Below are 115343 nucleotides of genomic sequence, written 5' to 3'. Positions count from 1 at the left end.
CTCAACCATAATACGAAAACATTCTTCTCCAGAAGGATAATAATCTACTTTTGAATCTTTATATGCTGGAAAGCCTGACTGATGTTCCAGATAATAAATCTGCGATGCTGTACTCCCGTCTGTAAGCTTCAATTCTTCTTCAATCTGTGGGTCAATTTTTAAATGCCTCTCGCTCTCTTCTATCATGGGTTCTAACTTTTTACGAAGATAAGATATTGGTTGTTTTCCACCTATTGTAAGATATAAAAGCCCGCCAAAGAGTGGAAATAACAATATGACAATAACCCACACCAGTTTCACTGACGGATTATCACTCCGGTTCATTATATATATAACGACTAAAATGCTAAGTATTTTAAATGCAGCTGTAATATACTGACTGTAAGATGTAAATTTAAGAAATAATCCAACAAACCATAAAACCTGCAAAAAAATAAGAAAAGTCACAATAACAATACGTTGTGATAGAAATTTCAAAAATTTACGCATTCTCTCCTCTTCTTTCCTCTAATTCACGTATTTCAAATAGAACGCACATGAGGATTGCATTCTCACTAAGACCAATTTATTAATTACTCGCCACTTATGGAAGTGAGAATTTTCTCGACTGAGATAAACTTTTTCAATGAAAAAGAATATAAATAAATCTCACTGACTCTTTTTTCTAAAATCTGCTCAAGGGCTGCTTTATAATATAACATCTGATTCCCGTATCGGTCAAGAAGCTGCTGCTCTTCCCCTTCTTTAATCTGGTCTGTCTTATAGTCAATTAAACACAGATGATTCCCCATATCTGCACAGGCATCTATCACACCCTGTACAACAACCGTATCCTCTGCTTCTGTGTCCTGATTGATCAGAGAAACCGGCAGCCCTACTGTAAATGGGAGTTCTTTTTTTACTTTACCTGCCTCATCCATTTTGCGTATTTTTTCGCCTTGTTCCGAAAATAAAAATGCTTCTATTCCCCGATACAGCCACTTAGCGGAAATCTGTTTTGATTCAGGATAATTCTGTTCTAAGTCAGTAATCCAATCAAAAAGCTGTTTTTTCGTCTGAATTTTAGCAAATGGAAGCATTTCCATTATTTTATGAACGATGGTTCCCTTCGCCGCTCCACCGACTTCTTCTCGTTCTTCTTTAAGAAACTGTGGGATGATCTTTTCTTCCTCGTCCGGCTCATACACAACACTCTCTTCATTTGGAAGCGTTATCTGCGAAAGGGATTTTAACTCTGAAACAGAATACTTTCTCTTCCACTTTGTTGCTTCCATATTTGGATATACATGAGAAAAAGCTTTCTTAATCAGAGAACTGTCCTGCCCTTCTACGTATTCCTCCATAAAATGCCGATAGGAAAATGCAACTTCTTCTCTTTCTCTGGCATCAAAAAATTCTTCTATATCAGACCAACTAAATAATCGTGCTTTCAGCCATATTTTATCTGTGTTTTGAAATTGTTCTGCCATAACCGGAAGAATCCAATCCATCATACTTCCTGCACGCCATTTTTGCGCCTGTATACTTGCCCGCATCCCAGCTTCTAACTCTTCTGATTTTATTAACCCTGTAAGAATCAGCTTTCTCTTTGCTCTGGTCATTGCAACATACAAAATTCTCATTTCTTCTTCAAGGGTATCTTTCCACACTTTTTCCTGAATGGCTTTTTTCATCAATGATGGATGATGAAACCGTAGTGTTGTATTCACACATTCCATTCCGATGCCAAGTTCCGGATGACAAAGAACTGCCTTATTTAAATCCATACGATTAAATTTTTTAGACAAGCCGCTTACAAACACTACTGGAAATTCTAACCCCTTGCTTTTATGAATCGTCATAATCTTTACGACATCTTCCTCTTCCATACTGGTTCCGGCTTCTCCCATTTCGATTTCATAGGATTTAAGCTGCTTCATATAGCGATTAAAATAAAACAGGCCTTTAAATACCGTTTTTTCATAATCTTCTGCTTTTTTTAGAAGCATTAAAAGATTTTCTTTTCTCTTTTCTCCATCCGGCATAAGCTGCACATCATAATAAAAACCTGTCCTCTCGTAAATATCCCACAACAATGTGCTAAGCGGCTGTTCCTTTTTTTGCTGTCTGAAATAGAGCAGATCCATAAGAAAATCCCGAATCTTTTTCTTTAATTCTTCTTCTGTTCCTTCCTGCATATAAAGACGCATAAAGTCATATAACGTATATTTCCCACGCACAGGTTCTTCAATGAGTACCCGGAGTTTCACCAGTTCTTCTTCTGTAAATTTTCCAATAGAAGATAACATGACTGATGCCATCGGAATATCCTGATATATATTATCTACAATAGAAAGATAATTCAACATGACTGTAATTTCTCTTGTCTGAAAATACCCTGTTTTATTATCACAGCTTACCGGGATTCCCTCTTGCTCTAAAAATTCAGCCATCGGTTCCATTCTTCCTGCCCCGGATCTTAACAAAATTACCATATCCCCATAGTGATAACCTTCTTCAATTAATTCTTTGATTCTTTTACAGATGACCGCACTTTCTGCCAAAATATCTTCCGGAACTTCTTTCAGTGCCGATGCACTGTCTTTTTGGAAAAATAAAATTTCCGAAGTTTCTTCATCCTGCATCATCGGACCACCATCTCCCGGACGAAGTGCTGTCTTTTCATTATAGTCAACCCCGCCAAACTCTTTTTCCATCAACTGCGAAAAAATATAGTTTGTGAATGTCAATACTCCCGGTGCACTTCGAAAATTATCCCGAAGTTCAATAGAAACTCCTGCATCAGCCTGCGATATATATTGGTCTTTTCTTCTTAAAAACAAATCTGGTCTTGCCTGTCTGAAACGGTAAATACTCTGTTTTACATCCCCTACAGTAAATAGTGAATTGTGTTTCTTATTCAACAGCATTTCTAGTATTGTTTCCTGTACAAGATTTGTATCCTGGTATTCATCCACAAAGATCATCTTATACTTTTTTGATAATTCCTTTGCCGTTTCTGAAGGCTGTGCCGCTCCCTGTTCATCATAAGATTCTACTAAAAGTTCTAATGCAAAATGTTCTAGATCATCAAAATCATAAACATTTTTTTCTTTTTTACACAAAAAATATATCTCTGCAAATCGCTTTGTAAGAGCCATATATTCTTCTAAAAGAAGATAGATTACTGCTGCTTCCCTCTGCAATTCTTCAGCCGGTGCCGTAAATACATTCTCTTTCTGACTATTGATCTGTTCTCTTACCTTCTGATGAAACTCTTTTACTTCTTCATATAATCCCCACTCTTTTTCTTTTTTAGCTGCTCTTGGAAAAGAAGAAATAGATTTTTGAGATAAGACTTTATAATAACTATTGTAATCTTTTGCTTGGGTCAGAGAATTTATATATTCTTTTATCTCCTGAAGAAGTCCTGTATATTTTTCAGGAGCATCTTCAGTGACACTCTCTAAGAGCTGATACAGTTCTTCCTGTATTTGTAAACTTTCCTTTTGTGCTTTGGAAAGAAGAAGAGTCACTGCGGTAGAAGTATCCCAGCCATCTTTTCCTGCAAGAATCGCTGCCTCTTTCCCTGTCTTTTCAAACCAGCCGTCTGCATTAGGAAAACTGCGTGAAAAATGATACAAATCTTCGATCATTTCTTCAAGAACGGTATCATTCTTTCCCGGCGCATATGCTTCAACAAATTGTAGAAAGCTTTCTCTTCCTGAGGCATATGCTTCCTCTAATACCTGTTCTACTGCCTGTTGACGAAGCAGAAATAATTCCCCTTCTTCACCAATTCGAAAGGAAGGATCTATCGCAAGCTCATTATAATGTGTCCGAATGAGATGATTACAAAAACTGTGTATTGTTGAAATATCCGCCTGCCGGATCTTTCTTATCTGTTTTCTAAGATAAAGATTATCCGGATCTTTTTCCAGGCGTTCTTCTAATTCGGTTCCGATACGTTCTTTCATTTCCGCCGCTGCTGCATTCGTAAATGTCATTACAAGAAAACGATCTGCTTCTATCGGATGTTCTTTATCCATGATTAATTCTGCCATACGACTTACAAGAACTCTTGTCTTTCCCGCTCCTGCTCCGGCAGATACCATGATATTTTTCCCTCTCAGAAATATTGCCTGTTCCTGTTCTTTTGTATAATTCATCTTACTCTCCCTCCTCTCTTATTTTTTCCAAAACTTCTTCTACAGATAAACTCTGAAAACTCTGATATTCATATCCCGGCAATTTCACATCAAATCCACATACATCGGCAAACGGACAATAATCGCAGGCTGTTCCCTTTTTATTTCGGTACGGTCTTGGACGAATTTCTCCTTTATAAATCCTTCCTCCAAGTTCAGCCGCTTTTCTTTTTGCATACCCGCCCATATAATGAAAATCCTGTGTCCCCATTACCGGAGAATTTTTATATGGTTCCCCTGATTTTTTCAGACGGACCGGCATAGACAGAAAGTCACCGTCAGGTGCCTCAAGTTTATTTAAAATATCTCCATCACTATTCGCCATTCCAGACATGCGGAAATTTTTAAGCAGACTCTCTTCCTCTGCATGATCTGCTTTAATGATAGGATCTTGTAACTGATAATAGAACACACCGGCAGGTGTTACTTCTTTCTCTGTTTCTTTATGATATATCTCCTCTGCTGCATTCATATAAATAATCAACTGTAGTTCCAGTCCATAATAAAAATCTTCCATTTCAAACTTTTTAGCACCGGATTTATAGTCGATCACACGCATAAGAACCCTGTCATCTTCTTCACAGACATCCACCCTGTCAATCGTTCCTAAAAGAAACATTTTCCGTCCATTTGAAAGAGGCACTTCAGCCTCTCTTAATCGCTCCTGCTTTCCAAAGTGAAGTTCAAAACGATCCGGTTCAAATTCACTGTTCTTTAAATGTGCACGAAGAACTCCTATTGTCCTTCTCATAATTCGCTCTACCGTCTTTATCTTATATTGATTTCTTGAAGAACTGTAAAATACATCACCAAGATTCTCATCCATAGCAGCTTGCAATGCTTCCGAAATATATTCATTCTGCACCTTCTCCGGAATTGTTTTCCAGTTATAGTCTGATTCCTTCACCTTTTTTGAAAAAGTTTCCAGTGCCTTATGGAAAAGATTTCCTAAATCCATCGGTCGAATCTTGTATTCTTCTCTTTCTTTTAATTCCAGACCATAAATACAATAATACTGATATGGACAGGCAGCAAATCGTTCCAGCCTGGTTACACTGCCTGAAATTTCTTTCCCATAAAGTTCTTCCATTAAATCTTCCGATAATTTTGGTTCCTCATATGATTCTTCCAGATACTGTCCATATTTTTCCAGATCTTTTTTCTTTTCTGAATACTGATTCCAATAATTTGCTAACATAAGAAAGGCTTTATTCTTTTTTATTTGTTCGGGATGGTGTTTCATTTGAAGAAGCCCCTGCAATAAAAACTCTCTGCTGTCTTCCTCATTAAAATAATATCTTTTTTCTTCCTCTGGATATTTCTTTCTATTCAGCTTTGGAAAAAGACAACTTAAATTCTTTTGAAGAACAGAAGGTCGAAGTGCTGTCCCGTCACTGTCCGTTAACGAATAGGAAAAATAAAGTTCTTCCGTTGGCTTAGAAAATGCCATATACATATAAAACTCATCTTCCATCGACTGCTCTAAAAGATTTTGTGACAGAGTAATTCCATATTGCTTTAAAAGTTCTTTTTCATCATCACTAATGATTCCCCTATCTTCTAAGTTCGGAGGAATCTTTCCGTCATTCATACCTGTAATGAACAAAACTTTTATCTCATGCAGACGAGATCGTTTCAAATCTCCAAGCACAACCTGATCCATAGATAACGGAACAACACCAAGCCCCAGAGAATCCAAACCGGCATCCATAATTTCTCCAAGTTCTTTTATCGTCATCTTCTCTTCCCCGAAAATCATGACAATCTTATCTATCAGCGAAATCAATAATTCATATAACTGTCTATATTCTGTTGCTTTTACATAATCTCCTGCATCCTCTGCCTTTTGTGCACAGTAAGAAAACTTTTCTTCAAAAGCCAGTTCCGTCATTGTCAGATAGAGTGCTTTCATTTTATCTTTTACTGAAACTTCTTTATCCCTCATTACCTGACAGAAATGCTCAGTTTCTTTCATAAAACGTTCCTGCAAAGTATGCAGTTCCTTTATCATGTCTTCCTCTTTGTTCTTTAAGCGCCGGACAAATGGTTTTTTCCACATAGAAAGTCCTCTGATACCTGCATAAAGAACATAGTTTTCCAGATAATCGGCTTCTTCATCCATAAGATCAGACATTCCTGACTTCAGATAACGAAAAACACTCTCATAAGAATAGTCCATCTGTGCAAGATGGAATAGTGACCTTACTGCCTCAACTCCAGAATGATAGGATACCTTTTTTTTCGTATCTTCAAATACCGGAATATTTAAGATTGCAGCCTTTCGTTTAAATGCAGATGCGTATTCTGCAACATCTCCGGAAAGAACAGCAAAATCCCGATATCGATATCCTTTTTGTCTCACAAGCTGTTCTATTTTATGCATAACATAATCTGCTTCTCCATCAGGATTGCGGCATACTGTCATATGAATTCGTTCTGGAAAATCATCATATGATTCTCTGTTATTCTGGAATAAATGTTGTTCTAAAAAAGCTGCTTCCGGATTATTTATAAATCTAGGAGCGATTTTTTCTCTAAGATTAACTATCTCTTCTACTTCCTGCATATTTTCTTTACAAAGCATCAGCAATGCATCTGCTGTTTTCTTACTGGCATTGAATAAATCTTCCGACAGTCCTTTTTGTCCCGGAATAAATTCAGGAATCGTCACCGTTACATTAATCTGAGCAGCCACCTTGAGCAATTCTCTTAAAAAAGAAATCTGTACCGGTGTAAATCCTGCAAACCCGTCAAAATAAAAGACTGCATTCTTTAACATCGGCGCCTTCTCTGTAAATTCTCTGGCAATATCAAGAATCTGTTCTGTTACCATAAACCTTCCCTCTATTGCCTTTTCAAAATGCTCGTAAATTCTTCCAAGTTCTTCACATTTATTACAAAGAGATTTGTTCTCGTCTAACTGCTTTGTTACTTCTTCCACCTGTTTCCATGAAACACCATAACCAATAAACTCCATGAGCATTGATTTTAGTTCATCAATAAAACCTGGTTTCTTCATGCTTTTTTTGAAATAAAGGAAATCCCCTTCCTCTTCTGAAAGAATCTTTCTAAGCATCATCGATACGCCCAGATCTTCCAGTATTTCTTTTGGCTGATAATTACATTCTGCAAAAATACGATAGGACAGACGATGAAAGCTTAGTACATCTATATTAAAAAATCCATGTCTTGGATGCATCTTTACTATTTTACGCTGCATCTCCAGACTGAACTGTTCCGGTACAATAACATAATATTGTTTTTCCGGAATCTCTATAGAACGGCGGATCACTTCCTTCACCAGATATTCTGTTTTCCCCTGTCCACTTCTTCCTGTAATATATCTAAGCGCCATTCTCTATTCCTCGTTCCAGTTACTGAGTTCTTCTCTTAATACAGCTAGCAGATCACTTTCCGGTATCTTTCGGACTACCTGTCCCTTCTTGATAAGAAGTCCTTCTCCCTTTCCACCTGCAATTCCGATATCAGCCTCTTTAGCTTCCCCCGGACCATTTACAACGCATCCCATAACAGCTACTTTAATATTTAAATTATCAAACTCTGTTACCATTTTCTCTACTTCATTCGCAAGTCCGATAAGATCAATATTCGTTCTTCCACAAGTAGGACAGGATACTACCTCGATTCCACCTTTTCTAAGGCCGAGTGTTTTTAATATCTGCTTTGCTGAAGCAATTTCATTTACCGGATCTCCTGTAAGCGAAACTCGAATCGTATCCCCGATTCCCTGATTTAAAATAATACCAAGACCAATTGCTGATTTGATATTTCCGCGGAACAAAGTTCCTGCTTCGGTGATGCCTACATGAAGAGGATACTGACACTTTGGCGCTAATAATTCATGCGCTCTGGCACACATTAAAACATCGGAAGACTTAATACTTACTACAAGATTATCGTATCCCATATCTTCTATCATCTTCACTTTATCAAGTGCACTCTCTACAAGCCCCTCTGCAGTCACTTTTCCATACTTTTCTATGATATGTTTTTCTAAAGAACCACTATTTACCCCGACACGAATCGGCACATTATATTCTTTTGCTTTATCAACGACTGCCTTTACTCTTTCAGAAGAACCGATATTTCCCGGATTGATTCTTATTTTATCTGCTCCATTCTCAATTGCTGCAATCGCCATACGATAATCAAAATGAATATCTGCTACGATTGGAATATGAATTCTTTTTTTAATTTCTCCGAGTGCCTTTGCGGCTTCTAATGTAGGTACCGTAGAACGAATAATATCACATCCTGCTGCCTCTAACTCAAGAATCTGCGCTACGGTTGCCTCTACATCTTCTGTCTTCGTATTCGTCATAGACTGAATCAGAATCGGATTTCCTCCACCAATCACCCTGTCTCCAATTTTCACTACCTTTGTTTGTTCTCTGTACACAGCAGTTCCTCCTTTTTATAACGTACATATTTGCCAGAAAAGAGCCTGCCGCACCTTTAGCTGCAACAGCCTCTTTTCCTTTCTTACACTTTACATTCGATATAGAATAAACCTGTATAAGTTTATCTGTCTGTTCATTTATATAAAAAATATATTTTTAATATCATTCGCCATGACAATGACCATCAAAGCCATCAAAAGAACCAATCCGGCAAAATGAACCATTCCCTCCTTCTCCGGAGGTACTTTCTTCCTTCGAATCATCTCAATGATAATAAACACTAATCGGCCTCCATCTAATGCCGGAAGCGGCAGAAGATTCATTACACCTAAATTGGCACTCAGCATGATCGCAAAATTCAAAAGACTTAATACAACCGTCTTAATGCCATACACGATTGACTGCTCATAGGTGTCTCCGATCATATTGACAATTCCAACCGGACCGGACAGATCGTTCAGTTTAAAACGTCCTGTTATCAAATATTTAAGACTGAGGAAGGTAGATTTAATCTGATACCTTACCTCAAGAATACTGTACTTTACTGTACCCCAAAGACCTTCTTTTGTACTTTCCTTCTTAGAAATTCCAAAAGCATAACTTCCTGATTCTGTTTTCTTTCGCGTAACCGTGACTGTCTTTCTTTTTCCGTCTCTTTCATAGGTTACTTTCACATCTGCTTTGTCATTATGCATATAGTTAAAAAGAGAAATCTCGCGAAAATTATAGATTCGTGAGCCATCTAACTTTACGATATGATCTCCCGCCCGTATTCCTGCTTCATATGCTCCGCTATCTGTTGGAACTTCACTTGCTACCGCAGGGTCTGCCCCTCCGAAGCCAACAACAAATAATGCAAGAACAAATGCCAGAATAAAGTTAAAAAACGGTCCGGCAAATATTACCGAGAATCTGGCAAGTGGTGACTGGCTTCCAAACGCTCTTGGGTCCTGACAGGCATCATCTTCTCCAAGCATAACACAGCAACCGCCAAATGGAAGACACTTTACGGAATACTTGGTCTCTCCTATCTGCTTTCCAAAAATAGTTGGTCCGATTCCAATCGCAAATTCTTCAACACAAATCCCGTTTTTCTTTGCCAGCAGGAAATGTCCCAGCTCATGAAAAATAACAATAACACTAAATAAAACAATTGCAAGAATTATTTTCAGCATGAATTTTCCTTTCTTTTACTGAAGTATGGAATAAACCCACTGCTCTGTTGCAAGAATCTCTTCTAAATCAGGATGAGCAGATACTTTATGGGCATCCATACACTTTTCAATAGAACGGACAATGTCCGTATACTTTATCTCACCTTTTAAAAACTTTGCAACCGCCCTCTCATTCGCTGCATTAAAAACAGTCGGCATTGTTCCACCTGTCTTTCCAGCCTCAATTGCAAGAGATAATCCTCTAAACACTTTATAATCTGGTTTCTCAAATGTGATCTGAGATAACTTTGAAAAATCCAGTCTTTCACCCGGAAGGCTTCTTCTTTCTGGATAAAACAACGCATATTCTATCGGAACACGCATATCCGGCGTTCCAAGCTGTGCAATAACTGCTCCGTCAATATACTGCACCATTGAATGAATGATACTCTGTGGCTGAATAACAACTTCTATCTGAGAATAATCTACGCCAAAAAGCCACTTTGCCTCCATCACTTCAAGACCCTTATTCACCATTGTCGATGAATCAATCGTAATTTTCGGTCCCATAGACCAGTTCGGATGATTCAGCGCATCTTCAAGTGTTACAGTTTCTAAAAACTCTGCGCTCTTTCCGCGAAATGGTCCGCCGGATGCAGTAAGAAGAATCTTATCAAGTGCTTTCTTCGGTTCTCCCTGAAGGCATTGGAATATTGCAGAATGTTCACTGTCCACCGGAAGAATAGATACACCGTATTCCCTTGCCATCGGAATGATCAGATGACCTGCCGTTACAAGTGTCTCTTTGTTTGCTAATGCAATATCCTTCCCCTTTCTGATTGCCTCCATCGTCGGTAAAATCCCCATCATACCGACAACTGCTGTCACAACGACATCTGCACTGTCTATCCCGGCAACTTCAATCAGTCCATCCATTCCGCAGACAACTTCTACTGCTTCACCCGCAAGTTCTTCTTTTAACTCCTGTGCCTTCTTCTCATCAGATAAACTTACTAATTCCGGATGAAATTCTCGAATCTGCTCTTTCAGTCGTTCTTTATTACTGCCGGCAGCAAGAGCTACTACCTCAAGCTCATCGGAATGTGCTCTGATCACATCTAACGTCTGTGTTCCTATTGAACCTGTTGAACCTAATATCGCTATCTTTTTCATTTTAATCCCACCACCATCACTAACATATAATAAATAATCGGTGCCGTAAATATAATACTGTCAAATCGATCCAGAATACCTCCATGTCCCGGTATCAAATGACTGTAATCTTTGATCTCATAATTTCTCTTAATCGCAGAAGCACCTAAATCTCCAATGATACTAATAAGACCACCTACAGCACATACTATGCCAAATACTATGATCAGGTTATAATGAACTGACAGGAAATTCTTTGAGATCAAACCATAAAGGCAGCCAAGTAAACCTGCTCCGATAACCCCGCCTACAGCACCTTCTATTGTCTTCTTCGGACTTAATATTGGAGACATCTTATGCTTTCCAAATAATCGTCCGGCACAATATGCCAGTGTATCATTACCCCAGGCACTTAAAAATACAAGAACTACCATATAAGCACCATCAGAAAGCATACGGATCCGATAAATACAGGAAAGCATTATTGTAACGTAAAATAATGCAAAATAAGAAATCGCCACACTCGAAATTTCATATTTAGGAAAAGTAAACACATATACCGCTATCAGCATAATAAGTACCAGTAATGCCAACGGCATTATATACTGCTCTAATCCAAGAAGTAATAACAAATAATATAATATACTACCTGTGTATACTATGACACCAAGAGCAGACTTCTCCATATGGATCACTCTTAATAACTCAAATACACCAATCAAAGAAATCGCTCCCACTACAAAAAATGTAAGAAAGCCACCATAATATAGTGTAACAAACGCAATAATCACCAGAATAATTCCGCTGATCAATCTCTGTTTAAACATCGCTGTCCTCCTTATCAGACTCCGCCAAAACGGCGTTCTCTGGTATTATAATACTCTACAGCCCGTATTAATTCCTGCTTATCAAAATCCGGCCAGAGTACATCTGTAAAATAGAATTCCGCATAGGCAAGCTGCCATAACAGCCAGTTAGAAAGTCTCTGTTCGCCACTTGTCCGAATCATCAGATCCGGATCTGGCAGATCCTTTGTATCAAGATAAGAAGCAAACCGTTCTTCCGTAATCTCTTCCACAGAAAATGCTCCCTCTTTGCAATCCTGTGCCATATGGCGCATTGCTCTTACCATCTCGTCCCTGCTTCCGTAATTAAGCGCAATCGTAAAATTGAGTCCTGTATTCGCTGCAGAAACCTCTTCAAGTTCATCAATTGCTGCCCTGATATCATCATCTAAACGGCTCTTTTCTCCAATAACACGAACCCGCATGTTATTCTTTGCTGTTCTTTCGATACAATCTTTTAAATACTTTCGTAAAAGCCTCATCAATGCCTTTACTTCCTTATCCGGACGTCTCCAGTTCTCTGTTGAAAATGCATATACTGTCAAATACTTGATTCCGATGTCCCACGCATCTTCACAGATCTGTTCTACTGTCTTCGCCCCCTGGGAATGTCCATAATTTCTAGGCATCAGACGTTTCTTGGCCCATCGTCCGTTTCCATCTAATATAATAGCCACATGCTCCGGAATTACAAGCATCTTTCCATTCAATTCCTTTTCCACTTATCTGTAAACCTCCAAACTTCTAAACCAATCTTATAATGAAACACATAAGAAAAACCAGACAGCCAGTCACACCGGCCGCCTGGTTGCTTTCCATGATACTATACTGTAAGAATCTCCTGAGACTTCTTATCGATCATTCCATCGATTGTCTTAATATGCTTATCTGTAGCTTTCTGTACTTTATCCTGCTGATCTTTTAATTCATCCTCAGTAATCTCATTATTCTTGTTCGCCTTCTTAAGCGTATCATTCGCATCTCTTCTGATATTACGGATAGCAACCTTCGCTGCCTCACCCTTTTTCTTAACGTCCTTTACAAGTTCCTTTCTTCGTTCCTCTGTCAATTCAGGGAACACAAGACGGATAACCTTACCATCATTCGTAGGATTAATTCCGATATCAGACTGCATAATCTCCTTCTCAATTGCCTTTAAAAGAGAAGTCTCCCATGGCTGAATCGTAATAATTCTTGGTTCAGGAACAGAAACATTACCAACCTGCTGTAGTGGAGTAGGGGTTCCATAATAGTCTACCTTAATCTTATCTAATACATGAGGATTCGCTCTTCCGGCACGAATAGAGTTATACTCTCTCTCCAGACTCTCAATAGACTTCTGCATCTTCTCTTCAAACTTCTTTATCATAATATGTCCTCCTACATTATACTTTGTACTCTCTATTATTGTGTGGTATTAATTTACAATAATCCATCTTGATTGTCAAGCTATTTCCAGTTTTTATTTATCAAACAATACCTCTATACCGTAACATATGTTCCGTTAAACTTGCCACTCATTGTATTTACAATACTGTTCTCCTCTTCCAAACCAAAAATGACTAATGGCATCTTATTCTCAAGGCACATGATTGTTGCTGTCAGATCAATAACACCAAGCTTTTTGGAAAGTACCTCATCAAGAGAAATCTCATCATACTTCACAGCATCCGGATTCACCTTCGGATCACTGTCATATACACCATCAATTGCTTTTGCTAACAGAATTGCATCCGCTTCAATCTCAATGGCACGAAGAGCTGTAGCTGTATCTGTGGAGAAATATGGATGTCCTGTTCCGCCGGCAAAGAAAGTTACCACTCCATCTTCCAGATTATTCACTGCATCATCTTTTGAAAAAAGTTCTGTAAATGCTCCACAGGTAAAAGGAGTATAAACCTTAGTCTTCATTCCTGCGTGACGGAACATATCAGAAACATAAATACAGTTCATTACAGTTGCAAGCATACCAATCTGATCTGCCTTGGTTCTTTCCATGTTCTCGCTAGTTCTTCCTCTCCAGAAATTACCGCCGCCAATAACAATAGCAACCTGCACCCCATCATCAACGATCTGCTTTACCTGCTCTGCTACTTTTAATACGGTTTCCTCATCAAAGCCAGTCTTTTTCTCTCCGGCTAACGCCTCTCCACTTAACTTTAATAAAACACGTTTTAAACCTTTTAAATCTTTCATGTAAACCTCCAAAAGTCTTTATCCCATGATAATCTTCCGGGTGCGAAAATCATAACGAATCTCTGTCTTCTTAAATTTCTCATCTACATCAATAAATTTAAGCATAGTATCATCATGCGCTAACACTGGATAGTTCATCCCTGACAGCACCGAAAAAAAGACATCTATGATCATATATCCATTTTTCCTCGAAACATTCGACAATAATACTTTCATTCTTCACACCTCTGATTCTCTACCTTGTACAAAAAGGCAAAGTAATACTTAATAACATTATAGCCGATTCTGCCCCCAATGTAAAGAACCAGATATCAATCCTGATTTGATGGATTAAAGAAACGAAAACCAGAAACTTTATATAGAATAAAATGTGAAGATAGTCGCGGCATAGAAAATGCCTGACCGGCATTTTTATTTGCTCCGACATCACATTTTATTCTATATAAAGTTTCTGGTTTTCTGTCCTTTAGCGCCAGATGAAATCAGGATTTTTGTCTGAGGGAAATAAGGGGCTTGTCCAGAAATCTACGATTCTCCTTCAATTCAAGTCGAGCAGCAGTGAAAAATTTAAATGTCAATCCTTTTGAATTTAATTCCATGGAAAGCCATAATATTCTGGAGAATTCCCATTCCTTCCAACTGTAGATTTAGATAGTCAGAAAAAAGAAAAAACACCCTATCCCAGATGCGGCTTCGGAGCATGTTTAAGATGCGGATAAGCATTTTAAACACAGCGACTACAGAGCAGATGGGATAGGGTGTTTTTTCTTTTTTCGTCTACATCAATCTACAAAATCTAACCTAAATTGCGGATTTTAAAGTCTCTTTCGGCTTCTCTTTTTGCATCTTTCTTTGCAATATCCTGTCTCTTATCGTATAACTTCTTACCTCGGGCAAGACCGATTTCAACTTTTACAAGGCTGCCTTTAAAGTAAACTTTTAATGGCATTAAGGTGTAGCCTTTCATTTTAATCTGACCGGCCAGTTTATTGATTTCTGATTTATGAAGAAGAAGCTTTCTTACACGAAGTGGATCACGATTAAAAATATTCCCCTTTTCGTAAGGGCTGATATGCATATGATTAATGAGCACTTCTCCTTTATTACTTATTGTTACAAAGGATTCTTTTATACTACATTTGCCCATGCGCAGAGACTTTACTTCGGTTCCATGAAGAGCAATTCCTGCCTCATATTTTTCATCGATAAAGTAATCGTGATATGCTTTTTTATTGTTGGCAATTAATTTAATGCCTTCTGATTTTGCCATACAAATTCCCCTTTCCTGTCATAATATACTCTTAGATTCCTTGCCTTACTGAACCCCATAAGTACATATATTTAACAATGCTAAATCTCATCAATTTTCTTTTTGCTGTAAAGATGGAGCAGGCGGTCTGCTTCCTCATCATCAATCCAGTCATTTAAAAGAATACCGTCCTTATCTGGAAGGCTGCTTCCGGTCTCGTCAAATTCAGAATCTTCTTCCGCAAGACTATCTCCTGGTATTCCATCACCATAATAATCATCTGGATCAGGATAATCAGCATGTTGTGAGAATTCTTTTAAAACAAAGTCTATTGTACGTTCCATTTTATCCGCAGAACGAACTACAATTTCTACCTTTTGACCCAGTGTGAAAATTCGTCCGGTATGTTCCCCCGTAAGCTTATAACTTTCTTCATCAAATACATAGAAATCATCTAACAGGCTGTTAATCGAAACCATTCCTTCGATCGTATTATCAAGTTCTACAAAAAATCCCCAGGAGGTTACTCCAGAAATGACACCTGTAAAGGCTTCTCCTAAATACTGCTGCATATATTCTACTTTTTTCAGTTTGTCCACTTCTCTTTCCGCATCCTGTGCACGACGTTCCATAGTAGAACTCTGCTGTGCCACCGATGGTAATATGGCCTCATAATGTTCTAATCGCTTCTGATTCAACTTTCCGTGAATATTCTCTTTGATAATTCGGTGGATCTGTAAGTCAGGGTAACGTCGTATCGGTGATGTAAAATGCGTATAGTACTGTGTGGAAAGTCCAAAATGCCCTACATTCAGCGTTGTATACTTCGCCTGTTTCATTGATCTGAGTGCAAGGCGGCTAATTAATGGTTCCTCCGGTTCTCCTTCTAATGAAAAAAGAAGTTTCTGAATTTCTTTCGGATGAAAGTTCTCTCTTCCGGTCTTCATATAATATCCAAAATTATGGATAAATGTATCAAGTTTCTTTATCTTATCGCTATCGGGTGTCTCATGTGTACGATAAAGGAATGGAATTTCCTGCCAGAAGTAATCCTCGGCAACCGTTTCATTGGCAAGAAGCATAAAGTCTTCAATGATATCCGTTGCAACATTTCTCTCATATGGATGAATATCTATCGGATATCCCTTATCGTCTACGATGATCTTAGATTCCGGAAAATCGAAGTCGATCGCACCTCGTTTTCTACGCTTTTCCTTTAAGATTGCTGCTGCTTCTTTCATTAAAAAACATAATGCACGAATATCTTCTCTTTCTCCTTCTGGATGTTCCTGACCTTCAAGAATCGCCTTTACACCTGTATAACTCATTCGTTCATCAACACAGATCACTGATTCCGTAATCGTATGATCAAGTACATTACCATTTACGTCAAATGTCATCATACAACTCATTGCAAGACGATCTGTTCCTGCGTTCAAAGAACAAATTCCGTTGGAAAGTTCTCTTGGAAGCATCGGAATAACACGATCTGCAAGATAAACGCTAGTTGCTCGTTCTAACGCTTCTTTATCAAGCGGTGAGTCTTCTTTAACGTAGTGAGCTACATCTGCGATATGCACACCGAGATAATACTTCTCATCCTTTTTAGAAAGTGTGATTGCATCATCTAAGTCTCTCGCATCTTCTCCATCAATTGTTACTGTAAGAAGATTTCGGAAATCCACACGCTTTCCGCCTGGCTGTTCTGAAATCTCCTGAGGTACAGACTGTGCTTCTTTCATAACAGACTTTGGAAATTCCTGTTCAATTCCATAAGCACGTATAATACTTGTCACATCGGTAGCTGGATCATCCATTGGTCCAAGAATTTCAATAACCGCTCCTTCTGGTTTCTTTCTTTCTCCTCCAAAATCCGTCAGACGAACTACTACTTTATCTCCGTCCTTTGCGCCACTCATATGCTTCTTAGAAATAAAAATATCTTTATCGTAATGACGGTCATCCGGGAGAACAAACCCGAAGCTGGTATTCTTCTGGAAGGTACCGACAAGTGTCTTACAGCCACGTTCTAATATTTTTAAGACCATTCCCTCACGGCGCTTTCCTTCTCTTCCTGACCTCTTTGTCACTTTTACTTTAACAATATCTTTATGAAGCGCACCGTTTACCTGTGTCGCAGGAATAAAGATATCTTCTTCTCCCTCGACCGTCACAAAACCAAAACCGCGTGCATTCGCTGTGAACACGCCCGTAACATTGTGATTCTCCGGCTTAATATACTTTCCCTTCGCTGTAAGTTCTACACTTCCATCTCTCACAAGAGCATCCATTACTTCTTTTAATGCACCCCTGTCTTTATGTGGTACATCCATAAGATATGCCATTTCTTTTAATTTTAAAGGAATATAATCCGGGTCATAAATCATATCCCGTATGCTGTTTTTACGCTGTTCAAATAATAATTTATCTTTCATAAATAGCTTCCCCTGTCAAAACTTTTGTCAAAAAAAGCCGTCTCAGTTCAGTTTGCGAATTGAGACGGCATCATAGTCTGCTTTAAAATTACTGGAAAACCTTCAGGCAAAGGCCAATGGCTACTACGAAGAATAAAAATCCAAGAATTGCTGTAATTCTTTCTAACTTACCTTCCTTAGTCCGACCACGGTTCTTTCTAACATAAGAATCAGAATCAACCTGTCCGCTTAAGGCACCGAACCCTGAATTCTTGCTTTCCTGCATCATTACCACTATAATCATCGCAAGACATATTAACATAAATACGATTGTTACTAATGTTCTAGCCAAATTTCACACCTCCTGCCATCTACACAAAATCTAAACTATTATAGCACAGTTTTTTCCACAAAACAAGCTTTTAATTCTCTTCTGTTGTAGATTCGGCAGATTTCTCTTCCTGTTCTGCAAGATAATCATGCGTACTTTCTGTTACTCCATCAACAAAGATATCAAAAACAGATTTCGACTGTGTCATGGATTCCTGTAAATTTCCATTTTTAATGTACTTTTTATATTTCTTAAACTTCTTGTTACTCTTTGCTAATGTATCAAGAGAAGAACCATCGACCGTAAACTTCTCTATATTAAATATTTTTGCATTTCCAGCTCTTAAATTCTTCTCCAGTTCAGCAACTTTTTCTACAGTACCGTCTGATATATGCTCATCATTTAACTGAGAAAGAACAACGGCGTTCTCTGCATAACCAGCTGTCCAGTCTGTTGCGATTTCTTTGTCTTTTAATACTTTATTCACTGCATAGGTATAATATACACTCCAGTCAGATATCGCAGAAGTAAGTGCATCTTTTGGTGCGGTAGAAATAAGATTGATGTCATTTCCAATCAATGGAGTATCATTCTCTGCACATACCGTTGCTACAGCAGTGGTATACGTATACTGCGCCATCATCTTCACACCAGCTGCAATAAGCTGTCTTGCTGCCTTCCCATCTGCATCATAAACGCCTCTTTTACCGACATAACGAACTAAAACAGAGGACTGTGAACAAGCTCTTTCTACTCCAAGATAAAATGCATTAATACAGCTTGTTGTCTTTGCATTCTTTTCGTATGCCACAAATCCGATCACACAGTCTTCCGCGGAAATATCTCCTTTATCAAGAAGATGATTTAATTTGATACCAGCAACGAGACCAGCTACATGATATGCTTCATATATTCTTGTATCGTAGTTATGAAAGTTAGAAAGTTCACTGTCCTTAGCAAGCTTTCCGCCTTCCTGACAAAACTGTACCTTCGGATACTTCTTCGCTGTTTCTTCTAATACACTTTCAAACTCCGGATTTTCAGAAAAAATAATGCTGCAGCCTTTTTCTGCAAGTTCCGCTGCTTTCTTCTCACAATCAGACTTCTTTACACTTTCTTTAATGATGATCTGATCATCTTTTATTCCTGTCTGCTCCTGCATCTTGCGGATTCCCTGTACTCGCGCAACGGTATCTGGTGCATCTCCGTCTGAAGAGAGCAGATACCCCACTTTCATACTTCCACTGTCTGCAGTCTTTGTTTCCTGCTGCTCTCCTGTATTCTCAGGAAAAAGTGACTTGCTGCTTCCACATCCGCAGATGGAAAGAGCCATGATCACAGCCATAACTACTGCTATATGTTTTCTCATGTTTTCGATTCCTCCGTTTCTTTGCTTAACGGTCCTCTCTAAAATATGCCAGTCCCAGACTATTCGGCGGCTGCTGCTCTCTCTTCTTACGAAGGCTCGTAATGATAAGAACAATGATTGTTACCAGATATGGAAGCATCTTAAAGATTTCCTGCATACTTCTTCCAAGTCCCGGTATATATAGATATAAAATATACAATCCGCCAAATAGAAAGGACCCCCAGATTGCATTGACGGGCTTCCAGAGGGCAAAAATAACAAGCGCGATCGCAAGCCATCCTCTGTCACCAAAACCATTATTCGTCCAGGTTCCTCCTGAGTATTCCATTACAAAATAAAGTCCTCCAAGACCGGCAATTCCTCCACCGATTACCGTTGCAAGATATTTATAAAGCGTAACATTGATTCCTGCCGCATCCGCTGTCGCTGGACTTTCTCCTACTGCATTCAAATTCAGTCCCCAGCGGGTACGTTTTAAAAAAAACGCCATAAGTAGTGTAATAATAATTGCAAAATATGTCAAGAACCCATAATTAAAAAATATCTCTCCGATTACGGGGATCTTTGATAAAAACGGAAGCTTTGCACGATAAGCATCTCCGGTAACCGCTACAGAAATCTGTCCTACACCACCGGCAAGTGTCGAAAGGGATCCTCCAAAAAAGTTACCAAAACCAACACCAAATGTTGTCAAGGCAAGACCTGCCACATTTTGATTCGCTCTTAATGTAATTGTCAATACACTAAAAATCAAACCACCGAATGCAGCCATTAAAAATGCAGCTAACAGGGACAGAATCATTCCAACCAGACCATTTGGATGTGCGGCAGCCTTTTCATAATAAAAAGCTGCGATAAGACCGGCAATCCCACCCATATACATCATTCCTGGAACTCCAAGATTTAAATTACCTGATTTTTCTGTCAGAATTTCTCCATCTGCGCCAAAGAGCATACAGACACCCTGCATAATGGCCTTTTGTACAAATGTAATTAATACTGTCATCAATCTCTTCCTCCTTATGCACTGTGCTTTCCGCGAAATTCCAATTTATAATTAATGAAAAATTCACATCCGATAACAAAAAACAAAATAATTCCCGTAATAACATCGGAAGCATTTTCATTCAGATTATACTGTGTCGCAATCTGAATCGCTCCCTGCTGCATAAATACAAGAAGAAAAGAAATCACTGCCATTGCCCATACATTAAACTTCGCAAGCCATGCTACAATGATCGCGGTAAATCCGCGACCTCCCGCCGTACTTGTAGAAATCGTATGAGAAGAACCACTTACAAGAATAAATCCTGCAAGACCTGCAATTCCTCCGGAAATTCCAACGGTACGGATAATCACTTTACCTACGTTAATCCCTGCGTATCGTGCAGTATTCTCACTCTCTCCTACAACAGAAATCTCATAGCCATGTTTTGTACGCTTCATATAAATAAACATGAACACCGTTAATAATAACACAATTACAAGATTCCATCCATAGTCAAGTCCAAAAAGAGGAGGAAGCCATCCTGCTTTTGTCGGAGCATTAATAATTCCAACCGAATTTGATCCAACCGGATTCTCCCAATATACAATACAAAATGTTACAACCTGCATAGCAACGTAATTTAACATCAGGGTAAATAACGTTTCATTTGTATTCCACTTTGCCTTAAAAAATGCCGGAATAACTCCCCAGATAGCTCCGGCAGCAAAACTGCAAAGAAATATCAGTACAAGTAACACTCCTGTTGGAAGAGCATTCCCTGCATAGATCATCATTGCCGCAGAAGCAACACATCCCATAAGAATCTGTCCTTCTGCACCGATATTCCAAAACTTCATTTTAAAAGCAGGTGTTACCGCAACTGCCACACATAACAAAGTCAGTGCATCTCTTGCTGTTACCCAGAAACGGCGGCTTGTTCCTACGGCGCCTTCTACAATTCCTTCGTAGACTTCTACAGGATTCATCTTAATAATCATAAAAATAAAACCTGCGCATACAACAAGTGAAAGGAAAATTGCAGCAATTCTTACCAGCCATCTCTTTCCAGATGGCATATCCTCTCTTTTCGAAAGATGTATCAGTGGTTCTTTCACTGTATTATCCATTATTTTTCCTCCTTATGGGATGTCATCAACATTCCAACTTCTTCTTTTGTTGTCTTTCTGGCATCCACAATTCCTGTTACCTTACCATCACAAAGTACCAGGATTCTGTCGCAGAATTCAAGAAGCATGTCTAGATCCTCTGCTACACATACAACGGCAACGCCCCGTTCTTTTTGTTTGTTTAACAGATTATAGATCATATAAGAAGAGTTGATATCAAGACCACGCACCGGATAAGCAACAAGAAGAACTGCCGGTGAAGAAGCAATTTCTCTTCCTACAAGAATCTTTTGTACATTTCCCCCGGAAAGTCTTCTTACAGGATAATCAATATCCGGGGTTACAACATCTAGATCTTCTTTAATCTTTTCTGCCAGCTCTTTTGGTGCTTTTAAACTCGTAAAGAACCCTTTTCCTTTTCTAAAAGAACGAAGAAGCATATTTCCTGTCATACCCATAGATCCGACAAGTCCCATACCAAGACGGTCTTCCGGAACAAAAGAATGACGGACTCCCAGTTCATTAATCTGTGCTGCATTATATTTAGCCAGATCAATATCCTCTCCTTCCGGCGAGTGGAAAACAACACTTCCGGAAGAAAGCTTCGTAAGTCCGGCAATCGCCTCTAATAATTCTTTTTGTCCACTTCCGGAAATTCCTGCCACGCCAAGTACTTCTCCACCAAACGCTTCAAATGAAACATTCTCTAATGTATGCAGTCCGTCCTCATTCGTACAGGTAATAGTATCGATTGTAAGACGCTTTTTAAGATCATGCGGCATCGGACGGTTAATATCAAGGGAAATCTTTTCTCCAACCATCATCTCTGTGAGAGATTCTACAGTCGCCTCTGAAGTTTGTAATGTCCCAATATACTTTCCTTTCCGTAAAATCGAAACACGATCAGACAATTCTAAAACTTCATTTAGTTTATGTGTAATAATGATAATTGCCCTGCCATCATCTCTCATATTGCGAAGCACATCAAACAATTTATCTACTTCTTGTGGCGTAAGTACTGCTGTCGGCTCATCAAGAATTAAAATATTGGCACCTCGATATAACATCTTAACAATCTCTACTGTCTGTTTCTGAGAAACGGACATGGTATATACCTTCTGTGCTGGATCAAGATCAAAACCATACTTATCAACAAGCTCCTGAATATCTTTATGCACTTTCTTCATGTCAAGAACCGCGCTTCCCTTTAATCCCAAAATAATATTTTCCGCTGCGGTCATAACATCGATCAATTTAAAATGCTGATGGATCATTCCGATTCCAAGATCAAAAGAATCCTTTGGAGAACGAATCGATACTTCTTTTCCATCTACAAATATATGTCCTTCATCTGGAAAATAAATTCCGGAAATCATGTTCATCAAGGTGGTCTTCCCACTTCCGTTTTCGCCAAGCAACGAAAGAATCTCTCCCCTTTTCACCTGAAGATTAATTCCATCATTTGCGACAATCTTGCCAAATCGTTTTGTTATATTTTTTAATTCTATGGCATATGTCTGTTCCAACTTTTTTTCCTCCATTATCCGACTATTCAAGTCGAGCAGCTGTCACTCACCATCCAAAAGAGGTGGGAGTCTTCTCGACTGAGATAAAATATTGTTTTTTACATAATCAGGCAGAGCCACTGATATGGCGGCTCTGCCTTAGTAAACTGACTGTTTAATTACTTTGTAATGGAGTCAATTCCATCAATAATAAATGTGAATGCCGGTGCAGAAGTCATTCCACCTGCCACGTCGGATTCATGGAAATATCCATCTTTGATATAACTCTGAAGCTTTGTAGCATCCTCATCACCGGACTCTACAAGTTCTTCAAGGGTCTTACCACCGACGGTAAACTTAGAAGTATCAAATACATGAATTGTTCCGTCTTCAATTCCCTTCTGTGCTTCTTCTACTTTTTCTTTTGTTCCTTTAGCAACGGTCTTATCATTCAGTTCTGTAATTGCATCCGCTCCATCTTTTACACCTTTTGACCAATCTGTATCAATAGCTGTTCCCCCAATTACAGACTGTACAGCATATGTGTAATACGGACCCCAGTTGATTGTTGCAGAAGTAAGAGCTGCATCCGGAGCTGTTGGAATCATATCGATATTATAACCTACACAAGGAACCTTCTTTGCTTCACATGCTGTAGGAGCTCCTGTTGTATCGGCATGTTGGCTGATTAATACACAACCATCCGCGATCAACTGCTCCGCACATTCTTTTTCAAGATCAAAGGATGCCCAGCTGTTTGTATATTTTACTTCCATCGTAGCAGAATCACAAACAGACTTCACACCAAGATAGAAAGAGGTAAATCCACTGATAACTTCGGCATATGGGAAAGCCCCTACATAACCGATCTTACATTTATCTTTTGTAACTTCACCTTTTTGAATCATCTCATTTAACTTCATACCCGCAACAACACCGGATAAATAACGAGATTCATATACGTTCGTGAAGAAGTTGTGCATATTAGCAAGCCCACTGCTCTTTGCCTGATATCCTGTTGCATGACAGAACTGTACATCCGGATAATCTGCAGCCGCCTGAAGAATATAACTTTCATGACCAAAACTGTTTGCAATAATAATGTTGCATCCCTGTTCTGCCAGGTCTACCGCAGCATCATAACAACCTTCATCTTCTTTGATATTGGTCTTGATCACTACCTGATCATCTGTAAGACCAAGATTCTTCTTCATCTCTTCTACTGCTTTTAAATGTGCTTCGGTGTATCCTTCATTCTCATCACCGATCATAATACATCCCACTTTCACATCGGATGCTGCTACAGGTTTTCCTGCTGCTGAACTTCCCTTTGCGGATGTAGAACCTTCTGATCCACTGTTTGAAGAACCGCAGGCACAGAGTGATGCTGTCATAACAGCGGCAAGAATAAATGCCAGTAATTTTTTCATTGTCTTTCCTCCTCTATATTTGCTTCTGAAAAAATACACTTCTATATTAGACTACATCTTTTCATAAGTAAAGTCGAAATAGAGAGAAAATAAGATTTTTTCTTATTAATCCTTCAATTTTTTAATTTTGTAATATAATCTCTCAATTTTTCATGATTTCTAAGATGACTCTCCTAAAATTCTATCTGTAGCATTTCTTCAAGTCGAGCAGCCACTCACCACCTGAAAGAGGTGGGAGTCTTCTCGACTGAGATAAATCACTTTCCATAATTTCCGGAATTTCCAAGTTCTTCTTCAATCCGCATAAGCTGATTATATTTTGCAGTTCGTTCTGCCCTGCATGGAGCGCCTGTTTTAATCTGCCCTGCATTTACCGCCACTGCCAGATCCGCAATCGTTGTATCTTCTGTATCCCCGCTCCGATGAGATATAATCGTGCGATAACCAGCTTTTTGTGCCAGTAAGATCGCATCAAGCGTTTCAGATAATGTACCGATCTGATTCGGTTTTATTAAAATCGCATTTGCGATTCCCTTCTCAATTCCTTCTGACAATCGTTTTACATTTGTTACAAAAAGATCATCTCCAACAAGCTGTACCTTTTCTCCAAGGCGATAGGTAAGGACTTTCCACCCTGCATAATCTTCCTCGCTCAATCCATCCTCAATAGAAATCAAAGGGAATTTTTCTACAAGTTCTTCATAATATTGCACCATTTCTTCTGCATTTCTGTAAATTTCCTTTTCTTTCATCTGACTTTCCCCTGGAAAATAATAGCGTCTGGTATTTTCATCATACAATTCGGAGGCTGCCGCATCCATTGCAAAAAAGATATCCACTCCAGGCTCATACCCGGCAAGCTGCGTTGCTTCCTGCAATAATGCCAGCGCTTCTTCCGCAGAATTTAAATTCGGAGCAAAACCACCTTCATCGCCCACACCGGTTGCATACTCTTTTTCAGCTAACGTTTTCTTTAACTGTTGATAAATCTCTGCACACATCTGGATTCCTTCCGATAAAGACTCTGCACCAACTGGCATGATCATAAATTCTTGAAAGTCAATTGAATTTTTCGCATGACACCCCCCATTAATGACATTCATCATAGGAACCGGCAGTACTTTACCATTCACACCGCCAACATAACGGTAAAGGGGAATCCCCAAGCCTTCAGCCGCTGCTCTGGCCACCGCAAGAGAAACTCCCAAAATAGCATTTGCACCGTATTTGCTTTTATTTTCTGTACCGTCCGCTTCTTTTAAAATATGGTCGATTTCTCTTTGTTCTAAAGCATTGCAGCCGCATAAACGATCACTGATTCTTGTGTTTACATTTGTAACTGCCCTCTCTACTCCTTTTCCTCCAAATCGTTTTTCCTCATCTCGAAGCTCCACCGCCTCAAAACGACCTGTAGAAGCTCCAGAAGGCACAATTGCTTTCCCGCTTGCACCACTTCCTAATCTTACCGTTACTTCTACCGTTGGATTTCCTCTAGAATCAAGCACTTCTAAACCATGTACTTCTTCAATACTAAAATCTTTTTTATTTAAACCTTTTTTCATAAAAAAATTCCCCCTTACTGAATTGTGAAAATAATTTCTTTCTCATATACTCTCTTAATCTTTCTGTGTCTGATTTTACGAAAGATTCCAAAAGTATATTTTCTTCAGTATGGGAGAAATTTCATTTTTTATACATAATTTTTATATGTACTTACTTATATTGTTCAATATATGCTTTTACCACCGCTACAAGCTTCTCATAGCTCATACTTGCAGTATTTAGGCAAAAGTCATAGTTTCTTGAATCATTCCAGTCTTTCCCGGTATGATATCTGTAATAATCTGAGCGATATTTATCCGTTTTTTCAATTTTGCGGATAATTTCTTTTTCTGTACCGCCATTCTGTGTCTTTACGCGGGCAATACAGTCTTCCTTTGGTGCATAAAAGAATAAACGAACTACATCCGGATTATCCTTTAAAATAAAATCCGCACATCTTCCGATAATTACACAGGATTCTTCTGCCGCAACTTCTTTGATAATCTTCGCCTGATAATTAAAAAGGTTGTCATCTGATACGAAATCATCACTTTCCGGAGGGAATATCTCCCCCTTGTAAATCTTTTTACTGATGCCAAATAAAGGCAGACTCTTCACCTTCTCATCTACTTCTCCAAACAAAGCTTCATTGATACCACTCTGTTCAGAAGCCATACGAAGCAATTCTCTGTCATAGCAGTGGATACCAAGTTCCTTGGCCAAAAGTTTGCCTAAAGTTCTTCCACCACTTCCATAACTTCTTGCAATCGTAATTACTGTATGTTCCATTGTAACACCTACTCTCCCAAATATGCCTTTTTAATAGACTCATTATTCATAAGTTCTTTCGCATCACCGCTAAGAGCAATCTTACCTGTCTCCAAAACATACGCTCTGTCAGCAATTGCCAGTGCCTTCTTCGCATTCTGTTCTACAAGAAGTACTGTCGTTCCAGCGGCAGAAACCTGCTGAATAATCTTAAAAATCTCATCTACAAAAATCGGTGACAGCCCCATAGAAGGCTCATCCATCAGAATAATCCTTGGTTTAGACATTAACGCACGTCCCATCGCCAACATCTGCTGTTCTCCACCACTTAATGTACCTGCAGACTGATTTCTTCTCTCTTTTAATCGCGGAAAACTTTCATATACCATCTCTAAAGACTGTGCGATCTCATTCTTATCTTTTCTTGTATATGCACCAAGCTTCAAGTTCTCATACACAGAAAGATTCGCAAATACACGTCTTCCTTCCGGTACATGTGCCATTCCCATTGTTACGATCTTATGTCCCGGTACCTTTGTAATATCCTGTCCTTCAAACAGAATATGTCCCTTCTTTGCCTGAAGCATACCGGTGATTGTCTGAAGAGTTGTTGTCTTACCAGCACCATTCGCACCGATAAGAGCGATAACTTCTCCCTGATTTACCTCAAAGGAAATCCCCTTGATGGCCTGAATCATCCCATAATATACTTCAAGATCCTTTACTTCAAGCATTGCCATAAAGTTCTTTCCTCCTATTCTCCAAGATAAGCCTTAATAACTTCCGGATCATTTAAAACATCTTTCGTCTTGCCCTGTGCCAGTACCTGGCCAAAGTTTAATACGGTAAGTTCTTCACATATTCCTGATACAAGCTTCATATCATGTTCGATCAATAATACTGTCATATCAAAATTATCACGAACGAAACGAATCGTATCCATAAGTTCTATTGTTTCATTCGGGTTCATTCCGGCAGCCGGCTCATCTAATAAAAGAAGCTTTGGATTTGTTGCAAGCGCTCTGGCAATTTCTAACTTACGCTGCTCTCCATATGGAAGATTCGATGCAAGAAAGTCTGCCTTACCATCAAGCTCAAATACTTTCAGAAGTTCCATTGCCTTTTCATTCATCTCTTTTTCCATCTTATGGTACTTTGGTAAACGTAAAATGCCTGTCAAAGCGGAATACTTATACTGATTATGCAGTCCAATCTTTACATTGTCAAGAACAGACTGCTGGGAAAACAGACGAATATTCTGGAAAGTTCTTGCAATACCTGCCTTATTAATCTCAATTGTCTTCTTTCCAACAAGATCTTCACCATCTAACTTGATAATACCGTCTGTCGGTTTATATACACCGGTCAGCATATTAAAGACAGTTGTCTTTCCTGCACCATTTGGTCCAATCAGACCGTAAAGCTGTCCTTTCTTTATCTCAACCTCAAATCGGTCTACCGCACGAAGACCACCAAAAGAGATACCCAGATTCTTTACTTCAAGTAATGCCATAATTACTGTACCTCCTCTGCTTTTGCTTTTTTGCCAAACATTCTCTTAATGGAATACTTTTCTCTCCACTCGATTGCTTTTGGTGCCCAGTTAAAGAGCATCATGATAATTAATACAATCGCATAAATCAACATACGGTAATCGGCAAGTCCACGAAGAATTTCCGGAAGCATTGTAAGAAGAACTGCCGCGATAATAGATCCACGAAAACTTCCCATGCCACCTAAAACAACGAATACAAGAATCATGATGGACATATTGTAACCGAAGTTTGCAGGAAGTGCTGTTAACGTAGACAGATTATGTGCATAAAGTACACCACCCGCACCGGCAATCGCTGCTGAAATTGTAAATGCCATTAATTTATACTTTGTAATATTGATACCTACAGATTCCGCTGCGATACGATTATCACGAATCGCCATGATCGCGCGTCCTGTTCTTGAGTTTACAAGGTTAAAACAAACAAATAAACTAATTAAAATAATAATAATACCAACAACAAAGGTAGACTGATTCGGCGTTCCGACAATACCTTTTGCTCCATCAATAATCTTTTGTCCATCTGCCTCCATATTTAAAGAGGCACTGTCCTTTATGGAGAAATGAAATCCTTTACTGTCTTTTCCAAGATACATAACGTTAATTACATTCTTGATAATCTCACCAAATGCCAGCGTTACGATTGCAAGGTAATCGCCTCTAAGACGAAGAACCGGAATACCAATAAGCCATCCAAAAATTGCTGCAACAACTGTACCGATAAGAATCGCCAGAATAAAACGAAGTGTTTCATTCATTCCTGTCGCCATCATACATTTTGAAAATACAGCACTTGAAAATGCTCCAACACACATAAATCCTGCATGACCAAGACTCAGCTCACCAAGATATCCTACACAAAGATTTAATCCGATCGCTACGATAGAATAAATGCAAAGCGGAACAAGAAGTCCCTGCATCAGACTCGACATCATTCCGGTAGATACCATAACCTCTACAATAATAAATACTGCGATTACCATAGCATAGGTAATCAACATACTTTTTGTCTGTTTGTTCATACTTTTTAAATTTGCTTTTTTCATTTCTTATGCCACCTACACTTTCTCCTGTACCTGTTTGCCAAGAAGTCCCGTAGGCTTTACTAAAAGTACGATGATCAATACAGCAAATACGATTGCATCAGATAACTGTGAAGAAATATATGCTCTTCCCAGAATCTCAATTACTCCCAGTAAAATACCACCAATCAACGCTCCCGGAATCGAACCGATACCACCAAATACCGCCGCAGTAAATGCTTTGATACCAGGCATCGCTCCGGTATACGGAGAAAGAGTCGGATATGCGGAACATAACAATACACCAGCAATCGCGGCAAGCCCGGAACCGATCGCAAATGTAAGCGAAATTGTCTTATTTACATTTACACCCATAAGCTGTGCTGCATCTTTATCTTCAGATACTGCAAGCATTGCCTGACCTGACTTCGACTTTTTAATAAAAATCATCAATGCTGCCATAATAACAATACAACTGATCACTGTTGCGATTGTTACACCGGAAATTGTAAGATTTCCTCCAGCCAGCTTAATTGATGGAATATGTACAACAGACGTAAATGACTTTGTGTCTGCTCCAAATAAAATCAACGCTAAGTTCTGCAAAAAGTAACTGACACCAATTGCAGTAATCAATACTGCAAGTGGAGATGCTTTTCGCAGTGGTTTATACGCAATCTTTTCAATTACTACACCAAGAATGGTACATCCAATAATTGCAGCAATAATGCTCACTGTCGAATTCAGATGGAAGCTGCCCATCAAAACAAACACGATATAACATCCAATCATGATAACATCGCCATGTGCGAAGTTCAGCATCTTAGCGATACCGTATACCATAGTATAGCCAAGGGCAATAATTGCGTAAATACTTCCCAGGCTGATACCATTTATCAAATATGATATAAAACTCATATGTTTTCCTCCGTGCCGTCCTTACGGCTTTTCTAAAAAACGAAAAACTTCTCTAAACCAAAAAAGGAGCTACCCGCAGGTAACCCCTTCCCTGGGCTATATTATTTAATCCAAATCACTTAAGAATTACATTGCCTTGTAAGCACCGTTCTTAATAATAACAGCCTTAGGAGACTTTGTTACTTCTCCGCTTTCATTCCATGTAAGACCATCTTTTCCGCCGGTAAGACCTTGCATCTTAATCTTAGTCATCGCACCTTTTAATGCGTCACACATATCAGAAGCACTCATATCAGGAGTTGCTTTAGATTCTTCGATTGCTGCCTTTAATGCGTAAACAGCATCGTAAGAATCTGCTGCGAACTGGTTCGGAGTATCTTTATATTTTTCTTTGTAAGTCTTTACAAAGTTCTGAACTGCTTTATCTTTTGCATCTGCTGCGAATGGTGTTAAAAGTATAACCCCTTCAGCTAACTTCGTATCAAAGTTCTCTACAGTAAGGATACCATCCATTCCGTCTACACCGAAGAATTTCGGTTTATATCCCATAGTATCTGCCTGTTTTAAGATAATAGAAGCTTCCTGATAGTAAATAGGTAAGAAGAGTAAATCAGCACCTGCGTCTTTTGCTTTCTGAAGCTGTGTACCAAAGTCTGTCTTAGAATCTGCTGTAAATGCTGCTTTAGAAACAATCTGCAGTCCTTTATCCTTAGCTTCTGCTTCAAACTTCTCTTCGATACCTGAAGAATATACATCAGAACTATCATAGATAATACCAATCTTCTTAGCAAGCTTGTTCTCTGCAATATACTGAGCAGATGCAATACCCTGGTTAGGGTCTGTAAAACATACCTGGAATATATTACCGTTTCCACTGGAGAGTACATCTGGTGCAGATGCAGATGGAGTAATCTGGAACATATTATCAGAAGCTGTCTTACCTGCTACTGCGATACATGGAGCAGTTGTTGTTGTTCCTACTAACATCTGCATGCCCCAGTCTTTTAATGTATTATAGGCATTCACTGACTTCTCCGCATCATTCTGATCATCTTCAAAACGGTATTCAATCTGCTTACCGTTAATACCACCTGCCGCATTAATCTCATCTACTGCAATCTGTGCTCCGTTCTTTACGGCTGTTCCGTAAATCGCTGTTGCTCCGGTAGTCGGTCCAATACCACCAATATAATATTTGTCTGCATCTTTCTTAGATGAAGAACTTGAATTACTACCACATCCTGTTAATGCTGTTACTGCCATTGCAGCGACTAACATTACACTTATAAACTTTTTCATTATTTTTTCCTCCTTTATAATATATAATGAAAAATATAACTTTAATGTATCAACTCAATGTCAAGTATTCTGATTCCACTACCACTTTGTCAATACCTTAGATATTTTTATGGACTTTATCTTACTACACTAAAGCAATAAAATCAAGTTTTTTTGAAGGATTAAAAAAAATTTTTGCATTTTTTTTGTTTTTGACTTCATTTTTCACTTTTTATCTCATAGAAAGCTCCCTGCTTCTCCACGATCCAAACTCATGTAATACGACACGCTTCCTATAGAAAACATACAAATCCGCTCTATAATACCTTAATATTTTAAATGTTATTTATAAAATAAAACAACTCCGCTCGCAAAAACAGATAGGAACAACCTGCTTTATGAGCGGAGTTTGAAATAGTTACTTTTTTGACGGAAAATCACCCTCACCAGTCAAACAGTTTAACACATTACATTAATGAGAGAGAATTTCCGTTCCATCTTCCGTCACCAAAATTGTGTATTCCCACTGTGCGGAAGGCTTACCATCTTCTGTGCGGATTGTCCAGCCGTCATCTTCATCTTCCCATACGTCTGGTTTTCCCATATTTACCATTGGTTCAATCGTAAATGTCATTCCCGGCACAAAAAGAATGCCTTCATCTGGTTCACCGATATGATTGACCCATGGTTCTTCATGGAACTGTACACCACATCCATGTCCTCCGATTTCTCTTACAACACTGTATCCATTCTCTACAGCATGTTTATTACAAACATACCCCATATCTCCCATCGTTCCCCAAGGCTTTGTTGCCTCAAGCGCAAGATCGACACATTCTTTTGTTACACGAACAAGCTTTTTCTTTTCTTCAGAAACCTCACCGATGCAGAACATTCTTGATGCATCACCGAAATATCCATTATAAATTGTCGTACAGTCTACATTCAGAATCTGTCCACTTTTTAAAATCTGGTCATCACTTGGGATACCATGGCACACCACATCATCAATAGAAATGCAGACACTTTTCGGATATCCCTGATAACCAAGACATGCCGGAATTCCACCGATTTCTCTTGTGTATTCTTCAATAAGACGGTTTAACTCTCCCGTACTTACTCCCTCCTTTACATAAGGAGTAATAAAGTCAAGCACCATCGTATTCTTCTTACCTGCTTCGCGTATTCCTTCTATCTGTTCCGGTGTTTTGATCATAGAATGATCTGGCACTTCATATCCTCTGTTCCAGTAATCTTTGATACGATTATCAAAGGACATATGACATGCCTTATACTTTCTTCCACTGCCACACCAGCATTTATCATTTCTTCCTATCTTCATTTTGATCCTTCTTTCTGTATCATTCCTCTAATTTATCTCAATCGAGAAGACTCCCACCTCTTTCAGGTGGTGAATGACAGCAGCTATTTTTTCTTCTACTGTCACATATCGTATATTAAGCTACTTACTCTTATTTTGCAATATTTATTTCATTTTACCTATCTATTTGGGATAAATGCAGATTTTTGCATTTTTATCTACTGTTTTCATAATCTTTTTCATATACTTTTCTTTCACTGCAACACAACCTCCCGTATACGGATTGCTTCCTGTACAATGTAAGAAAATAGCTGCCCCTTTTTTATAGATGCATTTTTTATTATAATCAATCGCCAATGCATAATTATAATGCGGTCTGTAACGGATGAGATGTTCCCCCGCGTGGCTTGCCTTTACTTTTCGAATATCTATCATCTGATTATAATACTTTCTGCCCGCACTCCAGTACAGATAAGAATTTAACTTTATGTATTTTATCTTACTTCCCGGATTACTTTTGATTCCAAACGCTTTTGTGAAACCATAGGTACCAGTCGGTGTTTTCTTATCACCTTCACGCTTTTTATTTATTCCGTTCTTTCCAACATAACCGGCACAGGCAAATACTTTTTTAAACTTTCCGTTTGCTTTTTTATACAAAATAATATCTGCCTTACTGTTTCCTTTGTATTTCACAAAAATAAGCTGGTTTACCTTCTCACTCTTCTCGTATTTTTGAATAAGTCTGGTCCATCTGTTCTTTTTTACTGCAGCTTTTTTATCTGACATATTTTTCCTCTGGCTTTTTATCGTTTCTGCCTGTACAGATACAGTATTCCCTGACATAGTAACTATACTTATCACAAAAATAATTGTTAAAAAGATCGCCAATCCATTCAAACAAAGAGTTCCTATTTTCGTAGTTCCTTTCATAATATGTGTTTCCTTTCTTTTTTATTCAACCTTAACCCACTATGTTTAAGCGAATTGATTTCCTTAAAAGGATAACACAAAGCTTGTAAAAGATAAAGTTTGCACTTTTACCTATAACAAAACAGACCCTGAAGATCTGATTGTCACAAATCTACAAGGTCTATTTTTGTTTATTTTTTAGTTAGACGCAGATCATCTTTGTCCTTTATAAGCATTATCCACTTATTTTTTAATAAGCAGTGACTTTCCTGTCATTTCTTTTGGCTGTTCCATTCCCATCATCTCGATTAAGGTTGGAGCAATATCTGCTAAGCATCCGCCTTCTCTTAATGTATAAGCCGGATCATAGTTTACAAGGATAAACGGAACTGGGTTTGTTGTATGTGCTGTGTATGGTTCTCCTGTTTCATAGTCAATTAACTGTTCGCAGTTTCCATGATCTGCACAGATAAACATCTGTCCATCTACTTCTTTTAATGCTGCTACTGCATTTCCAACGCAGGTATCTACCGTCTCAACTGCCTTAATTGCTGCTTCCTGTACGCCAGTATGTCCTACCATATCAGGGTTTGCAAAGTTGATGATAATCACATCGTATTTATCAGATTTGATTGCTTCTACAAGTTTTTCTCCAACTTCTGGTGCGCTCATCTCCGGCTGTAAATCATAAGTTGCTACTGCTGGAGACTTAACAAGGATTCTATCCTCATTCTTATTTGGAACTTCTACACCTCCATTGAAGAAGAATGTTACATGCGCGTATTTTTCTGTCTCTGCAAGACGAAGCTGTGTCAAACCGTTTGCTGCAAGGAATTCTCCGAAGGTGTTTGTAATTTCTTCTTTGTGGAATGCGATAATCTTTCCAGGGATTGTCTCATCATATTCTGTAAAGCAGACATACGTTAATGGGAATACTCCATTTCTTCTTTCAAATCCTGTAAATTCAGGGTCACACATGGCACGAGTGATTTCTCTTGCACGGTCTGGACGGAAGTTGAAGAAGATAACGGAATCATTTGCTTTTACTGTGCCTACTGGCTGTCCATCTTTCTTGATTACTGTAGGGATAACGAACTCATCTGTCTTATCATTATCATAAGAAGCCTGAATTGCCTCTACTGCATCTGCTGCTTCATTACCTTCACCGTAAACTAAAGCAGCGTAAGCTTTTTCTACACGATCCCAGCGGTTATCTCTGTCCATTGCATAGTAACGACCTTCGATAGATGCGATCTGGCCTACACCGATTTCTTTGATCTTAGCTTCTAATTCTTCGATGAATTCTTTACCAGATGTTGGGGCTGTGTCACGACCATCAAGGAAACAATGTACACATACGTCTGTAAGTCCCTGTCTCTTTGCAAGCTCTAATAAAGCATAAAGATGTGTATTGTGGCTGTGTACTCCACCATCAGATAATAAACCATATAAATGAAGTGTGGAATTATTCTTTTTACAGTTTTCTACTGCTTCTAAAAACGCTTTATTATCAAAGAAATCGCCATCCTGAATTGCTTTTGTAATTCTTGTAAGCTCCTGATATACGATACGTCCTGCACCCATGTTAAGATGTCCAACTTCTGAGTTACCCATCTGTCCGTCCGGAAGACCAACAGCAAGGCCGCTGGCATTTCCTTTTACAAATGGACAGTCTTCCATTAACTTATCGATATTTGGAGTGTTTGCCTCATATACAGCATTGGCTTCATGTCTGTCATTTAAACCAAAGCCGTCCATAATTAATAATACTGTAGGTTTTTTACTCATTTTATAATCTCCCGTTTAAAGTTTAGTTGACCCGCGGAGAAAAGTCCGCGGGTTACTGTTAACATTCTTATTACTCTGCTTTAAAATGCAAAGCTTATTATTTGTTATAGTTTACAATCTGACCAAAATCAGCTTTTAAGGAAGCTCCACCAACAAGACCTCCATCAATATCTGCCTGTGCAAATAAGTCTGGAGCTGTCTTAGCGTTTACACTTCCGCCATACTGAATACGGATTGCTGCAGCAGTTGCATCATCATAGATTTCTGCGATACATTTACGAATCTCTGCACAAACTTCCTGAGCCTGCTCTGTTGTAGCAGTCTTTCCTGTTCCGATCGCCCAGATTGGCTCGTAAGCGATTACTGCTGTCTTAGCCTGATCTGCTGTTACATTTAAGAAACCAACTTTAACCTGCTGACGGATAAAGTCCATTGTAACGCCCTGTTCTCTCTGCTCTAAAGTTTCTCCACAGCACATGATTGGTGTAATACCATGTTCGAAAGCTTTTAACATTTTTTTGTTAACTGTTTCGTTTGTCTCTGCGAAGTATTCTCTTCTTTCAGAATGTCCGAGAACAACGTATTTTACTCCGGCATCTACTAACATAGCAGGAGAAATCTCACCAGTGTAAGCACCGCTTTCTTCATAGTACATATTCTCTGCACCAATTGCGATGTTAGAACCTTTTGCAGCTTCCATAGCTGGGATAATGTCGATTGCTGGTACGCAGAATACTACGTCAACATCTTCATTCGCACAAAGTGGTTTTAACATATTTACTAATTCAACTGCCTCACTAGGAGTTTTATTCATTTTCCAGTTACCTGCTACGATTTTCTTACGCATAATAAATTCCCCTTTATTATATATTTATGATGTTAGGGTCAAAAGGTATTCTGACCCTAACTGATGTCACGAATTACTCTGTAGCTAACGCTACTCCCGTAATTCTGAAATTATTTATCGTTTGCTGCTGCAACACCTGGTAATTCTTTACCTTCTAAGAACTCAAGAGAAGCTCCGCCACCTGTAGAAATATGGCTCATCTTGTCACCATATCCAAGCTGGTTAACTGCTGCTGCGGAATCTCCGCCACCAATGATTGTTGTAGCATCTGTCTCAGCAAGTGCTGCTGCAACTGCCTTTGTACCTGCTGCAAGGATTGGGTTTTCGAATACACCCATAGGTCCATTCCAAACAACTGTCTTAGCTGTCTTTACTGCCTCTGCGTATAATTCGATTGTCTTAGGTCCGATATCGCAAGCTTCTTTGTCTGCTGCCATAGCGTCTGCATCGTATACATATGTTGGGATTTCAGCATCGATTGGGTTAGGGAAAGCATCTACCATTACAGAGTCAACTGGAAGAAGTAACTTCTTGCCAAGGCTTTCTGCTTTTTCCATCATTTCTTTACAGTAATCAATCTTTGTCTCGTCAACTAAAGAGTTACCGATTTCATATCCTTTTGCTTTTAAGAATGTGTAAGCCATACCACCACCGATGATGAGTGTGTCACACTTCTCAAGTAAGTTAGAGATAACGTTTAACTTATCTGCAACTTTTGCTCCACCAAGGATAGCAACGAAAGGACGTACTGGGTTCTCTACAGCATTGCCTAAGAAATCGATTTCTTTCTGCATTAAGTATCCAACTACTGCTGTGTCTACTAAAGAAGCAACACCTACGTTAGAGCAGTGAGCTCTGTGAGCTGTACCGAATGCATCATTTACGAATACATCACAGATAGAAGCAAGGTCTTTGGAGAATTCTTCTCCACACTTTGTCTCTTCTTTGCGGAAACGAGTGTTCTCAAGTAAGATAACATCTCCGTCTTTCATAGCTTCTACTGCAGCTTTTGCGTTTGGTCCAACAACTTCACGGTCTGCTGCAAATTTTACTTCCTGTCCAAGAAGCTCAGATAAACGAGCTGCTACTGGAGCTAAAGTCTTTGTTGTGTAATCTTCTTCTGTTTTTACTTTACCTAAGTGAGAGCAAAGAATTACTTTACCGCCGTCTGCGATTAACTTCTTGATTGTTGGAAGTGCAGCTACAAGACGGTTCTCGTCTGTGATCTTACCATCTTTTAATGGAACGTTGAAGTCACATCTGCAAAGAACTTTAAGTCCTTTTACATTAATATCGTCTACAGATTTTTTATTTAAACCCATGTTGGAATTCCTCCTAAATTATATTCATGTACTCTTAAAATCAAAATCTACATAACTGCAGATTTATCAGACTTCCAAAAGCACTTTTTCAAAAACAAACAAAGGTCCGGTCCCACGAGACCGGACCCATGTTTGAGTCTTATATTCTTAAATATATACTAATACTATCGCTTAGATTATGCTAATTCAGCAAAGTATTTGATTGTACGAACCATCTGAGATGTGTAGCTGTTTTCGTTATCGTACCATGAAACAACCTGTACTTCGTATAAATCATCAGCAACTTTGTTAACCATTGTCTGAGTTGCATCGAATAAAGAACCAAATCTCATTCCTACGATATCAGAAGAAACGATTTCGTCTTCGTTGTAACCGAAAGATTCGTTAGCTGCTGCTTTCATAGCTGCATTGATTCCTTCAACTGTTACATCAGCACCTTTAACAACTGCTGTTAAGATTGTTGTAGATCCTGTAGGTGTAGGAACACGCTGAGCAGATCCGATTAACTTACCGTTTAATTCTGGGATAACAAGACCGATTGCCTTAGCAGCACCTGTGCTGTTAGGAACGATGTTAACTGCTGCTGCACGAGATCTTCTTAAATCACCTTTACGCTGTGGTCCGTCAAGAGTCATCTGGTCACCTGTGTAAGCATGGATTGTACACATGATACCACTCTGGATTGCAGCATATTTGTTAAGAGCGTCAGCCATAGGAGCTAAACAGTTTGTTGTACAAGATGCAGCAGAGATAATCTTATCTTCTGGTTTTAATACTGTATGGTTAGTATTGTAAACAACTGTTGGAAGGTCGTTTCCAGCAGGAGCGGAAATAACAACTTTCTTAGCACCAGCATTGATATGAGCCTGAGCTTTCTCTTTGCTTGTGTAGAAACCAGAACACTCTAATACTACATCAACACCGATTTCTCCCCATGGGCAATTGTTTGCATCTGGGAAAGCGTAGATTTTGATTTCCTTTCCATCAACTGTGATAGAATCTTCGCCAGCTTTTACTGTAGCTGCTTTCTCATATGTTCCCTGAGAAGAGTCATATTTTAATAAGTGAGCAAGCATTTTAGGGCTTGTTAAATCATTGATAGCTACTACTTCATAGCCTTCTGCACCAAACATCTGTCTGAAAGCTAAACGACCGATACGGCCAAATCCATTAATTGCAACTTTTACTGCCATGGTAATTCCTCCTAAGTTTTAGATATTCTTTGACATTAAAGTTCGCAGGGAATATGCCCTCCTGCGTTCCGATTTGACTCATCCTGTCAAATCCTTAACTATTTTACCTAATTATTGCCAAGATTTCAAGTAGTATTTTGCATAAAATTATAGATTTTTTTCTTTCACTTTTATGCTATTATGATATTGTTGCCATTTTTCCTGCAAGTATACAGAGTTTTTGGTCTTGAAATACAATTTTTTACCTTTATTTTTGATACGCAAGAAAATTCATATACAATTTTTTACCCGAAAGGAATGATGATTATGATTTACACCGACACACATTTACACACATCTTTTTCTTCTGATTCAGACACGCCTATGGAACTTATGATCAAAAAAGGACTTAAACTTGGAATGAAAACATTATGCTTCACTGAACACTATGATCCCTGCTATCCGGATACACCTGATAAGCTGGACTTTCTTTTAGATTTTGAAAATTATAAAAAAACACTATTTTCTCTCAAAGAAAAGTATGCCTCTCAGATTGAGATTTTATACGGACTTGAACTTGGCGTACAGCCACACCTTGGTCGGTTACTTGCTAACTTTTATGAAAAATATGGAAAAGACTTTGACTTTATTATTAATTCCTGTCATATCGTAAATAATATGGATCCTTATTACGGCACATATTTCAAAGAGCTTGGCGCAACCAGAGGGCTTATGACTTACTTTGAAACAGTTTTATCCAACTTAAAAGCATTTCCTCACTACCAGTCTGTCGGTCATCTTGATTATGTCTGCCGCTACCTTCCGGAATCCTCCCAGACTTTCTTCTATGATCATTTTTCTGATATTCTCGATGAAATTTTAATCGAAATTATTGAGAGAAATCGCGCTCTTGAAGTAAATACTGCCGGACTGAAGTACGGACTTGACTGGCCAAACCCTGACATTTCCATATTAAGAAGATACCGCGAACTTGGCGGCGAACTTATCACAATCGGAAGCGATGCCCATAAACCGGAGCATATGGCATGGGAGTTTGACAAGGTGCCGGATATTCTTCATAGAGCGGGATTCCGCCATTATGCGGTGTTTAAAGAGAAGAAACCGGTGGTTTATGATATTTAAATGCTGATTTGATGGACTAAAGAAACGAAAAGCAGAAATTTGATATAGAATAAAATGTGAAGATAGTCGCGGCGTAGAAAATGCCTGACCGGCATTTTTACTTGCTCCGACATCACATTTTATTCTATATCAAATTTCTGCTTTTCTGTTCTTTGGCGCCAGATGAAATCAGGATTTTGTGTAGAAAAAATAATCCACTGTCGTGTTTCTGTATGACTTTGGTAAAATTATTGTAAAAAAAGAAAAGAGAGGCAAACATACTCAGAGTAAAAAATGTCCTAAAACAAATCCAGCATATTATCAAGATATATTGCTTCTCTGATATGTATCTGATATTCCGGCTTAACCATATAGTAAAGCAAAAATTCCAGCACCAATGCACTGCCAAGTCCCCGTCCTTCTATTTTAAAATTAGAAAATCCCATCGGCAGATAAACATTTTGAATATCTTCTATCCTGATAAATCCCGGATTCTTCATGGCTTTTGAAAAACGATATCCTTCTTCTGCATCCGGTGCAGCACAATGATGTTCCGGGCAGTTTTCTCCAAGATTTTTTCGACTTACTGTTTCATAACAACGCTTTCTGTCCTTACATCCAAACCAGCAGCATTCATTACATAGGAATTCCACTTTATCTTTTTCTATTTGCGTTAAGGTATTTAACCTATCAAAAGACTTGTTCAGACGAAAATCTGGGACAACATATCGAAATTCTTTTCGTTTCACTTCATTTGAGAACTGCTGAAAATCTGTCAGAACTTTTGTCGTAGAAGAGACAAAGTAAAGGTTAGGATAGTTCTTTTTTAAGTAATCCAATAACAAGTCTGAATGAACGATAACTCCATTTTGTATTACTACTTTAGGCTGTACATTATTCTCTTGTATATCTTTTATGCTTTTATTTTGCATATTGGAGTTTGATACACTTTCACTTTGTATATCCCCAGCTTCTTCAAATAACTTGCAAAGCGCATTGCATTTTTTATCCAAAAGATGTTCTTCTCTAAGCAGAGAATTACTAAAAGTCAGCCGGGCAGAAATTCCATACTCCTTCATTAAATCTAACACTTTTTTTGCATCGTCATCCCCAAATCCTGCTCGTCCTCCACCCCAGATACAATCCGCTGGGGCACCATAGACAGATCCAATATCACACCAATCATAAAAATATTCTCGATGTTCCCGAAATAACGGCAAAAACACCTTATACAATTCATAAAACTCAAACAGTCCCGGAAGATGATACTGTGCTATACTACTTTTCACTTGTAGTGCCTCCTTATTCTATCCGAAGCATTCGGTATCCGATTCCGATATGCGTCTGTATATACTGGAGTCCATTTTTATCTGGTTCAAGTTTTTTACGTAATGTTGCCATAAACACTCTTAATGAAGCAACATCATTTTGTGAACAGCTTCCCCAGATCTGCTGTGTGATATAGGTATGTGTTAAAACCCTTCCGACATTACGTGACAAAAGACATAAAAGCTTATATTCAATTGGTGTCAGATGCAGTTCTTTTCCTTTCAGATAGGTACAGCCAGCTATATAATCTATTTTTAATTGTCCGTTAATAAAAATAGAAGCTTCCTGTTCTTCTCCCACCTGAATAATGGCAAGGCGCCGCTGTGTCACCCGTATGCGGGCAAGCAGTTCTTCCACCGAAAAAGGTTTTGTAATATAATCATCTGCCCCGGAATCTAATGCTTCTATTTTATCGCTATCTTCACTTCGGGCGCTGATAACAATAATCGGCATATTGGACCATGTACGGATTTTTTTAATTACATCTACTCCTTCCATATCCGGAAGACCCAGATCTAAGAGGACAATATCTGGATGATGTGAAGATGCTTCCATTATCGCAGATACTCCATTGTTAGCCGTAAGATATTTATAATCATGCATTTTTAATGTTGTTACGATGAGATTTCGTATCGGACGGTCATCCTCCACAACAAGAACTACTGTTTTATTCATTTAATGTCACCTCGCTAAGTGGTAAAGTAAAAGTAAAAATACATCCTCGTGGTGTATTATCTGTAAGAAGGAGCCTTCCATCATGTGCTTCTATAATAGATTGGCAAAGTGACAGACCAAGACCAAGACTTCTCTGGCTGTCTGCAATCGTACTTTTCCCCGTATAAAACATGTCAAAGATATATGGCTTCATTTCATCTGCAATTCCCGGACCATCATCCTCCACGCAAATCTGTGCTTTTCCATTACATTTCATTCCCCGGATACAGATTTTCGAGCCTTTCGGTGTATATTTTATGGCATTATCAATCAGATTCACGAGTACCTGTATGATAAGCTGCACGTCCATCCGGACAAGAATCAATTCTTCACATTCTGTCACAATTGTATATTCATCATGCTTCCTGCTGATATGACGCAGAGATTCTGCAATGACTTCATCAAGTAACTGATCTGTAAATTTAAACTTCAGCCGCCCATCATTAAGCCTTGTAATAGATAACAGATTCTCTACTACGCCAATGAGCCATTCAGAATCATCATAAATATCCGCATAAATCTGCTGCTTCGTTTTACTGTCCAGGCACGCTCCGTTATTTAAAAGCATATCCGCATTGCCGGAAATAGAACAAAGCGGTGTCCTTAGATCATGAGAAATCGCACGCAGTAAATCTGCTCGCAGCTGTTCATTTTTTGCCAAAACAGCATTCTTCTCTTTTTCTATTGCATTGCGCAGATTTTCCATAGCAAGCGCACATTCATTTACTACAGAAAGTAAAATGCTATACTCAACGGAATCAAGAACATCTTTGTTCGCCGGAATCCCAATTACACCATATACGTGATCACCGATGCGGATCGCCAAATATAAACATTTTGCATTTTTAAAATAATTCGTTCCTACTCCTGCACGCTTATTATTTTCATAGACCCATCTGGCAATCTTTTGTTCTTCCGGTATTAAAAATTGCTGATTCGTTCCTTCCTTATTTTGATAAAACACCTGTCCCTGTGACAATTTCCCCTCTTCTACAATATATGCAACAATATCCCGGTTCAGTAAACGAACCAGCTGCGTGCAGGTGACACGCAACATCTCTTTACTGCTCCTCGCTTTTTGCAACAGGCGGTCTGTGTCGAATAATACCTGCGTTCGAAATGCAAGCTGAGAGGAAATCCTTGCATGCATTTTTAATTTAGCGGAAAGAGTTCCCGCCAACACAGAGCATACCAGCATAATCGCAAAAGTCACCGGATATCCAACTGCATATGTCTGGAAAGACATCCTTGGTTCCGTAAGAAAAAAACAAAATAAAACAACGCTTAAAAAGGAACCTGCGATACTGCACAGATAACCGTCTGTCAAAATAGAAGTAATCAATACACCAAGAATATATATCGTAACGATATTCGTATCTGTAAAATGCAGTTTCTGAAATAAAAGACCAATAATAGTACATATCATAAATATAAAAACCGTCACAAAACAATCTTTTATTGACGGTTTCTTTGCATATAATGCAAAATGCTGCTTTAATACGCCTTCTCTTCTTTCATTTTCTTCCATTATTTTAATTTCCCGCCTTTTATTTGAATTCAAGAGTATATTAGAGTATATCACACTGCTTTATCACCGTCAAAACACTGCCTTTTATCTTCCTTTTTTGAATCATAAATTATCATACTTGCTTTACCACATTTTTTTTGATAATCATGTATTTCTTTTAACAACTCTTCATCAGAAATTTCATCCAAAGATATAATTTTACAGGATTGCGTATTTTCCCTCTCCCCTATAATAAACGCTTTGTAATTTTCATTGATGAAATATCCAATCTTTCCCATAACAAAAAAACAAACAATAAACATTACCAATACTGTTAAGAGTAAAATTACTTCTTTCATCATTTATCCCCTCTTTAATTTAAATATGGAAACACTTTTTAATTGCCTTATGCTCTCCGATTACTAAAAGCGTGATATCCCCTGTAAAAAATGTATCTGGAGATATTGCCATGCTAAGCTCTCCATTATTTTTTATTGCAAGGATATTAATATCATATTTTCTTCGAATATCCAGCTCTCCAACCGTTTTTCCAATCCACTCTTTCGGTACTTCCACTTCAAATATTGCATGGGAAGCATCTACTTCCATATAATCAAGGATATGGTCATCGGTATAACGGATCGAAGCCCATTTTGCCACCTGTTTTTCTGGATAAATTACTTTATCTGCACCATTTCTTAAAAGGAACTTCTCCTGAACATCCCTCTCTGCTCTCGAAATAACCATTTTTGCACCAAGTTCCTTTAATAGAGATGTGGTCTCTAATGAATTTTGAAAGCTTCCTCCAATCGTAACAAAACAGATATCATAATTTCCAATTCCTAATGATTCTAAAAATTCCGCATTCGTGCTATCTCCAATCTGGGCATTTGTAACGTAGGGAAGGACTTTATCTACTCTGCCCTCATTGACATCTACTGCCATAATTTCATGCCCTAATTCACTAAGCTCCATTGCAATATGTCTTCCAAATCTCCCAAGTCCGATTAATAATATATTTTTCATAATTCCATTCTCCTTCTGTCTTATCTAACGGATACCATACACAATCCTAACACTTATCCTACTGTTATTTTTTCTAACGGTAACCTTGCATTTCCCTTCTTTTTCTTTGAAAGGACCGCATAAATAAGAGTAAGTCCTCCTACTCTTCCAAGATACATAAGTATGATCAGTATGAATTGTGACACTATATGAAGCTTTGGTGTGATTCCTAATGTAAGCCCTACTGTTCCAACCGCTGATGCTGCTTCATAAAGACATTCCGAAAGTGGAAGCCCTTCATATACACTGATCGTAATTCCTCCACATAAAAATAACATACAGTACATCATTGCAATCGTTGATGCATTCTTTATCACACTGCACTCGATTCTTCTTCCAAATGTTTCGACATTTTCCTGACTCCGGAATGTGGCAAATGCATTCAATATAAGCACTGCAAAAGTTGTTGTCTTCATACCTCCTGCCGTAGAACTTGGCGAACCTCCGACAAGCATAAGTATAATAATCATTGCTTTTGAAACTTCTGTCATTTTAGAAATATCCATAGTATTAAATCCGGCAGTTCTTGGAGTTACTGCCTGAAAAGCCGATGCAAGCAACCGTTTTCCCACTGACAGATGAGTAAAATCAGAAAAAAAGAAAAAAACAGCTGGTAAAACTATCAAAAGTGCGGTTGTCACAAGTATAATCTTACTCTGCATATGATACTTTCTAAAGTGGATTTTATTAATACAAATATCCTCCCACGTAAGAAATCCTATACCACCTGCTATAATTAAAAACATAATCACTACATTTACAATCGGATTTCCTGCATAAGCCGTAATGGATGGAAATGGATTCGTGGGCGTACCTAAAATATCAAATCCAGCATTACAAAAAGCCGATATGGAATGAAATACTGCCATCCATATCCCTTTCCTGCCAAAATCATGATAAAAAACCGGCAGCAACGCTAATGCGCCTGCCATCTCAACAAATAATGTTCCCTTTAAAATAAACTTTGTCAGACGGACAATTCCTCCTACTTTATGTGCAGAAATTGCATTCTGCATCGTGCTGCGCTGCATCAGAGAAATCTTTCTGCCTGACAGCATAAATACAGAAACGGCAACAGTAACCACACCAAGTCCTCCTATCTGTATCAAAAGTAAAATCACTACCTGTCCAAAAACAGACCAGTAACTACCTGTATCCAAGACAGCAAGTCCCGTTACACATACCGCGGAAGTTGATGTAAAAAGCGTCTGATTAAATGGAGTCATCACTCCCTCGGCAGAAGAAACTGGCAACATTAATATAATTGCCCCCAATAAAATAACACCTGCAAATCCCAGAATAATTAATTGAAAAGAAGACAAATGCTTCTTTTTATGTATGTCCCTTGACATAAATCCCTCCTGTTATTACTATTTCATCCGGCATGTTTCCCCTCATTATATATGTCCGCATTCAAAGATAGTATAAATATATCGACTACCATATTAAGATTACATAAAGATTTATAGATTGATTTTGTATAGACGAAAAAAGAAAAAATGCCCTATCCCATCTGCTCTGTAATCGCTGTAGTTAAGATGCTCGTCCGCATCTTAACTACTCTCCCAAGCCGCATCTGGGATAGGGCATTTTTTCTTTTTTCTGACTATTCAAGTTCGCGGGAATGGGGATTCTCGCGAAGGTTGTGGATTTCCATGGGATTAAATTCTAAAGAGTTGACATTCAAATTGTTGTATGTTGCTGAATTGCATTGAGATTTCTAAAAAAAAGCGAATTCTTATAAGTTTGATTTTGTTCCGTTACGCTAAATACTTCATTTTTCCTCAAAAAACCAGCGGCTTTCTAACCTCATCCCACAACTCAGTTAAAAAACAAGGGGATTGTCCAAAAGTCTACGATTTCTAATATAACTAAATTCCATGTATATACAACAACTTAAATGTCAGCTCTTTTGAATTTAATTTCTCGAAAAGTCATAATCTTCTGGAAAATCCCCATTCTTACCAACTGTAGATTTAGATTAGATAAAAAAAAGAAAGAATACCATATCCCAGATGCGGCTTCGGAGCGTGTTTAAGATGCAGATGAGCATCTTAAATGCAGCGACTACAGAGCAGATGGGATATGGTATTCTTTCTTTTTTCGTCTACACGAAATCTACAAATCAGGTTTTAAAGTTTTCTTCTTTTTATCACAATACCGATTCCGATTGCAAGTATTACCAATGGAATCACAAATACTGTCATAATCAATGTTGCTTTCTGGTTAAATGCCGATACGACTGCATTCTCTGTTTTTAAGCTCTTCGCCCTGATCGATATCTTACTCTTTTGTTCTGCAAGATAATTCACACCATTTAATACAAAGTCCGTATTGGCTCCACTTACTGCCTGATCAATATCCTGAAGCAGCATGTTCGTACATCCAGTTACAATCATTCTTCCACCAGAAGAATCAGATACCGCTACAGAGATGTCAAATGGACCGCTGATATCTTTCTTTTCCTTATTTAACGTGGAACTTGATGTATCTACCTTGGAATAAGCGCCATCACTTGTGGAAAGTAATGAAGTTACAGTGTAATCGGATGAAGAAGAATCTTTCTTTGCATTCTTTTCTGTGATATCTTTTAAACCTTTTGCACTTGGAGCAAGGACATAAACATTGCTGTTATACTGTGCAGAAGTTGCATCGGAACTTTCAATCGTCGGCAGCAGATAAATTGGATATTGTGTATATTTACTTGCATCGCTTTCTACCACAACACCTTTCTGTGGTTCTACATTATATGATTGAAGCAGGCTGTATAAGTTTGTAAGATTCTCTACTCTCGCATCTAAGAATACATACATCTTTCCACCGTTTTTCATATAAGTTTTAATCATCTTAAGCTCATCTTTTGTGATATCTTTTTGCGCACCATTGATGAGCAGAATCGAACAATCATCCGGCACTTTCTGTTCTGTGAGAAGATTCAATGTTTTTACTGAATAATTATCTCCCTCAAAACTACTTGTCGTACTTGAATCAAAACTTTGTTCCGAATGTCCGCTTAACGTATAGATTACTGGTGTGGAATCTGAAATAACATAATTAATTGCCTCTGTTGTAAGACTTTCTAACTGAAGAGAATCTGCCGAATAGGAGTAGTCACTTCCATAACTGTAGGAAACATAGTCATTTGCAGAAACATAGCGGTATTTCTTACCACATTTTATAATCATACTGTCATTTGCAACTTCTTCACTGCTATCTACATATTTCTTTGTAAAGTTCGGATACAGCTCCGGATCTTTATAAACAAATTTTATTTTTGCAGAATTTTTCTTATATTCTTTCCAGACCTGTTCATAAGAAGAATTTACATCAGATTCTTTATTCACTACATATATGGTAACTTCTTTATCTAACCCTTTTATTATTTTTTTCGTCTGTTTTGAAAGTGAGTAAATTTTATTGGCTGTTACATCTACTGTATAGTTTTTACTTGTTACAAATATATTGACCGCAATAACTGCTGCGATCAGAACAACAACTGCTACTGCTGAAAAAATACCTTTTTTTAATTTTGTATTCATCTTTTTCCCTGCCATTTTATGCCCTCCTAATTCCATCTGCGTTTTTCAATTCCCTGCATTGTCAGGAATAAAAATACTGCAATAAATGATACGTAGTATACAATAGAAGATGCATTTAAAATTCCACTGCAAAAGTCATTAAAACGATCTAATACAGAAAACCAGTCAATGATTTTAGACAGACCGTTATCAAACAGCGCAGGTTTTACTTTGCTTAAAACACCAATCACAGCGATACCAGCAATGCCCACTCCTGCTGCAATTTTCATGTTCTTTGTCTCGTCATAGAAGAACCATGCAACAAGAAGTACTGCCAGCACACATACGAGATACGTATATCTTGCTCTTCCTGGTACAACATTTGAGATATTCGGAAGTAACATACAAAATAAAACTACTGCAAAGGATAAGGCTGCTGCGATCATCTGATTATCTGTGATAGAAGATACAAACATACCTACTGCCATCAGGCAGGCGCCTAAAAGAAAGTAACCAAGGCAGCCGGTAAGAACTGTTTTCCAGCTTACATTTCCAAACATACTTAATACACCGGCTTCTATAAGGCTTACTAACATAGACATAGCAAGCAGTGTTACAGATGCCAGATACTTTCCAAGGACAATGCTTCCCGGTCGAATTGGGGAAGTATACAAAAGCTGGTCTGTTCTCTGCTTCTTTTCTTCCGCAAATAAACGCATGGTAAGAATTGGCACAATAACAATATATAAGATTGTACTGTTAGAAAATACATACTGTGAATAGTCTGTATACCCGTAAGACATACAGATTACTGAAAAATAAACTCCTGTTGCAGCAATAAAAAGAGCAAAATAAATATAAGCTGCCAGTGAGTGGAAATAGCTTCTCATTTCTTTTAAATAAATGGCTTTCATTCTACTTATCCTCCTCTTTTACGTCTTCTGCTTTTTTCTTTCTTTTAAAAGAAAAACCATGATGGCTTTGCTTTTCAATCTGCTCCGAAGCCTTCTTTGCCTCTGACTCTACTTCTTCCACATCCTGTCCGGTAAGTTTCAGGAATACATCTTCAAGAGATAAACTTTCTCGTTCCATCTTGATGATCGGCAATTTTTCTTCTGCAAATTCAAAGAACAAATTATCGCGGATATCCTCTTTTGTTGCTGTTTTTGCCTGCACATCAACAATGTCTTCTTTTTCTCCTGTAATCTTGTAATCTTTAATATATTCTGAAGCTTTTAATACTTTTTCTACTTTTTCCTTATCTCCTTTTACCGATAAGATAATACTGTCCGTATCTGAAAAATCTTCTGATAAATGCTCTGGTGTGTCTTCTGCAACTAATGTTCCCTTATCTATAATAAGTACATAATCACATACTGCATTCACTTCTGATAAAATATGAGAACTTAAAATAATCGTGTGCTTTTCGCCCAGACTCTTAATCAAAGAACGAATCTCTATAATCTGGTTTGGATCAAGACCTACCGTCGGCTCATCAAGGATTAATAGTGGTGGATTTCCAATTAGTGCCTGCGCAAGCCCTACTCTTTGTTTATATCCTTTGGAAAGATTTTTAATCAGTCTTTTTTTCATATCAGAAATCTTTACTGCTTCTGTTACTTCATTGATCGATGATTCTTTTTCTGTTTTTTTACGGATTCCCTTAAGATCACAAATAAAATTCAAATATTCTTCTACTGTCATATCTTCATACAGAGGAGGAATCTCCGGAAGATACCCAATTAACTTCTTTGCCTGTAAGGGCTGTTCTAAAATATCATATCCACCAATTTTCACTTCACCAGAAGTCGCAGAAATATATCCGGTCATTATATTCATTGTTGTAGACTTTCCTGCACCGTTTGGTCCAAGCAGACCTACAATCTGTCCGTCAGGTACGGAAAAACTAATATCTTTTACTGCATGGTGTTTTCCGTAATCTTTGACTAAGTTTTTTACTTCTATCATAAAATAAGCCTCCTGTTTAAATTTACACGTAGTATAGTATTCTTAATTTACGATAATTTTGTGAACATATGCCTTTTTTCACATTAAGTTCACACTTTAAACAGAATTATCCTTATGTCTTTTATTGTTTTTCTATTAACAATGGCTCTTTTATATATATCTATATGATTCCCTTTTTCTTTTTTTATTTTTTATAGTTTTCTTTTTTTGCAAACTGAAAAAATGAAATTCTTGCAGCTACAACTATCATTTTTTCTCATTTTGCACTTAAAAATATGAAGTTAAATGTCGGGTTATGAAATTTTTTTAAAAAAAGTTGTACTTTTGCTTATTCTTTTTATTGAATAACTTCTCACAATATAGTATAATAGAGCGCGGAAAAAGAACTTGATGAGAGACTTGATTCTGATATTTTTTTGTCAATCATCAGGAGTTTAAAAATATGTATAATATACAATATCAAGGAGGAACAAACTATGTCTTACGTTGATGACGTACTTGCAAGAGTTATTGAGAAAAACCCAAGTGAACCAGAATTCCATCAGGCAGTTACTGAAGTATTTGAAACAATCCGCCCATTAATTGAAGCGAATGAAGAAGAATTCAAAAAACAGGCTGTTTTAGAGAGAATCACTGAGCCTGAAAGAATGATTAAGTTCCGCGTACCATGGGTTGATGACAATGGACAGGTTCAGGTTAACATGGGTATCCGTGTTCAGTTTAACAGCGCAATCGGACCTTACAAGGGAGGCTTACGTTTCCACCCATCTGTAAACCAGGGTATTATCAAGTTCTTAGGATTTGAACAGATTTTCAAAAACTCTCTTACAGGACTTCCAATCGGTGGTGGTAAAGGTGGTTCTGATTTCGATCCTAAGGGTAAATCCGATCGTGAAATTATGGCATTCTGCCAGAGCTTTATGACAGAGCTTTGCAAACATATCGGTGCAGACACTGACGTACCTGCTGGTGATATCGGTGTTGGCGGAAGAGAAATCGGTTACCTTTTCGGACAGTATAAGAGAATCAAAGGTCTTTACGAAGGTGTTCTTACAGGAAAAGGCTTAACATATGGTGGTTCCCTTGCAAGAACAGAAGCTACAGGATATGGTCTTGTATACTTCACAGAAGAAATGTTAAAATGCCACAACGATGACATTGCTGGTAAGACAGTTGTTGTTTCCGGTGCTGGTAACGTTGCAATCTATGCTATTGAAAAATGTCAGCAGCTTGGCGCAAAAGTTGTAACTTGTTCTGATTCTACTGGATGGGTATATGATCCAGAAGGAATCGATTTAGCTGCATTAAAAGAAATCAAAGAAGTTAAACGTGCTCGTTTAACAGAATACAAAAAGTATCGTCCAAACAGTGAATATCACGAAGGACGTGGTGTATGGTCTGTTAAATGTGATATTGCTCTTCCATGTGCTACTCAGAACGAGCTTTTCCTTGAAGATGCAAAACAGTTAGTTGCTAACGGATGTATCGCTGTATGTGAAGGTGCTAACATGCCTACTACATTAGATGCTACAAAGTACTTACAGGAAAACGGTGTATGGTTCGCTCCTGGTAAAGCTTCTAATGCCGGTGGTGTTGCTACATCCGCTCTTGAAATGTCCCAGAACAGCGAAAGATTAAGCTGGACATTTGAAGAAGTTGACAGCAAGCTTAAAAACATCATGGTTAACATTTATCATAACATTGATGATGCTGCAAAACGTTACAACAAAGAAGGCGACTATGTAACTGGCGCTAACATCGCTGGTTTCGAGAAAGTATTAAATGCTATGCTTGCACAGGGCGTTTGCTAATTCTTCCCTGATTATTATTTGAAAATAAATTTTTTCTTGAAATCGTTTTTCAAATGATATATAATCAAAGAACACAAAGGAGTGTTCCGTTTAGGAATACTCCTTTTTTGTTTTCCTTTTTTTCATTTTAAGGTTTATGAAAGAATCCTAGAGTACATTAAATCACTTTTGGAGGTAACATATTATGGATAAAATAGACAGAAAAATTCTTTCTCTTCTTCAGGAGAATGCCAGATATCCTTTAAAATATCTTGCGCAGAAAGTATTTTTATCTTCTCCTGCTGTTTCTACAAGAATAGAACGTTTGGAAAAAGCCGGCATTCTCACCGGCTATCATGCAACGATTGATCCCGTTGCTCTTGGATATCATATTACTGCATTTATCAATCTGACTTTAGACCCAAAACAAAAGGATGAGTTCTATCCTTATGTCAAAGATTGTCCAAATGTACTTGAATGCAACTGTGTTACTGGTACATATTCAATCATGTTAAAGGTAGCCTTTCCAAGTACAATGGAATTAGACACCTTTATCGGACATCTGCAAAGATTTGGGAACACACAGACACAGATTGTATTCTCTACTGCTGTTCCCCCAAGAGGAGTTGGCATCGAAACAGATGACCTTGAAAAAGAATAATTACCGGATGCTCTATAATTTCTCTGTCAATACTGTCTAGAGATATTATAGAGTATCCGGTAATTCGTTTTACTTATGATAAGGATGGTTGTTGAGTATTCGGTATCCTCGATAGATCTGCTCATATAGAACCATACCTGTCATATTAGAAGACATGGTAAAGTCTGAGAGAATCAGAGATTCTATCATTATTGGCTGTTTTGTTTTTGATGCCATCTTTGTCTGGTCATCAGCCAAAATTTCTTCGCTCCATTCCGGAACCAAAAACATAATTCCCTTTATTCCGGAACCTTCCCAATTTTTTATCTGTTCACTTAGTTTTTCTGATGTAAGTTCCGCCTTGCCTGGCTGTACTATGAACTTCTTCATCCCTGTATCTTTTACTAACAAAGACTCCCATTCTTTTTCTTTCTTTATAAACTTACAACTAATCTTACAATAGCGGCTAAGACGTTTCTCATATTCTGCGATTGCTTTCTTACAGAATTTCTGTGACTTCTTAGATTCCTGTATATATATTTCGTATTTCATGTTATTCCTCTATTAAAATGCATAAAAAAAACGAACCAGAAGGGACTCGAACCCCCGACACACGGTTCCGGAAACCGTTGCTCTATCCAACTGAGCTACTGGTCCAATGGAAGTTCATAAAAACTTCCGCTGTTTATAATACTATATTTTATATCATATTGCAAGGAAAATTTTCTTTGTAAATTCGATAATCCTCTGCATTTTCTCTCAGTTTTTTTACTGCTTCTTTGATACATTTTATCGTGTAATCGATTTCATCCTGCGTGTTTTGATAGCCAATCGTAAGTCGCAATGTTCCCCGAGCCAGTTTTTCCGGAATCCCCATGGCGGTAAGCACATGAGAAGGAGCAGTATCTCCCGTACTGCATGCTGAAGCAGCAGAAGCGCATATATTTTTATCATCTAACAAGAGCAATAATTCATTTCCTTCTATAAACTGAAAACTGACATTGCAATTTCCCGGCAGCCTCCTCGCAACACTTCCGTTTATTCGACAATATGGTATTTCTTCACAAAGTTTTTTCATAAGATACTCCCTCATTTGCTGCACTCTTTTCTCTCTTTCCTTCTGTGCGGCAAATGCGATCTCTGCTGCCTTTCCCATACCAACAATTCCCGCAACATTTTCTGTTCCCGCCCGATGATTTCTCTCCTGCTTTCCTCCATGAATATAAGACATAACAGGCACACGCTTATCTATATAAATAAATCCCACCCCTTTTGGTCCGTTAAATTTATGTGCGCTTGCACTTAGTAAATGTATATTTTCTCTTTTAACATCAATGGGAATCTGTCCATATGCCTGTACGGCATCTGTATGAAAGAAAATATCATTTTCCTTTGCAATTTTTCCAATCTGCCCGATTGGCTGTATTGTTCCTACTTCATTATTAGCATACATAATAGAAATTAATATCGTATCTTTTCGTATCGCTCTTTGAAGCGCATCGAAACGAACGCACCCCCACTCATCTACATCAAGATATGTCACTTCAAATCCCTGTGTTTCTAAATAAGCACAGCTGTTTAATACTGCATGATGCTCAATTTTACTTGTAATAATATGTTTTCCTTTTTCTTTTAATCTTTGTGCTGTACTTTTTATCGCCCAGTTATCTGACTCCGTCCCACCTGATGTAAAATAAATTTCTTCTGCGGATACTTTCAGCGTCTTCCCAATTTGTTTGCGGACCGTTTCTAGCGCCTGCCGACATTCTGATGCCATTTTATATATTCCAGAAGGATTCCCATATTTTTCGCAAAAATATGGTTGCATCACTTCTTCTACTTCCGGACGAACCGGTGTTGTTGCTGCATTATCAAGATAAATCTGCTGCATAGGCTTTCCTCTTTTCCATCATTCTTTACGAATTGCTTCTGAATAGATACTTTTATTTCTGCATACAATCAAATAACCCTTTATCTATGGTGTTTTCATGTCATATAAAACTTCCTATAAAAAAACAATCTTTACCGGAACATTAATTTTAACAATCTCTGGTTTTCTCGCTAGAATACTCGGATTCTATAACAGAATATTCCTTTCTAATCTGATTGGTGCAAAAGAACTTGGAATTTATCAGCTGATTTTCCCAGTATATATGCTATGTTTTTCTTTATGCTGTCATGGCTTTGAGACTGGAATCTCTAATCTTACTTCCCGTTTTTTTGCAAAAGGGCAAAAAAAGAACGCACACCGGCTTGTAAAACTCGGCTGCCTTCTCTCTTTTTTTCTTTCTATTATATTAATGTTTTTTTTATTTGAAGGTGCTGATTATTTAAGTACATTTGTCTTAAAAGAAGCTTCTGCTGCTCCTTCTTTAAAAATCGCAGCACTCTCTCTTCCCTTTGTGTCCATAAAAGCCTGTCTCCATGGCTATTACATCGGTTTGAACCGCTCTGCTGTACCCGCGATTAGTCAGATTGTGGAGCAGATCACCCGCGTTGGAAGTATTTATTGTCTTTCTGTTACCATTTTTATTTTAGGTGCCGATGCTCGTATTGCTGCCTGGGGAATGGTGCTTGGAGAAGGAGTTTCTACATTTTATACTATTCTTGCCTATTTTCGTACATACTTTTTAGAAAACAGAAATTCCCTTTTTCATAAGAAAGTAATCTTCAAAAAGAAAAATACAAAAAAAAGAGCAGATACTCATCGAAGCGATCCTGCTCTTATTCCGGCAAAAAAACTTTTCTTTCACTTTTTTTCTTTTAGTCTCCCTATCTCCATCAATCATTTCAGCCTCACTGTAATCAGCAGCTTAGAAACGATGTTAATTCCTTTTATGTTGAACATATTTTTCCAAAGTCATACTCATGCTTTAGAAACTTATGGTACTTTAACCGGCATGGCATTACCGTTTCTATTCTTTCCCGCTACAATTGTAAACTCTTTATCTGTAATGCTTATGCCGGCTATCTCTTCTGCCTATGACCGAAAACAGCACCAGCAAATGGAGAAAACGATTTCTGCCAGCCTGCACTTTTGTATTCTCATCGGTATATTCAGCACGTTTGCCTTTCTTATTTACGGAACCATACTCGGAGAAACCATCTTTCACAGTAAGGAAGCCGGAGAATATGTTCATTCTTTCTCTCTTCTTTGTCCATTTATGTATGCTGCACAAACAACATCCAGTATCCTAAACGGATTCGGTAAGACAAAACAGACACTCTACCACAATCTTCTCGGTGTTGGAATCCGAATCTTCTTTATTCTGCTCCTTATTCCTTCCAAAGGAATTTTCGGATATTTATTAGGACTTCTTGCCGGATACAGCCTTCAGCTTCTTTTAAATATTTATTATATTTATCGCACGATACCTTTTTCCTTTTGTGTCCAAAAGACGATTCTTTATCCTGTGATTACTGCGATAATCTGCGGAATTCTTTCAAAAAAATGCTGGAAAGTTGCTGCGGTTTCTCTGCAGATTCCTGCATTTTATATTCTCGCTGTCAGCGGATGCCTGTATTTTTTCCTTTTTATCCTTCTGCAGCTTTTAAGGGAATATGTCACTACACAACTCGGGCAATCTGCTCACATAAAATAAGGCGCATCATCTGATGCGGAAAAGTAAGTGCCGAAAAACTTAACTTTTCATTTGCCCTTCGTATCACTTTCTCCGACAGGCCAAGCGAACCACCAATCACAAAAGTCACCTGTGAAGGTACCTGCAAAAAAATTCTGTTTATCCGGTCGCCCCATTCCTGTGTACTATAATGCTTTCCATCAATACAAAGAGCAACAACATATTCATCGTCTTTTATTTTATTTAAAATCCGTTCCCCCTCTGTGTCTCGAATCTGTCTTTCCACAGATTCGGGACACGAATCCGGTGTCGGTTCATCTGGACATTCCAAAATATCCATCGGGTATTTCTTTCGGATTTCTTTTACATAATGTCCAATACCCTCTTTAAAAAATTCTTCTTTTACTCTGCCAACACAGACAATCTTTATCCCTCTCATAATGCATTAATCGTCTCTTCTGCCACCGAATAATAAAAGAAGACGTAATAACTGCAGAATAGAAGAAGCAGCAGCAGCAACATAAGTAAGTGCAGCAGCCGTAAGCACCTTTCTTGCACCGGAAATTTCATCGTCATAAAGAATATGAGAATTACCAAGAATCTTTAATGCTCTTGAAGAAGCATTAAACTCCACCGGCAGCGTAACAAGCTGAAATATTACAGTAAGGGAAAACAGCAATACACCAAGCATGATCAATGTATGGCTTCCTCCAAGAATAATACCGATCAAAATAAGCGGCCAGGAAATACTTGCTCCAAAATTCACAACTGGTACAATCGCACCGCGGATCTTAAGAGGCGCATAACTTTCTGCATCCTGAATCGCATGCCCACATTCATGTGCCGCCACTCCGATCGCCGCCACAGAAGTAGAGCGGAATGTTGCGTCAGATAAATTAAGAACCCGACTTCTTGGATCATAATTATCTGTCAGATCTCCGGAAATATGCCGAATCTCCACATCATAAATTCCCGCTCCATGTAAAATACGTTCTGCCGCCTCTGCAGCAGTAATTCCCGCATGACTTCTTACCTTATCAAACTTCGCATAAGTAGACTTCACTCTTGCAGAAGCAAGCAGGCAGATTATCATGCCTATTACAACCAGAATATATGTCGGGTCCCAAAATGCCCCGTAATATCCTCCATAATACATATCGATACCTCCAATCTTAGATGTAAGCAATTCATTCTTCTCTTACTTCCGAAGTTCTTCATTACTTTTAAATTATTGTAAATCCTTTTCATTATTGTTCAATACGGTAGGCAGCGATAACCTCCGCTGTATACATATGATGATAATCCTTCTGTGGATACCATCTTCCATCCACTTCTGAATCAATAAATTCTTCTGGATTCAACTGCGTTTCCATAAGTTTTTTACATACAAAAACCATTTTACCTTCCTCAAAAGTCGGCTGTTCCTCATCGGTTTTTACTACATGAAAACCTACTTTGCTAATTTTATCTTCATCTCTTCCAGATACTTTTCCAAGATATCCCATCTCCTCCTTACGCTCTCCATCAAAAAATGTTAACGTGAAGAATTCTCCTGCATCTACAAATTCTTTTGTAAAGCGCTGTGGACGTATCCCGACAGTTACGACATTCTTTCCCCAAAAAACACCCATCATTCCCCAGGAAGCAGTCATCGTATTCACCTTGCCTTCTCTCTCGGCAGAAATCAACATCCAGTCCTGGCCAATTCTCTGAAATGGGTTTACATTTTCCTTTGTTATATCAATCTTTTCAAACTTCATTATGATATCCTCCTTAAAATTTCAATTAATAATCCAGCTTTCTTGCCGCTTCTACAATCATCTCTTCTGTTACAGTATATGGATAATGCGCAAGATCCTCATCTTTTACCATAAATGATGCACACTTTGCGACTTCTTCTACCGTAACACCGACTTCAGAAAGCTTCGTTGGTAGCCCAACTGTCTTATTAAAAGCAGTCAGCTTCTCACATTCTTCTTCTTTACCATCAATCGTAAGCAAAAGCAAAACACCAAATCCAACAACAACGCCATGCAGGTGATTCTCATCAAATCCAGGCAGGTTGCAAAGACCATAGAAAAAGGCATGCGCAGCTCCACCATTATAATCCATCGTATGTTCTCTTGCCACAAGCAACGAAGCCCAGCCTGCTGTAATAATAATAGTAAGCGCCGCCTGTTCTAATGCATAGGATGCCGTCCTCTGTTCGTTATCTTTTAATGCCTGTGCTCCATGCTCAAGCATCGCTTCCATACACATACGGCTAAGCTGTACTCCCATTGCCTTATAATGCTCTAACTGCTCACCTCTTGCAGAAATACTTACTTCATAATACTTTGCATAAGTATCTCCAATTCCAGCCCATAAATATTCTGTTGGCGCATTTGCGATAATTTCTGTATCAATAAAAATATGCTTCGCCGGCTCGAGAAAATGTACAAACTTACAAAATGTTCCGTCTTCGTTATATACAATAGACACCGCAGATGTCGGAGCACAGTTTGATGCGATCGTCGGGAAAGAAAAATACGGTTTTTCAAGCGCAATACTTACAAGCTTACATGTATCGATTGCCTTTCCTCCGCCAACAGCAAATATCACATCTGCCTGTTGTACTGCTTCTAACTGTTCGAGAGCTTCTGCATTCTCAAAGGTACATTCTCCTCCAAACCATACAAAATCAACAATTTCAATTCCAGTATCTTCTACCGCACAAAGCAGCTTCTCCTTCGCAGCAGCCATCGCCTTCTTTCCACCAATAACAACTGCCTTGCTTCCATATATGTGACATTGTTTTTCAATCTTTTTATATGCTTCCGGTCCTACCGTATACGGTGGAACCTGTACTGAATAGTTCTCCATGATATACTCCTTTCTGTCCGTTTTATTATAGTAAAGTAACATCGCCCCGTCAATATACGATTCCTGTTCTTGTTCTTTCCCATCTCATATGCTACACTCATAGAGACTATCTACTTAATCAAAATATATAAAATAAAAAGGAGTGTTTCATTTTATGTTAAACAAACAATACACAAACATGCTACAGGAAAAAGACGTTATCTTTGAAATATTCCAGTATGCTGCAGAACGTGCCAAAGTCGTTGGAGCAGAAAATATTTATGATTTTAGCCTTGGTAACCCTTCTGTACCTGCACCTTCTATTGTAAACGAAACAATTGTCCAAAAAGTGAAAACTTTAGACCCTCTTGCCCTGCATGGATATAGTCCAAGCTTTGGAATCATGGAAACCCGCGAAAAAATTGCTGCCTCTTTAAATAAAAAATATGGTTCAGCCTACAAAGCTGCCAATATTTTTATGGCAATTGGTGCTGCTGGAGCTTTAGCTCACGCTCTTCGTGCGGTAACAAATCCCGGCGATGAAATTATTACTTTTGCACCTTGTTTCTCTGAATATAAACCATATACCGCCGGCGCTGGATTAAAGCTTACAATTATCCCTGCAGATATCGACACTTTCCAGATTAATTTTGCAGCATTTGAAGCCCAATTAAATGAAAATGTTTCTGCTGTCCTGATCAACTCTCCAAATAACCCTTCCGGAATTGTCTACTCTACAGAAACCATTGAAAAACTGTCATCAATCTTAACAGCAAAATCAAAAGAATTCCATCATCCAATCTATCTTATTTCAGATGAGCCTTATCGTGATATTATTTTTGAAGGAGTAGATGCTCCTTACATTGCAAATTATTATAAGAACACGCTAACCTGCTATTCTTTTAGTAAATCGATCTCTCTTCCGGGAGAACGTATCGGCTATCTTGCCGTACATCCGGATTGTTCTGATGCCGATAAGATTATTGAAATCTGTCCGCAGATTTCCCGAACAATCGGGCAAAATGGTGCCGCTTCCCTGATGCAGAGAACCGTAGCGGATGTCTGCGGCTGTACCTCCGATTTAAGCGTGTATGAAACAAATAAAAAAATACTTTTTGAAGCGCTTAGAGAATACGGCTACCATTGTGTAGAACCCGGCGGAACGTTCTATATGTTCCCACGTTCTTTAGAACCGGATTCCCAGGCATTTTGCAAAAAAGCAATGGAAAAAGATCTGATGCTCGTTCCTGGAGATATCTTTGGATGTCCGGGGCACTTCCGTATCGCCTACTGTGTCCCTACGCAAAGAGTGGAACAGGCACTTCCCGTATTTAAGGAACTCGCCGAAGAATACAGATAACAGCTATAGATAACTCACAAAAAATTAAGAATATCCCGTACTGTTATGTAGCAAATCACAGTGCGGGATATTTCTTTTCTATTTTATAACAATTTAATTCTTTAAAGATTCTTTTTCCAGAAATTCTATAAATTCATCTTCCGGCAATGGTCTGGAATAATAATATCCCTGAATATAGTCACAACCGCTCTGTTTTAAGAATCTTACCTGTTCTTCTGTTTCTACTCCTTCTGCAACTGTCTCTATATCCATCTCATGCGCCATTCCTATAATATTACGCACGATACTTTTCGTTTTTGGATTCTCTTCCATCTTACGGATAAAGCTCATATCAATTTTTAATATATCAAAATCGTAATCCTGGAGCATGCCAAAGGAAGAAAAGCCACTTCCAAAATCATCTAAGAGAATCTTGGTATTTCTAATCCGAAAACTCTCAAGAATATCACTTCGATTTTCCCTGATGGCAGCGTATGAAGTTTCTGTAATTTCAAAACGAGTCATATACTCTCTACCCACTTCTTTAAATTGATCTATTTCTTTTATGATTGTTTCCATCATTACTTCATCATAGAAATCCATCCAGGATAAATTTACAGATACCGGAACAACAAACTTATTCTTTTCGTATCTTTCATTAATGAACTGCCATACTTTCTTAAGTACATAAAAATCAAGCTCGGAAATATGACCATCCTCTTCTATTGCCGGGATAAATAATCCCGGAGAAATGAATCCCTTTTCTGGATGGATCCAGCGAATCAATGCTTCTGCTGAAGCAATCTTTCCAGTTTTCGCATCAATAACTGGCTGATAATAAACCTTAAACTGTTCCTGTGCGATTCCCTCCTGCAATTCCCCGGTAAGCTTTGCTTTGTCTACATAAGCAGCCTGCATAGAATCATCATAAATCATGTACGGTTGAACATATTCATCCGTAATATACTTCTTCGCAAGCTTTGCCCTGTCGATCATACCGGAAATCTTCATCGGTTCATCTTCTACATAAAAAATACCACATCGGATAATCAAATTCATCCGCTTACCGTCTTTGCAAAACTTATTCTCACATACTTTTGTCAGTTCTGCAAAGTCTAAATTCTTCTTATCGATCAGGCAGACAAAATGATCAGACTCTACTCTTGCAACGATCACCGGAGCAAGTCTTGAATATTTCAGCGTTTTATATATATTCCGAAGAACTACATCTCCATTCTCCACTCCAAACAATTCATTCACTGCTTTAAAATTCTTTATATTAAAAAACAATACTGCATACTGTGTTCTATCAGATGCTGCATTTAAAAAACGTTCTGTATTGCGAATAAATCCCCGACGATTATATCCTCCTACCAAAACATCTTTTTCTGAAAATTCAGTAATATCCTCTCTCGCCCCGACAATAATATTTAATCGTTTATCTACATAAATATAAGAATATCTTTTTAACCTCACTTCACCTGTTTCATCTATCTCATGAACAGTAAAAGAAAACTGTTTATCTTTGCAAAGACCTTCTTCTATTGCAGAAAGTTCCACACATTTTTTAAACTTTTCACACTCACTGTCCACAACGTCTTTCTGCGAATCATAAGAAGTCCAGCCTTCATATAATTCTTCTCTTTTCAGGTACTCTGATAAAACAGAAGATAAAATGTCTGTCTTTATCATCTTTTTTCTATTTGCATCAATAATGATAATATTCTCATAATTCTTCTGATAAATCTTTTGCGGTACATTCTCTACAAGATACCCTGCAGTAATATCTGTAAAATGTAACACTGCTCCAATTTCCTTTGAAAAAGAATTCCTTGCCATATCTACATTCACCCGCAGTACAGATACCTGTGCTTCTTTTGAACAGGCAAATGCCGTATCCATGGAAATGTCTGTTTTTCCTTCATGAAATGTCTTTAACATATTTTTTTGTGAAAACTTCTGACAAAAATTCTTTCTTAATTCATCTACCGGAATCATTTTACTGATCATCTCTATATAAGAGTCAATACTCTGACCTTCCCGACCTTCTAATTCCTCCTTCTTTCCGGCAAAAGAAAGACAGATTCCCTGGGAAACATTCGCTGATACAATGCCTACAGAGTCTAATGTATGACTCATTGCCATCTGCAAAAGCTTTATATAATCATCATTAATATCCCGCACATACATGACAACCTGCTGATTATCCTCTCTGTACTCTGTGCTTCGTACAATCTCCATGGAAATCCAGCGATATTCTCCATCAATAACTCTACGATACTGTAAACTTGCATATTGGCTGCCATCTGAAAAAATTCTCTTCAAATGTTCTATAGAACAAAATTCTACATATTCTTTATAATCCTCCTCATGAATATGCCCTTCTTCAGCAAGCCCCATAAGACATTCGGATATACTTTCTTTTTGAAAACACTCCCTTAGCGGATCATTGTCTCCATGCTCTATAATCTCATAAGTATCTGCCTTTAAATCTATTTTTAAAATCCGGAAAAATATTGTAGACAACATCATTACCGCATCATTAAAATTGCTTGAAATGTTATCATAGAGAGTAATAGTATTCCGAACTCTTCTAGATACAATAGATTCATTAAATGGACGTACAAAATAATCGCTAGCTCCCAATTCGTAAGCCTTTCTCACGCTCTCTCCACCAATCTCAGCAGAAATAACAATTACAGGAAGCCTGTCTAACCACTTTCTCCTTTTCATAATGGAAAGGGCTTCATATCCATCCATTACCGGCATATTCATATCAAGTAATACTAGCTTAAACTCTTCCCTGCTTTTCTCTAATATACCGATTGCTTTTTTCCCATTCTCAACCTGATAAATCTCATACTCATCCTCCAGCATGCTTGCGAGAAGTTCCCTATTCAGTTCAGAATCATCTACAATTAGTATTTTTAATTTGTTTACACTCTGTCCGGCATCTAGCATCTTCATTTCCCTCACTTCTCATGTTATGCTGATTTTAGATATAGTAATCTAGAATAAGTATATCATCTATATAACAAAAATTAAAGATATTTATAAAAAAGAGAGGATTTTTACTTTTAATCCTCTCTCCTATTTTTATGTTTTACAGTACTTTTCTATATTCAGTCATTCAAGAATATCTCAGCATTCTTGCTGCGAAATATGTGTCATGCAACGCATGACATACTTCTACTGCATATCTGATATAATTAATCCTCAAAATATCTCTCGAGGAACTGTCTCGTTCTTTCTTCCTTCGGATGTTCAAATACCTGCTCCGGTGTTCCGTATTCTGCAATAGTACCTTGATCTAAGAAAAGAACTTTATCAGATACATCTCGAGCAAACTTCATCTCATGTGTAACGATAACCATTGTTGTATGTCTGTCTGCCAAACCACGGATAACCTTTAATACTTCCCCGGTAAGTTCCGGGTCAAGCGCTGATGTCGGCTCGTCAAAACACAGGATATCCGGCTGTAACATTAACGCTCTTGCGATAGCTACTCTCTGCTGCTGTCCTCCGGAAAGCTGATGTGGGTAAAAATCCATCTTCTCTTTTAATCCAACACTTTCAAGAAGCGCCTCTCCCTCTGCCTGAATCTCCGCAAGAGTCTGTTTTTTATTCTCTTTAAAATCCGGACGTTCCTTTGCCATTAATTCTCTGGCTAATGTACAGTTACGTAACGCTGTATATTGTGGGAAAAGATTAAAGGACTGAAATACCATTCCAAAATGTAAACGGTTCTTTCTTATCTGTGCATCTCCTAAAGACTTATTATCATCTGCATCAAAGATTACTTTATCATTTACAATAATCTGTCCATGTGTTGGACGCTCTAAAAAGTTCAGGCAGCGTAAAAGCGTTGTCTTTCCACTTCCCGATGCTCCAATCATTGCAAGTGCTTCTCCCTTTTCCAGAGAAAAATCAATGCCCTTTAACACTTCAAGACTTCCAAAATTCTTTTTTAAATTTTTCACTTCAAGAATAGACATCAAAACCCCTCCTTATACTCTAAAATAGTCCATTTTCTTTTCAATCCATCCAAATAAAAGAGTCAGGATTCCATTGAAAACAAGGAAAAATACTGCTGTAGAGAATAATGGCCAGATTAAGCCCTGTTTTGTAAAACGTTCTGCACACATGATAATCTCTGCAAGACCAATAATTCGGGCAAGAGCGGTATCTTTCGTAAGAGTGATCACTTCATTACTCATCGGCGGAATAATTCTCTTTATAACCTGTAACAGAATAATCTTAAAGAAAATCTGTGTCTTTGTCATACCAAGAACCTGTCCTGCTTCGTACTGCCCTCTTGATACACTTTCAATTCCACCACGATAAATTTCTGAAAAATAAGCAGCATAATTAATAACAAATGCAATAATTGCTGCTGTAAAACGAGAACTCATCGGCATAGAAAACAAAAGTCCTGGTGCATACAGTACAACGAACAACTGAAGCATCAGTGGTGTTCCTCTGATAATCCAGACAAAAGTTCTGCTTAACCATTTTAAAGGCTTGAACTTTGACATAGAGCAAAATGTAATCACTAATCCAAGTGGCAATGCCAAAAGTAAAGTGATAAAAAACAGCTCGATGTTAATAATGAATCCTGAACTTAAGGATTCCATTGGGCTGGTAGCCATCATAATCTTATCCTTCTTTCTTCATATATTTTGAATAAATTTAAGAATACCTCAGCATTCTTACTGCGAGATGCCCGGCTGAAACCACAACAAGAATCCGGTCTTTCTGTCCCTTTTCCTGTAAAAGATACTGAAATCCCGGATTCTTTTATATGTATTCATACGAAGCTTATACAGTTTCTATATCATACCATAGAAGCAGTTATTTAATCAACATATCCTGTAAATCGTATTTCTTAGCAATCGTATCTACCGTTCCATCTTCATAAAGTTCTTTGATTGCCTGATTTACCTTTTCTGTCACATCGCTGCCCTTACGGAATGCGATACCATATTCCTGCTGACCAAAGTTATTATCCATGTTGATAACTAAATCTTCATAATCTGTTCCTTCGCCAACCATACCAAGAGCACATACACTGTCAACTAAAGCAACATCTGCTGTTCCTGATTTTACTTCCATGAGAGCCTTAGCCATAGAATCAGAAGCTACATAGTTCGCATCTTTAAAGTAATCCTTAGCAGAAACCTTTACTGTATCATCATCGGCAATAGAACCGTCAATCTTACCTTCACCAGTAGAACCCTGTTCTGCTGTAACAGTAAGACCTTTTACACTCTTCATGATTTCTTTTTCTCTGCTCTTCTTCATTACCATAGCCTGTGTATTGTAAAGATATGGATCAGAAACACTCATATTCTGCTTTCTCTCTTCGGTAATACACATTCCATTCCAAAGACAATCAATATTCTTAGAGTTTAACTCTACCTCTTTAGAATCCCAGTTAATTTCACTAAATTCTACATCAATGCCAAGCTTCTTTGCCACTGCCTGTGCCATCTCTGTATCAAAACCAACAAGCTCATTCTTTTCATTATAATAATTCATCGGTGCAAATAATGTAATACCAACTGTAAGCTTGCCCTTTCCCTGAATATAAGCCCAATCAGAATCAGAACTTGTACTTGTAGAACCAGCTTCGCTGCCACTCTTATTAGAAGAACCACATCCAACTAATCCTGTAACGCTCATTACGAGAACTAAAAGCATAGCAATTATCTTTTTCATAGTATCTCTCCTTTTTCTTTCCCTTATAATCTCTGCGTAGTTTTATCAATGCACTACACTAAAGTATTATAGCTAAAAGGGAGTTATTTGTCAAGATACAAAAAAAGAAACAAGCCTGATTTGATGGACTAAAGAAACGAAAAGCAGAAACTTTATATAGAATAAAATGTGAAGATAGTCGCGGCATAGAAAATGCCTAACCGGCATTTTTATTTGCTCCGACATCACATTTTATTCTATATAAAGTTTCTGCTTTTCTGTTCTTTGGCGCCAGATGAAATCAGGATTTTGTGTGGAGAAAATAAGGGGGTTATCCAGAAATCTACGATTTTTATTTGGGTAAAATTTCCAGAAGAAATGCGTCAATCCTTTAGACTTTAATTTCCTGGAAAGTCATATCCTTCTGGTACATTCCACGTTGCCCAACTGTAGATTTAGAATAGCCAGAAAAAAGAAAAAGTGATATATCCCAAATGCGGCTTGGGAGCATAGTTAAGATGCAGATGAGCATCTTAACTACAGCGACTACAGAGCAGATGGGATATATCACTTTTTCTTTTTTCGTCTATTACCAAATCTACAAATCAGTAATTAATATCTTGGGGTTAATCCTACATACATATCTTTGTACTGTTTTGCACTCTTTTCCCAGGATACATCTTTATTCATATCACGAATCACCATATCATCCCAGCATTTTCTATTCTCGAAATAAAGAGTCTTAGCTCTATTGATCGCATCGTAAAGAAGGCCACTTTCATATCTGTCAAATGTAAAACCATTGCCTGTATTTTCAAATACATTGTAAGGCTGAACAGTATCCTTGAGACCTCCTGTTTCTCTGACAATCGGAACTGCACCATATCTCATAGATATAAGCTGGGTAAGTCCACATGGTTCAAACCTTGATGGAACTAAAAGTGCATCGCATCCTGCATAAATGTTATGAGCCACATTTTCATTGTAGGCAATATACGCACAAAAACTACCTTTGTATTTATTTTCATAGTAGCGGAATGTGTCCTCATACTGAGAATCACCTGTACCAAGAACAACTACCTGTGTATTTCCATCCATGATACCTGGAATTACGTCATTCACTAAATCAAGCCCTTTCTGGTTTGTAAGACGGGAAATCAGTCCAATTACCATCTTATTCTCATCTACATCTAAGCCTAACGCTTCCTGAAGTGCCTTTTTGTTCACTTTTTTATTCTTTATCACTGATTCTGCATCATAATTAGATGCCAACAGCTTATCGGTTGCCGGATTCCAGATATCTGTATCAATACCATTCACAATTCCTAAAATTTTATTTTGGTGATATCTTAAATGTTCTGCCAGTCCTTCACCATACTCCTCTGTCTGAATCTCCTCAGCATAGGTATTACTTACGGTTGTAACTTTATTGCAGTAATCGATTCCACCCTTTAACATATTTGCATCAAGCCAGTTCTGTGTCAGGCAATCCTTATTAAATACATAATCAGGAAGTCCTGACCAATATTGAATCATTTTTCTATCATAAACACCCTGGAATCGCAGATTATGTATGGTAAGTACTGCAATCGCACGTCCCACATCTGTATCACTAAAGCTGGTTCTTAAGTAAAGAGGTACTAAAGCGGCCTGCCAGTCATGACAATGCACTACGTCCGGAGTCCAATCCAGATAATTGAGCGCAGCAAGCGAAGCTTTTGCAAAATAACAGAACTTCGGTATATCGTCTATCAAATTCGTATATGGATTGCCCCAGGAGAAAAACTCATCATTATCTATAAAATCATAGACAACACCATCTTCCTGATACTCCATGATTCCTACATAATATTGTTTTCCATCGGAGCAGAGATTCATATAGAAGGAGCCCCTGTATTCCATCTTTTCCTGATACTCCTGAGGAATACACTTATATCTTGGCAGAATCACCTTAACATCCAGGTTTAATTTTGCCAGAGCCTTTGGAAGAGCAGACATTACATCTCCGAGTCCACCAGTCTTAACAAATGGATAACATTCTGAACCAATAAAAGCAACACTTCTTCTTGGTCCTAAATCCGGCTGTTCCATCGGAATATTCTGTTCAGCTGTCGTCTTCGGAGTAGCTGCTTTTTCCTCTATTTCAGCTACTTTTTCTTTTGTTGCATCTGCTTTTTCCTTTGTCGCAGCCTTAGAACGAACCGTTTTCTTTTTGGTCGTAGTTTTTGGTTCCGCTACTTTTTCCTCAGTCACAGTCTTTGAACGAACTGCCCTTTTCCTTGTCACTGTTTTAGACTTAGCTACCTTTTTCTTCGACTCTTCTTTCGGCTTATCTGCCTTTTTCTTTGGCTCTTCTTTCAGCTTATCTGCCTTTTCCTTTGGCTCTTCTTTCGGCTCATCTGCCTTTTTCTTTTCCTCTGCTTTCGGCTTATCTGCCTTTTTCTTTTCCTCTGCTTTCGGCTTATCTGCCTTTTTCTTTTCCTCTGCTTTCGGCTTATCTGCCTTTTCCTTTTCCTCTGCTTTCGGCTTATCTGCCTTTTTCTTTGGCTCCGCTGTTGAGACAACTTCTGTTTTCTCAACAGCATCCTTTATTTCTGTTGAAACAGTTTTCACAGTTGTTTTTTTGGTATTGATTCTCTTACTCATAACTCTCTCCAATCCATGAAATAATGATACACACGTTGATGTTTTATCTCTTTACTTTATATAATTATTTTAACAAATAACACAACTATAGTCAATTAAAGGAAGTTTTAAATTCTCGAAAAATTCAATTCCGATTTGTAGATTTCGTATAGACGAGAAAAGAAAAAACAATATACCCCATCTGCTCTGTAGTCGCTGTATTTAAGATGCTCATCCGCATCTTAAGTACGCTCCCAAGCCGCATCTGGGGTATATTGTTTTTTCTTTTCTCTGACTATACTAAATCCACAATTGGCGAGAATGGGGATTTTCCAGAAGGTTATGATTTTTCATGGAATTAAATTCTAAAGGATTTACATTTAAATTGTTGTATATACTTGAAATTTAGTTACATCAGATGTGAGATAACTTCACATCTACAAGACATCTCTTAATAAAATTTTTTTCCTTCCGAAGATTTTATCTGAATAAAAATCGTAAATTTCTGGACAAGGCCTCTTATTTTTTAACTGAGTTGCGGAATAAGATTAAACAGCCACTGTAATAGAACTCTTTGCTGAATTGTAAGAAAACTATGGCAAGAAAAGAGAATTTTTATAAGTTTGCTTTTGTTCCGTTACGCTAAACGCTTCATTTTGCCTCAAAAAACGAAAACTTCGGAAAAACAAGTGGATTCTTCAGCGGATTTTTGAATGTCAGCCCTTTAGAATTTAATTTTCCGGAAAGTCATATCCTTCTGGTACATTCCATGTTGCCAAACTGTGGATTTAGAATAGTCAGAAAAAAGAAATAATACCCTATCCCAAATGCGGCTTGGGAGCGTGTTTAAGATGCTCATTCGCATCTTAAATACAGCGACTACAGAGCAGATGGGATAGGGTATTATTTCTTTTTTCGTCTACATCAAATCTATAAATCAGTATTATTGTGAAGCAGCTTATGTTCTTTTCCTTTAAGGAGTCCTTCGTAAAGTTCTCCTACGATTGGATTATCATTAGAACGTTTTATCTGTGCCGCATCGTCAATGCGGTATAATCCCTCAAATCTTGCTGCTTTGGTTCTTGGACCGATTGGTACTGGCTGTCCACCACCTGCCATACAGCCTCTTCTACACGCCATAACTTCTACAAAGTCATATTGTGCTTCACCACTTTTTATTTTCTGGATAAGTTCATCTGCATTTTTCAGTCCACTGACTACAGCAATCTTAAGCTGTCTGTCTCCATATGGAATAACAGCTTCTTTTATTCCTTTTGTTCCACGAATACCGGTGAATTTAATTTCATTTAAGGCTTCCATTCCGCTATCTGCTACCAAACGGCGAAGGACTGCTTCTGTTACACCACCAGTTACACCAAAGATAACACCGGCTCCTGATGATAATCCAAATGGCATATCCATTGCTTCCCATGGCATCTGTGCCAGATCAATTCCTGCCTCTTTTATCATTCGGATAATTTCTGTTGTTGTCAATACGAAATCTACATCCTGCTCTCCTTCCGTCTTATGTTCCGGGCGGAGGATTTCTGCTTTTTTCGCAGTACATGGCATAATTGAAACAACTATCGTTTTTCTGCTATCTTCTTTATTATTCCGCGCTTCTTCTTTTAATACCGCTCCAAACATCTGCTGTGGAGAACGGCAGGTAGAGATATTTTCGCGTAACTCCGGATATTTCTGCTCGCAAAACTTTACCCATGCAGGGCAGCAGGATGTGAACAATGGTAATTTTTCTCCTGACTTCACTCTTTCTAAAAATTCTTTTGATTCTTCCATAATCGTAAGATCTGCACCGAAATCCGTATCATATATTTCATCAAATCCCATTCTTCGAAGTGCTGCCACGAGCTTTCCAAGAGAGTTTTCCCCTTTTGGTATACCAAATTTATCACCAACAGCTACACGAACTGCCGGAGCAATCTGCACAACAACTCTTGTGTTTTTATCAGCAAGTGCCTCCCATACCGGATGAATGTTATGCTTAATCGTTATCGCTCCTGTCGGGCATACAACACGACACTGTCCGCAGCCAACACAGGCTGTTTCTGCCATTTTTCGATCAAATGCCGGCATAACCTGCATCTTAGAGCCGCGATAGGCAAAATCTAAAATACCTAATCCCTGAATCTCCTCACAAGTTCTTACACAGTCTCCGCAGAGAATACATTTATTTTTATCAATAACTATACAATCCGAGCTTTCATCAATCGGGATCTGTGGTTTATTATTTTCAAAACGTATGTAACTGACTCCAAGCTGTTTTGCAAGATTCTGTAATGTACAGTCTCCGTTTTTCTTACAGGTTGTACACTCCCTGCAATGTGCGGAAAGCATCAGCTCTAAAATCATCTTTCGATGATGCTGCAGTTTTGGTGTATTCGTATAGATCACCATGCCGTCTCTTGGCACCTCGGAACAAGAAGCAAAGATCTTTCCTCTATCATCTTCTACTACACACATACGGCAGGCGCCATAAGTAGAAAGTTCAGAATGATAACAGAATGTCGGCAGATTAATTCCCGCTTTTCTGATAACAGAAAGCACATTTTTTTCATCATCAAATGCAACTTTTCTATTATTAATTGTCATATATTTCATTGCTTTCCCCTCCTATGCTTCTATATGAATTGCGTGGAATGCACAGGCACTCTCACAGGCACCACATTTAATACAGATACTGTCATCAATAACATACGGCTTTTTAATCTGTCCGCTGATTGCACCAACCGGACAGTTTCTTGCACATTTTGAACATCCTTTACAACGCTCCGGACTGATAACAAAACGACGTAATGCTGTACAGTTCTTTGCTGCACATTTTTTATCGACAACATGTTCTTCATATTCCTTACGGAAAAGACGAAGTGTACTCATAACCGGAAGTGCTGCACTCTTTCCAAGTCCGCACAGTGCTGTATCCGTAATCATAGAAGCCAGTTCATCAAGCAGATTTAAATCCTCAAGTGTTCCCTTTCCAGCAACAATCTTTTCCAGTATTTCAAGCATTCGTTTTGTTCCCTCTCGGCATGGAACACATTTACCACAGCTTTCATTCTGTGTAAAATTCATAAAGAAACGAGCAACTTCTACCATACAGGTCTTATCGTCCATAACTACAAGACCTCCTGAACCAATCATCGCTCCCATTTTCTTTAAGGAATCAAAATCAAGACTGACATCTAAATGTGGTGTGATAAGACATCCTCCGGACGGTCCTCCAATCTGGACAGCTTTAAAACGTGCATCTCCTTTGATTCCACCACCGATATCATAGATTACTTCCCGCAAAGAAGTTCCCATCGGCACTTCAATCAATCCTGTATTTTTTACACTTCCTGTAAGAGCAAATGCTTTCGTTCCGGGACTCTTTTCTGGTCCGATACTCCGATACCATGCTGCACCTTTATCAATAATCATCGGAACATTGGCAAAAGTCTCAACATTATTTAATACGGTTGGTTTTGCGAACAATCCCTGTTCTACCGTTCTTGGAGGTTTTACTCGCGGCATCCCTCTTTTACCTTCAATAGATGCAGTAAGCGCACTTCCTTCACCACATACAAAAGCTCCTGCTCCCCTGTTAATATGTAAGTGGAAAGAAAAATCTGTTCCAAGAATGTTCTCTCCAAGAAGTCCACTTTCCTCTGCCTGTGAAATTGCCAGGCGAAGACGGCTGATTGCAAGAGGATATTCTGCGCGTACATAAATATATCCTTCCTGTGCCCCTACTGCATAAGCTGCAATCAGCATACCTTCTATCATTTTATGAGGGTCACCTTCCATGATACTTCTGTCCATGAATGCTCCCGGATCTCCTTCATCACCATTACATACAATATAACGTGTTTTCTCCTGCTGTCTTGCAACCTGTTTCCACTTATATCCTGTCTGGAAACCACCGCCTCCACGACCTCTCAGATTTGATTCTAAAATCGTCTCAATTACATCATCCGGTGTTTGTTCAAACAATACCTTTGCAAATGCCTGGTATCCGCCAACCGCAATATATTCTTCTATATGTTCTGCATCAATATGTCCACAATTTTTAAGTACCAGACGGGTCTGTTTCTTATAAAATGGAATCTCTTCCTGCTTTGGATATTCAACACCATCCTGCTTATATAAAAGATGGTGGATAATATTTCCATGTTTTATTGTTCTCTCAAAAATCTCTTCGCAGTCTTCTAGTTTTACTTTTGTATAAAGAATACCAAGCGGTTCAATTCTCATCAGCGGTCCCATCTCACAAAAGCCATGACAGCCGCTTCTCTTCACTGCAACTGGATGTTCACTTCCATGTGCGATCTCCGGTCCAAATTCAACATCAACATCTTTGCAATCCTTTGTAAGTTCACACATTTTCTCATAAATCTCACCTGAACCACCGGCTAAACATCCTGTTCCTGCACAAATCAAAATACGGCACTTCGTGGAAGAAACTTTATCTGCTGCCATCTCACGAATCTTGCTTAACTCTTCTCTATTATGAATCCTCATCCCCTATTCCTCCTCTCGAAGCTTCTGAAGTAACTGTGCAGCATCATCCGGTGTCATTGACGGATATACTTTATCATTCACCGTCAGTACCGGAGCAAGACCGCAGGCACCAAGACAGGATACCGTTTCCACAGTAAATAACATATCTTCCGTTGTTACCTTCTCTTTTGAAAGTCCCAGTTCACTATAAATTCTTTCCAGAATCGTAGTAGACTTACGCACATGACATGCCGTTCCATCACAGACCTTAATCACATATTTTCCCTTTGGTTCAAAAGAAAAATTCTCATAAAATGTAGCAACACTAAATGCCTTCGCCTCTGTAATCCCAATCTTATCCGCAACATAAGATAATAATTCCGGTGGCAGATACCGATACTCACTCTGAATATCCTGTATAATCGGAATAAGAGATGCTTCCACCGCCCCGTGAGACTCAATAATCGCATCCGCTTTGTCATAGTAACCCTTCTCTAACATAAGCTTCTCCCTTCTTTATATGCATATACACTTTTGAAAAAACACTACAAAAGCAAACACAAAAAATTAAAAAATACACATTACTCACATTTAGACATTGTGAACAATTTTTCAAACAAAACAGTTATTTTATCCTCTTTTTTGATAAACATTTTATCATTATACTATTATTATATAAAAAAACAGAGAAATTTACAATAACTTTTTGATAGTTTTTTAACAATTTTATTTTTATAATAACTCTATTGCTTATTCTGTTATATAAAAAACAGCATTTTATTCCTGTAAAGTAATATAAAAGACCAGGAACATCACAACTGCAATGCTCCTGGTCTTTTTACTTACTATAATTTTCATAAAAATGTATTCTAGGCCGGTCCAACATCAATCCACTTTTTATCTACCCATTCTCCCTGAGTATAATTCCATCGACGTTTCTGTACTCTTCCATTATGAATACGATACACATACTCTATCTGATCCGCACAAGGATTAATATCACCGTCAGAAGCTTTCATTACTTCTTCATAAGGTGTCTCTGCTTCTTCTGCCTGCAAACTTGCTACTGGACATACCATACCCAAACTCATAAGGACAGCACCTGCTGCGATTGTTTTTCTCCATCTTGCCTTTTTCATCGTTCTCTCTCCTTTTTATGTATATGCAAATTATAAAGTTACCATATATAAACATAAAATTGGCAAAGAACAGGCAACATCAAAACATCATCTATTCTTCGTCATCTAAATTATCTAACCTTGACTCAATTAAATTAGAAAGTTTCTGTAAAGATTCTGAACTTATCTCCTCGGAAACAAAGGTATTAAACAATCCAGAAAATACTCTCGTATTTTTCTTCTTCTCCTGCTGTAACTGCTTCATAGAATATTCTTCTCTTGTCATAGATGGCTCAAATGTTCTGGCATAATTCTTTGTTGTCTTCTTAAATCCGGCAACTCGAACGAAATTCTTCTTTAAAAGCGAATTTAATAATAAATGAACCGAGCTTGACTTCCATGTCCGATCATCTGATACTTCTACAATTTCTGAAGATGTTAGCGCCTCTCCTTCATCCCACAACACTTCTAGAATCTGCATCTCACTATTTGTAATTCTTGGAATCTTCTTACCCATAATATCATCCTTTTCTTCTGTTAATTATATTTTTCATTATATCATATAAAGGAATAGAATGAAATATGAGTTTCCCTAATAAACTAATTATTTACCTTTCTTCTATTATAGGATATGAATTGTACAATCCTTTTTCAATATCTTTTTTGGATATTTTCTCTACAGTCCTTCCAATATGCAAAATATATGTTCCATCTTTTTTCTTTTCTAAATACAAATCTTTTCCAGTAAAAACAGATTCTTCTTGATTTTGAATTTCTTTATCTGGGCTGTATGTTGGCTGTAATATAAAATAATAAGAACTAAGCATCCATATAAAGCATCCACAAATCACAGCTATATTTACCTTCTTCTGCAACTTCAAATTTTCTTTCGCATCTAATATGTAAAAAAGTCTTTGTTTGAACCCTTCTTCACTGTTTATATCAACAAAATTCAAAGAATTAAAATTCAATTTTTTTAATGAATGTTTCTCTGCTTCCAATACATAACATATTGTTTTCAAGTATTCTAATGCATATCTCATAGGATAGTCTCGGAGCATGGTCTTATCACACCCCATCTCTATCATCAGTTTAATATCTTTATGTAAAAGTCGAAATAACGGATTCCACCAAAATATAATAATCATCAGATATGCAAATAATAACTTCCAAGGATCCTTTCTCTTCCAGTGTGTATATTCATGCGTTAAAATATATTTGATTTGTGTATCTGTGCATTCTACTTCTGTCATATAAATCGTTGGTTTAAATATACCTACTAAAAATGGTGTATCCACTAAATCTGTATATCTTATAGAAATACCACTGTTTGGAGCAATCTCTTCTAAAATACGCTCTACTCGTCCATCCCCTTTATAACAGGTTCTTCGTAACTTTATAAGCAGCCCACCTACAGTAATGCTGTAGTAAATCGACCAGGCGATAATCCCCAGAACCCATATACCAAAAATAGTCCATAAAGCCAGCCTTCTTTTATCTGTTCCTAAGTCTGCATACGTTTTCATCAGAAAAGAAAACATATGTGGATCACAAATTACTTTCTGAAACACTGGTACTTCTATTGGTATTAACATTCTGATTACACAAAATGCATATAAAATACAGATAAATGTAACTCCATACTTCATCAGGCAGGCTGTTCTTCTTCTTAAAACGACTATCAGGAGAAGCAACGGGCAGCTAACTAAAACTGTCCATATTAAAGAATATAATGATATCATACTTGTCCTCCCTATCCCCGTTCTGCTTTGGTATTGTAATCATTATACACTATATAAAAATAAAAAGAAAGAGTTTTTGTTTCTTTTTAACATTTATTTTTTTCTTTTGCATTTATTCTAATTTTTGTATCATTTTTAGATACTTTTATTATAACGAATAAAAGACAAATAAAAAAACATTATGCAGTTACTGTATATCCTTGCACAATGAATACGATGCATTTCATTGTGCAAGGATATAAAACAGATTTGCATAATGCTTTTTTGTTTCATTTATGAAATTAATGGGTTTTGTCGTATGATTTCAAAAAGTGAGTCAGACGATCGCAGGACTTTGCCCATACGACAAGTTCTTCCGGACTCAGGGTTTCCATGATAGCATCTAACATTTTTTCATGGAATTCTTCATGATGTTTATAAGCAGCAATTCCTTTTTCAAGGAGATATACGTTAACAACCCGCCTGTCTTTTTCACTTCGTGATCTCGCTACATAGCCTTTATTTACAAGACTGTTCATAGATGTTGTGAGCGAACCTACTGTGATATTCAAACGTTTCGCTACCACACTCATGCGTGCTCCTTCACCCAGACCGATTGCTTCTATGATATGCATATCATTATTGCTTATATCCGAAAATTCATCTGTGATGATCGCCTTCTCTTCTAATTCTAAAATCTCGTGGAAAGTCTTTACTAACATTGTGTTTATTGTTTCTCTTACATTGTTCATTCCTATATTCTCACCTTATCTAATACCGTATCGTTTCTTTTACATTTATTATAAACAATCTTTACAGAAATAATCAATTACTTTTTTTACTGTTTCTATTGTTTTTGCTTCATAAGCACGTCCTCCGCAGAATAAAAGGGCCTGATCGACTTCTCCTTTGGCTGCGTGAATAAGTGCTTCGGTGATGCAGTACGGTGTTTCTGCCGGATTGCAGGTATGAATACAGCGAAGACACTTTGTTGGTGGAATTCTGCCTTCGGTTTTTACTTTGTCTAAAAAAACATTTCTGATTGCTCTTCCCGGCATACCTACCGGACTGTTTACGATAACGATATCTTCTTTTTTGGCTTGAATATAGGCTTGTTTATAACGTTCATCTGCATCACATTCTTCTGTTGTTACAAAACGGGTTGCAATCTGCACTCCATCTGCACCAAGAGTAAATGCTCTTTCATAATCTGCATGCTCATAAATCCCTCCTGCCAGAATGACAGGGATTTTTTTCTCATATTTTTCTTCATATTTTCTTACTACAGTAATAATTTCTTTTACTTCTTCGGCGTAAATTTCTGGAGTAAGTTCTCCTAGCTGTTCTTTATGGAAACCAAGATGTCCTCCTGCCATAGGCCCTTCAATAACAATAAAATCTGCTGTTTTTTTATATTTTTTATCCCAGAATTTCAAAATAACATGGGCAGATTTTCTGGTAGATACAATGGGAGCGATTGCAATATCACTATCTTTTATATAAGCAGGAAGATCAACCGGAAGCCCTGCTCCTGATACGATAAAGTCAGCTCCCGCCGCAATCACTTCGCGTGCATACGTTTCATAATCATTCATTGCCACCATCAGATTAAAGCCAATGACTCCTTCCGGAGAAATCTTTCTTGCTTTATCCATTTCTTTATGAATCGCACGTTTATTCGCTTCTACTGGATTCTCATAAAAATCCGGTTCACGAAAACCAATCTGCGCAGCAGATATCGTTCCGGCCCCACCTTCTTTTGCGACAGCTCCGGCCAGTCCGCCAAGACTGATACCAACGCCCATACCACCCTGTATAATCGGGACTTTTAATTGTTTTTTCCCAATGGAAAATTGTTCTTTTCTCATAAGTTACATTCTCCTGTAAATCCTGTCTTTATAGTCTCCTGTAAAATACATCTGCCCTTACATACTGCGAAAACGTTGATATCTTTGCTCCACTCGTTCTTCTTCTGTCATACTCTTGCTATTTTCTAAAAATACAGAAATATTTTCCTCTAGATTATCAAATACGTTAATAATCGAATCTAATGTGTAACCTTCTGGTTCCGGTATGATTTTTTCTACAAAACCAGCTTTATATAAATCATAGGAAGTAAGCTTCATCGCTTTTGCTGCACGAGCTGCCTGACTGCCATCTTTCCACAAAATAGCGGCATATCCTTCCGGAGAAAGAATGGAATAGACAGCATTTTCAAGTATCCAGACTTCATCAGCTACAGCCATGGCAAGTGCCCCGCCACTACCGCCTTCTCCAATCAGTATAGAAAGGATCGGGGTTTTTAAGGCAGACATTTCATAAAGATTTCGGGCAATTGCCTCTCCCTGCCCTCTTTCTTCTGCTTCCATACCACAAAATGCTCCCGGTGTATCAACAAAACAGATAATCGGGCGATGGAACTTTTCTGCCTGCTTCATAAGACGAAGTGCTTTCCGATATCCTTCTGGTTCCGGCATTCCAAAATTACGCGCAATATTTTCTGCGGTACTTTTTCCTTTCATCTGTGCAATAACCGTAACAGGCTTTCCCTGAAAGTAGGCGATACCTCCGCAGATTGCGGCATCATCGCCAAAGTTTCTATCACCATGGAACTCTATAAATTCTTCAAATAATCCATAAATATAATCTTCTCCTACCGGACGATCTTTCTCACGTGATGTCAGTACACGCTCCCATGCCGTCTTTTCCCCTGCACGTTTTTTCTGTGCCAAAGAGAGCTTTTGTTTACGTGACTTTCCTGCATTTTTATTTGAAACAGCCTGCACATCTTCTCTCTTTGATGACGGATTTACAGTATTTAAGTCAGTCTTTATTTCAGAAACGGCTCCTGTATTCTTTACTATTCCAGAATGCTTTGTCGTCAAGCGATGCATTGTAAGTATCTGTTCTAAGACCGTCTTCATATCTTTTCTCTCTACGATTTTATCGATAAATCCATGTTTTAAGAGAAATTCTGAACGTTGAAATCCTTTTGGAAGCTTCTTATGAATCGTCTGCTCAATGACACGAGGACCTGCAAATCCGATAAGTGCCTTTGGTTCTGCTAAAATAATATCTCCAAGCATGGCAAAACTTGCAGTAACTCCGCCTGTGGTCGGATCCGTCAGCACTGTGATGTATAACAAGCCCGCATCGCTGTGTCTTTTTAATGCTGCCGAAGTCTTTGCCATCTGCATAAGAGAAGTCATTCCTTCCTGCATTCTTGCTCCGCCAGAACAGGTAAAAATAATAACAGGAAGCTTTTCTTTTGTGGCACGTTCCACACCTCTTGCAATCTTTTCACCTACAACTTCACCCATGCTTGCCATAAGGAAACGACCATCCATCACCATAAGAGCAACTTCATTTTCACCAATACGCGCTTTTCCGGTAACAACCGCTTCATCTAACTTTGTCTTATCCTGTAACGCTTTAATTTTGTCAGGATAGCCAATCATATGCAATGGATTTTCTGTAGAAAGACCCGTATCCCACTCTTCAAAAGAATCTGCTTCTGTTAAAAATTCAATTCGTTTCTGTGCCGGCATTCTAAGATATCCCCCGCACTTTGGACAAATATAAAGATTCTTTTTATAATCTTCCGTAAAGATACCTTTTCCGCATTTATTGCATCTTTTTAAAAGTCCTTCCGGAACCTCTGGCTTTATCTGACTGGCTGTTTCTTTTACTTCCGGTTTTGTGACGGGTGTTTTCTTAAATATACTTTTTAACTTCATTATTTATTCTCTCCCATCTCTTCAAGCACTTTTTCTAAGTACTGAATTGTAAAATCGCCCTCCTGATAATCCGGACGTTCCATGATTTCATACAGAAAATCAATATTAGTTGTGATTCCTTCAATGATCACTTCACCCAATGCCCGGTGCATCTTTGCAATTGCTTCTTTTCTTGTTGCTGCAAATACAATTAGTTTTGTGATCATAGAATCATAATAAGGGGATACTTCGCAGCCGCTGTAAATCGCACTGTCAATACGGACCCCTTTACCTCCCGGAAGATACATATCGGTAATCCTTCCCGGACATGGACGGAAGTTCTTAGACGGATCTTCCGCATTGATGCGGCATTCGATCGCATGACCTGTAATCTGGATATCTTCCTGCTTCCATTTTAGTTTTTCTCCATCTGCAATACGGATCTGCGCTTTAATCAAATCAATTCCGGTTACCCATTCTGTAACGGGATGTTCTACCTGAATACGGGTATTCATTTCCATAAAATAAAAGCTCTTGTCCTTTTCAAGAAGGAATTCAATCGTACCGGCATTCTTATAGCCGGCCGCCTTTGCTGCAAGAACTGCTGCTTTTCCCATTCTTTCACGAAGTTCCTCATCTACAGCAGCAGAAGGAGATTCCTCAATAACTTTCTGATGATTTCTCTGGACAGAACAGTCTCGTTCTCCAAGATGAATGACATTACCGTAATTATCCGCAAGAATCTGAAACTCTATATGACGAGGATTCTCCACAAAATGCTCCAGATACATACTTTCATCACCAAAGGCAAGTCCTGACTCTTTTTGTGCCATCAAAAAGGCATTTTCAAATTCCTCTTCTGTATAGGCAACACGCATTCCTTTGCCACCGCCGCCAAGAACTGCCTTTACGATAACGGGGAATCCTATTTCCTTTGCAATTTCTAATGCTTCTTTTACATCGGTAAGTGCCTTCTGACATCCCGGAATAACCGGCACGCCGGCATCTACCATAGTCTGTCTTGCCACTGCCTTATTTCCAAGACGGGCAATAATATCGGAATCCGGACCGATAAAAGTAATATGGCAGGCCTCACATAGCTTTGCAAACTGGCTGTTTTCTGATAAAAAACCAAATCCCGGATGAATCGCATCCGCACCGGTAATTATCGTTGCACTGATAATCTGCTCCATATTCAGATAGCTGTCTTTCGCTGCAGCTGGTCCGATACAGACCGCCTCATCGGCAAGCTGCGTGTGAAGCGCCTCCCGGTCTGCTTCGGAATACACTGCAACAGTCTCAATTCCCATCTCCCGACATGCACGAATGATGCGGATGGCAATCTCTCCTCTGTTTGCAATTAATATTTTCCGAATCATTATAATCTCCTCTTATCTATCCAACCATAAAGGTTAATTCTGCTTTTACGACCACTTTTCCGTCCACATAGGCTGTAGCTTCTCCTACACCCATAGGACCTTTTCGTTTTACAATCTTTGTTTCTAACTTCACCTTATCTCCTGGAACAATTTTTCCTTTAAAACGGCATTTATTGATTCCGCCAAAGTAGGCTGTTTTTCCTTTATTCTCTTCTAAAGAAAGAATCGCAACGGCTCCTACCTGCGCTAATGCCTCTACTGTAAGAACCCCTGGCATAACCGGTTCCTGTGGAAAATGTCCACGAAAAAAGTCTTCATGAAAAGTAACACATTTATATCCGACAGCACTGACACCCGGTTCCATCTCTTCGATATAATCTACTAAAAGAAAAGGATGTCTATGTGGTAAGATTTGTTCAATTTCTTTAATTCCTAATCTCATAATTTTCCCTCAAATTTGTTCATTCCATAAGAATGCTTCTTACTGTATACGGAATAATGGCTGTCCATACTCTACATTGTCTTCATTTTCTACAAGAATTTCTGTAACAACTCCATCAAATTCGCTCTCAATCTCATTCATAAGCTTCATTGCTTCAACAATTGCCAGCGTCTGTCCCTTCTTTACAGTATCACCAACTTTTACAAAAGGCTGTGCGTCTTCAGATGGCGCTGCATAGAATGTTCCAACTAATGGAGATTTTACAACATTACCGCCTTTTTCTTCCGCTATCTGCTCTGGCTGCTGTACAGGAACTGTAGTTTCTACTGTATTAGCCCCTGCCCCGGCTGCTTCCTGTAAAACAAGATTTGATGCCGGCACAACAATTTTTTCTTCTGGCTGTGGACAGCTCATGGCAATACGGATATTTCCTTCTGTATATTCAAAATTTGTAAGTCCCGCTTTCGATACTTCTTTTACTAACTCTAAAATCTGTTGATAATCCATATCGGTCTACTCCTCGTATTTCTTTACAAGAAGAGAAGCATTATGTCCTCCAAATCCAAGAGAATTGGAGATTGCTACATTCACTTCCTGTTCTACTGCTCCATTAATCACATAATCAAGATCACATCCCTCACCTGGATTCGTCGTTCCTACCGTTGGGTGAATATATCCCTCTTCAATAGACTTCACACAGACAATCAATTCCACTGCGCCGGCTGCTCCAAGTAAATGACCAATCATGGACTTTGTAGAGCTCATTTTTACATGATCTGCACTGGCACCAAAAGCTCTTCTTACCGCTCTTGTCTCAAAAAGATCATTATGATGTGTTCCTGTTCCATGTGCATTAATATAGTCTACTTCCTCTGGTTTTACCCCTGCTTCTTCCATGGCAAGTTCCATCGCTTTTGCAGCACCACTTCCATCTTCTGCAGGAGAAGTAATATGGAACGCATCACAGGTAGAACCATATCCAGCTAATTCAGCAAGGATCTTTGCCCCACGATTTTTCGCATGTTCTAACTCTTCTAATACAACAACTCCGGCACCTTCTCCGATTACAAAGCCACTTCTTGCCTCATCAAATGGAAGAGAAGCACGTAACGGATCACTTTCTCCTGAAAGAGCAGTAAGATTTGTAAATCCTGCAACTGCGACTGGTGTAATACTGCTTTCTGTTCCTCCGGCAAGCATCACATCCGCATCTCCGTACTGAATCGCACGAAGGGCATCTCCAATTGAGTTACTTCCTGTTGCACAGGCAGTTACAACATCGGTACATTTTCCTTTACATCCAAGGTCAATTGCTACATTTCCCGCTGCCATATTCGATATCATTAAAGGAATCAGCATCGGGCTTACTCTCTTTGGTCCTTTTGTAATAATCTTTTCATGTTCCTTTTCCATGCTGGCAAGACCACCGATACCGGAACCGATAATTACACCAACGCGGTAAGGATCTTCTTTTGCCATATCAAGTCCTGCCATATCAAAAGCTTCTCTAGAAGCTGCTACTGCATACTGAGAAAATACTTCCATTCTTCTTGCAGCTTTATTATCCAGTCTTTCTTTTACATTAAAGTCTTTTACTTCCGCTGCGATCTTTACTTTATAATCTTCGGTATCAAACTTTGTAATCTCTCCGATACCTACCTTTTCTTCTTTAATTCCATTCCAGAACTCGTTTACTGTGTTTCCGATCGGAGTCACAGCACCCAGTCCAGTAATTACTACTCTTCTTTTCATAAATTTTCCTTTCGTTTATTATGGGCAGAACTCATTCCCTTTCATGGATGAGTTGATTACTTTACATCACCATTCCACCATCAACTAAAAGTACCTGGCCTGTAATGTAAGCTGCCTTGTCAGATGCCAAAAATACTGCTGCATTCGCAATATCTTCCGGCTCTGCAAAGCGGCCGAGTGGAATTTGTTTCTTTGCATTCTCTTTTACTTCATCAGAAAGTACATCTGTCATCTCTGTTTTTACAAATCCCGGAGCAATGGCATTACAGGTAATTCCCCTTGATGCTAATTCTTTTGCCGCAGATTTGGTCAATCCAATCATTCCTGCTTTGGAAGCACAGTAATTTGCCTGACCGGCATTTCCGGCAACGCCGGAAACAGAACTTACATTAATGATTCTTCCATATCTTTGTTTCATCATGCGACGGCTCGCAAAACGAATCATCTGAAAGCATCCTTTTAAGTTCGTATCAATAACATCATCAAAATCTGCTTCGCTCATAGCCATTAACAGACCATCTTTTGTAATTCCTGCATTGTTTACAAGAATATCGATGCTACCAAATGTTTTGGCTGCTGCCTTTACTAAAGCGTTACATTCTTCAAAATCTGCTACATTGGCACGAAAAATTTCTGCTTTTCCTCCTGCCTCTTCAATCTCTTTTTTTACTAAAAGCGCTTTTTCTTCATTTCCATGGAAATGTACTGCTACCGATGCCCCTTCTTTTGCAAGGGCAATGGCGATTGCTTTTCCGATTCCGCCGGACGCGCCGGTCACAATTGCTGTTTTTCCTTCTAATAACATATCTATAACTCCTTTATAGCTTCCACTGTTTTTTCTACTTCTTCCATTGTTCCGATTCGGAACATCTTTACGCTTTTATCAATCTTTCTCATAAAACCGCTCAATGTCTTTCCCGGTCCAATCTCTACGAAAATATCCACACCGTCTGCTATCATGGCACGTATACTCTGCTCCCATAAAACGGAGGAATAAACCTGTTCTTTTAATAACTCTTTCGTTCTTTCCGTATCTTTTATAATACTTGCATCTACATTTGTCACATAAGGAATCTTCAATTCTCCCAATGTCACTTTGGAAAGTGCCTCATAAAGCTTCTCTCCTGCTTCTTTTAAGTAAATGGAATGGAATGGTCCGCTTACGTTTAATGGAATAACACGCTTTGCCCCTGCTTCTTTTAATGCAGGTGCTGCATTTGCAACTGCTTCCTTATCACCGGTAATTACAATCTGTCCCGGACAATTATAATTAGCAACATAAACGCCTTCCATATATGCGATTGCCTCATTCACTGCCTCTCCAGACAGTCCAAGTACGGCGGCCATGCCTCCCTTTCCGTCTGGTACTGCATTATGCATAAGGTTTCCACGAAGCCATACCATCTTAATAGCATCCTCAAGCTCCATACCACCTGCTGTTGTAATCGCACAATATTCTCCAAGACTAAGTCCGGCTGTCATATCCGGAGTGAGTCCTCTTGCCATAATCTCTTTTGTCATTGCCATACAGGTAGTAACTAATGCAGCCTGTGTATAATCCGTTCTGTCAAGGAGTTCATTTTCCTCGAAACAGATATGTTTCATATCCTGTCCTAAAATCTCACAGCTCTTATCAAATACTTCTTTTGCCAGTGGGCTTTGTTCATAAAAATCTTTACCCATTCCTGCGACCTGTGCTCCTTGTCCCGGATAAAGAAATGCTATTTTACTCATTTACTCTACCTCCCGATTTTCTCTGCCTGAGTAAGAATAATCTCCTTCATCTCCTGACAGATTCCTTCGATAATTTCTTTACAACTTCTGCTGTCTTTTACAAGACCCGCAATCTGACCTGCCATCACACTTCCATGAATGACATCGCCATCAACAACCGCTTTCCTGAGACCACCTAACGTAAGCTTTTCAAGTTCTTCAAAAGAAGCTCCTTCCTGCTCTAACTTTAAGTACTCTCTTGTCTGCTGATTTCTTAAACATCTTACCGGATGTCCGGTTGTTCTTCCAGTTACCTTCGTATCAATATCTCTTGCCTTAATGACCTTATTCTTGTATGCATCACTTACAATAGATTCCTTTGATGCTACAAAAATCGTTCCCATCTGGATTGCCTTCGCACCAAGCATAAAAGCGGCTGCCATTCCTCTTCCATCGGCAATTCCGCCTGCTGCGATTACCGGAATATTTACCGCATCAACAACCTGTGGCACTAATGCCATTGTTGTTGTCTCTCCGATATGCCCGCCGGATTCTGTACCTTCTGCGATTACCGCATCCGCGCCCGCTTTTTCCATCCTCTTTGCAAGTGCAGTACTTGCTACAACAGGAATTACGCGTACACCCGCTTTCTTCCAGGCTTCCATATATTTTTCCGGATTACCTGCACCTGTCGTTACTACTTTTACACCTTCTTTTATAAGAAGATCGGCAATAGCGTCTGCTTCCGGATTTAATAACATCAGATTGACACCAAATGGCTTATCCGTCTTTTCCTTTACCTTGTGAATCTGGTCTTCCACCCAGGAAGCCGGTGCCCCACCGGCACCAATGATTCCAAGTCCTCCGGCTTCGGAAACAGCGGCGGCAAGCTCAGCTGTTCCAACCCATGCCATACCGCCCTGAATTACCGGATACTCAATTCCAAGCAATTCTGTAATCACTGTTTTCATCCCTGTACCTCTGCTTATTTATGTTCTTCAATATAATTTACAACATCTCCAACTGTTACCATCTTCTCTAATTCTTCTGTAGGAATCTCTACTCCAAACTCATCTTCAAGACTCATAACCATCTCGAAAAGGTCAAGAGAATCTACCTTTAAATCTTCTTTGAAAGATGCTTCCATTGTAATCTGATCTTCTTCAATTCCTAATGAGTCCACGATTAATTCTTTAATTTTGTCAAACATAATATAAACCTCTCTTTTTTCTTTTTGTTTTTATATATTCATAACTATTCAAAGCCTAAGTTCAATGGATATCTTCTATAGTTACCTAAGAATTACCTAAGAAGCGTATTGAAACTCTGCATGCCCCCAAACAGTTATATGTAATCCGGAAATTCCGGAAATTACCTTTTATCATTTTATCATTCAAACTTACCATTCCAAATACATACCGCCCCATGTAAGACCTGCGCCAAATCCTGCAACAATAATCTTCATTCCTGGCTGTAACTTTCCTTCCTGCTTTAATTCATCAAGCAGTACCGGTATGCTTGCAGAAGACATGTTTCCGTTCTGCATCATATCCATCGGAAACTTCTCAATTGGCTGCTTTAACCGCTTTGCAATTGCTTCCACGATTCTTCTGTTTGCCTGATGAAGAACAAACAAATCGATTTCTTCTACTGACTTCTCTGCCTTTTCCAAAATCTCATCAATAACGGCTGGAACCTGTCGGACTGCAAACTTATAAATCTCCCTGCCGTCCATAGCTACATAGCCTTCAAGCGATCTATCTTTTCTTTCTCCTGTAGGATTCTTACAGGTGAGTACCTCACCTCTGCTTCCATCAGAATGAAGTACAGAAGGAATTTCAATATTCCCTTCTTCCTCTGCACTAATGACAGCAGCACCGGCACCATCACCAAATAAAATACATGTGCCTCTGTCCTTCCAGTTAACAATATTAGACAGACACTCTACACCGATTAATAATGCTTTCTTCGAAAGCCCTGCCTTAATCTGTCCGGCTGCCATCTGGTATGCCACTATAAATCCTGAACATGCTGCATTCAAATCAAATGCTGCCGCATTCACCGCACCAAGTTCCTTCTGAACACTACATGCCGTACATGGCAAAAGCTGTTCGGAGGAAACGCTCGATACAATAAGAAGATCAATCTCTTCTGCTTTTATTCCGGCATCTTCTAACGCTTTCTCGGCTGCCACAGCCGCCATGGAAACTGCTGTCTCTTTCCCGACAATATGCCGGCTCTTAATTCCGGTACGACTTTGAATCCATTCATCGTTCGTATCTACCAACTGAGAAATTGCAGCATTATCAAGTACTTTCTCAGGAAGGCAGGAGCCTGTCCCTTTTATTTTGACAAACATCACTCTCTCCTTTTTTGTGTGATACCTTCCCATACTCTTGAAAAAGCATCTTCTTGTTAAATCATCACAGGCATCTGAACCACCTCACATCTGCTACAAATGATTCAGCGCCAAATATTTTGATTATCAAATCTTATTGTTTTGAAATATTATTATTTTGATTTCATATTATTTTTAAATAAAATAGTTTTAATATCAAAATAAACATTTACAAATATACCATAGCTCTCAGAAATGTCAAGTACTTTTTTTAATGCATTTTTTTGAATTATAAGATAAAAATGGAGAATTATCTCCCATCTGATATAAAACTACTGCTAAATGTTTCTAAATTATATGTTTTCTTATTTTCTTCCATATGCTATACTCTCTTACAAATGTATTCTCAAAGTTTTTGCTGCACATGCTAAAGCAGGCGCAAAAAGATTTCAAGAATACATCCAAATAGAAAGGAGAAAGAAATTTCCATGAAAAAGAAACAAAAACAACATTATACAGGGAAGAAATGGATTGCAGCGCTTGTCGTTATTGTTCTCATTTTTGCAGCAATCTATTATTATATTGCTCTTCCTGCAATAAACATTCACAATCCGGAGCTTTGGAAGTTTGTCTTGTTTGTCCTTGTCATTGCATTCGCACTGTATGCACTTCCAAAAACGACTTTTACAGGTGATCGTAGACATCCCGTAAATTTCAGTGGCAGCTATAAAACAAAGACTTTTAAACTTTTGGCCGCTCTTATCGTTATCATTGCTGCCGCCTACTTTGTTGGCACACTTTTATCTTCTCCAATTATTAATGCTTCCAAATACCAGAAGCTCATGAAAGTAGAAAAAAGTAAATTTACAAAAGATATTGATCAGATTTCTTACGACCAGATTCCTCTGCTTGACAAATCTTCCGCAGAAATTCTTGGTGCCCGTAAGATGGGTAGTCTTGTAGACCTTGCATCTCAATTTGAAGTTGCTGATGAATACAGCCAGATCAATTACAAAAATAACCCGGTTCGTGTCACTCCGCTTCGCTATGCGGATCTTATCAAATGGTTTACAAATAAAAAAGCGGGCATACCTGCTTATATCAAAATTGACATGGCAACACAGCAGACGGAACTTGTTCGTCTGAAGGAAGGAATGAAATACACCCCATATGACCATTTTGGCCGCTATCTTTACCGTCATCTCCGCTTTAAATATCCTACCTATATGTTTGATGACATTAACTTTGAAATTAACGAAGAAGGCGTTCCTTATTGGGTATGTAGTGTAAAGAAGTACAATATTGGTCTTTTTGGCGGACAGACTGTCGGACGTGTCGTATTATGTAATGCTATCACCGGAGAATGTAAAGATTACGATGTAAAAGACACCCCTAAATGGATTGATCGTGTCTACTCTGCTGATTTACTTGTAAGCCTTTATCAATATCATGGCACATTAAAACATGGATTTATTAACAGTATTCTTGGTCAAAAAGATTGTCTAACAACTACAAACGGCTATAATTACCTTGCTATCAACGATGATGTATGGGTATATACCGGTGTTACTTCCATCACAAGTGACCAATCAAACGTTGGTTTTGTTCTCATGAACCAGCGTACTATGGAGACAAAATACTACGAGATTGAAGGAGCAATCGAAGATTCTGCCATGACTTCCGCAGAAGGAAAAGTTCAGAACTTAGGTTACAAGGCAACATTCCCACTTCTTTTAAACATTGATGCAGAGCCGACTTATTTCATGGCATTAAAAGATGCCTCAGGACTTGTCAAAAAATATGCTATGGTAAATGTACACAATTACCAGATTGTAGCAACCGGCGATACCGTAAATGATTGTGAGGCATCTTACCGTTCTCTTATTCAATCAAACGGTATCAGTCCAGATGAAAAAACCGGAGAAACTTCTCAAAAAACAATAACCGGAACGATTAAAAAGATTGCACAGGCAGTCATTGATGGAACTTCCCATTATTACATCGTTCTAGATGAATCTGACCTGATTTATGACGTAGATATATCCAAGCATTTAGATACGATATTGTTAGAAGCAGAGAATAAAGTAACCATAAAATATACGGAAGGAACTCCTGCAACAGTAATCGAAATACAAAAACAGTAATTAGACAGACTAAACAAATAAAACCAGAAATAGTATGTATAAAACTATACTATTTCTGGTTTTCTTTTTAAGAGAACCTCAATGCCTCTATTGGTTTCTTTTTCGCTGCTTTATTTGCTGGATAAATTCCAAATCTATTACTTCGACTCTATTTTTAATATTGGAAATCAATATTTAAGATAGATTTCCAGTTTTCTTTTAACTTTGGATAAAGTGCATCGAATTCACGATATACTTTATCATAAATAAATGCAAATTCTTCGTCCGGTTTATAAACTTCGTCTCGCATTTTAATAATCTTATCACAGGCATCAACCACACTTGGGTATGCTCCGGTACCCACTGCTGCTAAAATTGCCACACCAAGGGCTGCGCTATTTTCAGAATTCATATCTGGAAGTGTTACTGGCATATTATAGATATCTGCCATAAGCTGTCTCCAGAATGGACTCTTTGAACCACCACCGCACATCCGCATTGTTTCCGGACGTACACCACAATTACGAATTCCGGTAAGAATATCTCGTAATGCATACGTTGTTCCTTCCATTACGGCTCTTGTCATATCTGCTCTTGTATGAATTGCAGCAAGTCCTACGAAAGAACCTCGACAGTTCAAGTTAAAATGAGGAGACTGTTCTCCATTTAAATATGGCAGATAAATTAAACGGTTTGCACTTGGGTTAGAAGATGCAGCATCTTTGTTAATCTGCTCATATTCTAAATCATCTGGATAGAAGTTATTTCTCCACCATTTAAGAGAAGCTCCACAGGAATTTACACTTCCCATAAAATGCCATGCTCCCGGAACCGGCATACAGAATGTATATACAGATTTATTAATATCAAGTACCGGTTCCTCGGAAAAAGCAAATACTGTTCCACTCGTTCCAATTGTTGTCATAGCTCGTCCCGGTGCTACAACACCTGTTCCTACACCTCCGGCAGAGTTATCACTTGCACCTCCGACTACGGCACATTTTGATGTGATTCCCATTAACTTTGCAACTTCTGGAAGAACATATCCCGTAATTTCCTGGGATTCGTATACTTTACCAAGCATTGCCTCGTTAAGATTCATGGCAGTCATAATTTCATCAGACCATTTTCTATTTGGAATATCAAGAATCTGTGTTGCAGAAGCATCGGACACTTCTGTCGCATATTCGCCAGTCAGACGATAGCGCAGATAATCTTTTGGCAATAAAATGTGTTCTACTTTTTCATAAATCTGTGGCTGATTTTCTTTTACCCACTGAATCTTTGCTGCAGTAAGACCCGGTCTTGCAGGAGTAAGAGAATATTTCATAAATAAATCGTCTCCTACGATATGTCGTACATGCTCACAAGATTCAGAAGTTCTTCCATCATTCCATAAGATTGCACGACGAAGAATCTCTCCATTCTTGTCAAGCATAACTGCTCCCATCATCTGCCCTGAAATTCCAAGACCCATTACCTGTTCCGGTGCAATACCTGACTGATCCATAACCGCTTTAACTGTCTTTAATGCTGCCTGATACCAATCTTCCGGATTCTGCTCAGACCAGCCGTTATGTGGCTGATACAATGGATATTCCACAGCAGAAGCTGCAATTTCCAATCCATTTACATCAAATAATACTGTCTTTAAACTACCTGTTCCTAAATCTAACCCTAAATAATATGTCATTATTTTCCCCCGATCTTTTTTATGTACTTTCAGAACTTTTCTGTACTTTCTTTTTCAAAAAATTCTTTTCAAATTGTTACATATGTCTTTCAAACTTCTTCCATGGAATATTAAGTGTTGCATGTTCATTCAGCAAGCCGTCTACATGCATTAATAATGGGAAATCATCAATACTTACTTTACCTGCTTTTGCCAACGCCTTTACTGCACGAGCAGTTCTTGTTGCGATAACAACTGCCTCCAATGTCTGACCCTGTAACTGTTCTAATGTTTCTTCAATAGTGTAACCTTTTCCAAGAAGTAAACCTACTGTTCTGCTTCGTCCGGCTGATACTGTAACGTCTAAGTCTCCGGCTGCAAACATAATATTATCTACACCACCGCCTACAATTCTTAATAGTTCTAACATTTCCTTTACACTTTCCTGGAAAAGTGCAGATTTCATATTATTATGATCGATTCCGTCATCACCAAGTTTCTCTTTAATTCCAATTGCCAATGCTGTGCCAAGTGCATATCCATTCTTCAACGCTACCGCACATTCTAAGCCGACAACATCTTTTGTCAGGCTGATAATGTAGTAATCTGTTGAAAACAAACTGCGAATCCATTCTAATGTTTCGAAATCAGGACCACAATATGCCACAAAAGATGGATCGTGATCAGATAAATCTCTTGCCGTACAAGGACCACCTATAGCATATAATCTTAACTTACTTCCTTCTGGAAGTTTTTCCTGCCAGTATTCCGGATAGGTCTGCATCGTTCCATCTTCATAATCAAGCATTCCTTTTGTTACAGAAATTAATGGAATACTTTCGTCAAGAATCGGAAGAATCTCATCTGCAAACCACTCTACACCAAAGCTAGATATACCACATACAATCAAATCTGCTCCCTTAATTGCTTCCTTAACATCCGCACATTTAATATAGTTAATTCCATCGTGTAAAGTTCTTCTTAAGTTGACATGGTAATTATCCTCACGAAGTCTGTCAATAACCGCATCATCTAAAGGACTTCCTACTAAACGTACCTCATGTCCATTCTCAAAAAGTGGAAAAGTAAGCGCAGAAGCCATCTGTCCTGCTCCGATCAATGTTACAACACTCATAATTGTACCTCCTAGATATTACTCGAATCCCGTCTGTATCCTTAGATTCCTACTATTCTGCATCTCCAGTCGTATCGTTTACAAAACCTGAAAAGCAACCCTTTAGATTATTGAAATATTTCTCATTATTAAGGAGAATCATTTCATTTGTTGTTTATAGTATAGATTTTATTGTGAGAAAAGTCAATCGGCATATGAAACAAATTTCACATATGAAAATTGTTCATAATGAATAAGTGCATATTCTCGTAAATTATAGCCGCAAATTTCCTTTTATGATATACTTATTACTATTCAAGAATATCTCGACACTCTTGCTGCGAGATGTGCGTTATTATTTTACAAAGGCTTTTATGAATTACGAATCTTTTTACAGAGAGGATTAATAGAAATATGGATACAAATAAAATCACACAGATGATCCGCATTGCAAAAATGCATTATGAATTAAACCGTACACAGCTTGAGATTGCAAAAAAAGAAGGGATAAGCAAGGCCACTGTCAGCAGGATTTTAAAATCTGCTATGGATAAGGGTATTATCGAGGTTCGCATTAAAGATTCGATCTTGAATGATACAGCACTCGAAAAAGACCTGATAGATGCTTATCCGATTAAACGTGCTGTTATTGTTCCTGATCTGGTAGAAAATGAGCAGATTCTTCTCCAGGATGTCTGTGCTGCTTTGATAGATGATCTTCCAAGATATGTAAAAAACGATAGTGTGATTGGCGTTTTTTATGGTCATACATTAACTGCCCTTGCACGTCAGCTTCCTAAAATCAAGCGTAAGGGAGTATCTGTAATCCAGCTTGCCGGCGGATTTTCGCGGGCCGTTTATGAGTCAAATTCTCTATCTATCCTTCGAAGTTTTGCCGATTGCTTTGGTGGAACTGCTTATCAGATTCCTGCTCCTGCAATGGTAGAAAAACCATTTATTGTGGAAGCTCTAAAGCAGGACTCACAGATTGCGAAAGTTTGTGATATGGCAGAAATATGCGAAACAGCTATTTTTTCTGTCGGCAACTTAGAGCGCCCTTCTATTCTCTATGAAATGGGACTGATTACATCAATCGAATACCAGGATATGATACACCGCGGAGCAATCGGTGACTGCTGCTCTCACTTCTTAAATAAAAATGGAGATGTATTTGACGAAACAATGGATGCACGTGTTGTAGGACCTTCACTTGAAACCATCAAGAAAATCCCTAACAAAATGCTTGTTGTTTCCGGCAAAAAGAAAGCGGCGGTCATCCATGCTGCCCTAAAAGGCGGGCTTGCAGACAGTCTTTATATTGATTCCCCTACTGCAGAAGAATTATTAAAAAAACAATTTTAATTTAAGAATGTCTCAAGAAGAGATGGGAGTTATCTTTAACAGACAAAAACCAGAGATTTGCTATAGCACAAATCTCTGGTTTTTTATTTTTATCTCCTAATGGAAATCCGTATAATTATTCTTCTTCCCAGTTATGATATACTGCCTGTACATCATCGTCTTCATCAAGTAAGTCTAATGTACGGTTAAGATTCTTAATATCTTCTGGGTCTGTCAATGTTACGTAGTTGTCCGGAATCATTGTTACTTCTGCGGATGCCATTGGTACGCCTTCTTTTTCAAGTGCTTCTCTTACTTCACCAAATACATCTGGATCTGTAGTGATTTCGTAGCTGTCATCTTCTTCTACGAAGTCTTCTGCACCTGCATCTAATGCAACCATCATGAATTCATCTGGATCTGTTTCATACTCTTCTTTCGATACGATAATCTGTCCTTTTTTCTGGAACATGAAAGATACACAACCAGATGTACCGATATTTCCACGACCTTTAGAGAATGCGGAACGAACGTTAGCTGCAGTACGATTCTTATTATCTGTTAATGTTTCTACGATAATCGCAATACCGTTAGGACCGTATCCTTCGTATGTATTCTGTACATAGTTTACGGAGTTTGCGTCTCCGGCAGCTTTCTTAATACCTCTTTCAATCGTATCATTAGGCATATTGTTTGATTTTGCTTTAGCGATTACATCTCGAAGCTTACTGTTATTAGCAGGGTCTGGACCGCCTTCTTTTACTGCTACTGCAATTTCACGACCGATTACGGTAAAAATTTTACCTTTTGCAGCATCATTTTTCTCTTTTTTGTGTTTAATGTTCGCAAACTTGGAATGTCCTGACATTTTATCTTCTCCTTACTTTTTATAATATTTACGTACTCAAAACTATTCAATGCCAAGAATCAACGCATCTATAATGCTTTGAATAGTTGCAAATACTCTTTATAGGCATAACTTTTCTAAGTTTATCACCGTTTTATCATGTAGTCAAGTGGTTACTCTTTGATAATTCCGGACTCTTTGATGCTATCAATTGCTTTTTTTATTTCTGATGGGGGTAGTACAAGAGCAAAACGAACATATCCTTCTCCCAGACTTCCAAAGCTGCTTCCCGGTGTACAGATTACTCCGGTCTTTTCCATGAGTTCCATAACAAATTCATTGGAATTAGCATAACCTTTTGGTAACGGTCCCCATGCAAACATTGTTCCTTCACTGTCTGGAATGTTCCAGCCAATTTCACGAAGTCCTCCACATAAAGCATCTCGTCTTTCCTGATATGCCGCACATTGTTCTTTTACTGCTGTATCATCAGAATAAAGTGCTGCTACGGCACCTGCCTGTACCGGAAGGAAAATTCCATAATCTATCTGGGAACGGAAACGTTTAAACACTTCAATAACTTTTGCATTACCAATTACAAAAGACATTCTTGCACCTGTATAATTATAGCTTTTAGACAGAGAATAGAATTCCACACCAACTTCTTTTGCTCCCGGAAATGAGAGGAAAGACTTTCCTTCTTTCCCATCGTATATAATGTCAGAGTAGGCATTATCATGAATAATTAATATATTATTTTCTTTTGCAAATGCAATCAATTTCTCATAAAATTCATCTGGTGCCGTTTTGCAAATAGGGTTCGCCGGATAAGATACAACCATGATTTTGGCTGCTTCTTTTACATCCTGCGGAATAGCATCAAAATCCGGAAGATAATTATTTTCCTCTGTTAATGGATAAAACCACTGGTTACTCTGTGCAATAAATGCTCCCGTTGAAAAAATAGGATAGCCTGGATTCGGTAAAAGTACGATATCTCCCGGGTTAATCAGCGGGAGAAAAATATGTGCCATCCCTTCCTGGGATCCATAAACTGACATGATTTCGTTTTTGGCAATATCTATATAATATCTTTTTTTATAACGATGAACGACCGCTTCTAAAAGTTCTTCTGTTTCTCCTAAAGAATAATGATAATTTTCCGGATGAAGGCAAGCTTCTGACACTGCTTTCATTACACATTCCGGTGTTTCAAAATCCGGTGTACCTACAGAAAAATTATAAATCTTTTTTCCCTGTTTTTCTAATTCTTTCTTTTTTTTATCTAAAATCTGAAAAATTCCTGCTTCAAAATTTTTCATTTTTTCTGCTGGTTCAAAATTCATTGTTGTTCTCCTTTGTGTTATCAATCTACTTAAAATTCAAGAATGTCAGAACATTCTTAAATTACCTTTATGTAATCAGTTCTAAACTGATTTTTAAGGCATAGTTTACTCTTTTTAGTGTATCTGTGTCAAGATGGCATACACGTTCTTTTAACCGCTGTTTATCAATGGTACGTATCTGTTCTAATAGTACGACAGAGTCTTTTGTAATATCACATTCTGCTGCAGAAAGCTCCACATGAGTTGGCAGCTTTGCCTTATTCATCCGGCTCGTGATCGCTGCACAGATTACTGTAGGACTATGGCGATTTCCTGCATCATTTTGAATAATGAGAACCGGACGAACACCACCCTGTTCTGAGCCTACAACCGGACGCAGATCCGCATAATAAATATCTCCCCGTTTTATCATCATTTTCACTCACTCCATTTTACTTTTCTTTCTAAATGAAGTATTTCCAGTAAACATCATGAGTATTCTGATGATTTTTTTCTTTCTGATTTTTTCTTTTTGATCTTTCCCCTGAAATTTTTTATTTCAAAACTTTTTCCAGATAATTCGGCAAATCTCCTGCAAGTACACTATAATATCCCTTTTCTTTTGAGGCGGCATCTCCCGCAAGTCCATGACAATACACTCCTAATCGTGCTGCAGTTAACAAACTAAGCCCACCTGCCAGAAAACCACAAATTATTCCGGTTAAAACATCACCGCTTCCGCCTGTTGCCATCCCATTATTTCCACTCATATTAATATATGAAGGAGCATTTCCATCAGATACAATTGTCCTTGCATCTTTTAGGACGATTATATGATCTTGATCTGCTATCTTCATCGCTGCTTTTGGCAGATTACTCTGAATCTCCGTTATTTCTTCTTCTATCAGCCTGGACATCTCTTTTAGATGTGGCGTTAATATGATTCCACTCTTATATTCATAGAATAATTGTTTTATCTCTCTATCATTTTTCAATAAAACAGCCAGATTATTTAATCCATCCGCATCAATCACAAGCGGGACTTTTCCCAATGCAAGAACCTGCTTTAATAATCTTCTGGCAAATATACTCTGTCCAATTCCTGGACCAATACCGATAACTGATGCCCAGGAAATCGCTTCCGGCAAAATCTCTCCCGCCTTTTCTTCTGAATCATATGTTGTAAGAATCGCTTCCGGAAGCTTTTCTTGTAAAATTACCCGGTTTTCTTCACAGGAAAAAATCCGTACCAGCCCACTTCCGCTTTTATAAGCTGCCGTTCCGCTTAAAACTGCTGCTCCAGCCATGTTTTTCGCCCCAGCAATCAATAATACCTTCCCATAATTTCCCTTATTCGTCCAGGCTTTTCGTTCTGGCAGCAGAGCAAGATCCTCTTTTACAAAAGAAATCATCTTCGGAGCAATTTTTTCTACCGCTTTGTTTGGGAATCCAATTTCCTTTACAATAACTTCTCCACTGATATCCGCTCCCGGATACAGGAGCAGCCCAGCTTTTAGTAGTCCAAACGTAACCGTCAAATCCGCGCAAAAAGCTATACCAAGAATCTGTCCTGTTGAAGCATCTACACCCGATGGCACATCAACCGCTACTTTTAACGCTTTCTTCTGATTCATTCTCTCGATCACTTCTCTGTGCTGTCCAGCTACTTCTCTTTTTAATCCGACACCGAAAACAGCATCGACGATCACATCATATTCTTCTTCTGGAAACTCCATCAAAAACTGCGCTTCCATCTGCTCTAAAACTTTCTTCTGAATCTGATGAGAATCTGAATCATGTGGAATCGCTCCGATTTCATAAAAATCAACATTGTATCCATCTTCTAATAAAAGACGCCCAAGTGCCAGACCATCTCCACCGTTATTGCCCTTTTCCGTAACAATAAGTACATGACTCTTTGTTGATACTCTCTCTAAAAAGACTTCTTCTAAAGCAAGCGCCGCCTTTTCCATTAAAACAATACCAGGAATCCCCATCGTATTTATACTATACGCATCAATCTGCTGCATTTCTTCTCTCGAAGCAACGTAACGCATCTTTAAACCTCCTGTTTCTTAAAAAATGTACCCCAGAGTCGTTGCTGTACTTACTGTTGTAAGAAGATTCCGAGCATACATACGTAATTTGCGATTGAGCAGTCAGCAAAAAGAGATGAAAAACAATGCTTTCTATCACACAGCTTTTCATCTCTTTACTTTCTTTTACAATATATACTTTGTAATAATTATTCTATTGATTCTGACTGTGAATTCTATAAGACAATGTCATAATACTCTCTGCAAGATGTACATTCTCAACCAGAATATCTTCTGAAAAATGTAAATCTACTGGTGCAAAGTTCCATAATGCCTTAATTCCTAAATCAACTAACTTTTCTGCAACCTTTACTGCTTTTGACTTCGGTAACGTTAATGCAGCAATCATTACCTCATGCTCTTTTAAAAATGTTTCCAGCATGTCGATATCATATACTTCCACACCCCGCACTGTCATACCAATTAATCTTGGATTCACATCGAAAAGTCCGATAATTTTAAATCCATTACTGTCAAAATCCTGGTTATTCGCCAACGCCTGACCAAGATTACCCGCACCTACGATAACGATGTTATTTGTTCTATCCAGACCCAGAATCTTACCCATCTCATTATAAAGATACTCTACATTATAACCATACCCCTGCTGACCAAACCCACCAAAATTATTTAAATCCTGACGAATCTGAGAAGCAGTGACGTTCATTCTCTGACTCAGTTCCTTCGAAGAAATACGAACAACATCCTTCTTCAGTAAATCTCCAAGATACCGATAGTACCGGGGTAATCTTTTTATCACTGCCGGAGAAATTGACTTTTCATTCCCTGTTTTTACAACTGCTTTATTGTCTGGCATAAGATCCTCCCTTTGATAAAAAATTCCCATTCTCAAGTTTTACTTAATCAATTATATACAAAAATAGTTTTAATGTCAAATAGGATTGTTAAAAATTCCAACACTTATTTACTTATTATTTCTTTCATGATAAAATACATCAGAAATATTTCTTCTATATAATAATATAATCAATTTGGAGGTTATTATGATTTTAGCCTGTCAGAAAATCGAAAAAGCATTCGGAGGAAAATCCGTATTAAATAATGTTAATTTTTTAATTAATGAAGGGGAAAAGGCTGCTGTAATCGGTATCAACGGTGCCGGTAAAACAACTCTTTTCAAAATTATCACTGGAGAATATGAGGCAGATCATGGGGAGGTTATCTTTCAGAAAGGCTCTACTTATGGCTACTTATCCCAGGTCATCGACGTAAGTTCTCATCGCAGCATTTATGAAGAAATGCTTGATGCAAAAAAAGATATCATCGAAATGGAAAAGAAAATACGTCAATTAGAAAAAGATATCAGTACTTTGTCCGGTGAAGCATTAGAAAGAGCAATGGAAAGTTATTCCCGTCTTACTGACCACTTTGAGAAGGCAAACGGTTATGCCTGGAAAAGCGAAATTACCGGTGTATTAAAAGGCCTCGGCTTTGATGAAAGCCAGTTTGACACACCAATCCATACTCTTTCTGGAGGGCAGAAAACCCGCGTAGCACTCAGCCGTATTCTTCTGATGCACCCAGATCTCATTTTACTTGATGAGCCGACTAACCACCTTGATATGGAATCCATTCGCTGGTTAGAAACTTTCCTTTCTAACTACCGGGGTGCGGTGCTTATTGTTTCCCATGACCGCTATTTTCTTGATAAAGTTGTTGATAAAGTAATCGAGATCGAGCGTGGAAACAGTCAGGTATTTAACGGCAACTACAGTGCTTACGCCGAAAAGAAAAAAGCACAGCGTGATGCCCAGATGAAACTTTACATGAATCAGCAACAGGAAATCCACCATCAGGAGGAGGTAATCACAAAGCTTCGCTCTTTCAATCGTGAAAAGTCCATCAAACGTGCGGAAAGCCGGGAGAAAATGCTTAGTAAAATTGAACTTGTCGATAAACCTGTGACTTTAAATAGTAAGATGCGTATCACTTTAGAACCGGAAGTACTTAGTGGAAACGATGTTCTTACTATTGAGGGACTTTCCAAATCTTTTGGTGATAAGGCTTTATTCCGTAATTTAAATGTTCAGATTAAACGTGGGGAAGTTGTTGGACTCCTCGGTGCCAACGGTACCGGAAAAACCACTCTTTTAAAAATCATTAACCGCCAGCTTCGTGCTGACTCTGGAAAAATCCGCTATGGCTCTAAGGTCTCTATCGGTTATTATGATCAGGAACAACATGTATTAGACGATTCCAAAACAATTTTTGATGAAATTTCTGATGCCTATCCAAAGCTGACTAATACCCGCATCCGAAATGTTCTTGCTGCCTTTCTTTTTACCGGCGAAGATGTATTTCAGGTCATCGGCACTTTGAGTGGTGGCGAAAAAGGACGAGTTTCTCTCGCTAAACTCATGCTTTCCAATGCGAACTTCATCATTCTTGATGAGCCGACCAACCATTTAGACATCCAGTCCAGAGAAATTTTAGAAGAAGCGATTAACAACTATGAGGGAACTGTATTTTACGTTTCCCATGACCGTTACTTCATTAATCAAACAGCCACAAGAATCCTGGACTTATCCCCAGAAGGCATCGTAAACTATAAAGGCAACTACAACTATTACTTAGAACAAAAAGAAGCTGGAAACGTATCTGCTGACAGCGATAACATCACACTTGCTGCCTCCGCTGATAAATCTCCTGCCCCTTCTCCAGAAAAAGCCAAGGAGGACTGGAAACGTTCGCGTGAAGAGGCCGCAAAACAGCGTAAGCGTGCCAACGATTTAAAGAAGACAGAAAAAGAAATCAGTCGCTTAGAAGCAGAAAATGATCAGTTAAAAAATGAAATGGCATTACCTGAAAATGCTACCAATGTATCAAAACTTATGGAACTCAATACTAAATTTGAAGAAAATGAATCTACCTTACTAGAACTCTATGACAAATGGGAAGAATTATCAGAATAATTTTTAATTTGTAGATTCGATATAGACAGAAAAACGATATATTCCTCCGCCCTGTAATTGCATCTGGAATATATCGTTTTTTTATTTTTTCTGTCTACTTTAAATCCTTCGTATTAAGTTCTGTTTTTAACTGATTTATGGGATTAGGTTAACATTTAATTTTTTGCTGCTTTCTTTAATTACTTTTTCTAATTCGCCATCTGTAATTGCAGTTACTCGACCTGTTTCATATTCCTGATCAACCCACTTCTTTACCTCGGCTACCAGTGGACTCTTCTTGTCTACTGCCTTATCTCCCTTTAAGCGATAGTAAGTATTTATCCAATGGGCAATTCCAGCAAGTCCGCTTGTATTTGATACCGCTACAAGCACCGGACGGTTTAACAATTTATCTGTATCAAATATGTTATAGATTTCTTCATTTTTAAGAAGACCATCTGCATGGATTCCGGCTCTTGTCACATTAAAGTTCTTTCCTACAAACGGTGTTCTTTCCGGAATGTGATATCCAATCTCTTTCTCATAATACTCTGCCAGTTCTGTAATAACTGTAGTATCCATTCCGTCTAATGTTCCACGAAGCTGGGCATATTCAAATACCATTGCCTCAAGCGGGGTGTTTCCTGTACGTTCACCGATTCCAAATAATGCACTGTTTACAGCAGATGCTCCATAAAGCCATGCTGTTGTAGAATTATTCACTGCTTTATAGAAATCATTATGACCATGCCATTCTAGTAATTCTGATGGTACTCCGGCATGTTCTTTTAATCCATAAATAATTCCCGGCACAGAACGTGGAATCACAGCTCCTGGGAAGTTTACTCCATATCCCATCGTATCGCAGGCACGAATTTTTACAGGAATACCATACTCATCTTTTAATTTCATAAGCTCCAGACAAAATGGAATAACAAATCCATAAATATCAGAACGGGTAATATCTTCCAGGTGGCATCTTGGACTGATTCCGGTTTCAAGACATTCTCTTACAACGCCTAAATAATGTTCCATCGCCTGTTTTCTTGTCATTTTCATTTTATAGAAAATATGGTAATCAGAACAGCTTACAAGAATTCCGGTTTCTTTTAAACCAATTTCTTTTACTAATTCAAAGTCTTTCTTACTTGCACGAATCCAGCTTGTAATTTCAGGAAATTTATAACCCTTTTCCATACATTTATATACCGCATCTCTATCTTTTTTACTATATAAGAAAAATTCGCACTGACGAATAATTCCTTTCGGTCCTCCTAAGCGGTGGAATGCATCATATATATGCACGATCTGATCTGTTGAATACGGCGTTCTTGACTGCTGTCCATCGCGGAAAGTTGTATCCGTAATCCAGATATCTTCCGGCATTTCATGAGGTACGATTCGGTCATTAAAGGCTATTTTCGGCACTTCCTCATACGGGAACAGATTACGGAATACATTAGGCTTATCCGTATCAACCAGCGGGTACATATATTCATCTAATTTCAATAAATTTGATTTTTTGTTCAGCCGAACTGAGCGGTTATCCATTTCCATAGTTCTATCTCCATTTCTTTTATTAATATGACGGCAATTCACAATCTATAAAAACCCATATAGTATAGCATAGTTTCCAAAAGTATCCTGACTTTCAAGTCGAGCAACCTGAATTGCATAAATCATTTTTAAAAACTTCATTTTATTCCCGTTATTATTCTATCATTAAAGTTAAATTTGTCAAGAGATAGTATTTTTTATATCTTCTTTCGCATAATACATTTCATTTTCCTTCATTTACTTTATCATTGCACAGCGTCATATCTAAGAGTTCCTGTCTACGTTTCAAATAAAAGAAAAACAAAAAACGATATATCCCACCTGTTCTGTAAATGCTGCGTAAAAAATGTTCTTGCATCTTGAACGCATCTCAAAACTTCAGATGAGATATATCGTTTTTATTCTTTCCAATCTAAAACCGGAAATTATTATTTATTAACATTTACTTTCTGTCCGATCTTACTTTCCGTTCCAGATAAAAGTCTGCCAATATTTGCTCTATGGCGATAAATTGCAAAAAATGCATAAAGGACACACATCGCAAATAAATCCCATCTTCCTGGATGAAAAATAAGAATTTCTACTACGATACCTGCTGATAATAGGATCGAAGCTAAGGAAACATATCTTGTTACAGCTGTGACTGTCACAAAGATAATAAAACAGCATAAACCGATTCTCCAGTCAAAAGCCATCATTGCGGCGGCTGTTGTCGCAATTCCTTTTCCTCCTTTAAACTTTAAGAAAACAGGATAATCATGTCCCATTACTGCCGCAAACCCTGTAACAAGCTGAATCAGTTCTGCATTCAAATCTGGTACAGCCGGACATAATACAAACTTTACAATAAGTACCGGAACAAAGCTTTTTAATGCATCTCCAAGGAAAGTAAGTAATGCACGAGTTTTACCAAGTACACGAAGTACATTCGTTGTACCAGAATTCCCGCTTCCATAGTCACGAATATCCATTCCGCATAACTTTCCTACAAGGTAACCACTTTCAATGCAGCCGCAAAAATAGCCTACCACAATTACAAGCACATAATATACAGCAGTCATTTACTTCTCCTTTCTCTCACGATAGATGAAATGGATCGGAGTACCACGAAAACCAAATGTCGTACGGATCTGATTCTCAATATATCTGGTATATGAAAAATGTGTCAGTTTCTTCTCGTTAATGAACATAACAAATGTCGGCGGCTTTACAGAAACCTGAGTAATATAGTAAATTCGTAAACGCTTACCTTTATCTGATGGTGGCTGCTTCATAGCCATTGCTTCGGTAAGAATTTCATTTAAGACACCTGTCTGTACACGAAGGGCACAGTTTTCAATTACGGCATCAATCATATCAAAAAGCTTTGGAAGTCTCTGTCCTGTCTTTGCAGAAAGGAAAATCAGTTCCGCATATGGCATATAGGAAAGCTTTTCGCGAATCTTTTCTGTGAACTTCTTCATCGTGGTATTATCTTTTTCCACAAGATCCCACTTGTTCACTGCAATAATCATACCTTTACCACGTTCGTGGGCAATTCCTGCAATCTTTGCATCCTGCTCCGTAATTCCTTCCGTTGCATCAATAATCAAAACGGCAACATCACAACGCTCTACGGCTGTAACGGTACGAATAATACTGTAACGCTCTAATTCTTCTTTAATCTTACTCTTTCTACGAAGCCCCGCTGTATCAATAAAGATATATTCCTGACCATTACGCTTTACCGTTGTATCAATCGCATCTCTTGTCGTTCCTGCAACCGGAGATACAATCACTCGTTCTTCTCCAAGAAGCTTATTGATAATCGAAGACTTACCTGCATTCGGTTTACCGATTACCGCAATCTTCGGACGTTCATCTTCCTCTTCCTCTTCTCGTGCCGGTGTTTCAAACTGTTCAATTACATGATCTAACATATCACCTATTCCAAGTTTGCCCTGTGCAGAAACAGGAATCGGATCACCAAGACCAAGATTATAAAATTCATAGACATCCGGCATATATTTTTCAAAGTTATCTACTTTGTTTACGACAAGAAGAACCGGACGATGCGAACGGCGTAACATATCTGCCACTTTAAAATCTGCATCTACAAGTCCCTGACGTACATCTACAAGGAACAAAATAACATCTGCTGTCATAATTGCTGTCTCTGCCTGTTCCCTCATTCGTGAAATGATAATATCATCAGACTCAGGTTCAATTCCTCCGGTATCAATCAGGGTAAACTGATAGTCTAACCAGCTGACCTCCGCATAGATACGGTCCCTTGTTACTCCTGGTGTGTCTTCTACTATTGAAATCCTGCTTCCTGCTAACGCATTAAACAGCGTAGATTTCCCTACATTCGGGCGGCCTACCACCGCAACAACCGGTTTACTCATAATTTCCTCCATTCTCTATCGTAATAATTTTATCAACAAAGTCTCTTCCCTCTGATTGTATAATATTTACGGGAACTTGTAAAGAATCGGAAAGTTCCTTTAATGAAATGTCATCAAGGAAAATATCCTCATCTGCTTTTAACACATTGCATGGAAGGAGTAGTTCCTCTCCAAGCATCTTTCCTTTTAACTGTGCAATAATATCCTGTCCGGTCAAAAGACCCGAAACTGTAATATGTTCACCAAAAAATTTATTAATAATGCAGTACACAGCTATCTTAATACCAGGGAATTTCTTTTCCACATCCGCTGCAAGCTTTTTAATCGTTGGATAAGCAAGTTTCGCTGTCGCGATTGCCACATGTTTTTCCCGATTATCACCGGTAAGTTCTTCAAGGCGTTCTTTTACTTCCTCTAGCAAAAGCCGCATCATACCGACACCATTTTCAAGCTGTCCATAGCCTTCATAATACGCCTCATCTGGGAATTCCTGTTCTGCGAGAATAAACCATTCATCGCTTGCATGAACAAAGGTTGTTCCATAATTTTCACGAAAATAATCCTGCCATTTATGAATCTGCTTCAGTACTTTACCTGCATCTTCTTTTTCAAAAAGTTCAAGCGGAGCAAGCCCTTCTCTGTACTTTGTAAGACCAACCGGAACGACAGATAAACTTTCCATGTACGGAAGAAACTTTCCAAGATCAGATATCGTCCGATCAAGTTCTTCTCCGTCATTCAGTCCTTTACACAGTACGACCTGACTGTTCATGCGAATGCCTGCTTTATAAAGTCGTCCTATTTTTTCTAAAATATCTCCTGCAAAACGATTGTGAAGCATCTTACATCGAAGCTCTGGATTCGTTGCATGAACAGAGATATTAATTGGTGATAAATGATACCGAATCACTCTTTCGATGTCTTTATCACGCATATTGGTTAATGTAATATAATTCCCCTGTAAAAAAGACAAACGTGAATCATCATCTTTAAAGTAAAGTGTTTCTCTCATTCCCGGAGGCATCTGGTCAATAAAGCAGAACATACATTTATTACAGCAGGAGTGGTATTCATCCATGAGAGAAGATTCAAAAGTAATTCCTAAGTCTTCGTCCTCATCTTTCTCAATCTCCAATACACACTCTTCCCCGTCTTTTGTGAGAACCAGCACATCTAAATACTCTTCTTCCACATAATATTGATAATCAAATATATCTTCTATTTCATTTCCGTTGATTTCCTCTATGGCATCCCCCGGCTCTAAACCAAGTTCTTCAGCAATACTTCCCGATTCAACCGAGGCAATAATATGCAAATGTTTTTTCATTCTTCTTCTCCATTTATTCAAAGATTCCTGACATAAATCACATAATTCAAGAATGCCTCGGCATTCTTGCTGCGAGATTTTAAAAAGTTATAGACACATAAAACAGCCCATATTTCCTCTTTTCCCATGACTTGCTCTATGTGAAAATAACTTGTCGCTATTACAACAGGTACAAATGTCTGTGATATCCAGATTCTCCTTACGGATTCCCGCCTGTGTAAGTATGAGTTCATTTACCTTCCATAAATCCAACTGATACTTTCCATTACCTTTATCATCCATGATCAACGGTATTTCCTCCGGCAAAAACACTTTCTTAAATGCATCTGCAACTTCTTCACCAACTTCATAGCAGTTTCGACAAATAGACGGACCAATTGCCGCAATAATATTCTCTGGCTTACTTCCGTATTCATTTTGCATATATACTACAAACTTTGCTCCAATCTTTTTTACAGTACCACGCCAGCCAGAATGAGCCATTCCAGCCACATGATGTTCTGGATCATAAAAAAGAAGAGGAACACAATCGGCATAAGAAGTATAGAGGGGAATCCCTTTCTCATCTGTAATAAGTGCATCAATTCCCGGCACTGTTTCTCTTACAATGCCATCGCCCTTATCCTTTGCTGTAACTTTACGAATTCTGGTCTCATGAATCTGAGAAGACAACACCAGATCTGCTGCATTAAAACCAATTGCTTCTCCGATTCTTTGAAAATTTTCCTGTACTTTTTGTGGATCGTCTCCACGAGTAAATGACAGATTCATTGAAGAAAGATATCCTTCACTTACACCGCCGATTCGAGTAGAAAACCCATGACATACTCCAGCCTTCACAAGCTTTGGAAATGTAAGGAATACTACACCATTTTTCTCATTTATCATTGTCGAATGATTCTCATTAGCATATACAAACTTCATAGCTTTCTCCACTGTTTCTAATTCAATCCAACACTTATTCCTGAAACTCAAATGCATTCTTTATCCAGTGACATTGTAAATCTTTATCTACTTCTATAACATCAAATCGAACAGCAGTTGTGTCCATAAGCTGTTTTTTCATACGATAATAATTTAATGTATAACAGATTCTTTTTTGTTTTTTTAAATTAACTGCTTCTGCTGGAGTACCACATTCTTTATTTCTTCTCATCTTTACTTCCACAATAAGAATGGTTTCTTTTTCCAGCGCAATAATATCAATTTCTCCATGGTAACTTCGAAAGTTTCTCTCCAGTATGCGAATCCCCTTTTCCTCAAGAAAAAGAGCTGCTGCTTCCTCTGCAGCCATTCCGTAATTTCTTCGCACTGCTGCCTTCTCCATTCCTTTAAATCTGCTCCCCACAAATGTTTTTAAGGAAACTGCGGCGATGTATTGGACATGGACCCTGTCGATGTATCGCCTCGATATGTTCCTTAGAACCATATCCCTTATTGGATGCAAAATCATATCCTGGGAAAATATGATCATACTCTTCCATCATACGATCTCTGTAAACTTTTGCCATAATACTTGCTGCTCCGATAGAAATACTTTTGGCATCTCCCTTGATAATCGGAACCTGTTTCATGTCCATTCCCGGAATCGTTACTGCATCATTTAATAACAGACTTGGCTTCACAGACAGATTTGCAACCGCCTGGCGCATCGCTTCATACGTTGCCTGTAAAATATTGATTTCATCAATACGCTCTGGAGAAGCCATTCCGATTCCTACAGAAACCGCTTCTTTTTGAATTACCTCAAATAATTCTTCTCTCTTTTTTGCAGAAAGCTTCTTTGAATCATTAATGTATAAGATTCTGCTTTCTTTTGGCAAAACAACCGCTCCGGCTACAACCGGACCTGCTAATGGTCCCCGGCCCACTTCATCGATTCCACAAATAAACTCATATTGACTGTATTCTTTCTCAAACCGGCACAGATTCTCTATTCTCTCTACTTCCTGATAATACTTTTCCACCTTTTTTTTCTGAGAAAGTAAAAAACTCTGTACGCCTTTTCTTTCATCGTTCTGATACAATACAATCTGTGCAGAAATTTCTTCTGGGGTAAGATTTTTAAATTCTTCTTTTATAGCAGTAATACTTTTCATTTTTTAAGAAACCTTTCCAAACTTATTTAACGGCCAGATTCTTATCCATACCTTACCAATAATTTGTGAACGGTGTACCGGACCAACCTCCTCATAGCGGCTGTCATAACTGACAGGACGGTTATCTCCCAAACAAAAATACTCATCCTTACCAAGTTTTTGCGCACTCTTTGCCACACCTGCCTCATCGATATAATCCGTAATGCCGTATATATCGCTTTTTAGCTTCTTTCCATTGATATAAACCTTGCCCTTTTTTATTTGCACCGTTTCTCCCGGCAGCCCTATAATACGCTTTATATAATACGGGTGTTCTCCATATTCTTCCGGTCCCGGAAAAATAACAATATCATATCTTTCTGGTTCATGAAAACGGTAGGATAATTTATCCATGATAAGGTTCTGTCCATCAGAGAGAGTCGTATCCATAGAATCTCCTCGTACAACTGTCCTCTGTCCTACATAGTGAAGTATAAAATATACTATCGCACATAAAATAACAAGATACAGTATTGTACCAATCACTTCTTTCACGTTCTTTCTTCTCTGTTCTTTTCTTCTGCGCTGCCGCCTTCCCAGTCTTACTTCCTGGTTCTTCCTTGCTCTTCTAGCCATATTTCGCAGACACCTTCCATTCAAGATACTTTTTAAGATACTTTATCAAATCAGGAAACTTTTCCAAACTTATTTAATGGCCAGATTCTTATCCATACCTTGCCAACAATCTGTGAACGCTTTACGGGGCCAACAATCTCATAACGGCTATCCTGACTGACCGGACGATTATCCCCTAAACAGAAATACTCATCCTTCCCTAATGTCACCGGCTCCTCGGCTATTCCCGGATAATCAATATAATCTGTAATGCCATATACATCACTCTTTAGCTCTTTATCGTTAATATAGACCTTTCCATCTTTAATCTGGACGGTTTCACCTGGCATTCCGATAATCCGCTTAATATAATACGGATGCATTCCTTCTTCTTCTGGTCCAGGGAAAATGATAATATCATATCTCTTTGGATCATGAAAACGATAGGAAAGCTTATCCATAACCAGATTCTGTCCATTTGCCAATGTGGTATCCATAGAATTTCCATTAACCACTGTTCTCTGTCCTACAAAATGTAAAATAAGAAATACAAAAATACAGACACCGGCTATGTATGCGATCGTACCTAAAATATTTTTTGCAGTACTGTTTTCCTTTGTCCCACTCGTTTCTTTCTCACTGTTCTTCTCTGTTTCAATTTCTTTATTGCTCATCTGGCACCTCCAAAGACAACTTGCCAAGACGCAGGGAACGGAAATCCTCTAAAAGAAGTCGTCCTGCTTTGTCAATATCCATCTGATTTCCTTTCATCAGACATCCTCTCACTCTTGCAATTTCTTCAAGAATCTCTAAATTCTCTTTGCCCTCATCTACAGCATATCTTTCTTCCAGTACCCCTTTATAGGTTTTCTTCAGGAAATCAATAAACGCAATTGCCATCTCTGTTGTATTAAGAATCTCTTCTTTAATAGAACCAATTAATGCCAGTCGGAGTCCAACTGCCTGATCTTCAAATTTCGGCCATAAAATACCTGGCGTATCTAAAAGCTCGACATTCTTATTAATCTTAATCCACTGCTTTCCCTTTGTAACACCTGGCTTATTTCCTGTCTTCGCACAGGCTTTGCCTGCAAAAGAATTGATAAAAGTAGACTTTCCTACATTCGGAATTCCTACAACCATCGCACGTAGTGGACGGTTTAATATTCCTCTTTTTTTATCTCTTGCCTTTTTTTCCTGACAGACCTTTTCTATCAGAGACTTTACTTCTTTCATTCCGGCACCTTTTTGTGAGTTCACCTTTGCCACAAAAAAACCTTTTGCTTCAAAATAACTCTGCCACGCTGCCGTTGTTTTTGCATCTGCCATATCTGCCTTATTTAGCACAATAAGACGATACTTATTCCTTGCCAGTTCATCTATGTCCGGATTTTTACTGCTAAGCGGAACTCTGGCATCTACCAGTTCCACTACAATATCAATTAACTTGATATTCTCCTGCATCATTCTTCTGGCCTTTGTCATATGACCAGGATACCACTGAAAATGCATTTCTTTCCCTCCTGCTATTCTTCCTACTGTCTCTTTGCTTTATGAATCGTACCTGTTATTTTACCGACAAATTGTGAACGTTTGATGTTTCCAATATTAGATACTCTTGAATCTTCACTGTTATTACAGTTATCTCCCATCACAAAATACTCATCATCTTCCAGTGCCACATCATATGCAGCTAAACCTGCTGAAAGGATTTCTTCCTCTGAAAAACCTTTCAGTTCTTTATTATTTATATAAATCTTTCCATTCTCTATCTTTACAGTTTCACCCGGCAGACCAATAACCCGCTTTACGGAATAATGTGTTGTAGAGCCATTCTCAAGTTCTAAAATAACCGCATCAAGCCTCTTCGGACTGCCGAATCGATAATCCAGTTTATTTACCAACACAGTATCTCCATCATAATATGCAGGTTGCATAGAATCCCCATGGACGGTTACTGTCTGAAAACAAAACTGAATAACCAAAAATGCTAACAGAATTGCTGCTGCAATCTCTCCGACCCATAGACCAATTCGGCGGATCATCAAATTTCTTCTTTCTAAATATCGATAATTTTTCATCTGTTTTCACCTGTTTCCCGGAAATCTGTATGGAAAAACAGGGCAAGTATAAATACTCGCCCCGATTTTTGTGATACTATTTAACTAATTCTTTTACCTTAGCTTTCTTACCGATTCTCTCACGTAAGTAGTAAAGTTTAGCTCTTCTTACTTTACCTTTTCTTACTACCTGAATCTTTGTAACGATTGGAGAATGTAATGGCCATGTCTTCTCAACACCAACACCATTGGAGAACTTTCTTACTGTGAAAGTTTCTTTTGCTCCACCGTTCTGTCTCTTAATAACAGTTCCTTCAAATACCTGGATACGCTCACGTGAACCTTCTACTACCTTTGCAGAAACACGAACTGTATCTCCAACGCGGAAACTATCAACTTCTGGTTTTAACTGTGCATCTTCAATGCTTTTAATAATATCTTTCATGTGTGACCTCCTATATATTCTCGGTGTTCTTAATACCTAAATGTAAAAGCGGACCACCTTTTTTCACAACTTGTTAAGTGTACCATACTATGCCTGGTCATGCAAGTCTTTTTTTAACTTTTTTAAATACTTTTCATCATCTTTAGATAAGTCAGCCTGCTCTAACAAATCTGGCCGTCTTTCTAAAGTTCTCTTCAACGACTGTTCCCGCCGCCATTTATCCACATTACCATGATGACCGGACAAAAGCACATCCGGAACCCTTTTCCCATGGAATTCTACCGGTCTTGTATACTGGGGATGCTCTAAAAGATTGTCATGGAACGACTCAAATTCAGCAGATTCTTCATTATTCAAAACTCCGGGTACAAGACGGGAAACCGCATCAATCATGACCATTGCCGGCAGTTCTCCGCCCGTAAGGACATAATCACCAATCGATACATAATCTGTTACGATTTCTTCTAAAATTCTTTCATCTACCCCTTCGTAATGTCCACATAGAAAAATCAGATCTTCTTCTTTAGCAAACTCTTCCGCCATTGATTGATTAAAAACAGCTCCCTGTGGTGTCACATAAACTACTCTTGGTTTTTTCTCTATATTCTGTGTAATATCCTCATACGCAAGATAAATCGGTTCCGGCTGCATCACCATTCCCGCTCCTCCACCATAAGGATAATCATCCACATGTTTATGTTTATCTTTGGAATAATCTCGTATATTTACCGCATTCAGATGAATATATCCATTCTGTAACGCTCTTCCGGTTACACTCGTATGAAGCCCTGCCTCAATCATATCCGGAAACAGAGTGAGTACATGGAAATTCATTAGTCCACCAGCCCTTTCAGCATATGAACCAAAATAATTTTCTCATCCATATCCACATCAAGAATACAATCTTTGATTGCCGGAAGAAGTACATGACCTCCATCGGATGTTTTTACTTCGTACACGTCATTCGCACCAGTCTCTATAACATCAACAAGCTCACCGATCGTTACACCACTTTCGTCAACAAGCGTAAGGCCCAGCAAATCTGCAACATAGTATTCATCCTCTTCTAATGGAACAGCATTCTCTCTCGTAACTTTAAGAGGACATCTCTTATACTTTTCTACGTCATTAATATCATCCAGTCCTTCAAACTTTACAAAAACAAACTGTTTGAAAAACTTACAATACTGCACCTTCTTCTCAACCAGTTCCTTACCTGTGTCAATAATGACCGTATCTAAGTCGAGGAATCTTTCTTTATCATCTGTTGTTGGAAAAACTTTGACTTCACCTTTCAGTCCATGTGTTCCCGTAATAATACCAATCTGAAATAAATCTTCCATACCTTATTATCTCCATTCTGCCGTTGAATTCTTCCCTGTATAGAAAAAAATGTTACCTGCTCAAATATTTACAGGTAACATTTCAAATGCCTATTACTGTGCGATATCAACTATCACTTTTTTATCATCGCGGGATGCCGCTGCCTTTACAACCGTACGGATTGCCTTTGCAATACGTCCCTGTTTGCCAATTACTTTGCCCATATCATCTGGAGCAACATGTAATTCTAAGATAATGGAGTTCTCTGTCTCCTTCTCTGTGACAGCAACTTCGTCCGGATGATCAACGAGAGAAACTGCTATAACTCTTACTAATTCTTTCATTATATTAGCCTCCAGTTATTATTTCTCAATACCGGCATTCTTTAATAATCTTGCAACTGTGTCTGTTGGCTGAGCTCCTTTAGAAAGCCAGTCTTTAGCTGCTTCTTCATCGATATTAACTACGCATGGTTCCTGGTTAGGATCGTATAAACCGATTTCGTCGATGTTTCTTCCATCTCTTGGAGATCTTGCATCTGCAACTACAATTCTATAGATAGGATTTCTCTTTTTACCCATTCTTTTTAATCTCATTTTTACTGCCATGTGATTCACCTCTTTCATAATATTTGTGTATAATTCATTCATCTATATTGGAACCGGTTACCCGGATACCATCGTTAATTAAACTTTTTAAATTTATATTTAAAATGGAAGCTTCATTCCACCAAGGTTAAATCCGCCTTTTCTGCGGCCACCCTTTCCCATCATTCCATTCATCTGCTTCATCATCTTACGTGACTGCTCAAACTGTTTGCAAAGCTTATTCACATCCTGAAGCTTTACACCAGCTCCTGCTGCAATTCTCTTCTTCCTGGAAGGGTTCAAAATACTTGGGTTTGCTCTCTCTTCCGGTGTCATAGAATAAATGATTGCTTCAATGCCGTCCATCGCTCCATCATCTATGTCTACATTCTTAAGCTGGCTTCCTACACCTGGAATCATAGAAAGGATATCTGTAAGACCACCCATCTTCTTAATCTGCTGCATCTGAGAAAGAAAATCATCAAAGCCAAACTCTGCTTTTCGAAGCTTCTGCTCTAACTTTCTTGCTTCTTCTTCATCCACTGCATTCTCCGCTTTCTCAATAAGAGTAAATATATCTCCCATTCCAAGAATACGGCTTGTCATTCGGTCTGGATAAAACTGCTGTAAATCTTCGAGTTTCTCACCCATACCTACATATAATATCGGCTTACCTGTTACCGCGCGGATAGAAAGTGCCGCACCACCTCTGGTATCACCGTCAAGCTTAGTTAAGATAACGCCGTCGATGCCAACCTTCTCTTCAAAAGTCTTCGCTACATTCACTGCATCCTGACCTGTCATAGCATCTACAACTAATACAGTCTGTGTCACATCAACGTTCGCTTTTATATTCTGCAGCTCCTCCATCATAGACTCATCTACATGAAGACGACCCGCAGTATCCAAAATAACAATATTATTGTCATTCTCTCTGGCATGCTCAATAGAAGCCTTGGCAATATCTACAGGATTCTGCTTATCTCCCATAGTAAACACAGGTACTCCCTGCTTTGCACCATTCACTTCCAACTGCTTGATCGCTGCCGGACGATATACGTCACAGGCAACTAATAAAGGCTTTTTCCCTTTCTTCTTGAGCTGTCCGGCAATCTTTGCACAGGTTGTTGTCTTACCTGCACCTTGAAGACCTGCCATAAGAAAAACGGTTATCTCATTCCCCGGCTTAATTACCAGTTCTGTCATCTCGGAACCCATTAAAGATTCCATCTCTTCTTTTACAATCTTTATTACCATCTGACCTGGATTAAGTCCAGTCAGAACATCCTGTCCTATCGCTCTGTCAGTTACTGTCTTGACAAAGGATTTTACTACACGGAAGTTAACATCCGCTTCCAACAGGGCTCTCTTTACTTCCTTCATCGCTTCCTTTACGTCAGCTTCTGTCAGACGGCCCTTGCTTCTTAAATTCTTAAAAACATTCTGTAATTTATCCGTAAGGCTCTCAAATGCCATAACAAAATCTCCCTGCTCTTAATACTCTTCCAGTATCTTACTGGACAGTTCTGCAATCTGTGCAATCTTTTCTCTGACAACGGACTTATCATCACACTCCGCAATCTCTTCTGCACATGTATGAATGGAAGCTACTGTCTTCTTTACTTTTTGAAAATGCTCTACCAGATGAAGACGATTCTCGTAATCTGTAAGAATCTTCTCACATCTCTTAATCAAATCATGCGCACCCTGCCGGCTGATTCCTCGAATTAATGCAATCTCTGTAGGAGATAAATCATTCTGAATGTATTCACCATAAACATCTTTCTGGTGCTGTGTCAGCAATTCACCATAAAAATCAAAAAGTAATGACTTCTCTACTATTCTATCCAATAGTCTCTCACCTCATGTCATGTAAAGTAGTTTTGCTTTACAGTTGGCTATTATATACGACACAAATATTTTTGTCAAGTACTTTTCCTTTCTTTTTTTAATACTAATTTATGAGGCTAAGGAAACGAAAACCAGAAATTTAATAAAACAGAAAATGTGAAGATAGTCGCAGCGTAGAAAATGCCTGCTCGGCATTTTTACTCGCTCCGACATCACATTTTCTGTTTTATTAAATTTCTGGTTTTCTGTTCTTTGGCTGCAGATGAAATTAGTATTTAAATTTTTTTTGGGTAATAATGGGATTGCCCAGAAGTCTATGCTGTTCATTAAAGTCAACTACCCACGACCTAAAGGTCATGGGCTTGTAACTGCCCAGTCGTACTAACGGCTTACACCTCCGACCTTTAATCCCCGATAGATATTGCTATCTAAAGTGGCGTTACATCATAGGGTGGTTG

Annotated in this window: 103 protein-coding genes and 1 tRNA gene (1 of these 104 running past the window's edge); 8 read left to right on the top strand and 96 right to left on the bottom strand. The window is 38.3% G+C overall.

The window, feature by feature from the left end; genetic code table 11:
- The 32 genes from cls to gap form a co-directional block, all read right to left on the bottom strand.
- Window positions 1–489, bottom strand: the start of a protein-coding gene (gene cls / locus FYJ25_RS01970; protein ID WP_096239495.1) for a cardiolipin synthase. The gene continues 1050 nt to the left of window position 1, outside the view; only the first 489 of its 1539 coding nucleotides appear in the window; the start codon lies at window positions 487–489; its stop codon lies off the left edge, out of view.
- Between the two features lie 83 nt (window positions 490–572).
- Window positions 573–4148, bottom strand: a complete 3576-nt coding sequence (gene addA / locus FYJ25_RS01965) for a helicase-exonuclease AddAB subunit AddA (protein ID WP_154580396.1) — start codon at window positions 4146–4148, stop codon at window positions 573–575.
- Window position 4149: 1 nt separating this feature from the next.
- Window positions 4150–7542 carry a PD-(D/E)XK nuclease family protein gene (locus FYJ25_RS01960; protein WP_154580395.1) on the bottom strand — a complete coding sequence of 1131 codons (3393 nt, stop codon included), beginning with the start codon at window positions 7540–7542 and terminating at the stop codon, window positions 4150–4152.
- Between the two features lie 3 nt (window positions 7543–7545).
- Entirely contained in the window at window positions 7546–8607 is a 1062-nt protein-coding gene (gene ispG / locus FYJ25_RS01955; protein ID WP_330578227.1) for a flavodoxin-dependent (E)-4-hydroxy-3-methylbut-2-enyl-diphosphate synthase, read from the bottom strand.
- Window positions 8608–8745: 138 nt separating this feature from the next.
- Complete coding sequence (gene rseP / locus FYJ25_RS01950; protein WP_205677372.1) at window positions 8746–9783, bottom strand: RIP metalloprotease RseP; 1038 nt, start codon at window positions 9781–9783, stop codon at window positions 8746–8748.
- A 15-nt stretch (window positions 9784–9798) separates the two neighbouring features.
- The gene (locus tag FYJ25_RS01945; protein ID WP_154580394.1) at window positions 9799–10935 is read right to left on the bottom strand and encodes a 1-deoxy-D-xylulose-5-phosphate reductoisomerase; all 1137 of its coding nucleotides are present in this window, start codon (window positions 10933–10935) and stop codon (window positions 9799–9801) included.
- Window positions 10932–11741, bottom strand: a complete 810-nt coding sequence (locus FYJ25_RS01940; protein WP_154580393.1) for a phosphatidate cytidylyltransferase — start codon at window positions 11739–11741, stop codon at window positions 10932–10934. The genes FYJ25_RS01945 and FYJ25_RS01940 overlap by 4 nt, the downstream gene beginning before the upstream one ends.
- Window positions 11742–11755: 14 nt before the next feature.
- Complete coding sequence (locus FYJ25_RS01935) at window positions 11756–12457, bottom strand: undecaprenyl pyrophosphate synthase (RefSeq protein ID WP_147607344.1); 702 nt, start codon at window positions 12455–12457, stop codon at window positions 11756–11758.
- A gap of 125 nt (window positions 12458–12582) precedes the next feature.
- Window positions 12583–13128 carry a ribosome recycling factor gene (gene frr, locus FYJ25_RS01930; protein ID WP_021907224.1) on the bottom strand — a complete coding sequence of 182 codons (546 nt, stop codon included), beginning with the start codon at window positions 13126–13128 and terminating at the stop codon, window positions 12583–12585.
- Window positions 13129–13241: 113 nt separating this feature from the next.
- Entirely contained in the window at window positions 13242–13955 is a 714-nt protein-coding gene (gene pyrH / locus FYJ25_RS01925) for a UMP kinase (RefSeq protein ID WP_096239489.1), read from the bottom strand.
- 18 nt (window positions 13956–13973) lie between these two features.
- On the bottom strand, window positions 13974–14171 hold the full coding sequence (locus tag FYJ25_RS01920; protein ID WP_005346105.1) for a hypothetical protein: 198 nt from the start codon (window positions 14169–14171) through the stop codon (window positions 13974–13976).
- A 580-nt stretch (window positions 14172–14751) separates the two neighbouring features.
- On the bottom strand, window positions 14752–15225 hold the full coding sequence (smpB, locus tag FYJ25_RS01915) for an SsrA-binding protein SmpB (protein ID WP_021907182.1): 474 nt from the start codon (window positions 15223–15225) through the stop codon (window positions 14752–14754).
- Window positions 15226–15305: 80 nt separating this feature from the next.
- Window positions 15306–17639: a ribonuclease R gene (gene rnr / locus FYJ25_RS01910; RefSeq protein WP_154580392.1), complete on the bottom strand. Its 2334-nt coding sequence runs from the start codon at window positions 17637–17639 to the stop codon at window positions 15306–15308.
- Window positions 17640–17727: 88 nt separating this feature from the next.
- Window positions 17728–17970 (bottom strand): preprotein translocase subunit SecG, encoded by a 243-nt coding sequence (gene secG, locus FYJ25_RS01905; RefSeq protein WP_021907180.1) that lies wholly within the window; start codon window positions 17968–17970, stop codon window positions 17728–17730.
- A gap of 70 nt (window positions 17971–18040) precedes the next feature.
- Complete coding sequence (locus FYJ25_RS01900; protein ID WP_154580391.1) at window positions 18041–19318, bottom strand: BMP family ABC transporter substrate-binding protein; 1278 nt, start codon at window positions 19316–19318, stop codon at window positions 18041–18043.
- Window positions 19319–19343: 25 nt separating this feature from the next.
- The gene (locus FYJ25_RS01895; protein WP_147607303.1) at window positions 19344–20324 is read right to left on the bottom strand and encodes an ABC transporter permease; all 981 of its coding nucleotides are present in this window, start codon (window positions 20322–20324) and stop codon (window positions 19344–19346) included.
- Between the two features lie 14 nt (window positions 20325–20338).
- Complete coding sequence (locus FYJ25_RS01890) at window positions 20339–21433, bottom strand: ABC transporter permease (RefSeq protein ID WP_154580390.1); 1095 nt, start codon at window positions 21431–21433, stop codon at window positions 20339–20341.
- Window positions 21433–22959 (bottom strand): ABC transporter ATP-binding protein, encoded by a 1527-nt coding sequence (locus FYJ25_RS01885; protein ID WP_021907176.1) that lies wholly within the window; start codon window positions 22957–22959, stop codon window positions 21433–21435. The genes FYJ25_RS01890 and FYJ25_RS01885 overlap by 1 nt, the downstream gene beginning before the upstream one ends.
- Before the next feature lie 158 nt (window positions 22960–23117).
- Complete coding sequence (locus FYJ25_RS01880) at window positions 23118–24368, bottom strand: BMP family ABC transporter substrate-binding protein (RefSeq protein WP_154580389.1); 1251 nt, start codon at window positions 24366–24368, stop codon at window positions 23118–23120.
- 257 nt (window positions 24369–24625) lie between these two features.
- Complete coding sequence (gene eno, locus FYJ25_RS01875) at window positions 24626–25930, bottom strand: phosphopyruvate hydratase (RefSeq protein WP_154580388.1); 1305 nt, start codon at window positions 25928–25930, stop codon at window positions 24626–24628.
- 151 nt (window positions 25931–26081) lie between these two features.
- The gene (locus FYJ25_RS01870; protein ID WP_021907173.1) at window positions 26082–26699 is read right to left on the bottom strand and encodes a cytidylate kinase-like family protein; all 618 of its coding nucleotides are present in this window, start codon (window positions 26697–26699) and stop codon (window positions 26082–26084) included.
- Between the two features lie 8 nt (window positions 26700–26707).
- Window positions 26708–27418, bottom strand: a complete 711-nt coding sequence (locus FYJ25_RS01865; RefSeq protein ID WP_021907172.1) for an ABC transporter ATP-binding protein — start codon at window positions 27416–27418, stop codon at window positions 26708–26710.
- Window positions 27419–27432: 14 nt separating this feature from the next.
- Entirely contained in the window at window positions 27433–28191 is a 759-nt protein-coding gene (locus FYJ25_RS01860) for an ABC transporter ATP-binding protein (protein WP_021907171.1), read from the bottom strand.
- A 2-nt stretch (window positions 28192–28193) separates the two neighbouring features.
- Window positions 28194–29279, bottom strand: a complete 1086-nt coding sequence (locus FYJ25_RS01855) for a branched-chain amino acid ABC transporter permease (RefSeq protein ID WP_154580387.1) — start codon at window positions 29277–29279, stop codon at window positions 28194–28196.
- A gap of 12 nt (window positions 29280–29291) precedes the next feature.
- Window positions 29292–30173, bottom strand: coding sequence for a branched-chain amino acid ABC transporter permease (locus FYJ25_RS01850; protein WP_154580386.1), 882 nt, complete (start codon window positions 30171–30173; stop codon window positions 29292–29294).
- 126 nt (window positions 30174–30299) lie between these two features.
- Complete coding sequence (locus tag FYJ25_RS01845) at window positions 30300–31472, bottom strand: ABC transporter substrate-binding protein (protein ID WP_154580385.1); 1173 nt, start codon at window positions 31470–31472, stop codon at window positions 30300–30302.
- A gap of 451 nt (window positions 31473–31923) precedes the next feature.
- Window positions 31924–32793 (bottom strand): methionyl aminopeptidase, encoded by an 870-nt coding sequence (locus FYJ25_RS01840; protein ID WP_096239480.1) that lies wholly within the window; start codon window positions 32791–32793, stop codon window positions 31924–31926.
- Between the two features lie 162 nt (window positions 32794–32955).
- Complete coding sequence (locus FYJ25_RS01835; protein ID WP_154580384.1) at window positions 32956–33705, bottom strand: L,D-transpeptidase family protein; 750 nt, start codon at window positions 33703–33705, stop codon at window positions 32956–32958.
- A 222-nt stretch (window positions 33706–33927) separates the two neighbouring features.
- Window positions 33928–35472, bottom strand: a complete 1545-nt coding sequence (gene gpmI / locus FYJ25_RS01830; RefSeq protein ID WP_096239478.1) for a 2,3-bisphosphoglycerate-independent phosphoglycerate mutase — start codon at window positions 35470–35472, stop codon at window positions 33928–33930.
- Between the two features lie 97 nt (window positions 35473–35569).
- Window positions 35570–36322: a triose-phosphate isomerase gene (tpiA, locus tag FYJ25_RS01825; RefSeq protein WP_227083348.1), complete on the bottom strand. Its 753-nt coding sequence runs from the start codon at window positions 36320–36322 to the stop codon at window positions 35570–35572.
- Window positions 36323–36429: 107 nt separating this feature from the next.
- A complete protein-coding gene (locus FYJ25_RS01820) occupies window positions 36430–37641 on the bottom strand; it encodes a phosphoglycerate kinase (protein ID WP_005350607.1) in 1212 nt (403 codons plus the stop codon).
- Window positions 37642–37817: 176 nt separating this feature from the next.
- Window positions 37818–38834, bottom strand: coding sequence for a type I glyceraldehyde-3-phosphate dehydrogenase (gene gap / locus FYJ25_RS01815; protein ID WP_096239477.1), 1017 nt, complete (start codon window positions 38832–38834; stop codon window positions 37818–37820).
- 306 nt (window positions 38835–39140) lie between these two features.
- Here gap and FYJ25_RS01810 point away from each other — a divergent pair, with 306 nt between their 5' ends.
- A complete protein-coding gene (locus tag FYJ25_RS01810; RefSeq protein WP_167513757.1) occupies window positions 39141–39956 on the top strand; it encodes a histidinol-phosphatase HisJ family protein in 816 nt (271 codons plus the stop codon).
- Window positions 39957–40234: 278 nt separating this feature from the next.
- On the opposite strand, the gene FYJ25_RS01805 is transcribed toward FYJ25_RS01810, so the two are convergent.
- From FYJ25_RS01805 to FYJ25_RS01765, 9 genes are all read right to left on the bottom strand, one after another.
- Entirely contained in the window at window positions 40235–41224 is a 990-nt protein-coding gene (locus FYJ25_RS01805) for a hypothetical protein (protein WP_096239475.1), read from the bottom strand.
- Window positions 41225–41237: 13 nt separating this feature from the next.
- Complete coding sequence (locus FYJ25_RS01800; protein WP_096239474.1) at window positions 41238–41939, bottom strand: response regulator; 702 nt, start codon at window positions 41937–41939, stop codon at window positions 41238–41240.
- Complete coding sequence (locus FYJ25_RS01795) at window positions 41932–43506, bottom strand: ATP-binding protein (protein WP_154580382.1); 1575 nt, start codon at window positions 43504–43506, stop codon at window positions 41932–41934. Before FYJ25_RS01795 ends, FYJ25_RS01800 begins: the two co-directional genes overlap by 8 nt.
- 50 nt (window positions 43507–43556) lie before the next feature.
- A complete protein-coding gene (locus tag FYJ25_RS01790) occupies window positions 43557–43847 on the bottom strand; it encodes a hypothetical protein (protein ID WP_096239472.1) in 291 nt (96 codons plus the stop codon).
- Between the two features lie 16 nt (window positions 43848–43863).
- A complete protein-coding gene (locus tag FYJ25_RS01785) occupies window positions 43864–44511 on the bottom strand; it encodes a potassium channel family protein (protein ID WP_096239471.1) in 648 nt (215 codons plus the stop codon).
- 53 nt (window positions 44512–44564) lie between these two features.
- Entirely contained in the window at window positions 44565–45902 is a 1338-nt protein-coding gene (locus FYJ25_RS01780) for a TrkH family potassium uptake protein (RefSeq protein WP_096239470.1), read from the bottom strand.
- A 780-nt stretch (window positions 45903–46682) separates the two neighbouring features.
- Window positions 46683–48104 carry a GldG family protein gene (locus tag FYJ25_RS01775; protein WP_167513756.1) on the bottom strand — a complete coding sequence of 474 codons (1422 nt, stop codon included), beginning with the start codon at window positions 48102–48104 and terminating at the stop codon, window positions 46683–46685.
- Window positions 48105–48115: 11 nt separating this feature from the next.
- Window positions 48116–48982 (bottom strand): ABC transporter permease, encoded by an 867-nt coding sequence (locus tag FYJ25_RS01770; protein ID WP_154580380.1) that lies wholly within the window; start codon window positions 48980–48982, stop codon window positions 48116–48118.
- Window position 48983: 1 nt separating this feature from the next.
- Complete coding sequence (locus tag FYJ25_RS01765) at window positions 48984–50036, bottom strand: ABC transporter ATP-binding protein (protein WP_021908236.1); 1053 nt, start codon at window positions 50034–50036, stop codon at window positions 48984–48986.
- A 476-nt stretch (window positions 50037–50512) separates the two neighbouring features.
- Here FYJ25_RS01765 and gdhA point away from each other — a divergent pair, with 476 nt between their 5' ends.
- Entirely contained in the window at window positions 50513–51847 is a 1335-nt protein-coding gene (gene gdhA / locus FYJ25_RS01760; RefSeq protein WP_154580379.1) for an NADP-specific glutamate dehydrogenase, read from the top strand.
- A gap of 184 nt (window positions 51848–52031) precedes the next feature.
- Window positions 52032–52487, top strand: a complete 456-nt coding sequence (locus FYJ25_RS01755; RefSeq protein WP_021908238.1) for an Lrp/AsnC family transcriptional regulator — start codon at window positions 52032–52034, stop codon at window positions 52485–52487.
- A gap of 69 nt (window positions 52488–52556) precedes the next feature.
- Here the strand turns inward: FYJ25_RS01755 and FYJ25_RS01750 are convergent, their stop codons facing one another.
- From FYJ25_RS01750 to nifS, 3 genes are all read right to left on the bottom strand, one after another.
- Complete coding sequence (locus tag FYJ25_RS01750; RefSeq protein ID WP_154580378.1) at window positions 52557–53018, bottom strand: 23S rRNA (pseudouridine(1915)-N(3))-methyltransferase RlmH; 462 nt, start codon at window positions 53016–53018, stop codon at window positions 52557–52559.
- A gap of 31 nt (window positions 53019–53049) precedes the next feature.
- A tRNA-Arg gene (locus FYJ25_RS01745) sits at window positions 53050–53123 on the bottom strand.
- Between the two features lie 43 nt (window positions 53124–53166).
- The gene (gene nifS / locus FYJ25_RS01740) at window positions 53167–54357 is read right to left on the bottom strand and encodes a cysteine desulfurase NifS (protein ID WP_154580377.1); all 1191 of its coding nucleotides are present in this window, start codon (window positions 54355–54357) and stop codon (window positions 53167–53169) included.
- 97 nt (window positions 54358–54454) lie between these two features.
- Here nifS and FYJ25_RS01735 point away from each other — a divergent pair, with 97 nt between their 5' ends.
- A complete protein-coding gene (locus FYJ25_RS01735) occupies window positions 54455–56068 on the top strand; it encodes a putative polysaccharide biosynthesis protein (protein WP_154580376.1) in 1614 nt (537 codons plus the stop codon).
- Here FYJ25_RS01735 and rlmH read toward each other — a convergent pair.
- The 4 genes from rlmH to FYJ25_RS01715 all read right to left on the bottom strand — a co-directional run bounded on the left by rlmH (window position 56034) and on the right by FYJ25_RS01715 (window position 58909).
- Complete coding sequence (gene rlmH / locus FYJ25_RS01730; RefSeq protein WP_154580375.1) at window positions 56034–56486, bottom strand: 23S rRNA (pseudouridine(1915)-N(3))-methyltransferase RlmH; 453 nt, start codon at window positions 56484–56486, stop codon at window positions 56034–56036. The two genes, FYJ25_RS01735 and rlmH, sit on opposite strands and share 35 nt — an antisense overlap.
- Before the next feature lie 6 nt (window positions 56487–56492).
- Window positions 56493–57203 (bottom strand): zinc metallopeptidase, encoded by a 711-nt coding sequence (locus tag FYJ25_RS01725; RefSeq protein ID WP_154580374.1) that lies wholly within the window; start codon window positions 57201–57203, stop codon window positions 56493–56495.
- 91 nt (window positions 57204–57294) lie between these two features.
- The gene (locus tag FYJ25_RS01720) at window positions 57295–57807 is read right to left on the bottom strand and encodes a flavin reductase (RefSeq protein ID WP_096239460.1); all 513 of its coding nucleotides are present in this window, start codon (window positions 57805–57807) and stop codon (window positions 57295–57297) included.
- Between the two features lie 25 nt (window positions 57808–57832).
- Entirely contained in the window at window positions 57833–58909 is a 1077-nt protein-coding gene (locus FYJ25_RS01715) for an iron-containing alcohol dehydrogenase family protein (RefSeq protein WP_096239459.1), read from the bottom strand.
- 154 nt (window positions 58910–59063) lie between these two features.
- On the opposite strand from FYJ25_RS01715, the gene FYJ25_RS01710 reads away from it, so the two are divergent.
- Window positions 59064–60248: a pyridoxal phosphate-dependent aminotransferase gene (locus FYJ25_RS01710; protein WP_096239458.1), complete on the top strand. Its 1185-nt coding sequence runs from the start codon at window positions 59064–59066 to the stop codon at window positions 60246–60248.
- 93 nt (window positions 60249–60341) lie between these two features.
- On the opposite strand, the gene FYJ25_RS01705 is transcribed toward FYJ25_RS01710, so the two are convergent.
- The 23 genes from FYJ25_RS01705 to FYJ25_RS01595 all read right to left on the bottom strand — a co-directional run bounded on the left by FYJ25_RS01705 (window position 60342) and on the right by FYJ25_RS01595 (window position 87246).
- On the bottom strand, window positions 60342–63194 hold the full coding sequence (locus FYJ25_RS01705) for a two-component system response regulator (RefSeq protein WP_096239457.1): 2853 nt from the start codon (window positions 63192–63194) through the stop codon (window positions 60342–60344).
- Window positions 63195–63436: 242 nt separating this feature from the next.
- Window positions 63437–64222, bottom strand: coding sequence for an amino acid ABC transporter ATP-binding protein (locus FYJ25_RS01700; protein ID WP_096239456.1), 786 nt, complete (start codon window positions 64220–64222; stop codon window positions 63437–63439).
- Window positions 64223–64234: 12 nt separating this feature from the next.
- On the bottom strand, window positions 64235–64876 hold the full coding sequence (locus tag FYJ25_RS01695) for an amino acid ABC transporter permease (RefSeq protein ID WP_173854342.1): 642 nt from the start codon (window positions 64874–64876) through the stop codon (window positions 64235–64237).
- 202 nt (window positions 64877–65078) lie between these two features.
- On the bottom strand, window positions 65079–65945 hold the full coding sequence (locus FYJ25_RS01690) for a transporter substrate-binding domain-containing protein (protein WP_021908250.1): 867 nt from the start codon (window positions 65943–65945) through the stop codon (window positions 65079–65081).
- 591 nt (window positions 65946–66536) lie between these two features.
- On the bottom strand, window positions 66537–68570 hold the full coding sequence (locus tag FYJ25_RS01685) for a glycogen synthase (RefSeq protein WP_243145659.1): 2034 nt from the start codon (window positions 68568–68570) through the stop codon (window positions 66537–66539).
- A gap of 909 nt (window positions 68571–69479) precedes the next feature.
- Window positions 69480–71168: a [FeFe] hydrogenase, group A gene (locus FYJ25_RS01680; protein ID WP_154580373.1), complete on the bottom strand. Its 1689-nt coding sequence runs from the start codon at window positions 71166–71168 to the stop codon at window positions 69480–69482.
- A 12-nt stretch (window positions 71169–71180) separates the two neighbouring features.
- Window positions 71181–73067 carry an NADH-quinone oxidoreductase subunit NuoF gene (locus FYJ25_RS01675; protein ID WP_154580372.1) on the bottom strand — a complete coding sequence of 629 codons (1887 nt, stop codon included), beginning with the start codon at window positions 73065–73067 and terminating at the stop codon, window positions 71181–71183.
- Window positions 73068–73070: 3 nt separating this feature from the next.
- On the bottom strand, window positions 73071–73547 hold the full coding sequence (locus FYJ25_RS01670; protein WP_154580371.1) for a complex I 24 kDa subunit family protein: 477 nt from the start codon (window positions 73545–73547) through the stop codon (window positions 73071–73073).
- Between the two features lie 368 nt (window positions 73548–73915).
- Window positions 73916–74185, bottom strand: a complete 270-nt coding sequence (locus FYJ25_RS01665; RefSeq protein ID WP_096239453.1) for a hypothetical protein — start codon at window positions 74183–74185, stop codon at window positions 73916–73918.
- Between the two features lie 91 nt (window positions 74186–74276).
- The gene (locus FYJ25_RS01660; RefSeq protein ID WP_154580370.1) at window positions 74277–74681 is read right to left on the bottom strand and encodes a BlaI/MecI/CopY family transcriptional regulator; all 405 of its coding nucleotides are present in this window, start codon (window positions 74679–74681) and stop codon (window positions 74277–74279) included.
- A gap of 91 nt (window positions 74682–74772) precedes the next feature.
- The gene (locus FYJ25_RS01655) at window positions 74773–75906 is read right to left on the bottom strand and encodes a M56 family metallopeptidase (RefSeq protein WP_096239451.1); all 1134 of its coding nucleotides are present in this window, start codon (window positions 75904–75906) and stop codon (window positions 74773–74775) included.
- A gap of 281 nt (window positions 75907–76187) precedes the next feature.
- Complete coding sequence (locus FYJ25_RS01650) at window positions 76188–76637, bottom strand: MarR family winged helix-turn-helix transcriptional regulator (protein ID WP_021908258.1); 450 nt, start codon at window positions 76635–76637, stop codon at window positions 76188–76190.
- A gap of 48 nt (window positions 76638–76685) precedes the next feature.
- Entirely contained in the window at window positions 76686–77753 is a 1068-nt protein-coding gene (locus FYJ25_RS01645) for an NAD(P)H-dependent flavin oxidoreductase (protein ID WP_096239450.1), read from the bottom strand.
- 57 nt (window positions 77754–77810) lie between these two features.
- Window positions 77811–79622, bottom strand: a complete 1812-nt coding sequence (locus tag FYJ25_RS01640) for an acetyl-CoA carboxylase carboxyltransferase subunit alpha (protein WP_096239449.1) — start codon at window positions 79620–79622, stop codon at window positions 77811–77813.
- Entirely contained in the window at window positions 79622–80980 is a 1359-nt protein-coding gene (locus tag FYJ25_RS01635; protein WP_021908261.1) for an acetyl-CoA carboxylase biotin carboxylase subunit, read from the bottom strand. The genes FYJ25_RS01640 and FYJ25_RS01635 overlap by 1 nt, the downstream gene beginning before the upstream one ends.
- Window positions 80981–80996: 16 nt before the next feature.
- Complete coding sequence (gene fabZ, locus FYJ25_RS01630; RefSeq protein WP_005348778.1) at window positions 80997–81422, bottom strand: 3-hydroxyacyl-ACP dehydratase FabZ; 426 nt, start codon at window positions 81420–81422, stop codon at window positions 80997–80999.
- 39 nt (window positions 81423–81461) lie between these two features.
- Window positions 81462–81929: an acetyl-CoA carboxylase biotin carboxyl carrier protein gene (accB, locus tag FYJ25_RS01625; protein ID WP_154580369.1), complete on the bottom strand. Its 468-nt coding sequence runs from the start codon at window positions 81927–81929 to the stop codon at window positions 81462–81464.
- 6 nt (window positions 81930–81935) lie between these two features.
- The gene (fabF, locus tag FYJ25_RS01620; protein WP_096239447.1) at window positions 81936–83174 is read right to left on the bottom strand and encodes a beta-ketoacyl-ACP synthase II; all 1239 of its coding nucleotides are present in this window, start codon (window positions 83172–83174) and stop codon (window positions 81936–81938) included.
- A gap of 61 nt (window positions 83175–83235) precedes the next feature.
- Window positions 83236–83979, bottom strand: coding sequence for a 3-oxoacyl-[acyl-carrier-protein] reductase (gene fabG, locus FYJ25_RS01615; protein WP_096239446.1), 744 nt, complete (start codon window positions 83977–83979; stop codon window positions 83236–83238).
- 2 nt (window positions 83980–83981) lie between these two features.
- The gene (gene fabD, locus FYJ25_RS01610; protein WP_096239445.1) at window positions 83982–84908 is read right to left on the bottom strand and encodes an ACP S-malonyltransferase; all 927 of its coding nucleotides are present in this window, start codon (window positions 84906–84908) and stop codon (window positions 83982–83984) included.
- A 5-nt stretch (window positions 84909–84913) separates the two neighbouring features.
- Window positions 84914–85858, bottom strand: a complete 945-nt coding sequence (gene fabK, locus FYJ25_RS01605; protein WP_096239444.1) for an enoyl-[acyl-carrier-protein] reductase FabK — start codon at window positions 85856–85858, stop codon at window positions 84914–84916.
- A gap of 14 nt (window positions 85859–85872) precedes the next feature.
- Entirely contained in the window at window positions 85873–86097 is a 225-nt protein-coding gene (acpP, locus tag FYJ25_RS01600; protein WP_021908267.1) for an acyl carrier protein, read from the bottom strand.
- Window positions 86098–86286: 189 nt separating this feature from the next.
- Window positions 86287–87246 carry a beta-ketoacyl-ACP synthase III gene (locus FYJ25_RS01595; protein WP_154580368.1) on the bottom strand — a complete coding sequence of 320 codons (960 nt, stop codon included), beginning with the start codon at window positions 87244–87246 and terminating at the stop codon, window positions 86287–86289.
- Window positions 87247–87713: 467 nt separating this feature from the next.
- On the opposite strand from FYJ25_RS01595, the gene FYJ25_RS01590 reads away from it, so the two are divergent.
- Complete coding sequence (locus tag FYJ25_RS01590) at window positions 87714–89369, top strand: cytochrome b/b6 domain-containing protein (protein WP_096239441.1); 1656 nt, start codon at window positions 87714–87716, stop codon at window positions 89367–89369.
- 154 nt (window positions 89370–89523) lie between these two features.
- On the opposite strand, the gene xylB is transcribed toward FYJ25_RS01590, so the two are convergent.
- Together xylB and FYJ25_RS01580 are read right to left on the bottom strand one after the other, a co-directional pair.
- Window positions 89524–91041, bottom strand: coding sequence for a xylulokinase (gene xylB / locus FYJ25_RS01585; protein WP_021908270.1), 1518 nt, complete (start codon window positions 91039–91041; stop codon window positions 89524–89526).
- A 76-nt stretch (window positions 91042–91117) separates the two neighbouring features.
- Complete coding sequence (locus FYJ25_RS01580) at window positions 91118–92155, bottom strand: NAD(P)-binding domain-containing protein (RefSeq protein WP_021908271.1); 1038 nt, start codon at window positions 92153–92155, stop codon at window positions 91118–91120.
- Between the two features lie 393 nt (window positions 92156–92548).
- Between FYJ25_RS01580 and FYJ25_RS01575 the strand changes: the two genes are divergently transcribed.
- A complete protein-coding gene (locus FYJ25_RS01575) occupies window positions 92549–93496 on the top strand; it encodes a sugar-binding transcriptional regulator (protein ID WP_154580367.1) in 948 nt (315 codons plus the stop codon).
- A 115-nt stretch (window positions 93497–93611) separates the two neighbouring features.
- Here the strand turns inward: FYJ25_RS01575 and FYJ25_RS01570 are convergent, their stop codons facing one another.
- The 5 genes from FYJ25_RS01570 to FYJ25_RS01550 form a co-directional block, all read right to left on the bottom strand.
- A complete protein-coding gene (locus FYJ25_RS01570) occupies window positions 93612–94343 on the bottom strand; it encodes a YebC/PmpR family DNA-binding transcriptional regulator (RefSeq protein ID WP_021908273.1) in 732 nt (243 codons plus the stop codon).
- A gap of 152 nt (window positions 94344–94495) precedes the next feature.
- Window positions 94496–95668 (bottom strand): aminotransferase class I/II-fold pyridoxal phosphate-dependent enzyme, encoded by a 1173-nt coding sequence (locus tag FYJ25_RS01565; protein ID WP_154580366.1) that lies wholly within the window; start codon window positions 95666–95668, stop codon window positions 94496–94498.
- Window positions 95669–95735: 67 nt separating this feature from the next.
- Window positions 95736–96083 carry a type II toxin-antitoxin system PemK/MazF family toxin gene (locus FYJ25_RS01560; protein ID WP_021908275.1) on the bottom strand — a complete coding sequence of 116 codons (348 nt, stop codon included), beginning with the start codon at window positions 96081–96083 and terminating at the stop codon, window positions 95736–95738.
- A 118-nt stretch (window positions 96084–96201) separates the two neighbouring features.
- Window positions 96202–97704 carry an NAD(P)H-hydrate dehydratase gene (locus FYJ25_RS01555; RefSeq protein WP_154580365.1) on the bottom strand — a complete coding sequence of 501 codons (1503 nt, stop codon included), beginning with the start codon at window positions 97702–97704 and terminating at the stop codon, window positions 96202–96204.
- A 193-nt stretch (window positions 97705–97897) separates the two neighbouring features.
- Window positions 97898–98560, bottom strand: coding sequence for a redox-sensing transcriptional repressor Rex (locus FYJ25_RS01550; RefSeq protein WP_154580364.1), 663 nt, complete (start codon window positions 98558–98560; stop codon window positions 97898–97900).
- Between the two features lie 187 nt (window positions 98561–98747).
- On the opposite strand from FYJ25_RS01550, the gene FYJ25_RS01545 reads away from it, so the two are divergent.
- On the top strand, window positions 98748–100676 hold the full coding sequence (locus FYJ25_RS01545) for an ABC-F family ATP-binding cassette domain-containing protein (protein ID WP_154580363.1): 1929 nt from the start codon (window positions 98748–98750) through the stop codon (window positions 100674–100676).
- A gap of 135 nt (window positions 100677–100811) precedes the next feature.
- Here the strand turns inward: FYJ25_RS01545 and FYJ25_RS01540 are convergent, their stop codons facing one another.
- From FYJ25_RS01540 to ylxM, 18 genes are all read right to left on the bottom strand, one after another.
- A complete protein-coding gene (locus FYJ25_RS01540) occupies window positions 100812–102206 on the bottom strand; it encodes a hydroxymethylglutaryl-CoA lyase-like TIM-barrel protein (RefSeq protein ID WP_096241550.1) in 1395 nt (464 codons plus the stop codon).
- Between the two features lie 434 nt (window positions 102207–102640).
- Window positions 102641–103273 carry a glycerol-3-phosphate 1-O-acyltransferase PlsY gene (gene plsY, locus FYJ25_RS01535; protein ID WP_096239435.1) on the bottom strand — a complete coding sequence of 211 codons (633 nt, stop codon included), beginning with the start codon at window positions 103271–103273 and terminating at the stop codon, window positions 102641–102643.
- On the bottom strand, window positions 103274–104599 hold the full coding sequence (gene der / locus FYJ25_RS01530; RefSeq protein WP_021908282.1) for a ribosome biogenesis GTPase Der: 1326 nt from the start codon (window positions 104597–104599) through the stop codon (window positions 103274–103276).
- The gene (locus FYJ25_RS01525) at window positions 104592–105926 is read right to left on the bottom strand and encodes a DUF512 domain-containing protein (protein ID WP_154580362.1); all 1335 of its coding nucleotides are present in this window, start codon (window positions 105924–105926) and stop codon (window positions 104592–104594) included. The genes der and FYJ25_RS01525 overlap by 8 nt, the downstream gene beginning before the upstream one ends.
- 87 nt (window positions 105927–106013) lie before the next feature.
- Window positions 106014–106850 carry a peptidoglycan editing factor PgeF gene (pgeF, locus tag FYJ25_RS01520; protein WP_154580361.1) on the bottom strand — a complete coding sequence of 279 codons (837 nt, stop codon included), beginning with the start codon at window positions 106848–106850 and terminating at the stop codon, window positions 106014–106016.
- A gap of 34 nt (window positions 106851–106884) precedes the next feature.
- On the bottom strand, window positions 106885–107253 hold the full coding sequence (locus FYJ25_RS01515) for a YraN family protein (protein WP_154580360.1): 369 nt from the start codon (window positions 107251–107253) through the stop codon (window positions 106885–106887).
- Between the two features lie 4 nt (window positions 107254–107257).
- Window positions 107258–108025 carry a ribonuclease HII gene (locus tag FYJ25_RS01510; protein WP_096239431.1) on the bottom strand — a complete coding sequence of 256 codons (768 nt, stop codon included), beginning with the start codon at window positions 108023–108025 and terminating at the stop codon, window positions 107258–107260.
- 3 nt (window positions 108026–108028) lie between these two features.
- Window positions 108029–108640 (bottom strand): signal peptidase I, encoded by a 612-nt coding sequence (gene lepB, locus FYJ25_RS01505; RefSeq protein WP_096239430.1) that lies wholly within the window; start codon window positions 108638–108640, stop codon window positions 108029–108031.
- A gap of 50 nt (window positions 108641–108690) precedes the next feature.
- Window positions 108691–109293: a signal peptidase I gene (gene lepB, locus FYJ25_RS01500; protein WP_096239429.1), complete on the bottom strand. Its 603-nt coding sequence runs from the start codon at window positions 109291–109293 to the stop codon at window positions 108691–108693.
- On the bottom strand, window positions 109283–110131 hold the full coding sequence (gene ylqF, locus FYJ25_RS01495) for a ribosome biogenesis GTPase YlqF (RefSeq protein WP_096239428.1): 849 nt from the start codon (window positions 110129–110131) through the stop codon (window positions 109283–109285). Before ylqF ends, lepB (FYJ25_RS01500) begins: the two co-directional genes overlap by 11 nt.
- Before the next feature lie 23 nt (window positions 110132–110154).
- Complete coding sequence (gene lepB, locus FYJ25_RS01490; RefSeq protein WP_096239427.1) at window positions 110155–110700, bottom strand: signal peptidase I; 546 nt, start codon at window positions 110698–110700, stop codon at window positions 110155–110157.
- Between the two features lie 76 nt (window positions 110701–110776).
- Window positions 110777–111124, bottom strand: a complete 348-nt coding sequence (gene rplS, locus FYJ25_RS01485; RefSeq protein WP_021908291.1) for a 50S ribosomal protein L19 — start codon at window positions 111122–111124, stop codon at window positions 110777–110779.
- Window positions 111125–111211: 87 nt separating this feature from the next.
- Entirely contained in the window at window positions 111212–111958 is a 747-nt protein-coding gene (gene trmD / locus FYJ25_RS01480) for a tRNA (guanosine(37)-N1)-methyltransferase TrmD (protein WP_021908292.1), read from the bottom strand.
- Window positions 111958–112467, bottom strand: a complete 510-nt coding sequence (gene rimM / locus FYJ25_RS01475) for a ribosome maturation factor RimM (protein ID WP_096239425.1) — start codon at window positions 112465–112467, stop codon at window positions 111958–111960. The genes trmD and rimM overlap by 1 nt, the downstream gene beginning before the upstream one ends.
- 93 nt (window positions 112468–112560) lie before the next feature.
- Window positions 112561–112791, bottom strand: a complete 231-nt coding sequence (locus FYJ25_RS01470; RefSeq protein ID WP_096239424.1) for a KH domain-containing protein — start codon at window positions 112789–112791, stop codon at window positions 112561–112563.
- An 18-nt stretch (window positions 112792–112809) separates the two neighbouring features.
- A complete protein-coding gene (rpsP, locus tag FYJ25_RS01465) occupies window positions 112810–113055 on the bottom strand; it encodes a 30S ribosomal protein S16 (protein ID WP_021908295.1) in 246 nt (81 codons plus the stop codon).
- A 99-nt stretch (window positions 113056–113154) separates the two neighbouring features.
- Window positions 113155–114510, bottom strand: a complete 1356-nt coding sequence (gene ffh / locus FYJ25_RS01460) for a signal recognition particle protein (protein WP_154580359.1) — start codon at window positions 114508–114510, stop codon at window positions 113155–113157.
- Between the two features lie 18 nt (window positions 114511–114528).
- The gene (gene ylxM, locus FYJ25_RS01455; protein WP_154580358.1) at window positions 114529–114885 is read right to left on the bottom strand and encodes a YlxM family DNA-binding protein; all 357 of its coding nucleotides are present in this window, start codon (window positions 114883–114885) and stop codon (window positions 114529–114531) included.
- Window positions 114886–115343 lie beyond the last annotated feature (458 nt).

Source organism: Anaerobutyricum soehngenii, from assembly GCF_009697165.1.
Taxonomy (GTDB): domain Bacteria; phylum Bacillota; class Clostridia; order Lachnospirales; family Lachnospiraceae; genus Anaerobutyricum; species Anaerobutyricum soehngenii.
This window is presented reverse-complemented; position numbering and strand designations above follow the sequence as displayed.

What these genes read in the sequence shown, in the direction of transcription:
- addA (WP_154580396.1), bottom strand. Translation starts at nt 4,148, where the DNA reads ATGAATTATACAAAAGAACAGGAACAGGCAATATTTCTGAGAGGGAAA.
- FYJ25_RS01960 (WP_154580395.1), bottom strand. Translation starts at nt 7,542, where the DNA reads ATGGCGCTTAGATATATTACAGGAAGAAGTGGACAGGGGAAAACAGAA.
- rseP (WP_205677372.1), bottom strand. Translation starts at nt 9,783, where the DNA reads ATGCTGAAAATAATTCTTGCAATTGTTTTATTTAGTGTTATTGTTATT.
- FYJ25_RS01945 (WP_154580394.1), bottom strand. Translation starts at nt 10,935, where the DNA reads ATGAAAAAGATAGCGATATTAGGTTCAACAGGTTCAATAGGAACACAG.
- FYJ25_RS01940 (WP_154580393.1), bottom strand. Translation starts at nt 11,741, where the DNA reads ATGTTTAAACAGAGATTGATCAGCGGAATTATTCTGGTGATTATTGCG.
- FYJ25_RS01935 (WP_147607344.1), bottom strand. Translation starts at nt 12,457, where the DNA reads ATGCTTGTAATTCCGGAGCATGTGGCTATTATATTAGATGGAAACGGA.
- frr (WP_021907224.1), bottom strand. Translation starts at nt 13,128, where the DNA reads ATGATAAAGAAGTTTGAAGAGAAGATGCAGAAGTCTATTGAGAGTCTG.
- pyrH (WP_096239489.1), bottom strand. Translation starts at nt 13,955, where the DNA reads ATGAAAGATTTAAAAGGTTTAAAACGTGTTTTATTAAAGTTAAGTGGA.
- FYJ25_RS01920 (WP_005346105.1), bottom strand. Translation starts at nt 14,171, where the DNA reads ATGAAAGTATTATTGTCGAATGTTTCGAGGAAAAATGGATATATGATC.
- smpB (WP_021907182.1), bottom strand. Translation starts at nt 15,225, where the DNA reads ATGGCAAAATCAGAAGGCATTAAATTAATTGCCAACAATAAAAAAGCA.
- rnr (WP_154580392.1), bottom strand. Translation starts at nt 17,639, where the DNA reads ATGAAAGATAAATTATTATTTGAACAGCGTAAAAACAGCATACGGGAT.
- FYJ25_RS01900 (WP_154580391.1), bottom strand. Translation starts at nt 19,318, where the DNA reads ATGAGAAAACATATAGCAGTAGTTATGGCTGTGATCATGGCTCTTTCC.
- FYJ25_RS01895 (WP_147607303.1), bottom strand. Translation starts at nt 20,324, where the DNA reads ATGACAGTATTAATTACATTTGTACAAAAGGCCATTATGCAGGGTGTC.
- FYJ25_RS01890 (WP_154580390.1), bottom strand. Translation starts at nt 21,433, where the DNA reads ATGGATAATACAGTGAAAGAACCACTGATACATCTTTCGAAAAGAGAG.
- FYJ25_RS01880 (WP_154580389.1), bottom strand. Translation starts at nt 24,368, where the DNA reads ATGAAAAAATTACTGGCATTTATTCTTGCCGCTGTTATGACAGCATCA.
- eno (WP_154580388.1), bottom strand. Translation starts at nt 25,930, where the DNA reads ATGAAAAAAGGTTTAAATAAAAAAGATTTTAGTATTGAAGAAGTACAT.
- FYJ25_RS01870 (WP_021907173.1), bottom strand. Translation starts at nt 26,699, where the DNA reads ATGGAACATACAGTAATTACGATTGCAAGAAGTTATGGAAGTGGTGGA.
- FYJ25_RS01865 (WP_021907172.1), bottom strand. Translation starts at nt 27,418, where the DNA reads ATGGCAATGCTTGAAGTAAAGGATCTTGAAGTATATTATGGGATGATT.
- FYJ25_RS01860 (WP_021907171.1), bottom strand. Translation starts at nt 28,191, where the DNA reads ATGGCATTACTTGAAGTAAAGAATCTGGGTATCTCTTTTGGTGGTCTT.
- FYJ25_RS01855 (WP_154580387.1), bottom strand. Translation starts at nt 29,279, where the DNA reads ATGAAAAAAGCAAATTTAAAAAGTATGAACAAACAGACAAAAAGTATG.
- FYJ25_RS01850 (WP_154580386.1), bottom strand. Translation starts at nt 30,173, where the DNA reads ATGAGTTTTATATCATATTTGATAAATGGTATCAGCCTGGGAAGTATT.
- FYJ25_RS01845 (WP_154580385.1), bottom strand. Translation starts at nt 31,472, where the DNA reads ATGAAAAAGTTTATAAGTGTAATGTTAGTCGCTGCAATGGCAGTAACA.
- FYJ25_RS01840 (WP_096239480.1), bottom strand. Translation starts at nt 32,793, where the DNA reads ATGAAGATAGGAAGAAATGATAAATGCTGGTGTGGCAGTGGAAGAAAG.
- FYJ25_RS01835 (WP_154580384.1), bottom strand. Translation starts at nt 33,705, where the DNA reads ATGAAAGGAACTACGAAAATAGGAACTCTTTGTTTGAATGGATTGGCG.
- gpmI (WP_096239478.1), bottom strand. Translation starts at nt 35,472, where the DNA reads ATGAGTAAAAAACCTACAGTATTATTAATTATGGACGGCTTTGGTTTA.
- FYJ25_RS01820 (WP_005350607.1), bottom strand. Translation starts at nt 37,641, where the DNA reads ATGGGTTTAAATAAAAAATCTGTAGACGATATTAATGTAAAAGGACTT.
- gap (WP_096239477.1), bottom strand. Translation starts at nt 38,834, where the DNA reads ATGGCAGTAAAAGTTGCAATTAATGGATTTGGCCGTATCGGTCGTTTA.
- FYJ25_RS01810 (WP_167513757.1), top strand. Translation starts at nt 39,141, where the DNA reads ATGATTTACACCGACACACATTTACACACATCTTTTTCTTCTGATTCA.
- FYJ25_RS01800 (WP_096239474.1), bottom strand. Translation starts at nt 41,939, where the DNA reads ATGAATAAAACAGTAGTTCTTGTTGTGGAGGATGACCGTCCGATACGA.
- FYJ25_RS01795 (WP_154580382.1), bottom strand. Translation starts at nt 43,506, where the DNA reads ATGGAAGAAAATGAAAGAAGAGAAGGCGTATTAAAGCAGCATTTTGCA.
- FYJ25_RS01790 (WP_096239472.1), bottom strand. Translation starts at nt 43,847, where the DNA reads ATGATGAAAGAAGTAATTTTACTCTTAACAGTATTGGTAATGTTTATT.
- FYJ25_RS01785 (WP_096239471.1), bottom strand. Translation starts at nt 44,511, where the DNA reads ATGAAAAATATATTATTAATCGGACTTGGGAGATTTGGAAGACATATT.
- FYJ25_RS01780 (WP_096239470.1), bottom strand. Translation starts at nt 45,902, where the DNA reads ATGTCAAGGGACATACATAAAAAGAAGCATTTGTCTTCTTTTCAATTA.
- FYJ25_RS01775 (WP_167513756.1), bottom strand. Translation starts at nt 48,104, where the DNA reads ATGGCAGGGAAAAAGATGAATACAAAATTAAAAAAAGGTATTTTTTCA.
- FYJ25_RS01770 (WP_154580380.1), bottom strand. Translation starts at nt 48,982, where the DNA reads ATGAAAGCCATTTATTTAAAAGAAATGAGAAGCTATTTCCACTCACTG.
- FYJ25_RS01765 (WP_021908236.1), bottom strand. Translation starts at nt 50,036, where the DNA reads ATGATAGAAGTAAAAAACTTAGTCAAAGATTACGGAAAACACCATGCA.
- gdhA (WP_154580379.1), top strand. Translation starts at nt 50,513, where the DNA reads ATGTCTTACGTTGATGACGTACTTGCAAGAGTTATTGAGAAAAACCCA.
- FYJ25_RS01755 (WP_021908238.1), top strand. Translation starts at nt 52,032, where the DNA reads ATGGATAAAATAGACAGAAAAATTCTTTCTCTTCTTCAGGAGAATGCC.
- FYJ25_RS01750 (WP_154580378.1), bottom strand. Translation starts at nt 53,018, where the DNA reads ATGAAATACGAAATATATATACAGGAATCTAAGAAGTCACAGAAATTC.
- nifS (WP_154580377.1), bottom strand. Translation starts at nt 54,357, where the DNA reads ATGCAGCAGATTTATCTTGATAATGCAGCAACAACACCGGTTCGTCCG.
- FYJ25_RS01735 (WP_154580376.1), top strand. Translation starts at nt 54,455, where the DNA reads ATGTCATATAAAACTTCCTATAAAAAAACAATCTTTACCGGAACATTA.
- rlmH (WP_154580375.1), bottom strand. Translation starts at nt 56,486, where the DNA reads ATGAGAGGGATAAAGATTGTCTGTGTTGGCAGAGTAAAAGAAGAATTT.
- FYJ25_RS01725 (WP_154580374.1), bottom strand. Translation starts at nt 57,203, where the DNA reads ATGTATTATGGAGGATATTACGGGGCATTTTGGGACCCGACATATATT.
- FYJ25_RS01720 (WP_096239460.1), bottom strand. Translation starts at nt 57,807, where the DNA reads ATGAAGTTTGAAAAGATTGATATAACAAAGGAAAATGTAAACCCATTT.
- FYJ25_RS01715 (WP_096239459.1), bottom strand. Translation starts at nt 58,909, where the DNA reads ATGGAGAACTATTCAGTACAGGTTCCACCGTATACGGTAGGACCGGAA.
- FYJ25_RS01710 (WP_096239458.1), top strand. Translation starts at nt 59,064, where the DNA reads ATGTTAAACAAACAATACACAAACATGCTACAGGAAAAAGACGTTATC.
- FYJ25_RS01705 (WP_096239457.1), bottom strand. Translation starts at nt 63,194, where the DNA reads ATGAAGATGCTAGATGCCGGACAGAGTGTAAACAAATTAAAAATACTA.
- FYJ25_RS01700 (WP_096239456.1), bottom strand. Translation starts at nt 64,222, where the DNA reads ATGTCTATTCTTGAAGTGAAAAATTTAAAAAAGAATTTTGGAAGTCTT.
- FYJ25_RS01695 (WP_173854342.1), bottom strand. Translation starts at nt 64,876, where the DNA reads ATGGCTACCAGCCCAATGGAATCCTTAAGTTCAGGATTCATTATTAAC.
- FYJ25_RS01690 (WP_021908250.1), bottom strand. Translation starts at nt 65,945, where the DNA reads ATGAAAAAGATAATTGCTATGCTTTTAGTTCTCGTAATGAGCGTTACA.
- FYJ25_RS01685 (WP_243145659.1), bottom strand. Translation starts at nt 68,570, where the DNA reads ATGAGTAAGAGAATCAATACCAAAAAAACAACTGTGAAAACTGTTTCA.
- FYJ25_RS01680 (WP_154580373.1), bottom strand. Translation starts at nt 71,168, where the DNA reads ATGAAATATATGACAATTAATAATAGAAAAGTTGCATTTGATGATGAA.
- FYJ25_RS01675 (WP_154580372.1), bottom strand. Translation starts at nt 73,067, where the DNA reads ATGAGGATTCATAATAGAGAAGAGTTAAGCAAGATTCGTGAGATGGCA.
- FYJ25_RS01670 (WP_154580371.1), bottom strand. Translation starts at nt 73,547, where the DNA reads ATGTTAGAGAAGGGTTACTATGACAAAGCGGATGCGATTATTGAGTCT.
- FYJ25_RS01665 (WP_096239453.1), bottom strand. Translation starts at nt 74,185, where the DNA reads ATGAAAAAGGCAAGATGGAGAAAAACAATCGCAGCAGGTGCTGTCCTT.
- FYJ25_RS01660 (WP_154580370.1), bottom strand. Translation starts at nt 74,681, where the DNA reads ATGGGTAAGAAGATTCCAAGAATTACAAATAGTGAGATGCAGATTCTA.
- FYJ25_RS01655 (WP_096239451.1), bottom strand. Translation starts at nt 75,906, where the DNA reads ATGATATCATTATATTCTTTAATATGGACAGTTTTAGTTAGCTGCCCG.
- FYJ25_RS01650 (WP_021908258.1), bottom strand. Translation starts at nt 76,637, where the DNA reads ATGAACAATGTAAGAGAAACAATAAACACAATGTTAGTAAAGACTTTC.
- FYJ25_RS01645 (WP_096239450.1), bottom strand. Translation starts at nt 77,753, where the DNA reads ATGAGAAAAGAACAATTTTCCATTGGGAAAAAACAATTAAAAGTCCCG.
- FYJ25_RS01640 (WP_096239449.1), bottom strand. Translation starts at nt 79,622, where the DNA reads ATGAAGTTAAAAAGTATATTTAAGAAAACACCCGTCACAAAACCGGAA.
- FYJ25_RS01635 (WP_021908261.1), bottom strand. Translation starts at nt 80,980, where the DNA reads ATGATTCGGAAAATATTAATTGCAAACAGAGGAGAGATTGCCATCCGC.
- fabZ (WP_005348778.1), bottom strand. Translation starts at nt 81,422, where the DNA reads ATGAGATTAGGAATTAAAGAAATTGAACAAATCTTACCACATAGACAT.
- accB (WP_154580369.1), bottom strand. Translation starts at nt 81,929, where the DNA reads ATGGATTATCAACAGATTTTAGAGTTAGTAAAAGAAGTATCGAAAGCG.
- fabF (WP_096239447.1), bottom strand. Translation starts at nt 83,174, where the DNA reads ATGAAAAGAAGAGTAGTAATTACTGGACTGGGTGCTGTGACTCCGATC.
- fabG (WP_096239446.1), bottom strand. Translation starts at nt 83,979, where the DNA reads ATGTTATTAGAAGGAAAAACAGCAATTGTGACCGGCGCGTCCGGCGGA.
- fabD (WP_096239445.1), bottom strand. Translation starts at nt 84,908, where the DNA reads ATGAGTAAAATAGCATTTCTTTATCCGGGACAAGGAGCACAGGTCGCA.
- fabK (WP_096239444.1), bottom strand. Translation starts at nt 85,858, where the DNA reads ATGAAAACAGTGATTACAGAATTGCTTGGAATTGAGTATCCGGTAATT.
- acpP (WP_021908267.1), bottom strand. Translation starts at nt 86,097, where the DNA reads ATGTTTGACAAAATTAAAGAATTAATCGTGGACTCATTAGGAATTGAA.
- FYJ25_RS01595 (WP_154580368.1), bottom strand. Translation starts at nt 87,246, where the DNA reads ATGTTTGTCAAAATAAAAGGGACAGGCTCCTGCCTTCCTGAGAAAGTA.
- FYJ25_RS01590 (WP_096239441.1), top strand. Translation starts at nt 87,714, where the DNA reads ATGAAAAAGAAACAAAAACAACATTATACAGGGAAGAAATGGATTGCA.
- xylB (WP_021908270.1), bottom strand. Translation starts at nt 91,041, where the DNA reads ATGACATATTATTTAGGGTTAGATTTAGGAACAGGTAGTTTAAAGACA.
- FYJ25_RS01580 (WP_021908271.1), bottom strand. Translation starts at nt 92,155, where the DNA reads ATGAGTGTTGTAACATTGATCGGAGCAGGACAGATGGCTTCTGCGCTT.
- FYJ25_RS01575 (WP_154580367.1), top strand. Translation starts at nt 92,549, where the DNA reads ATGGATACAAATAAAATCACACAGATGATCCGCATTGCAAAAATGCAT.
- FYJ25_RS01570 (WP_021908273.1), bottom strand. Translation starts at nt 94,343, where the DNA reads ATGTCAGGACATTCCAAGTTTGCGAACATTAAACACAAAAAAGAGAAA.
- FYJ25_RS01565 (WP_154580366.1), bottom strand. Translation starts at nt 95,668, where the DNA reads ATGAATTTTGAACCAGCAGAAAAAATGAAAAATTTTGAAGCAGGAATT.
- FYJ25_RS01560 (WP_021908275.1), bottom strand. Translation starts at nt 96,083, where the DNA reads ATGATGATAAAACGGGGAGATATTTATTATGCGGATCTGCGTCCGGTT.
- FYJ25_RS01555 (WP_154580365.1), bottom strand. Translation starts at nt 97,704, where the DNA reads ATGCGTTACGTTGCTTCGAGAGAAGAAATGCAGCAGATTGATGCGTAT.
- FYJ25_RS01550 (WP_154580364.1), bottom strand. Translation starts at nt 98,560, where the DNA reads ATGCCAGACAATAAAGCAGTTGTAAAAACAGGGAATGAAAAGTCAATT.
- FYJ25_RS01545 (WP_154580363.1), top strand. Translation starts at nt 98,748, where the DNA reads ATGATTTTAGCCTGTCAGAAAATCGAAAAAGCATTCGGAGGAAAATCC.
- FYJ25_RS01540 (WP_096241550.1), bottom strand. Translation starts at nt 102,206, where the DNA reads ATGGATAACCGCTCAGTTCGGCTGAACAAAAAATCAAATTTATTGAAA.
- plsY (WP_096239435.1), bottom strand. Translation starts at nt 103,273, where the DNA reads ATGACTGCTGTATATTATGTGCTTGTAATTGTGGTAGGCTATTTTTGC.
- der (WP_021908282.1), bottom strand. Translation starts at nt 104,599, where the DNA reads ATGAGTAAACCGGTTGTTGCGGTGGTAGGCCGCCCGAATGTAGGGAAA.
- FYJ25_RS01525 (WP_154580362.1), bottom strand. Translation starts at nt 105,926, where the DNA reads ATGAAAAAACATTTGCATATTATTGCCTCGGTTGAATCGGGAAGTATT.
- pgeF (WP_154580361.1), bottom strand. Translation starts at nt 106,850, where the DNA reads ATGAAGTTTGTATATGCTAATGAGAATCATTCGACAATGATAAATGAG.
- FYJ25_RS01515 (WP_154580360.1), bottom strand. Translation starts at nt 107,253, where the DNA reads ATGGAGAAGGCAGCAGTGCGAAGAAATTACGGAATGGCTGCAGAGGAA.
- FYJ25_RS01510 (WP_096239431.1), bottom strand. Translation starts at nt 108,025, where the DNA reads ATGAAAAGTATTACTGCTATAAAAGAAGAATTTAAAAATCTTACCCCA.
- lepB (WP_096239430.1), bottom strand. Translation starts at nt 108,640, where the DNA reads ATGGCTAGAAGAGCAAGGAAGAACCAGGAAGTAAGACTGGGAAGGCGG.
- lepB (WP_096239429.1), bottom strand. Translation starts at nt 109,293, where the DNA reads ATGAGCAATAAAGAAATTGAAACAGAGAAGAACAGTGAGAAAGAAACG.
- ylqF (WP_096239428.1), bottom strand. Translation starts at nt 110,131, where the DNA reads ATGCATTTTCAGTGGTATCCTGGTCATATGACAAAGGCCAGAAGAATG.
- lepB (WP_096239427.1), bottom strand. Translation starts at nt 110,700, where the DNA reads ATGAAAAATTATCGATATTTAGAAAGAAGAAATTTGATGATCCGCCGA.
- rplS (WP_021908291.1), bottom strand. Translation starts at nt 111,124, where the DNA reads ATGAAAGATATTATTAAAAGCATTGAAGATGCACAGTTAAAACCAGAA.
- trmD (WP_021908292.1), bottom strand. Translation starts at nt 111,958, where the DNA reads ATGAATTTCCATGTACTCACTCTGTTTCCGGATATGATTGAGGCAGGG.
- rimM (WP_096239425.1), bottom strand. Translation starts at nt 112,467, where the DNA reads ATGGAAGATTTATTTCAGATTGGTATTATTACGGGAACACATGGACTG.
- FYJ25_RS01470 (WP_096239424.1), bottom strand. Translation starts at nt 112,791, where the DNA reads ATGAAAGAATTAGTAAGAGTTATAGCAGTTTCTCTCGTTGATCATCCG.
- rpsP (WP_021908295.1), bottom strand. Translation starts at nt 113,055, where the DNA reads ATGGCAGTAAAAATGAGATTAAAAAGAATGGGTAAAAAGAGAAATCCT.
- ffh (WP_154580359.1), bottom strand. Translation starts at nt 114,510, where the DNA reads ATGGCATTTGAGAGCCTTACGGATAAATTACAGAATGTTTTTAAGAAT.